The following is a 113,660-nucleotide window of genomic DNA, read 5'->3' on the forward strand; positions in this document are numbered from 1 at the left end:
TGCAGGGGGGACCCTGTGGGAGAGTAGGACGCCGCCGAACTTATTTTGGAGAAAACCCCTGTACCGGGAAACGGTACGGGGGTTTTCTGCGTTTAGGGTCCGCTTCGTTTTAGTGTTGCGGTATGCGCTACGAATTGATCATCTTCGACAACGACGGCGTTCTCGTGGACAGCGAGCCGATCTCCAACAACCTTCTGGCCGCTTATCTCACCGAGCTGGGGCATCCCACCTCGTACGAGGAGTCCCTTCGCGATTACATGGGCGCCGCCATGCACCGCGTGCACGACCTGGTCAGGGAGCGGAGCGGGCAGCTGCTGCCGGCGGACTTCGACGACGTTTTCCACTCTCGGGTGTTCGCCGCGTTCGAGCGGGAGTTGGAGCCGGTTCCCGGTGCCGTGCAGGTGCTGGAGAAGCTTGCCGCGGACAGGGTGCCGTACTGCGTGGCCTCTTCCGGGAGTCATGAGCGGATTCGGGTGGGGCACCGGAAGACCGGGCTCGACCGGTGGTTCGACGAGGGGCGGGTCTTCAGTTCGCAGGATGTGGGGCGGGGGAAGCCGGCGCCGGATCTGTTTCTGTACGCGGCCGAGCGGATGGGCGTGGCACCGGAGAAGTGTGTCGTGGTGGAGGACAGCCCGCTGGGAGTGCGGGCCGCCGTCGCGGCCGGGATGGATGTGTACGGGTTCACCGCCATGACGCCGGCCGACAGGCTCGTGGGGGCGACTCGGCTCTTCTCCGACCTGAATGAGCTGGCTGACCTGCTTGTTTGATGAGGTTCGGGTGCGAATCGGGCTGGAGTCGGCGGTCCTCCGTGAGGGTCGGCCGCGCCGGAACCGAGAGTTGAGCGAAATTCATCTTCGGTTGGATCTACCCACGGGTAGACCGGGGCCCTACGCTCGCCGCCATGACAGATGTGCTGCGGCGCGGTCGGGCCTCGCTGGCGTTCAGCTTCTTCGCCCAGGGCGTCGCCTTCGCGCTGCTCGTGACGCGCATCCCCGCGATCCAGGACCGCTACGGGATCTCCGACGCGCTGCTGCCCGCGTTCCTCGCCGCGGTGCCGGTCCTCGCCGGGGTCGGGAGCGTTGCCACCGAGCAGTTGGTCAAGCGAATACCGCCCAGCCGCGTGCTGAGGTGGTCGCAGCCCGTCGTGCTCCTTGCCCTGCTGGGGGTCGCGGCCGGTGACCATGTGGCCGAAGTGGCGGTCGCGCTCGGCGTGTTCGGGCTCGCGGTCGGTGCGCTCGACGCCTCGATGAACATGCTCGGGGTGAGCCTTCAGCGGACGTACGGGCGCAGCATCATGCTCGGGTTCCACGCGGTGTACAGCCTGGGCGGGATCGTGGGGGCCTCGCTCGCGTGGGCGGGGGCGCACTGGCATCTGTCGTTGTTCGTGTCGTATCTGCCGGTCGTGGTGGTGCTGTTGCCGGCGGTCCTGGTCGGGAGCCGGTGGTACGTCGACAACGGCGGCGGGGCCGTCGGCGCTGGTGCCTCCGGGGTGAAGGAGGCCGGTGATGCCGCCGGTGGGAAAGAGACGGGTGAGGCTGGGCCCGTCGTCTTCAAGTTGCTGCTGCCGCTGTGTCTGGTGATGACCTTCGCGTACATCGGGGACTCGACGGTCTCCAACTGGAGCGCGAAGTACCTCCAGGACGTCCTGGGCAGTTCGGAGCAGCTCGCGACCGTGCCGTACAACGTGTACATGGTCACGACGCTGGTGGGGCGGGCGATCGGCGACTTCGGGGTGCGGCGGTTCGGGGCCGTGGCGGTCGTGCGGGTGGGGGCGGTGGTCGCGGCGCTGGGGTTCGGGGCCGTGGCGGCGGCGCCCGGCGCGTGGGTGGGGATGCTCGGGTTCACCCTGCTGGGGCTGGGGCTGTGTGTGATCGTGCCGCAGACCTTCGCGGCTGCCGGGCGGCTCTTCCCCGGGGCTTCGGACACGGCCATCGCGCGGCTCAACATCTTCAACTACGTCGGTTTCCTGGTCGGTTCGCCCCTGGTCGGGGCGCTGGGGGACCTGTGGAACTACCGCGTGGCCATGCTCGTACCCATGGTGCTGGTCCTGCTGACCCTGAGGTACGCCCGGTCGTTCGATGTTGAACCGGACCGATACGGTGGCGGGCATGAGCGGCCGCGCACAGCTGATGTGGGACGAGGCAGTAACGGGCTATGACTTCGGTCCGGATCATCCGATGGATCCGGTCCGGCTGGTGTTGACGAGAAAGCTCGTCGACGCGTTCGGGCTGGATCGTGACGTCGAGGTGGTCGCGGCGAAGCCGGCCGGGGACTCGACGTTGCGGCTCGTGCATCGGGAGGACTACGTGGACGCGGTCAAGGCCGCTTCCGTGGATCCGGAGGCCGCCGACCCCTCGTACGGGCTCGGGACCGCCGACGATCCGGCCTTCGCGGGGATGCACGAGGTGTCCGCGATGATCGCCGGGCAGTCGGTGGGCGCGGCGGAGGCGGTGTGGCGCGGGGACGCGCTGCACGCGGTGAACTTCGCGGGCGGGCTGCACCACGCGATGCCGGGGAGCGCGTCGGGGTTCTGCATCTACAACGACGCGGCGCTGGCCATCGCGCGGCTGCTGGAGCTCGGGGCCGAGCGGGTCGCGTACGTCGACGTGGACGTGCATCACGGGGACGGGGTGCAGGCCGCGTTCTGGGACGACCCGAGGGTTCTGACCATCTCGCTGCACGAGCATCCGCGGACGTTGTTCCCGCAGACCGGGTGGCCGGAGGAGACGGGGGCCGACCGGGCGGAGGGCGGCGCCGTCAACGTCGCGCTGCCCGCCGGGACCGGGGACGCGGGATGGCTGCGGGCCTTTCACTCCGTGGTGCCCGAGCTGATCGCGGACTTCCGGCCGCAGGTCCTGGTCTCTCAGCACGGCGCCGACACCCATTTCGAGGATCCGCTCGCGCATCTCGCGGTGTCGCTGGACGCGCAGCGGGCTGTGCAGGTGGCCTGTCACGAGTTGGCGCACGAGCACGCCGAGGGGCGCTGGGTCGCGCTGGGCGGGGGCGGGTACGCGGTGGTCGACGTGGTGCCGCGGTCCTGGACGCATCTGGTCGGTATCGCGGCGGGGCGGGCTGTGGAGCCCGAGACGGTGATTCCTGAGGGGTGGCGGCAGGAGGTGTTCGCTCGGACGCGGCAGTTGGCGCCGGGGCGGATGACCGATGGGCGGTGGCCTGTGTCCTGGAAGGACTGGGAGGCTGGGTACGACCCTGCGGATCGGCTTGATCAGGCGGTGCTGGCTACTCGGCGGGCGGTGTTTCCGTTGCGGGGGTTGTTGCCGTAGGGGGTGGCCCCGGCAGAGGTGTCCCCGGCAAAGAGTGGCCCCCGGCCACGGCTGGCCTCCGCCAAGGGAGGCCCGCCCAGGGGGCCCGCTGAGATGGTCGGGTCAGCTCGGGGTCAGCTCGGGTCGGGCTTGGAGTTTTTCGCCCCCTCCGCCCCTTCCCGTCCCGTTTCTGGGGGCTGCGCCCCCAGGCCCCCGCTTTCGCGCTTCGCGCTTGTCCTCAAACGCCGGACGGGCTGTATGGAAGGTCCCCCCCGTTACGCCAACTGTGCGGGCTTTTCGGGATTTTCGGGGTGAAGCCGCGGCAAATGCGTCAGCATCGCTGGCGTGTTGAGCACCGGAGCTATGCGTGCACATCTGCTGGCCGCGCGGTTGGCCGGGGCGGTGGCCACCTCGCGGGAGGAGAGCCTGCGCAGTTATCGGCTGTTCGCCGCTCGTGATCCCCGTGTGCTGCTCGGCCTCGACCCCGAACGGACGTGGCGGCAGCGGGACTTGATCGAGCTGATGGCGGCCAAGTGTGGGGTTTCCGCCGACCCGTCGCACACTTCAGGGCATGATGTGATCGATCCTGAGCGAACCCTGGCGGCCCTCGATGCCTTCGCCGCCCGGCTCGGGAAGGCGGCCCGTGACCGCGAAACGGTGCTTCTGGGCACCGGTCACCCGCATCGGCTGATTGGCTTCTACGTCGCTCTCGCGGACGCTCTGTCGTCGGCGGGATGTGACGTTCTCACCTCCGCGCAGGGTCACTGTGTCGACATAACGACCCGGTTCGGTCTACGCACGTACAACCTTGACTACGTACAAGGTGTCGCGCTGGTGCGCGAACCCGGGGTGCGAGCCCCCGGTAGTGCGACCGGCGCGCACACCCACTCACCACTCCCGGTTCGTACCGTTCTGGCCGCCGCGGCGGAGGACGGGGGACCGCTTCCCGGGCTGGTGATCGGAGACCACGGATGGGTCTGCGGGGCAGGTCAGCTGGGGTTCGAGGCGATGGGGCTCGCGGATACGGACGATCCCGCGCTCTTCGTCGGGGAGGCAGAGGGGCGGGTGTCCGTCGTCGTTCCGCTTGATGACGCTGTGCGGTCTGATTACTACCGACCGCTTACTCGCTATGTACTCAATCGAGCGTGTCTGTCACAGTAGGCGGCCGATCGCAGCTCCTCTTCCCCACTCGCATCACCCGCCCCTAATCTGGGGAGTGAGCACGCAACGACGAAGTGTCACCGGAAGGGGAAGCCGGTGACCGTCGAGTGCGGAAGGTTCAGGTGTGTCATGGCTGCAGCTGGCGAGAGGCCTCTGAACGAGGTTCAGTTCCTTACCGTGGCGGAAGTCGCCTCGGTGATGCGAGTGTCGAAGATGACCGTGTACCGCTTGGTGCACAGCGGTCATCTGCCGGCGATCCGGGTGGGGAGGTCCTTCCGGGTGCCGGAGCAAGCTGTTCACGAGTACCTCCGCGAGAGCTATGTGGGGGTGGAAACGGCCTGACGGCGGTCCGGGAGCCCTCCGGCGCGGTCCCTGATGGTCCAGGAGGCCATCCAGGATCATCAGGGCTTCGCCCGGAGATCTCCCGGATCCCCTCGATTACGACCTCAGCGCTCGGACGGGTAGGCTGGCCCCTCATAGTCGTGTGGGCCCATGCAGCCCAGCAGCGAGTAAAGAGAAGTGAGCGAGGGTAGTCGTGGGCTCTGTTATCAAGAAGCGGCGCAAGCGGATGGCGAAGAAGAAGCACCGCAAGCTGCTCAAGCGCACTCGCGTTCAGCGTCGCAACAAGAAGTAAGCGACGCCGCCAGAAGCGCGCACTGTGGCCCCCCACCAGCCGGTGGGGGGCCACAGGCATATCCGGCCCCGTATCTCCGACGCGGATTCCTGTGCGCCGAATGGCCCGGTCCGATCGCACGTAGGTGGATGCCGGCCTCCCGTGCGTCGGGCAGTCGTCACGGGGCCACACCGACCCGCTAAGTTGGCGGCACATGGGGAACACGACAGGGTACGAGCAGAGCTACATCCGCATTCTGGAAGGAAGGCGCTGATCTTGGGGAAGGTCGTGCTCGTGACCGGAGTTGCCCGTCGGCTGGGCGGCCGGTTCGTGCGGCGGATCCAGCATGACCCGGAAGTGGACCGGGTGATCGCCGTGGACGCGGTCCCGCCCGAGCACCATCTGGGCGGCGCCGACTTCATCCAGGCCGACATCCGGCACCCGACCATCGCGCGCGTGCTCGCCGAGACGAACGCCGACACGGTCGTGCACATGGACGTGACGGGCACCGCGCTGGCCAGCGGCAGCCGGACTTCGGTCAAGGAGACCAACGTCATCGGCACCATGCAGCTCCTGGGCGCCTGCCAGAAGTCCCCCACCGTCAAGCGGCTCGTCGTGAAGTCCAGTACGAACGTGTACGGATCCGCGCCGCGCGATCCGGCCGTGTTCACCGAGACCACCCCGCCGAAGTCGCTGCCCAGCGGCGGCTTCGCGAAGGACACGGTGGAGGTCGAGGGGTACGTACGGGGATTCGCGCGCCGACGGCCCGACGTGGCCGTGTGCGTCCTGCGGTTCGCGAACATCCTGGGCCCGAGCGCCGATTCGCCGCTCGCCTCGTACTTCTCGCTGCCGGTGCTGCCGACCGTGTTCGGCTACGACCCGCGGCTCCAGTTCGTGCACGAGGACGACGTGATCGACGTACTGCGGATCGCCTCGCACGAGCCGGCCCGCGGGACGCTCAACAGCGGCACGTTCAACATCGCGGGCGACGGCGTCCTGTTGCTCTCCCAGTGCTCGCGGCGCCTCGGCCGTCCCACGCTGCCGCTGCTGCTGCCCGCGCTGTCCTGGGCGGGCACGGCGGTGCGTACGCTGGGCGTCACGGACTTCTCGCCGGAGCAGTTGCGGCTGCTCACCCACGGCAGGGTCGTGGCGACGAAGCAGATGCGCGAGACGCTCGGATTCCGGCCGAGATTCACGACGGCGGAGACCTTCGCGGACTTCGTCCGCGGCCGGGGGCCAGGACTGCTGCCCCCTGATGCCGTCGCGGGAGCCGTCGACCGGATCGCCTCGCTTTCCTTCCTGGGTGACGGCCGACCCCCCAAGCAGAGCGCCAACTGAGGAGCGCATCAACGATGGCGGATGCCAAGGTCATTCCGTTCGACGACGACCGGTCGCGCGGGGGTGCGGCGCAGCGCTCCGCGCGCCGCCGCACCGCGGGAAGCCGGCGTACGGGCGAGCCCGCGGTGGTACGAGAGGTCCAGCCCCTGCCGGGTCCGGCCCCGCGGCGGGATGATGTTCCCGTGACGCGTGAGGAACAACTGCCCCAGGAGCCGCGGGAGAGCGGCGGTCTGGAACGGCGTATCGCCGGGGGCCTGGCCTTCCTGCGCAGGCGGCTGACGGGGGACTACGAGGTCGACGACTTCGGTTACGACGCCGAACTCACCGACCAGGTACTGGTGTCGCTGGTCCGCCCGGTCTACGAGAAGTACTTCCGCGTAGAGGTCAAGGGCATCGAGAACATCCCGTCCGAGGGCGGGGCGCTGATCGTCGCCAACCACTCCGGGACGCTGCCGCTGGACGGCCTGATGATGCAGGTCGCCGTCCACGACAACCACCCGGAGAACCGCCACCTCCGCCTCCTGGCGGCCGACCTGGTGTTCATGCTGCCGGTGGTCAACGAGCTCGCCCGCAAGGCCGGGCACACGCTGGCATGTGCCGAGGACGCCGAACGGCTGCTGGAGCGCGGCGAACTGGTCGGTGTGATGCCCGAGGGTTTCAAGGGCATCGGCAAGCCCTTCGGTGAGCGCTACAAGCTCCAGCGCTTCGGCCGCGGCGGCTTCGTCTCCACGGCGCTGCGCCAGGGCACCCCGATCATTCCGTGCTCGATCGTCGGCGCGGAGGAGATCTATCCGATGATCGGCAACGCGAAGACCCTGGCGCGTGTCCTGGGCTTCCCGTACTTCCCGATCACTCCGACCTTCCCGTGGCTGGGCCCGCTCGGCATGGTGCCGCTTCCCACGAAGTGGACCATCCAGTTCGGCGAGCCGATCCGCACGGACGGCTATCCGCCGGAGGCGGCGGAGGACCCGATGCTGATGTTCAACCTGACGGACCAGGTCAGGGAGCAGATCCAGCACACCCTCTACAAGCTGCTGGTGCAGCGGCGGTCGGTGTTCTTCTGACGCCGGGCCCCTTCAAGGCTGGTCACTTGCCTGTACGTCGGTGGGGGCGCCCTTCCTGAGAAGGGCGCCCCCACCGACGTACTGCCGTACGGGTGCTAGCCGACGTCCTCGCTGTCGATGCCCAGTCCGGGGAGCAGGCCCGGGAGGAGCGGTGGCAGGGTGACGTCCGGTTCGCCGGTGGACGGGGTGCTCCTGCCGGTGGACGGGGAGGCGGAGCCCGTGTCGTCCTTGGGCGGGTCCAGCAGGCCTCCCGTGTTGCCGCCGAGGAGGCCCTCGTCCTGGGTGCCGGAGGTGGACGGCTTGGGTTTGCCGCTGCTCTGGCTGCTGCTGGAAGCGCTGCCGCCGCTGGTGGCGCTGGGCGCCGGGCGGTCGGTGTCGGGGGACGACTGGGATTCCTCGCTGGAGCCGCGGTGGCGGCCCGTGCCCTCCTGCGTGGGCGGCTGCGGCAGCAGCGAGCGCAGGGGGTCGACCTCCTGGTCTATGGCGTCGAAGACCGAGGAGACCTGGTCTCTGACGTCGCCCAGCTGCGCGGGCAGCCGGTCGCGCAGGGCGCCCCAGACCTCGCGGTGGGACTGCGAGAAGGCGGACAGGGCCTGGATGGGGCCCAGTGAGCCGTCCCGTTCGTACGCCTCGTGCAGCAGGCGGTGGCCTTCGGTCGCGTCGTGCCGCATGCCCGACAGGGCGCGACGGATCTCGCCGAGGGACTCGTGGTCGAGTACACCTGAGCGGTCGCGCTCCATCAGCCGGCGGGCCTCGCTGAGCCGGGTCGAGGCCTGGTCGAGGTAGAGCTCGCCCCGGTCGCTCTCTCCGTGGGCGAGGCCGAGCTTGATGTCCTCCATGCCGCGCTTCAGCCCGTAGAGCGAGTCACCGGGGAGGGCGTCGGAGCTGGCGGCGGCCACGCCGCCGAAGGCTCCTGCCGCCACACCGACGGTGAGGCCGCCGGCGGCGAGCCCCTTCGACAGCCGGGAACGTGGCCGCAGCTTGCCGAGACCGGTCGCCCGATGCGCGCCCCGGCCCCGGTGGGACCGCTGCTCGGGCACCGAGGTGCCCGGACCTCCGGCCGCGGTGCCTTCCAGCAGCATGGCCTCCATCGCGGCGACGAGCTGGGCTCGCTGCACGACTTTGACCTCGGGGTCCAGCTCCGGTTTGGGCAGCTCGCCGAGACCGGTGACCAGGGCCAGCAGGCCCTGATCGGTCTGTTCCGCAGCGGCGTGGGACGGTGCCGATCCATCGGGCTGATCGGCCGCCGTGCCCTGGTCGCAGGGCTCGTCCAGGGCCAGGGCGAAGGCGTTCGCCCGCCGGTGTGCCGATACGTTCGCGATCACTGGCGGCACCTCCTCTCATCATGACGGTCGACTCCCCAGGGGGTCCTGAGGGTTGCACCCCCTGACCACGTCCACACGATCGAGTGATCGATGGTGGCCGGGGAGTGACCACAGGGAGCCTGTATCCCGCACAACGAGCGTCGCGGCACTTGGGTTACGGACGACGGATGATCGGACCGCAAAGTCAACAGACTTTTACGGAAGGTGAGTTGAGCGTCGCTGAGCGTGTGGGATCACTATGGCGGTTGGCGGGGCGTACGGGGCTCAGCGGGCGTCTTCCGGGAGGAGCCGCGCCAGGGTGCGGACCGCCCGGTACTGGAGGGTCTTGATCGCGCCCTCGTTCTTGCCCATCACGCGAGCGGTCTCGGCGACCGAGAGCCCCTGGAGGAAGCGCAGGGTCACGCATTCCTGTTGCTGGGGGTTGAGCCTCTTCACGGCGTCCAGCAGGGCCGCGTTCGACAGGGACTCCAGGACGGAGTCCTCGGGGCTCCGCTCGACCTCGTTGGCGTCGAGCATCTCGCCGGTGGTCACCTCCAGCCGGAAGCGGCTGGACTTGAAGTGGTCGGCGACCAGGTTGCGGGCGATGGTCACCAGCCAGGCGCCGAAGTCGCGGCCCTGCCAGGTGAAGGTTCCGATGCGGCGCAGGGCGCGCAGGAACGTCTCGCTGGTGAGGTCTTCCGCGGTCGCCTTTCCGCCGACGCGGTAATAGATGTAGCGGTACACGGTGTCGCTGTACTGGTCGTAGAGCCGGCCGAAGGCATCGGCCTCGCCCGCTTGGGCGCGCTCCACGAGTTCCATCATCCGGGCGCTGTCGCTGTCTGCGGCCGGGCGGCGTGCGGTGGTGGCCGAGCTCGAGCGGCCCCGTCTGCCGACCGCCGCGCTTCCGTCGGCCAGGGCGTAACAAGGGCCGACGGGCGCGGGGCCGGCGAAGGCGGGGACGGCGTACGCGGTGGGGACGAAGCCGCGCAAGCGGTCCAGAACCGTTGCGCGCAGCGTAGCCAGGCCCGAGGCGTCAACCCCGACGTGTGAGTACACGGGACTCCCAGAGGCAGAGCTTCCATCACGTTCAGTGCGGAACCGTTCACCCGTCGTAGCGAAAGAGGGGTGGCGGTTTGCGTCTGAGGAGAATAACGCTTCGTACAGGCAGCACTACACCGAGTTGCTCAAATCACCGATTGCGTCGCTTCTGTTACCTATTGGCGCCGGTTCAAGTGTCGGACAGTGACCGTTTGTTGATCGTTTCGGTCCGTGTTCCGTTTGAGTGCGGGGCGTGTTGTGGCCGTCCGCGGTTGACGGGACTGGCGAGGGCGTTGTGGGGGTAGAACGTGGGATTGCCCCGCGGCGCGTCATGGGGACCCCTGCGCACCCGTGTGCGCCCGGTTGTTCGGGCAACCGGGTCGGGCGGGGGTCGATGACGGGAAAGAGCCGGGGTCAGCGGCGGCGGCGGTGCAGGGCGATGGCGGCTACCGTGCCGCCCGCCACCGCGCCCACTCCTGCGGCGGCCGGGATGCCGACCTTGGCCGCCTTGCGGCCCGTCCGGTAGTCGCGCAGGCGCCATTCCAGGTCGCGGGCGTGCCTGCGGAGCTTGCTGTCCGGGTTGATCGCGTAGGGGTGGCCGACCAGGGAGAGCATGGGGATGTCGTTGTGCGAGTCGCTGTAGGCGGCGCAGCGGGAGAGGTCCAGGCCCTCCGCGGCGGCCAGTGCGCGCACCGCCTCCGCCTTGGCGGGGCCGTGCAGGGGTTCGCCGACCAGTTTGCCCGTGTAGACGCCGTTCACCGACTCGGCGACCGTGCCCAGCGCGCCGGTCAGGCCGAGGCGGCGGGCGATCACCGTGGCGATCTCGACCGGGGCGGCGGTGACCAGCCACACCTTCTGGCCGGCGTCGAGGTGGGCCTCGGCCAGTGCGCGGGTGCCCGGCCAGATCCGCTCGGCCATGTACTCGTCGTAGATCTCCTCGCCGATGGACATCAGCTCGGCGACGCGGTGGCCCTTGACGATCGACAGTGCCGAGTCGCGGGCCTCCTGCATGTGCTCCGGATCCTCGACGCCCGCGAGCCTGAACCACGCCTGCTGCCAGGCGAACCGGGCGAGGTCGCGCGTCTCGAAGAACTTCCGCTTGTGCAGTCCGCGGCCGAAGTGGAAGATCGCGGCGCCCTGCATCACGGTGTTGTCGAGGTCGAAGAACGCGGCGGCCTTGTCGTCGCCGAGCACCGGGAAGTCCGGCACCTCGACGGGGACGCCAGGCGCGGTCTGCGCGAATTCCTCCAGCTCCTGGGAGGTTTTGCGCGCTGCCTCCGCCGAGGCCTCGCCTGCCAACACGCTCCGCGCGGTGGCGGAGCGCCTACGGGGAGTGAGCCATCCGAGAGCGGCCATGTCGTGAGCATAGCCAGTTTGTTCGGTGGTTCCGGAGTCGCGAGGATTCGAGGCTGTGAACTCTCCGCGACCGAGCCGTTAAAGAAACGATCCGGGCGGTGTGTCGCGGCGGCCCGGCGGCGTGCCGGTGTCCTTGGCCGGGTGGGTCCCGCCGGGCGTGGGGCGCGTGAGAATGGCCGTATGAGTTCCATGTTCCGGCGCGACGGGCGCCGTACGGAGAAGGCGGCGGCCGCGGTGTCCGGCCGGCCGCGGCTGGTCACTCTCGTCAGGAAGCCGGGGTGTCATCTGTGTGATGACGCACAGGAAGTGGTCGAGCGGGTCTGCGGTGAGCTGGGGGTGGACTGGGAGCTGAAGGACATCAGCACGGACGAGGAACTGCACCGTGCCTACTGGGAACAGATCCCGGTCGTGCTGGTGGACGGGGCCCAGCACACGTTCTGGCGGGTGAACGAGGAGCGCCTGCGCAAGGCCCTCGGCTAGCCGGGATTGGCCGATCGTGGCTCGATCGTGGCCTGACTGAGTAGTCCGGCTGGTCCGGAAAGTCGCCTAGGATCGACGGCGACTGGTCTCGGGGGCGGGATGCGTTGAGGAGAGTGTGCGGTTTTGCCCCCTTCAGGCGAGGAACGAAACTGTCCGCGCGCCGGTTCCATACCTGTGCGCGGGGCGTGCGTGACCCCGGTCACGTTGGCCGGGCAAATCGGACACCATCTTTGTGCACGCGTTCACAAAGACATAGCCTGCATTCGACGGGGCGGTCTAGGTACGTGTGACCGCCTGAAGCCCCGCGCTACCCGCAGGAGCACCGTGGCAACTGGCCGAACTCACCGACCGGCGACCCGCAGCCGAGGGATTCCCGAGGCCACCGTCGCCCGTCTTCCGCTGTACCTCCGAGCCCTCACCGCACTGTCCGAGCGCTCGGTACCCACGGTCTCCTCCGAGGAGCTCGCGGCCGCCGCGGGAGTCAACTCCGCGAAGCTGCGCAAGGACTTCTCCTACCTCGGCTCCTACGGGACGCGTGGTGTGGGGTACGACGTCGAGTATCTCGTGTACCAGATCTCCCGCGAACTGGGCCTCACCCAGGACTGGCCGGTCGTGATCGTCGGTATCGGAAACCTCGGCGCGGCGCTGGCCAACTACGGCGGATTCGCCTCCCGCGGGTTCCGGGTCGCGGCGCTGATCGACGCCGATCCCGAGATGTCGGGCAAGCAGGTCGCCGGGATCGCCGTGCAGCACAGCGACGGCCTGGAGAAGATCATCGACGACAACGGCGTCTCCATCGGGGTCATCACCACCCCGCCGGGCGTCGCCCAGGCGGTCTGCGACCGGCTCGTGGCCGCCGGTGTCACCTCCATCCTGAACTTCGCGCCGACCGTCCTGACCGTTCCGGACGGTGTCGACGTGCGCAAGGTCGACCTCTCCATCGAGCTGCAGATCCTCGCCTTCCACGAGCAGCGCAAGGCGGGCGAGGAGGCCGAGGCGCAGGCCGCGGCCGCCGTGCTGCCGGCCGCGCAGGACAGCAGCGGCAAAGGGCCTGACGGGGATGTCCCCGCCGTGATGCCGGCATGAGTCTCCTGGTCGTCGGGCTGAGTCACCGCAGCGCTCCGGTCAGTGTCCTGGAGCGGGCCGCGCTGTCCGCGGACGCGCAGGTCAAGCTGTTGCAGGACACCCTCGCCGCCGAGCCGGCCAGCGAGGCCGCGGTGCTCGCCACCTGCAACCGGATCGAGCTGTACGCCGACGTGGACAAGTTCCACGCGGGCGTCGCCGAGCTCTCCACGCTGCTCGCCCAGCACAGCGGGGTCGGTCTGGAGGAGCTCACTCCTTACTTGTACGTGCACTACGAGGACCGTGCCGTCCACCATCTGTTCTCGGTGGCGTGCGGGCTCGACTCGATGGTCGTGGGCGAGGGCCAGATCCTCGGCCAGATCAAGGACGCGCTGGCCACCGGGCAGGAACTGCACACCGCGGGCCGCCTGCTGAACGACCTGTTCCAGCAGGCCCTGCGGGTCGGCAAGCGCGCCCACTCCGAGACCGGCATCGACCGCGCGGGCCAGTCCCTGGTCACCTTCGGCCTGGAGCAGCTCGCGTACGGCGCCCCGGCCGACGTCTGGCTGAAGGGCAAGCGGGCCCTGGTCCTCGGGGCCGGCTCGATGTCCTCGCTGGCCGCCGCGACGCTCGCGCGCGCCGGGGTCGCCGAGGTCGTCGTCGCCAACCGCACGCTGGACCGTGCCGAGCGTCTCGCCAGGATCCTCACCGACAGCGACGAAACGGACGTGGTGGCCCGCGCGGTACCGATCGATTCGGTGCCCTTCGAGCTGACACGTGCCGACATCGCCGTCTCCTGCACGGGCGCGACCGGGCTCGTGCTGTCCGCCGATTCCGTGGTCGCCGCGGTCGCCGGGCGCACCGCGGAGCCCGTGGCCCGCGGCGGGGAGGCCGGCCGCCGTTCCGTGCCGGGCGGATCCGGTCGTACGACCGCCTCGGCCGCCGTACGGGAGGACCTGCCGCCGACGAGCGTGGGGACCGACGACGGCTGCCCGCTCGACCTGTCCGCCGTGCAGACCACCGCCGGGTTCTCCGTGCTGGGCGAGGCCGCTGTGGCCGGTATGGGCGCGGCCGAGCTGGAACAGCACGCCGCCTGGGTGGACAAGGGCGACGAGGCCGGCCGGGCGGCTTCCGCGACCGGCCAGCGTACGGCGGGGGTCGCCGGCACCGGCGCCGCGCCGGACCTCGACGCGGGCTTCACCGCGCTGCTCGATCCGGAGGCCGACTCCGACGCCATCCTGGCGCTCGCCGCGTTGGCCGCCACCGTCGGCCGGGTGCCCGAGCGGCGCAGGCCCGAGCCCGTCGCCGAGGCACCCCGGCCCGCTCCCGTGCTCGCGCTCCTCGACCTGGCGATGCCGCGTGACATCGACGCGGCCGTGCACCGGCTGCTCGGGGTGCGGCTCGTCGACATCGAGTCGCTCGCCGACGCGTCCGCGGACGCGCCGATGGCCGCCGACGTCGACCAGGTGAAACGGATCGTCTCCGAAGAGGTGGCCGCCTTCGGCGCCGCCCTGCGGGCCGCGCACATCACCCCCACCGTCGTGGCGCTGCGGACCATGGCCGCCGAGGTCGTCGCGACCGAGATCGCGCGCCTGGACGGACGGCTGCCCGGCCTCGACGACCGGCAGCGCGGAGAGATCACCCAGACCGTGCGACGCGTGGTGGACAAGCTGCTGCACGCGCCGACCGTACGGGTCAAGCAACTGGCCGCCGAACCCGGCGGTGCCGGGTACGCGGACGCGTTGCGGACCCTGTTCGACCTGGACCCCGAGACGGTCGCCTCCGTCTCGCGGGCCGAGGAGAACGACAGCAGCACCGAAAACGCCCAGCACGTCGAGAACACAGAGAACGCCGAGAACCGAGGGCGAGCATGAGTGAGCAGGCATTGAGGCTGGGGACGAGGCGAAGCAAACTCGCCCTGGCCCAGTCCGGGCAGGTGGCGGACGCCGTGAGCCAGGTGACCGGACGGCCGGTCGAGCTGGTGGAGATCACGACGTACGGCGACACCTCCCGCGAGAACCTCGCGCAGATCGGCGGCACGGGGGTGTTCGTGACCGCGCTGCGCGACGCGCTCCTCGCCAAGGACGTCGACTTCGCCGTGCACTCCCTCAAGGATCTGCCGACCGGACAGCCCGACGAGCTGGCGCTGGCCGCCGTACCGCTGCGCGAGGACCCGCGTGACGTGCTGGTCGCCCGCGACGGGCGCACCTTCGCGGAGCTGCCCGACGGGGCGCGGATCGGCACCGGTTCGCCGCGCCGGATGGCCCAGTTGAACGCGTACGCGCGCAATCACGGGACGACGATCGAGACGGTCGCGATCCGCGGGAACGTCGACACGCGGATCGGGTACGTGCGCAAGGGCGAGCTCGACGCCGTCGTGCTCGCCGCCGCCGGCCTCAGCCGCCTCGGGCGGCTCGCAGACGTGACGGACTTCCTGTCCGTCGACACTGTTTTGCCCGCCCCCGGCCAGGGGGCACTGGCGATCGAGTGTGCCGCGGACAACGCGGACCTCGTCGCAGCGCTCGGTGAACTCGACGACCCGCTCAGCCGGGCCGCCGTGACCGCCGAACGGTCCCTGCTCGCCGCCCTGGAGGCCGGCTGCAGCGCACCTGTGGGTGCGTTCGCCGACCTGCTGGCCGACGGGCAGATTGTCAAGGAAATGCGCCTGCGCGGCGTCGTCGGCACGACCGACGGCTCGACGCTGGTGCAGTTGTCCACCACCGGTCCCGTGCCCGAGACGTACGACCAAGCAATGGCGCTCGGCCGTGAACTCGCTGCCGAGATGCTTGCCAAGGGCGCGGCCGGTCTGATGGGGGAGCGAGCACAGTGAGCCCCACCAACCTTCCCGCCGGTCCGGAACACGGGCACGTCACCTTCCTCGGTGCCGGACCCGGGGATCCGGGACTACTGACACTGCGCGCCGTAGAGGCGCTGGCGAACGCGGATGTCCTCGTCGCCGAGCACGAGGTGCTCGACGTCGTCCGCGCACACGCCAGACCAGGCGTCGCCGTACTGAACACGGATACCGACACCGGCCCGGCCGGTAACGCGTCGCCCATGGGCACGGCTTCGTCCGTGGGCGCGCGCTCGGGTACAGGCACGCCTCAGCTGACGGTTGTTGACGGTTCGTCAACAACCGTTGGTGACCCCCTGTTGAGGGACGCTGCCAATCTTGTCATGACGGCCGCACGGGGCGGCAAGCGGGTCGTGCGTGCGGTGTCCGGGGACCCCGGACTAGATACGTACGCCGCCGAGGAAATGCTCGCCTGCGCCGCCGCGGGTGTGCCGTTCGAGGTGGTTCCCGGTGTCGCCGCCGCCGTCGGGGTGCCCGCTTACGCGGGTGTGCCGCTGCGGGACGCGCAGGGCGCGGATGTGCGGTTCGTCGACGCGCGGACCGCCTCGGACCGGTGCTGGACCGAGGTCGGCGCGTCCGACGGGACGGTCGTCGTCTCCTCGACGCTCGACTCCGTGGGCGCCGCGGCCGGTGAGCTGGTGGCCGCGGGCCGCAAGCCGGACACGCCGATGACCGTCACCGTCGCGGGCACGACGACCCGGCAGCGGACCTGGGGCGCCACGCTCGGCACGATCGCGCAGACGCTGAAGCAGGCGAAGGTTCTCCCCTCCCCGGAGGGGCACCGTCCGGTGATAGCCGTGGTCGGTGAGCGTTCCGCCGCCGCCCAGCGCGACCAGTTGTCGTGGTTCGAGTCCAAGCCGCTGTTCGGCTGGAAGGTTCTCGTGCCGCGTACGAAGGAGCAGGCGGTGTCGCTCTCCGACCAGTTGCGGTCGTACGGGGCCGTGCCGCACGAGGTGCCGACGATCGCCGTCGAGCCGCCGCGGACGCCTCAGCAGATGGAGCGGGCGGTCAAGGGTCTGGTCACCGGCCGCTACGAGTGGATCGCCTTCACCTCGGTCAACGCGGTGAAGGCGGTGCGGGAGAAGTTCGAGGAGTACGGGCTCGACGCGCGCGCGTTCGCCGGGATCAAGGTGGCGGCGGTGGGTGAGCAGACGGCCAAGGCGCTGGTCGCCTTCGGCGTGAAGCCGGATCTGGTGCCGAGCGGTGAGCAGTCCGCGGCCGGACTGCTGGAGGACTGGCCGCCGTACGACCCGGTGTTCGACCCGATCGACCGGGTGTTCCTGCCGCGGGCGGACATCGCGACCGAGACGCTCGTCGCCGGGCTGATCGAGCTGGGCTGGGAGGTCGACGACGTCACGGCCTACCGGACTGTGCGGGCGTCGCCGCCTCCGGTGGAGACGCGGGAGGCGATCAAGGGGGGCGGGTTCGATGCCGTGCTCTTCACGTCGTCGTCCACGGTGCGGAACCTGGTGGGTATCGCGGGCAAGCCGCACAACGTGACGGTGATCGCCTGCATCGGGCCCGCTACGGCCAAGACGGCCGAGGAGCATGGGCTGCGGGTCGATGTGATGGCGCCGGAGCCGTCCGTGCACAAGCTGGCGGAGGCGTTGGCGGACTTCGGGCTGCGGAGGCGGGCTGCGGCGGCTGAGGCGGGGGATCCTGTTACTCGGCCCAGTGAGCGGCGGCCGGGGTCTCGGCGGCGGCGTACGACTACGTAGGTACGGGTTCTTGATTGGTGGGGGTGACTCCCGTGGCTTTGGGGCTGCGGGGGTCGCTTCTGTTTGGTGGGTGGCGCCGGGGTTGGTGGGTGGGTCGGGGCCGGGGGCCGGTACATCCGCCCGTCGCCGCCGGATCAGACGTCCGGTTCAGAGGGGCGGGTCCGGTGACGCGGGCGTACGCGACGGGCATGTGATGTACCGGCCCCCGGCCCCTCCCGTCGGTGGGCGGCTTTCCCTATCAGTTCCGGCCCGGGAATCTTCAGCCCGTCCGGCGTTTGAGGACGAGCGCGAAGCGCGAAAGGGGGGTCTGGGGGCGCAGCCCCCAGGTACGGGATGGGTAGGGGCGGAGGGGGCGAGGAAAGGGCTGGGGCCGGAAGGCCGCTTGCCGGGGTGGGGGCCGACGCGGCGTCGGTAAAGGGGGGGTGGGGGTGGGCGTAGCGTAGGTGTATGACGACGTATGGATCCTTTCCGGGTGCGCGGCCGCGGCGTCTGCGGACCACCCCCGTGATGCGGCGGATGGTCGCCGAGACCCGGCTGCACCCCGCTGACCTCATCCTCCCGGCCTTCGTGCGCGAGGGCATCCACGAGCCGGTGCCGATCGCGGCGATGCCGGGCGTCGTGCAGCACACCCGGGACAGCCTGAAGAAGGCGGCCGCGGACGCGGTGGCGGCCGGGATCTCCGGGATCATGCTCTACGGGGTGCCGGAGGAGTCGAAGAAGGACGCCGTCGGCACCGCGGGTACCGATCCGGACGGGATCCTCCAGGTCGCCCTGCGCGATGTGCGCGCCGAGGTCGGCGACGAGTTGCTGGTGATGTCCGACCTGTGTCTGGACGAGACCACCGACCACGGCCACTGCGGGGTGCTGGACGCCGAGGGGCGGGTGGACAACGACGCCACCCTTGAGCGGTACGCCGAGATGGCACAGGTGCAGGCCGACGCGGGCGCGCACGTGCTCGGGCCGAGCGGGATGATGGACGGCCAGATCGGCGTCGTCCGTGACGCGCTCGACCAGATCGGGCGGGAGGACGTCGCCCTCCTCGCCTACACCGCCAAGTACTCCTCCGCTTTCTACGGGCCCTTCCGGGAAGCCGTCGGCTCCTCGCTCAAGGGCGACCGCAAGACGTACCAGCAGGACCCGGCGAACTTCCGTGAGTCCATGCGGGAGCTGGCGCTCGACCTCGAAGAGGGCGCCGACATGGTGATGGTGAAGCCGGCGGGGCCCTATCTGGACATCCTCGCCAAGGTCGCGGACGCCGTGGACGTGCCGGTGGCCGCCTACCAGATCTCCGGCGAGTACTCGATGATCGAGGCCGCCGCCGAGAAGGGCTGGATCGACCGAGACAAGGCGATCCTGGAGACGCTGACCGGCATCAAGCGGGCCGGTGCGCGGAACATCCTCACCTACTGGGCGACCGAGGTCGCGCAGCTGCTTCGCTGAGTCGCGGCAGCAGCTGCGTTCCCGGGTCGCCCCTCGCCTTCGTCGCCTGCCTTGCGGTTCTCAGGAGCGGGGTGTCGGGGTGGACGTGAGCATGGGCAGGGAGTTCAGGTGCTGCTCCGGGACGTCGAAGGCCTCCGTCAGGTCCAGCAGGTGCGGGGCGAGCCGGGTGGTCAGCTCGTGGGCGGTTTCCGGGATCGAGCGGAGCTGGTCGGCGGTGAGTGCCCGCTCGATCAGGAGCGGGCCGCTGAGCCGCTTCACGTGTCCCAGCAGGAACAGCGCGCACAGGTCGTCCAGGACGGCGCGGGCGGACGGGTCGGGCACCGCGGCGCGGGCTGAGAGGAAGGCGTCGGCGGCCTGTCCGATCGCGTACGTCTCCACCAGTTCCAGGGCGGCGGCGGAGGCGTTGTTCCAGCGGCCGAGTGCGTCGCCGCCGTCTCCGCGCCGGAGGTCGCGGCGGGCGGCCCGGTGGGACTGCCGTTCGGCGGCGGTGACCGCGCGGCGGAGGAAGGCGGGGTCCGTCAGGCTCTCCTGGCCGGTGGCTTCGCCGGGGTCGGGAGCCAGGTCGTGGCCGAAGATCATCTCGGCGCCCGCCTTGCACCAGACGGCGAGGTTGTCGCCCTCGGCGGTGATCGCCCCCTCGACGTTCGCCGGGTACTCCGCCAGCCCGTTCACCGGGAACAGGCCCCGGGCGCCGCAGCGTTCGCGGCTCTCGACGGTGATGTCCCTTGCCCGCCAGGTGATCCAGCCCTTGGCCACCGCCACCAGCCGTTCCGTCGCCGCGCGTTCCTCGGGCGGGTGGGTGATCCAGCGGTCCGTGACCGTGCGGTGCAGGAAGGTCATGGCGTAGGCGGACGCCACCTGTTCGAGGAGGCGGGCGTGGTGGGTGCGGTGGGCGGCCAGCGGGACGCGCTGCCCGGCGACCGGGCCGGAAATCCGCCGCAGGTAGGCGTACCGGACAGCGGTCGTCAGCGCCGCCCGGCAGCCGCCGAGCGTGCTCGCGCTCATGCAGAGCTTGCCCGCCGTAACCCTGCTGATGGCGTGGAGGAATCGTTTGCGCGGGCTGCCGACGGAGCTCGCGAGGGTGCCGTCCGGCAGCAGCTTTCCGTGGCTGCCCTGAATGAGCGCGGTCCGGGGCAGCCGTACGTTGTCGAACGTGGTGACGCAGTGGTCCACCGGGCTGCCGATTCGTTCCGGCAGCATGGTCACGGTCACTCCCGGCAGCGTGCCGCGGCGGTCGGTCAGCGGGGTGAGGAAGAGGAACACGCCCAGGTCCCGGACGTCCAGGTCGTGCGTCATGAGCAGGCGCGCTGCGACCACCGCGGTCTTCGGGCCGCCTGCGGGGCTGGTGTTGGGCATGTACTTCGCCGCGCCCTCGTGCGGGGTGTGGAGTACGAACTCGTCGCGCTCACGGTCGTAGCGGGCCACGGTCTCCACCGCGGGCGCGTCGTTGCCGTGATCCCGCTCCGTGCACAGGAAGGTGCCGGTGCGGGCCATGGACACGAACTCGGTCAGGTCGCGCGGGGCGGACACGTCGTCGTCGAGCAGGCTGCCGAGGAAGAGGTTGTAGTGGATGCCGGCCACCGTCGCGGTGGCACCGTCGACCACCGCGGCCCACTCGTGCAGGGCGGCCAGCCTGCGCGGGTCGTCCGCCAACTGCTCGGCGGGAAGGGGCAGTCCGTCGTCGAGCGCGCGCAGCCGGTCGTACGCGAGCTGCCACCGCTCCTCCACGTAGGCCTGCGGACGGTAGCGGAAAAGGTCGGCGGAGATGGCCTCACGCCAGTGTGCGTGGACTTTCGCGCCGTCGGGGCCGTCCTCGAAGAGGGCCGCGGTGAGCATGCCGGCGAGTGATGCGGTGCCGGTGCCGGTGCCGGTGGTGCCGGTGGTGGTGGTGGCGGCACGGGTGTCGCTGTTGATCGTCACACGCCGTTCAACGATCAAGGAATGGCGGTGGAAACGATCTTCTGGTTGCTGTTGCGTTAATCCGTCGTGACGAGTCGTGGTGCGCTTGGCCGTCCGGGTCCGGGTCCGGGTCCGGTTCCGGGGATGGGGGACGGTCGAGTCCGCTGGGAGTTACGTTGTTGTACGGCGAATTACGTGACTCTCCAGGGAGAGGCTCCATGTCCGGTGACGCGCTCGGCCAGGATCCCGACGAGCTGAGGAAGCGGATCGACAGCACCAGGGCGCACCCCGCGCGCGTCTACGACGTCTTCCTCGGGGGCAAGGACAACTACCCCGTCGACCGAGCCGCCGCCGCGGCGGCCCTCGCGGCCAATCCGCGCGGTTACCTCGACGTCCGGCACAACCGCGACTTCCTGCGGCGGGCCGTGAGCACGCTGGCCCAGGAGGAGGGCATCCGCCAGTTCCTGGACATCGGCACCGGGCTGCCGACGCAGGAGAACGTCCATCAGATCGCCCAGCGGATCATCCCGGACTCGCGGGTCGTGTACGTCGACAACGATCCCGTCGTCCTCGCCCACGCGCGTGCCCTGCTCACCAGCGGGCCCGAGGGGCTGACGGACTACATCGACGCGGATCTGAAGCAGCCCGCGCGGATCCTCGAAGTCGCTGCCAAAACGCTGGACTTCGAGCGGCCCGTCGCCCTCGAACTCGTGGCGATCCTGCACTTCGTCGAGGACGCGGAGGCCTACCCGATCGTGCGCGAACTCGTCGACGCGCTGCCCTCCGGGAGCCGGCTCGTCCTCAGTCACCTCACCGAGGACCTCAACCCGGAGAGCATCCGCGCGGTCCAACGGACGTACACCGAGCGCGGTTTCACCTTCGTGCTGCGGTCCAGGGCCGAGGTCGAGCGCTTCTTCACCGAGAGCGGCCTCGAACTGGACGAGCCTGGTGTCGTCCCCGCCCACCACTGGCGTCCCGACGGCGCGGCTCCGCCCCCGGAGTCGGCCGATCCCGGCTACCTCGACACCCTCGACGACATCGAGAAGGTCCGTTACCGCGACATCAACGATGTCACCGACGCGGACATCAACGTGTACGCGGCGACGGGTGTGAAGCGCTAGGCGGGGGCAACGGCCGTCCCGCCGTGGGCGTCAGTCCCACCAGAAGGACCACACCTTCTGGTCGAGGACCTCCTGCGCCGCGTACGCCCGCAGGGTTTCGTGGTTGCCCTGGGTGATGTTGTCCGGGCAGAAGGCGAAGTGTTCGGCGGCGACCGCCTCCGCCTCTGCCGTGGTGGTGGGCGGGGCGGCCACCGACAGGACGAGCTGGTCGAAGGTGAGGGCGACCACCCGTATGCCGAAGCGGTCCTCCCAGGAGCGGAGCACTGCGCACAGGCGGGCCACGTCACCCTCGTGGTTCAGGGGTCCCGCCCAGCCGATCGCCGCCGGGATGTCCGCGCTGCGGCGGGCCGGGACGAGGGCGATGCGCGGGTCCTTGAGCCAGGAGCCGCTGTCCGCGAAGGAGTCGGCGATCTCGGCGGCGCGGGCGTCCGGGTCGGTGTCCGCCGTGGTGGCGGGGGCGAGGCCCGGCCACTCGGGGCCGTAGGGCGCGACTGTCTCCTCGTAGGTGGCGGGCTCGCCGAAGAGTTCGACGACGGTCGCCATGGCCGGATGGTCCTCGGCGGGGCCGAGTTCCTCCGCCGCGTACTCCTCCCAGAACTCGGCCAGTACCTCCTCGGCGTCGTGATCGCCGGGATAGGACATCTCGTCGGGCATCAACTGCCAGTCGGCCGGGCCGCCTTGCTCGCCGCCGGCGTCCACGAGGAGGGGGAGCAGGCCGGAGGTCCGTCCGGTGGGCGCCAGGGCCGACCAGGCACCGGGAGCCGCCGGTCCCTCGGCGTGCCAGAGGAGTGGCTCGGGCCGGGTGCCGTCGTCGGCGGTGTCGGCCGGCTCGGCCGCGTCGACCAGTCTCCCTGGCGGGAGTTCGAGCCCGAGCTCGCGGCCGCCCGGGTCGGCCGCCAGCTTCGGCAGGGGGTTGGGGAGTGTCGCCATGGCAGTGACTCTAGAGCCGGCCACTGACAATGCCACCGGCAACCCTCGCGGCGCTAACTCCCGCTGGCCGAGGGCCCCTTCGTCTGCCCGTACGGCACGGGCCAGCCGGTGAAGGCGTCCAGCAGGATCCGGTCGCCGACGGGCCGGTCCAGCTTCACCGTCACCTGCTTGGCGCGCAGGTCGGAGGTGCAGATGCCGTCCCTCGTCCCGGCGACCGAGGCGGACAGCACCACACTGCCGTCCGTCTCCAGCGCGCCCACGACGGGACCGTCGTCGCAGGAGCCGTGGTGGGCGTGGACGGTGACCGACCGGCCGCCGTCGGCGACTTCGGCCAGTCGGTCGAGCGGCCTCAGCTCGGCGTCGGACCCGGCGGGGGACGGCTTGATCGGCGGCTGGGGGAGCTTGGAGGGGGTGACGGCGACCCGCCTGAGCGGGGTGTCGTAGCCGTCGATCGTGAACAGCCAGGCGGGGACCGTCGCCGTGCCGCGGCTGGTGGCCAGCTTCATCCGGCCGGGCTTGGCCCCGGTCACCGTCAGCCGCGGTCCGTCGTTGCCGCCGCCGGCCAGCGTGTCGTACGCCTCGCGTGCGTCCATCAGCGGCAGTTCGAGCGAGCCGCCGCTGTCCCAGGTCACCTGCCCGGCCTCGCTTCCGCCGCCGAGGGGGAGTTCGCCGCGCAGGACGAGGTTCTCGGTCAGGTACGCGCGTTTGTCGTCCCCGTCGCGGAACGCGCCCTCGGGGAGCTGGACCGACTCGCCGAGGGGGTGGTAGCCCCGGCGCCACACCTCCGCGGCCTTTGAGCCGTCCCAGGCGTCGGCGACCGCGCGGGCACGGGCGTTGTCCGGTCGTGTCGCCGAGCCGGCGCTTTCGTCGCCGCAGCCCGCGACGGCACCGGCCGTCGCGGTGAACAGGGCGAGCACGACGAGCAGTTGGGCGGTGCGCGGCGCTGTCCGCATGGGTCCCCCAGGGCATGACGGTGGCGGGTGGAATCCGTACCGCTCCTCTGACGCACCGGGGCCGGTGGACGTTCGGTCCCGGAGGGGGGTCTGTCAACCGGGGCTCCGGTGCCGGTCGTTGCGGATACGGTGATTGCCGAGGACCGGTGAGAGGCCGTATCGCATGGCCGGTCACACGGTCGATCACGGTCGTTGGGGCGACATCGGGGGGACGGGATGGCCGACGGGGGGATTGTCGACGGCGGGACGGTCGACGGGGCGGTGCTCGCGCAGCTGCACTTCGGGCGTGAGGACGCCGAGCGGGACGTGACGGAGGGGCTGCTGTTACGCGGCGGGTTCCTGCCCAACGCCGCCTATCGCGCGGCGGTGACCGGGCGGAAGATGCTCATCATCGGCCGCAAGGGCTCCGGGAAGAGCGCCATCTGCATGCAGTTGATGGCGGACGGCGTCCAGCACGCCGGTAAGGCGCTGGTCACTCCGGACGAGGCGGCGGGGGAGGAGATCCGCCGGTTCGAGTTGCAGGGGCTGCCCGGAGACTCCGCCAAGGCGCTGATCTGGCGGTACGTGTTCGCCGTACACGCGGCCCGCTGCCTGGTTGCGCACGTCAGGGACGCGCACGGCCGCAGGCCCGACTCGGTGAAGGCGCTGGCGCGGTTCCTGAAGCAGAACGGCGAACTGGCGGGCGACCGGCTGGGCGACCGCCTCGCGCACGGCGCGCGGGGCCTGCAGACCTCGCTGTCCCTGGAGGCGTTCGGCGTCAAGGCGAGCATGGACACGGCTCAGTTGCCGCCGTCGGAGGGCGCGCGTGCCTCCCGGCAACTGGAGGTCGTCGAACAGGGCGTGGCCCGCGCCCTCACCGACCTGCGCTGCGACGGCGGCCACGGGCCGCTGCTCCTCATGGTCGACCAGCTGGAGCTGGTGTGGTCGGCCGAGCCGGACAGCAACTCGATGGTGATCGGGCTGCTGCTGGCCGCCAAGCACGCCGCGGGACTCTACGGGCGGGCCGTCCGGTTCCTGCTGTTCCTGCGCGCGGACATCTACGACTCGCTGTCGTTCGGGGAGGGCGACAAGTTCCACGGCGACGAACTGCGGATCGTCTGGACGGAACAGGCGCTGCGTGACCTCGCCCTCGCCCGCGCGCGTGCCTCCGCGGGGGCGGAGCTGACCGCGGAGCGGCTGTGGCGGGAGATCTTCCCGCCCGCCGTCGGCGGCGAGGAGACCGCCACCTACCTCTTCAGCCGCTGTCTGCCCCGGCCCAGGGACGCCATCCAGTTCCTCAACCTCTGCCAGGAGACGGCCTCGCTCATCCACGGCCGTGACCGCATCACGGAGGCGGACGTCCTCCAGGCGGGCCGCCAGTTCTCCGCCTGGAAGCTCAAGGACCTGACCCTTGAGTACCTGGTCGCGCACCCCTTCCTGAAGCACCTCTTCCCGCTGTTCCAGAACACGGGGTACGTGGTGACGCGCGCCGCGCTCGGCAGCCGCTTCGAGGCCGCCGCCGAGTCACTGCACGGGCTGTTCCCTGCGTACGCCGACGCGCTGACGCTCTCCGGTGTCATCGACATCCTGTACGGGGTCGGCTTCCTCGGGGTGCGGCGCGGGAACGACGTGGTGTTCGCCGGCGAGGACGACCTGCCGGTGCAGCCGCACGAGACGGAGTTCCACGTCCACCGGTGCTTCCGCGCGGCGCTCGGCGCCACCAGTGCCATGGACCTCCGCCGCTACGAGCCGGTCCTCGCGGGCGACCGCATCGTCCAGGGCAACACCGGCAACGCGGTCGGAGTGATCACCAGCCTCAACCGCGACGACCGGCTCCTCCAGGCGCTCAGCGGCTCCTGCCACTCCATCCTCGCCCAGGTCGGCCGGGCGGTCGGGCTGACGCATGACGCCCGCGAGGAGATCACGCAGCAGATCAACCGCGTACTCGACGACGTCAACAGCCGCTCCCGGGGGCCCGGTTCCCCCGACGCCGACGACCATCTCCTCACCACCGCCCACTACTTCACCAGCCTCGCCGCCCAACTCCTGGCCAGCGGACTCGACGACACCACCGGCGCCGGAGGTGTCGCCCACCGCATCGAGAACGAGGCCCGGCGACTACGACTGCTGGCGGGCGGCTCGTACGGCAGCTCCGGCAGCTCGGGGGGCCACTGACCAGCGGCGGCGACCGGGAGGATCGGGGGGACACGTGACGGGGGCGACGGGGGAGGGAACCGGTGCAGGGCGTACTGCTCGCTGAGCGGTTCCGGATCAGGGACCGGCTGGGCGCCGGCGGCATGGGCCAGGTCTGGTCCGCGCAGGACGAGCGGATGCGGCGGGACGTGGCCGTCAAGATCGTCCATCCGCAGTTCGGCATGGACGAGGCGGAGACGCAGGCCCGGTTCCAGCGCGAGGTGCAGTTGGCGGGGCGGCTCTCCCACCAGAACATCGTGACCGTTCACGACTGGGGCGAGGTGCCGGTCGACGGGCGTCACACCCTCTACCTCGTGATGGAACTCGTCCCCGGCGTGCCCCTCCACAAGCGATTCAGGGAGTCCCTGGCCCCCTGGCCGCTCGCCGTGGGCTGGGCCGCGCAGATCAGCCGGGCGCTGGACGCAGCGCACGGCCGGGGTGTCGTCCACCGTGACATCAAGCCCGCCAACGTGCTGCTCACTCCCGAGGGGACGGTCAAGGTCCTCGACTTCGGGGTCGCGAAGTTCATGGGCGAGACCATCGGCGCGCGCGACCTCACGGTGACCGGCGCGCCGCTGGGCTCCCCGGCGTACATGTCCCCGGAACAGGCCGAGGGGCTCCGGGACCTCGACCACCGCAGTGACCTGTACTCCCTCGGCTGTCTCCTCTACCACGCGGTGACCGGCCGCCCGCCGTTCGCGAGCACCACCCAGTGGGCGGTGCTCCGGATGCAGATGGAGGACACCCCGCCGGCGCCGGACACCCTCGTCGACGGCCTCCCGGGCGGCCTGAACGACCTCATCCTGAGCCTGCTCGCCAAGCGCCCCGCCGACCGGCCGCCGGACGCCGCCGCCGTCTTCGACGCGCTGTGCACCGTACTGGTCGACCACGCGGTCACGCTGCCCGGCGGGGACATCCTGGACGCCGCCCGGCTGGGACAGGGCGAAGCGCTCTCGGGGCGGTTGCTGGACAAGGCGTGGGGGCTCTGGCGGTCGACGGAAAGGCAGAGCGCGGTGAGGTGGGCGGAGGCGCGGGACAGCGCGGACCGCGTACGGGCGGAGGCGCTGGCCGCGGCCGAGCGGCTGGCCACCGAGGGGGCCGAGACGCTCACCGCCGCTCAGGAGGAGGCCGCATGGCTCCGCCGGGAGGCAGAGGAACTCCTAGGCTCGGCGCGTCGGGAGATCAACCAGCAGCTTGAGCGGACCCGTGAAGAGAACATGGAGTTGCTCGCATCCACGAGCGCGCTTGTGGAGGATGCCAAGTTCGAGGCCGTGCGCATGGCCGAGGAGGCCGAGGCTGGGGCCGAGCGGATGCGCGACGCGGCGCGGCGCGAGGCCGTCCAGCAGATCGAGGAGGCGGCCGCGACCGCCGGGGAACTGCTCGCAAAGGCCGAGGCGGATGCGGACGAGCTGCGTACGACGGCCCAGACGGACGCTGACAAGGTGCGCGACGAGGCCATCGAGCGCGCCACGGCGCTGCGCCGCCATGCCGAGGACACTCTGGAGCACATCAGCGTGGGGGCCGACAAGATCCGGTCCGCGGCGGAGGCCGACGCGGGTCGGCTGCGGGCCGAGGCGCGCGACGCCGCCGAGCGGCTGATCGCCAACGCGGTCGCCGAGAGCGAGCGGATCCGTGGCGAGGACGGGCGGGCCGCCGACGGGCCGTTCGAGGCGGCGCCCAGGACCGCCGCCGAGCGACTGGCCGCCAGGGCGTTCGACGACGCCGAAAAGCATGCGGGCCCGGTCAGGCCCCAGGCCGGGAAGTCCCCGCCATTCGGTTTCCAGTTGGTACGGCGCGGCTACGTCCGCGACCAAGTGGACAAACGTATCCCCCAGCTCGTGGCCGACCGTGACAGCGCCCTGGCCCGGGTCGCCGTTCTGGAAGGCCGAGCCAAGGAGAAACTGGCGGCGCAGAGCACGGAACTTCCCATCCCAGTGGAGGCTGCGTGGCGTCAGGCCGCAGACATCATCGCCGCTGCCTACGCTCGAGCCGACCTCGCCCAGGCCCGATTGCCCAGGACGCCGCCGCAGGCCGACAGCTTCGAACTGGCGCGGCGTGGTTACGACCGCGAGCAGGTGGATGAACGTGTTGCCCTGCTCGTGGCCGACCGTGACAGCGCCCTGGCCCGGGCTGCCGTTCTGGAAGGGCTTATCGCGGGGCGGCCTTGGGATCCGCCACAGCCATGACCACAGGAAAGCGCCGGAAGAGCGACCGCGAGGTCGGTCTCCCGGCGCCGCCCCTCACCCCGTCAGAGCCGGTCCGGCGTCCGGATCCCCAGCAGGGCCATGCCGTTGTGCAGGGTGCGGGCCGTGAGGTCCACCAGGAACAGGCGGTTCTCGACGACCTCGGGGGCGTTGTCCGGGGAGAGCACCTGGCACTGGTCGTAGAACGTCGTGAGGTGCGAGGCGAGCTGGTAGAGGTAGGCCGCCAGCTTGTGCGGGGCGTACTCCTTCGCCGCCTCGGTGACCTCCTCGCCGAACCGGTCCAGGTGCAGGCCCAACGCCCGCTCCGCGGGGGCCAGTTCCAGCTCCGGGTGGGCGCCGGGCCGGGCGTCGCCCGCCTTGCGGAGGATCGACTGGATACGGGCGTACGCGTACTGGAGGTAGACGGACGTGTCGCCGTTCAGCGACACCATCTGGTCCAGGTCGAACTTGTAGTCGCGGACGGCGGACGTGGAAAGGTCCGCGTACTTCACGGCGCCGACCCCGACGTACCGGCCGTTCTCGACGATCTCCCGCTCGCTCAGGCCGACCTTCTCGGCCTTCTCGCGGACGACGGCGGTGGCCCGCTGGACGGCCTCGTCGAGGAGGTCCTCCAGCTTCACCGTCTCGCCCTCACGGGTCTTGAACGGCTTGCCGTCCTTGCCCAGCACCGTGCCGAAGGCGAGCTGGAACGCCGTCACGTCCTCGCCGAGCCAGCCGGCCCGCCGGGCGGTCTCGAAGACCATCCGGAAGTGCAGCGACTGCCGGGCGTCGACCACGTAGAGCAGCGTGCTCGCCTTGAGGTTGAAGACGCGGTCCCTGATCGCCGACAGGTCGGTGGCCGCGTAGCCGTAGCCGCCGTCGGACTTGCGGACGATCAGCGGGACGCGGTTGCCGTCGGGGCCCTTGATGTCGTCGAAGAACACGCACAGCGCGCCGTCCGAGATCTCCGCGACGCCGGACTCCTCCAGCAGGCGGCACGTCTCGTCCAGCATGTCGTTGTAGCCCGACTCGCCGACGATGTCCGCGTCCCGGATCTCCATGTCCAGCTTCTCGAAGACCGAGAAGAAGTAGATCTTCGACTCGTCCACGAACTTCTGCCACGCGGCCAGCGTCTTCGGCTCACCCGCCTGGAGGTCGACCACCCGGCGCCGGGCCCGCGTCTTGAACTCCTCGTCGGAGTCGAAGAGCCTGCGGGCGGTCTTGTAGAGGCGGTCGAGGTTCGACATGGCCTCCTCGCCGGTGACTTCGGCGTCCTTGTGGTCCAACTCGCCCGGGTGCTCGTCCAGATACTGGATGAGCATGCCGAACTGGGTTCCCCAGTCGCCGATGTGGTGCCGCCGCACGACCGTCTCGCCGGTGAACTCCAGGAGCTGGACCACCGCGTCGCCGATCACCGCCGACCGCAGGTGGCCGACGTGCATCTCCTTCGCCACGTTCGGCTGGGCGTAGTCGATGACCGTCGTGCCCGGGTGCTCGGCGAAGGGCACCCCGAGACGGGCCGCGTCCGCGTACCGCGCGGCCAGCGTCCGGGTGATCGCCCCGTCGCTGATCGTGATGTTCAGGAAGCCGGGCCCCGACACCTCGATGTCCTGGATCACGTCACCCGACTCGACCCGCGCCACGACCTGCGTCGCCAGCTCCCGCGGATTGGCCTTCGCCTTCTTGGCGAGCGCCAGGATGCCGTTGGCCTGGAAGTCGGCCCGGTCGCTTCGTCGCAGCAGCGGGTCCGCGGCACCGGCCTCCGGCAGTGCTGCCGTGAGGGCGTCCGCGAGGCGCTGGTGGACGGAAGCGGTGAGGGACGTGACCGAGGCCATGGAGTGGCTGCCGTTCTGCTCGGGTTCCGGTGGTGTGGCCTGCGTACAGATCGGTTCCGCGGGCAGATCCCGAAGAATCCGGTCCGCGGGGATCCGAGTACAGGAAACCCAGTATCCCACGTGGTGAAAAGCCGTTTTCGCGGTTCCGGTCCGAGCTGGGAGAATGGGCACCTCAGCCGTCCGATCACGACGGCTGCTCCCGAAGGAACTCCAGAAAAAGAGGACGTGCCGATCGTGGCTCAGAGCACCGAGACCACCGACTGGGTCTCCCGTTACGCGGATGAGGTCATCGAGGAGTCGGAGCGTCGGGCCCCGAGCAAATCGACCTCACCCGGGACCGCCCCGGTCGTGGTCGTCGCCTCCGGGCTCTCGCCCTCAGGACCGATCCACCTCGGGAACCTCCGGGAGGTCATGACACCGCACCTCGTCGCCGACGAGATCCGGCGCCGGGGCCACGTCGTACGCCACCTGATCTCCTGGGACGACTACGACCGCTACCGCAAGGTCCCGGCCGGCGTCCCCGGCGTCGACGAGTCCTGGGCCCAGCACATCGGCAAGCCGCTGACCTCCGTACCGGCCCCCAAGGGCTCCGAACACCCCAACTGGGCCGAGCACTTCAAGGCCGCGATGATCACGTCGCTCGCCGAACTCGGCGTGGAGTACGACGGGATCAGCCAGACCGAGCAGTACACCTCGGGCGTCTACCGCGACCAGGTGCTGTTCGCCATGAAGCACCGCGGCGACATCGACGCCATCCTGGAGCAGTACCGCACCAAGAAGGCCCCGGCCAAGCAGAAGCAGCAGAAGCCGCTCGACGAGGCCGAGATCGAGGCCGCCGAGGGCTCCGGCGCCGCCGCCGAGGACGACGGCAGCTCGGACGCCGGCTACTTCCCGTACAAGCCCTACTGCGGCCGGTGCGAGAAGGACCTGACGACCGTCACGGCCTACGACGACGACAGCACCGAGCTGACCTACACCTGCTCGGCGTGCGGATTCTCCGAGACCGTCCGGCTGAACGAATTCAACCGCGGCAAGCTGGTCTGGAAGGTCGACTGGCCCATGCGCTGGGCCTACGAGGGCGTCGTCTTCGAGCCGAGCGGCGTCGACCACTCCTCCCCCGGCTCCAGCTTCCAGGTCGGCGGCCAGATCGTGGGACTCTTCGGCGGCAAGCAGCCGATCGGCCCCATGTACGCCTTCGTCGGCATCAGCGGCATGGCCAAGATGTCCAGCAGCAAGGGCGGCGTGCCCACCCCGGCCGACGCACTCCAGATCATGGAGCCGCAACTGCTGCGCTGGCTCTACGCCCGCCGCCGCCCCAACCAGTCCTTCAAGATCGCCTTCGACCAGGAGATCCAGCGGCTCTACGACGAGTGGGACAAGCTCGAGGGCAAGGTCGCCGACGGTTCGGCGCTCCCGGCGGACGCCGCCGCCCACTCCCGGGCCGTCGGCACCGCCGCCGGTGAACTGCCCCGGACACCCCGCCCGATGCCGTACCGCACCCTCGCCTCCGTCGCCGACATCACCGCGGGCGCCGAGGACCAGACCCTGCGGATCCTGAGCGAACTCGACCCCGGCAACCCGCTCGGCTCCCTGGACGAGGTGCGGCCCCGGCTCGACCGGGCCGAGACCTGGACCAACACCCAGGTCCCCGCCGAGGAGCGCACCGTCGTCCGCGAGGAGCCCGACACCGAGCTCCTGAAGTCCCTCGACGACCAGGGCCGCGAGTCGCTGCGCCTGCTCCTCGACGGACTCGACGCCAACTGGTCCCTCGACGGCCTGACCAACCTCGTCTACGGCGTCCCCAAGGTCCAGGCCGGCTTCCCCGCCGACGCCACCGCCAAGGAACTGCCGCCCGAGATCAAGGTCGCCCAGCGCACCTTCTTCGCCCGCCTCTACCACCTGCTGGTGAGCCGTGACACCGGCCCGCGCCTGCCCACGCTGCTGCTGGCGGTGGGCCAGGACCGGGTGCGGAAGCTCCTCGGCGAGTAGACCCGGCGCGGTACGGCGGTACGACGACGACGGGGCGCCCGGTGCTCGATGGCACCGGGCGCCCCGTCGTCGTAGAAACAAGGCCCTCCGCGCGGAACCCAGGACGACCACGACCGCTTACGCGATGTGCTCTTCCTGGAGATCCGCCGTGTGGCGGTTGGTGAAGCGCTTGACCAGCCGGTCGGCCTCGCGCTGCGGGAGCGTGGTGCCGTACGTCGCCTCCACGTCACCCCTGAACTGGCCCGACGTCGGATAGCTGCCGTCTATCGACTTCTTGAAGACCAGGTAGTAGTCCTCCTCGGTCGGCTCCGTGCCGCCGCCCGCGCCCATCTCACGGGTACGGCCCGGACCGGACGGGATCGGGAAGGTACCGGTGTCCTCCGGAGAGGGCTCCGGGTCGGGGACCGGCTCCTCGTACTGCTGCTGCGGGAACGTCGGCTGTTCGAACCGCTGCAACTCCTCGAACTGCTGCCGCTCCTCGAACCGCTGACGGGCCTGGAACCGCTGCTGTTCCTCGAACTGCTCGGCCTGCTGCTGCTCCGCGTACCACTGGTTGTACGCGACCTCGGGGTCGTACGTCGGGTCGTAGCCGCCCTGGTACGCGACGGCCTGCGGGTCCCGCGCGTGCAGCCACTGACTCTGCGGCTCGGCGTGGTCCTCCGGCTGCTCGGGGGGTTCGAGGGACTCGGGTCCGTCGGGAACGGGAAGCTGTTCGCGGGCGGGTGCCGCGTCGTTCCGCAGGACCGGTGCCGCGGGTTCGGGCTCGCGGGCCACCTCCAGCTGCGGCGCCGGGGGCAGGAGCGCGGGCTCGATACCGGCCGCCGCCAGGCCCGCGGGGGCCGTCTGGGCGAGCGGGACGCCGTACTTCGCGAGCCGCAGCGGCATCAGGGACTCCACCGGGGCCTTGCGGCGCCAGGCGCGGCCGTAGCGGGAACGCATCCGGGCCTGGTAGACGAGCCGCTCCTGCTCCAGCTTGATGACCTGCTCGTAGGAGCGCAGCTCCCACAGCTTCATCCGGCGCCACAGCAGGAAGGTGGGGAGCGGGGACAGCATCCAGCGGGTGAGGCGGACGCCCTCCATGTGCTTGTCGGCCGTGATGTCGGCGATCCGGCCGATCGCGTGCCGGGCCGCCTCGACGGAGACCACGAACAGGATCGGGATCACGGCGTGCATGCCGACGCCCAGCGGGTCCGGCCAGGCCGCCGCGCCGTTGAACGCGATCGTCGCCATGGTCAGCAGCCACGCCGTCTGGCGCAGCAGCGGGAAGGGGATCCTGATCCAGGTCAGGAGGAGGTCGAGGGCGAGCAGGACGCAGATGCCCGCGTCGATGCCGATCGGGAACACATAGCTGAAGTTCCCGAAGCCCTTCTCGATCGCGAGCTCGCGGACAGCCGCGTACGAACCGGCGAAGCCGATGCCCGCGATGACAACCGCACCGGCGACGACCACGCCGATGAGAATGCGGTGCGTGCGTGTGAGCTGAATGGGCGCGGACACCCGTACTCCCCTCCCCTTACTTGTCGTTGCGCGCAACAGGGTGGCACATGTGTGCGGCGCACGGGCGCACGGTACGGCACGAGCCCGGTCCCCGTAGGGGCCGGGCTCCCGCAAACGGCCTGGTGGCACTACGAGTTACGCCACAGAGCCGGATCCGCGTACGTCCGGAACGGATCCGGCCGGATCGGGTCTCCGCCGGGGTTACCGCCGGTCCGGATCAGCTCTTGGTCGCCGACTCGGACGGGGACGCGGACGACGAGGCGCTCTTCGAGGCCGACTTCGACGCGGACTTCGAGGGGGACGCGCTCGATCCGGCGCCGCCGCTCTCGTTCGCCGCGGTCACCGAAGCCACCGCCTCCTTCGCCGCCTTCTGCGCCGACTTCAGCAGGGTCGCGGCGGACGGCGCCTTCTCGCCCGCCAGACCCGCGCCGTTGTAGTCGACCGTGACGACGACGTTCTCGACGCGGGCCACGACCGTCTGCTGCTTGAAGGCGCCTTCCTTCTTCTTCAGGTCGTAACTCACCGCCGTCGCCTCATCGCCCGTGCCGGACACCGGGGCCGACTTCGTGTTCTTCGCGCCCGAGACCGCCTTGGCGCCACCGACCTGCTTCTCGAAGTACGCGTGCGCCTGGTCCTCGCCGGCGCCGCGCCCGTCCGACTCGAAGCGCAGCAGGGCCACGTTCAGCCAGCGGTACTGCGAGCCCTTCACACCGTTGCTGTCGAGACTCGTCCAGTAGCAGTTGCCGCGCGAGGAGACCTCACCCGTCGTGCCCTTCTTGCCGGACTTGCCCGCCTCCGGGACGAGTTCGCCCAGCGTCTTCTTCGACAGCACCGAGCAGGACTCGGGCAACGTCTCGTACGCGGCCACCTGTACGGCGTTCGCGGAAGCACTCTCCGACGCCTGCGCGTCCGGGCTCGCACCGGAGCTGCTGTCCTTGTCGCCGGACGCGGCGCCGGAGCCGGATCCGGAGTCCGAGTCCGAGGAACAGCCTGCGGCGACAAGCATCACCGGGACGGCGGCTGCGCTGACAAGGATGCGGGTGAGTCGCGGTACTCGGCCTACTCGCTTTACTGGTCGGTGCATGGTTCCTTCACTCGTGGCGCTCGTGGTACGGCCGCACATGGAAGGTGCGGCCGGTCGGGTCCGAGGGGCCACGGTACGCGGTGAGACAGGGCAGTGGTCCCGCTTCGCGGGCTTTGCGCAACCGCCCGGAACCCCCCTCGGGACCCGCTAACCGTTGAGCGTGTCCGCCAGCTTCGCGGCCAGATTCCGCGCCCTGTCCTGCATTTCCTTGCTGTCCGGCACCTCGCCCGTGACCGTCGGCTGCTCGTCGTACTCGATCGTCACGATCACGTTGGACGTGCGGAACACCACAGTCACCGTGCGCTGCTGGGCCGTCGAGGTGGCCGGGCTGAGGGTGTCGTCCAGGTACGCCTGGTCGCCCAGACCGTCGAGGACGCGGGGTTGGAGAGAGGTCGGAGTCGCGTCCGCGGAGGGAGAGGAAGAGGAGGCGTCGGAGGAAGAGGAGGAGGCCGACGCCGAGCCGGACGGGGTCGAGGAGGGGGAGGAGCCGCCGTTGGCGGAGGAGGAGGCCGAGGGGGAGCCGGACGGGGACGCGGAATCGCCGGCGTCCGGGCTCTCCGAGTCCTCCGGGGTCGCGGAGGCGGACGGCTCGGGCAGATCCGCCGCGGTCTCCTTGATCGTGTAGAGGTCCGTGGCCCTGCTGTCGTCGCTCACCGCGTTGTCGTAACTGACCACGCGCTCGAAATCGACGAGGAGGTGGTCGGTGGCGCTGTCGGACTCCACCTTCCAGCGGCAGCCGACCCGGCGGTCGGTGTCGTACGTGAGCGTCGGCGTCCCCTCGTACGCCGTGCCGCGCCTCTCCTCGTCGGCGATCTGCCTGATGCCGGGCAGCAGGGAGTCGAGGGTGCCGTGGTCGATGGCGGCGCAGGCCTCGGGGAGCGTGCGGTACCTGCCGGGCTGGGCCACGGCGGCCTTCGTACCGGAGTCGCCCGGCTTCGAGTCGTCCGTGGCGCCGTCGCCGTCCGAACCGCCCGTGCAGCCGGCCAGCAGTGCCGCGAGGAGTGCGGTGACGCCGGTTACATACGCCTTCCGCTGCACGGTCAGGCTCCTCTCGACCCTTCCCGACGGCCTGGGGCCCGGGATGTCCTGTGGTTATTCGGTTGCCGCGTGGGGGCGGCCCCTGGAGACAATGTGTATCGCACGCACTGCCGTGAACGCCGGTCCGTTGTCCGTTACGTAGACCTTGGCGACGGTTTTTGCGTTCTGATACTTCTGTTTGTTTTCGGGGGAAAGAGAACGATATGTCGTACGTAGAGGTACCGGGCGCCAAGGTTCCCATCCGCATGTGGACCGACCCTGCGTCGGTCGAGGACGTGGCCCTGCGTCAGCTCCAGAACGTGGCGACCCTGCCGTGGATCAAGGGCCTCGCCGTCATGCCCGACGTCCACTACGGCAAGGGCGCGACCGTCGGCTCCGTCATCGCCATGCGCGACGCGGTGTGCCCGGCGGCGGTCGGGGTCGACATCGGCTGCGGGATGTCCGCCGTCAGGACGTCGCTCACCGCCAACGACCTGCCGGGGGACCTTTCCCGACTTCGCTCGAAGGTCGAGGAGGCCATTCCGGTGGGGCGGGGGATGCACGAGTCGGCCGTCCAGCCGGGACGGTTCCACGGGCTGGCCACCGCGGGGTGGGACGACTTCTGGGGGCGGTTCGACGGGGTCGCGGAGGCGGTTAAGTTCCGTCTGGAGCGTGCCACCAAGCAGATGGGGACCCTTGGTGGGGGCAATCACTTCGTTGAGGTGTGCGTTGACACATCCGATGCGGTGTGGCTCATGCTCCACTCCGGTTCCAGGAACATCGGTAAGGAACTCGCCGAGTTCCATATAGGTGTCGCCCAGAGCCTTCCGCACAATCAGGGACTGGTCGACCGCGACCTCGCGGTGTTCGTCTCGGACACCCCGCAGATGGCCGCGTACAGGAACGACCTCTTCTGGGCGCAGGAATACGCGAAGCACAACCGCACGCTGATGATGGCGCTCCTCAAGGACGTGGTCCGCAAGGAGTTCAAGAAGGCGAAGCCGACTTTCGAGCCGGAGATCAGTGCACATCACAACTATGTTTCCGAGGAGCGCTACGGCGGGATGGACCTGCTGGTGACCCGTAAGGGCGCCATTCGCGCGGGCGCCGGGGAGTACGGAATCATTCCGGGCTCGATGGGCACGGGTTCGTACATCGTGAAGGGTCTCGGTAACGAGAAGGCGTTCAACTCGGCGTCTCACGGGGCGGGTCGGCGTATGAGCCGTAACGCTGCGAAGCGCCGTTTCTCGACGAAGGACCTGGAGGAGCAGACACGGGGTGTCGAGTGCCGCAAGGACTCGGGCGTCGTGGACGAGATTCCGGGGGCCTACAAGCCGATCGAGCAGGTGATGGAGCAGCAGAGCGACCTGGTGGAGGTCGTCGCGAAGCTGAAGCAGGTTGTCTGCGTGAAGGGCTAGGCGTAAAGGCTTGGCGTGGAGCCCAGAGGTGAATCCATCGGCCGGGACGGCAGTTCCGGCCGAGGGATTTCTTGTGCCTCGGGGACTTCAGTGGAGTTGCTTTTCGAAGAGGGTGACTGTGTACGGGTCGCCGAGGCCTGTTGTGACGTGGTGTCGGCCTGTGGGGGTGTAGCCCGCGGACTCGTAGTACGTGTGCAGGCGGGTGTTGGTGGTGAGGCAGTCGAGGCGGGCCAGGGGGCGGCCGGTGGCGGTGATGCGGGCTTCCGCCGCGGCGAGGAGGTGGCGGCCGGTGCCGGGCGGGGCCGTGGCGCGGTCGGTCATCAGGCGGTGGATGTAGGCGGCGGTGGGGGGTTGGGGGCCCCAGGCCGCCGGGTCCTCCCACCAGAGTTCCCAGGCGCCGACCGGGTGGTCGCCCAGGTGGGCCAGCCAGATCTCGGCCTGTTCGAGAGCGGCGCGGAAGTGGGCCTCCGTCATCTCGCCCGGTGTCCACTGGTCGATTCCCCGGGACACCTGCCAGGTGGCCGCCGCGTCGCGCAGGCGGACCAGGGTGGGGAGGTCGGCCTCCGTCGCCCGACGGAAGGTCGGGGGCGGGGGGTTGGGCGGCGGGGCCTCGTTGCCTGCGGGCGCGGTCTCAGCATGGAGTGCGGAAGGTATGTCTCTGGTCACAACTCGCCAGCGTAGGGAGGGAGTTCGCTACTTCGCGTGCATGACCGCGTAGATCATGACGAACGCCACGATGTGGATGCCGAAGAGGAAGTACGCCAGGTACCACCAGACGTAGCGTTCGTCCTTCGTCTCCTGGGTCAGCCGGCGCTGCTCCCGGTCCCGTTCGTCCGCGGCGTCCTCCGGCATCCCGTCCGGCATCACAACTCCCGGTGGACCTTCGCGTTCGACGCCTGGGCGCGCGGGCGGACGACGAGGAGGTCGATGTTGACGTGGCTGGGGCGGGTGACCGCCCAGGTGATCGTGTCGGCGACGTCCTCCGCGGTGAGGGGCTGGGCCACGCCCGCGTAGACCTTGGCGGCCTTCTCCTCGTCGCCCCCGAAGCGGGTCAGCGCGAACTCGTCCGTCTTGACCATGCCGGGCGCGACCTCGATGACACGGACCGGGGTGCCGACGATCTCCAGCCGGAGGGTCTCGGCGAGGACGTGTTCGGCGTGCTTGGCCGCGACGTAGCCGCCGCCGCCCTCGTACGTGCTGAAGCCGGCCGTCGAGGAGAGGACGACCACCGTTCCGTCGCCGCTCGCCGTCAGGGCGGGCAGCAGGGCCTGGGTGACGTTCAGCGTGCCGATGACGTTCGTCTCGTACATCTGGCGCCAGTCGGCCGGGTCGCCCGTCGCGACGGGATCGGCGCCCAGCGCGCCGCCGGCGTTGTTCACCAGGACGCCGATCGTCTTGAAGGCGCCGGCGAACTCGTCCACCGCCGCGCGGTCGGTGACGTCGAGGGTGTACGCCGTCGCCTGGTGGCCCGTCGCCGTCAGCTCCTCCGCGAGGGCCTCGATACGGTCCTTGCGGCGGGCGGTCAGGACGACGCGGTAGCCCGCGGCCGCCAGTTGCCGGGCCGTCGCGGCGCCGATGCCGCTGCTGGCGCCGGTGACGACGGCGATACGGGACGCGGCGGCGGGGCTCATACGGGTGCTCCTCGGGGCGGTGGCGGTGGCGCTGGCGCCGGCTGTGGCGGTGCGATGTCGTGCGGGGCGGGCGGCCGGCGTGTCCGGGCTGCTCGTGCGCCCGTGCACCTCGCCAGGATAGGCGGGGTGGGTGCGGGGGCGGTCGCTGACCTGGTCCATGGCGGGGGCGCCGCTTTCGCTGCGCGGATCGCGGGCTGCCGGGTGGACAACCCTTCAGTTTCCCCGTGGCCCGTACATGATCAGCGCCATGCCCACGAGGCAGACCAACGCGCCCGTGACGTCCCAGCGGTCCGGTTTGTAGCCGTCCGCCACCATCCCCCAGGCGATGGACCCCGCTACGAAGACGCCGCCGTACGCCGCGAGTACGCGTCCGAACTCGGCGTCCGGCTGGAGCGTGGCCACGAAGCCGTACACGCCGAGTGCCATCACGCCCGCGCCGATCCACAGCCAGCCGCGGTGTTCGCGTACGCCCTGCCAGACCAGCCAGGCGCCGCCGATCTCGAAAAGGGCGGCCAGGGCGAAGAGGGCGGCGGAGCGGGCGACGAACATGCGGTCACTTTCGCATGGCGGGTCGTGGCGTCCGTTCCGGCGTCCGGCGTCCGGCGTGTGGCGTCTTGGTGCTCGCCGGGTTCGTCGCCCGCGGGGGCGTGGGGGTCACCCTTGGACGCCTACCGGTGGTGGGGGGTCGGGGCCGTGCCGGTACATCCGCCCGTCGCCGGACGGGCACTTGGGTCGGTGGGATGGCCGGGCCTCGTGGTGACCACGTACGCGACGGGCATGTGATGTACCGGCACGGCCCCTTCCGTGGTCTCGCGGGTGCGGGCGGTCCGTACGCCGCTTACCGCAGACCCCGGGCGTAACCCGTGGGTGACACCCCCACCGTCGCGGTGAAGTCGCGGACGAGGTGGGCCTGGTCGGCGTAGCCGAGTTCGGCCGCCAGGGTCGCCCAGTCCGGTGGGCCGGAGGCTTCCGCGTGCTCCAGGGCTTCGTGGATGCGGTAGCGCAGGATGATCCACTTCGGGCCGACCCCGACGTACGCGGCGAAGAGGCGTTGCAGGGCCCGTACGGTCATGCCCTGGGCCTGGGCGAAGTCGCCGACGTGGCGGATGGTGCGGTCGGTGCGGATGCGGTCGACGAGGGTCATCGCGAGGTCGGACCGGGGGTCGGGACGGGGGTCGAGGGTCAGGAGGAAGGCGTCGAGGGCGGTCACTCGGGCGTCCTCGTCGTCGGGGGCGAGGATCGAGGTGACGATCGGGGTGAGGATCGTCGCCGAAATGCTCTCCGGGGATGCCGGATGCCGCACACCCGTCCCCTTCCCTCCAGTTTCTGGGTGAAGAGGCCGAGTCCGACGCCGGCGACCTCGCCGAAGGGTTCCCGTCCCTCGAACCGCTGGAAGACGACGTTCACGGACGGGTGCGGGACCACGTGGGAGGCGTATGGCTGGGGCAGGTCCCAGTCGATCAGCCAGTAGTGCTCCAGGTAGGGGCGCAGGGGCGGTGCGGGCTCGCGGCGGCGGAAGTGGACCCGGGAGAGGAGCTCGGCGGGGTCGACGATGCCTCGGGTGTCACGGCGTGGGGCGGCCATGCCCGGATGGTAGGGCGGGGCACCGACAGCCGTGGGGGCGAGGAAACCGGGGGGTGGGAATAGTGCGGTGGCCGGTCTCGTTTGCGGGTATAGTTGAATCGTAAACAACCTGCGGAGGGTGAGCGACCATGCAGTTCGGGATCTTCAGCGTCGGCGATGTGACACCGGACCCGACGATGGGACGGACGCCGACCGAGCACGAGCGCATCAAGGCCATGGTCGCCATCGCGCGCAAGGCCGAGGAGGTCGGCCTGGACGTCTTCGCGACCGGTGAGCACCACAACCCGCCGTTCGTGCCGTCGTCCCCCACCACGATGCTCGGCTATGTCGCGGCGAAGACCGAGAAGCTGATCCTCTCCACCTCGACCACGCTGATCACCACCAACGACCCGGTGAAGATCGCCGAGGACTTCGCGATGCTCCAGCACCTCGCGGACGGCCGGGTCGACCTGATGATGGGCCGCGGCAACACCGGCCCGGTCTACCCGTGGTTCGGCAAGGACATCCGCGAGGGCATCAACCTCGCCATCGAGAACTACGCGCTGCTGCACCGGCTGTGGCGCGAGGACGTGGTGACCTGGGAGGGCAAGTTCCGTACGCCCCTCCAGTCCTTCACCGCCACCCCGCGCCCGCTGGACGGCGTGCCGCCGTTCGTCTGGCACGGCTCCATCCGTTCGCCGGAGATCGCCGAGCAGGCCGCGTACTACGGCGACGGCTTCTTCCACAACAACATCTTCTGGCCCGCCGACCACACGAAGAGGATGGTCGAGCTCTACCGCGAGCGGTACGCGCACTACGGGCACGGCACCGCCGAGCAGGCGATCGTCGGCCTCGGCGGCCAGGTGTTCATGCGGCACAACTCGCAGGAGGCGGTACGGGAGTTCAGGCCGTACTTCGACAACGCGCCGGTCTACGGGCACGGGCCGTCCCTGGAGGACTTCACCGACCAGACGCCGCTGACCGTCGGGTCGCCGCAGCAGGTGATCGAGAAGACGCTGGCCTTCCGGGAGTACGCCGGTGACTACCAGCGCCAGTTGTTCCTGGTGGACCACGCGGGGCTGCCGCTGAAAACCGTCCTGGAGCAGCTCGACATGCTGGGCGAGGAGGTCGTGCCGGTGCTGCGCGAGGAGTTCGCGAAGGGCCGTCCGGCCGGGGTGCCGGACGCGCCGACCCACCGGTCCCTGCTGGCCGCGCGGAAGGACTCACCGGAAGGGGTGACCGTCGCATGAAGCGCCGTACGAAGCTCGTCGTCGTCTCGGCGGGGCTGAGCGTCCCGTCCTCCACGCGGCTGCTGGCCGACCGGCTGGCCGTCGCCACCGCCCGGGGCGCCGACGCCGACGTCCAGGTCGTCGAACTGCGCGACCTGGCCGTCGAGATCGCCCACAACTTCACCAACGGTTTCCCCGGCCCGGCGCTTGCCTCCGCGATCGAGGCGGTGACCGCGGCGGACGGACTCGTCGTCGTCACACCGGTCTTCTCCGCCTCCTACAGCGGGCTCTTCAAGTCCTTCTTCGACGTGCTGAGCGTCAGTGACCAGGACGCGCTCGCCGGAAAGCCGGTCCTCATCGCGGCCACCGGCGGCTCCGCCCGGCACTCGCTCGTCCTGGAGCACGCGCTCCGCCCCCTCTTCTCCTACCTGCGGGCCGTGGTCGTACCCACCGCGGTCTACGCGGCCTCGGAGGACTGGGGAGCCGAAGGGCTGGCCGCGCGTGTCGAGCGGGCCGCGGGGGAGCTGGCGGGCCTGATGGCCGGGGCCGCGTTCGTACGCGGGGAGGCCGCGGGGCCGGCTGCGGCCTCCGCGGGGCCGTCCGCGGCACCCGCCGCCAGCGGCGGCTTCGAAGTGGTCCCGTTCGCGCAGCAGCTCGCCGCGCTGCGGCCGTAACCACGTGGCCTCAAGGCCGCTGACTCAGGCCGCCCCCGTAGCCCGTCCTCGCTTCGGCCGATTCGGTCATGAGCGGGGCGGCCTGCCGGTCTCGGGCGGCGTCCTGGGCAACTGGTCCGCGCGGGGTGCACTGGCGCGTGATCTCCCACACGTGGCTAGGCTCGCCCGTATGGCTGACTTCTTGCAGGTGTCCACCGCGACGGAGACTCGCGAGCAGGCGGTGGAGCTGGCTCGGTCCGTGGTTGTCGAGCGGCTTGCCGCTGGGGCTCAGATCGTGGGGCCGGTGGTCTCCGCGTTCTGGCATGAGGGGGAGTTCGGGACCGGAGAGGAATGGCAGCTTCTCCTGAAGACCCACGCCGACCGGTACGCGGAGCTGGAGGCTCATCTCTTGGCGCACCACCCGTGGAAGAACCCGGAGGTGTCCGCCGTGCGCATCGTCGCCGGGTCGGACGCGTATCTGCGATGGGTGGCAACGGCGGCTGCGCCGCTCCCCGCCGAGTAGGGCTTCAGATCCTGGCTTTCTCCAGTACTTCGGCAACCGCTGGAAAGGTGCTGTGATCGCCGAGTCGTCGGAGTACGGGAGACAGGCGCTCCCTGGGGCGAACGGATGCCACTCCGGCGGCCAGATCCACTGCCCGCCCGAGGGTGGCAGCGGCCTGTTCCGCTTCTCCGGCGCTCAGATATGAGTCAGCCAGCCACGACAGGTACAGGCTCTTGTCCCGCGCGTGGGTGTCGTCGTACCGGGCGAGCGCGTCTTCCAGGACGGGGACCGCGCGCAGTGGGCGCCGCAGCTCCGTCCAGCACCGGCCGCTCATGATCCGCAGTTCGTTCCGGTCGACCCATGCCGCCCAGTCGGGCTGTGGAGCCGCGTTGGTGTCGACGTCGTCGAGGGCGGATTCCGCGGCGCCGAGAGCGCGTTCGGTCTCCGGGGCGTTTCCGGCGACCGCATGAGCCCACGCCAGGCGCTCCTGGAGCAGCGCGCGCACTGCTGGAGCAGCGTCAGGGCCTGCGGTGGCGCAGGAGCGGGAGGCTGTCTCCAAGCCGGCCGTCCGGTTCCCGCTGACCGCCTGGTAGGCGAGGAACGCGAGTGCGTTACTGGCCAGGGCTGTGTCCCCGGCCTCTACTCCGGCTGTGCGGCTGTCCTTGTACAAACTGGTCGCGTCCGCGTGCCTGCCCCCGTCGAAGGCGGCCCATCCGGCTTGCTGCGCCTGCTCGGCGAGGACGGAGAGCAGTGCTTGCCGAGTGCGCTCGGTGTAGGTGCAGTCGCGTAGCAGAGCCTTCGTCGCCTGGTATTCGCCGAGGTAGACCCGGTAGGTGTCCCCGCCGCCGAGCACGTCGTCCAGGCGCCTCAGGCGTGCTGTGCGCTCGCGTAGCCGTTCGGGGAGGTCGCGACCCACTTGTCGGCCGGTCAAGGGGCGGGCAAGGTCGGGCAGGCTGACTGTCAGTCCGACTCCGGCTGATGCCTTGAGGAGCTCCCTGCGCCGCACTTCGTCTCCGTCTCCGTCGGCCGCGGTGGCATCGGCAGACGTGGTGGGTGTCCGACGCGGCGGGACCGATGTTTCCCACGCACGTGGAGCGAGACCTAGCGCGCTGCCGGAGATCCGCAGAGCGTCGGCGATCCGTGTGATCTTCTCGAAGGTGGTCACGCTGCCCTCACCGCGCGCCAAGGCTCCGACACGTTCCGGCTTTATGCCGCATTCAGTCGCGATCTTCGAGTAGCTGATCCCGACATCACGGCGTGCGAGCCGGAACACCGTGCCGAAGTCGTGGGCGGCGATCGCGGCCCTCATATCCGAGCGGTCCAGAAGATCGCGCGGCAGCGCGGCCAGCGGTTCGTAACCAGTCATGTAGAAGCCCCGTCGCGCCTGTGCTGGTGACAGTGTGTCGCGTGGCGTGACTCTCAGCCTACCCATGATGGGGATACCCGTGGGCGGGAAGCCAGGTGCCTTGCCAGGCCGGACAGTTGAGGCGTTCAGACCCCGCGACCGCGTGACCGCTCCGGGGGCGTGACCACCTGAAAGAGCAGGTCGACATGGACCACGCCATCGCCCATCGCTTCGCCCTCCTGTTGCGGCTTCGTTCGCCCGCATCCCGCTCACGCCGACATCGGTCACGGCGGGCTCTCCGCACGGCGGTGACGCCGTGACCGATGGCGTGACTCGACCGAAGGTGGGATCGCTGGCGGTGGACAAGCGGACGGGCGAGGTCGCCGAGGTCATGGGGTACGAGGGCCCGTACGTACAACTCCGGCCTCTTCGGGGAGGCAAGGAGTGGGACGTTCCCCCTGAGGAACTGCGGGACGCCGACCCGTCTGAGGCGCTGAGCGCCAAGGTGGCCGTAGCCAACGGAAGGTGGAGGAAGTGAGTGCGCGCGCGGTCGTGCGTCATGAGATCTGGACGCTGGAGCCGGACCGTGAGCCCGACGCGGAGCCGACGACGTACGCGATGCAGTGCGCGGTGTGCGAGGCCACCTCGGCAGCCGGCGTGGACTTCGGTGACCCACAGGACTGGGTGCTGGCCCACTGCGGTCGGAACCCGTCCCACCACTCGTACCGGGAGATCATCACTCGGCCATGGCGGACTTGGCGGCGGCCCTGACGCGGGACTCCCACCACGTCGGGCGGTTTCTGGCCTCCGACGCAGCGGGGCCGCATGGTTCCGTATCGCCCCGGCGGCGCTGCCGGTTCGGTACTGGCACTGATAGGGCGGTGAGAGCCGGGTAAGAAGCAGGCCCCGGTGGCTGTTCGGCAGGTGGTGCGGGGGGTGGGGGAGGCAGACTGAGGGGGTGCCCCAGAATGTGCTGCTTGCCGAGGACGACCGGGCCATTCGTCATGCGCTGGAGAGGGCGCTGACGCTGGAGGGGTACGAGGTGACGGCCGTCGCCGACGGGGTGGCGGCCCTGGCGCAGGCCCATCGGACGCCCCCCGACGTGCTGGTTCTCGATGTGATGATGCCCGGCATCGACGGGTTGCAGGTCTGCCGGGTGCTGCGTGCGGAGGGGAACCGGACGCCGATCCTGATGCTCACCGCGCTGGTGGAGACCGCCGACCGTATCGCGGGGCTGGACGCGGGGGCCGACGACTACGTGGTCAAGCCGTTCGACGTCGAGGAGGTCTTCGCGCGGCTGCGGGCGCTGCTGCGCCGTACGGGCGGCGGGGATCTCGCCGACGGCGGTGCGGAGGGGGCGGCGCGGGCCCTGCCCGGCCTGCCCGTTCCGCCGGGGCAGGTCGTCGTGGCCGGGCTGCGCATGGACACCCACGCCCGGCGGGTGTGGCGCGGGGAGCGCGAGGTGGAGCTCACGCGGACCGAGTTCGAGCTGCTCGAACTGCTCGCCCGCAACGCGGGCATCGTGCTCGACCACGCCACGATCTACGACCGGATCTGGGGCTACGACTTCGGCCCCGGGTCGAAGAACCTCGCCGTGTACGTGGGATATCTGCGGCGCAAGCTGGAGCAGCCGGGGGCGCCGGGGCTGATCCACACGGTGCGGGGTGTGGGGTACGTGCTGAGGGAGGACTGAGTGCCTCCGCGGCTCCCCGGACGGCTCTCTCGGGTCCGGTTCCGGCGGCTCTCCTCGCTGCGGGCCACCTTCACGCTGTCCTTCGCGGCGGTGGCCGCCGTCGTCACCGTCCTGGTCGGGTTCCTGAGCTACGACGCCGCCGCCCGGCTGGTACGCGTGGACCAGCAGACCGTCTTCGCCGGAGTGGTGCAGGACCTGCGGGACGAGGTGCGTCAGCGCGAGCTGGGCCCGGACGACTTCACGTCCACCGATCCCGGCCACCGGGGGGCGCTCGAAAGGATCGTGCGGCCCAGCCGTACGGACGTGCAGGTGCTCGGGCCGGGCGGCGCGGTGGCTGGTACCGGGCACCCCGCGCTGCCCGTCGTCGCCGCCGACCGGCAGGTCTCGGACGCCCCGGCCGCGGGCACCTTCGCCGAGCGCAAGGAGGTCGAGGTTGGCGACAGCCGCTTCCGGGTGGCGACCGTCGCGCTCGGCGGCGGGCGGGGGGCCGTCCAGGTCGCCCAGGAGTTCAGCGACACCGAGGACCTGCTGAACGAGCTCCAGCAGCGGACCGTCCTGCTCGTCGCGGCCGTCGTCGTCGCTTCGGGGCTGTTCGGGTGGTGGCTGGCCCGCCGGATCACCCGGCGGCTGGTGCGGCTCGCGGGCGCCGCCGAGGACGTGGCGCGCACCGGGCGGCTCGGGATCCAGGTGCCGGTCGCGGGGTACGACGAGGTGGCCAGGCTCGGGCGTTCCTTCGACCGGATGCTCGGCCGGCTCGCCCAGTCCGAGGAGGACCAGCGGCGGCTGGTCCAGGACGCGGGACACGAGCTCCGTACGCCGCTGACCTCGCTGCGTACGAACATCTCCATGCTCCGGCGCATCGACGAACTGCCGCCCGCCGCGCGCGAGGAACTCGTCGCCGACCTGGCTCTGGAGTCGCGTGAACTGACCGACCTCGTCAACGAGTTGGTGGCGCTGGCGGCGGGGCGGTCCGACACCGAGCCGGTGCGGCGGGTCGATCTGGGGGAGCTCGCCGAGGATGTCGCCGTCGTCGCCCGGCGGCGCAGCGGGCGTGACATCGTCGTCCGGCTGAGCGGGGACACCGACATCGACGGACGGCCCACCGCGTTGCAGCGGGCCGTGTCCAACCTGGTGGAGAACGCGGTCAAGTTCGACCGGGGCGGGTCCGCGGCGATCGAGGTCGCCGTGACCGGCGCCGCGCCGGACGGCCACCCCGGCGCTGTCCGCGTCGAGGTGCTCGACCGGGGCCCCGGGATCGACGCCGGCGACCTGGAGCGCGTCTTCGACCGCTTCTACCGGGCCCCGGACGCCCGCAGCCTGCCCGGCTCCGGGCTCGGCCTCTCCATCGTCCGCGAGGTCGCCGTGGGCCACGGCGGAGCCCCCTTCGCCCGGCTGCGGGCCGGGGGAGGCCTGGTCATCGGGTTCACGGTGGGGGACGCGGAGGATCCGGTGAGCGAGGGGGTCCGCTAGCGGGAGGGGGTCCGCCAGCGGGGACCGAGGGCGAGGGCGAAGGCGAGGGCGAGGGCGGTCGCTGGGCGTGCGCGCTGTGCGTCCCGCCGTGTGCTGCCCCGCGCTGTGCGTCCCGCCGTGTGCTGCAGCGTTGTGCATCCCGCCGTGTGCTGCACCGCGCTGTGCGGCCCCCGTGCGGCCTGGCTGTGCGTCCCCGGGTGGACGACGGCGCGACGCCGGAACCGACCGACCGACCGGCCGCCCGACGGAGACGGCGACCTTGTCGCCGTCGTGCGGCCTCGCTGTGCGCCCCCCCTGCGCGGATCCCCCCGTCCGTCGTCGGGTGTCGCCCGGCTGACCTGCTCCTTTGACAGGACCGCGATGGGCCTCCATCATCATTCCACTAATCAAGTAGTGAAAGGGTGGAGGAGGGAGTGGAGTTTCGCATCGACAGGCGGGGCGGCGTTCCCGCCTACCAGCAGATCGTGTTGCAGACGAAGCAGGCGCTGCGGCTGGGTGTGCTGGTGCCGGGGGACCGGCTGCCGACGGCCAAGGAGGTCGCGGCGAGCTGCGCGGTCAATCCGAACACGACGCTGAAGGCGTACCGCGAGCTGGAGCGCGAGGGGCTCGTCGAGCCGCGCCCCGGTCAGGGCACCTTCGTACGCCGGTCGCTGGCCAGCCCGCAGGCGGGCGCGGACTCGCCGCTGCGCGGGGCCCTGGAGGAGTGGATGGACCAGGCGCGCGAGGCGGGCCTGGAGCGGGAGGACGTGGCGGCACTCGTCGCCTCGGTGCTGGAGGACCGGTATCCGCCGAGCGCGGTGACCGGGGGGAACCCAGAAGTCTCAAGGAGCGGGGAACACAGGTGAGCGACGCGATGACACACGCGGTGAGCGCGATAGAGGCGTACGGCGTGGGCAAGAAGTACCGGCGGGGCTGGGCCCTGCGGGACTGTTCGTTCCGGCTGCCGGCCGGCCGGATCTGCGGCCTGGTCGGCCCCAACGGAGCGGGCAAGACCACGTTCCTCGGCATCGCCGCGAACCTGCTCGACCCGACCTCGGGCTCGCTACGGGTGTTCGGGGAGGCCCCGGAGTCGGCGGAGGCCGGCCGGCGCACCGCGTTCCTGGCGCAGGAGAAGCCGCTCTTCCGGCGGTTCACCGTCGCCGACACCCTGCGTCTGGGCCGTGAGCTCAACCCCGGCTGGGACCAGAAGGCCGCCGAGGGGATCGTCCGCGCGGGCAACGTCCCCCTGGAGGCGAAGATCGGCACCCTGTCCGGCGGGCAGCGCACCCGGGTGGCCTTCGCCCTCGCCTTCGGCAAGCGGCCCGACCTGCTGCTCCTGGACGAGCCGATGTCCGACCTGGACCCGCTGGTGCGCCACGAGATGATGGGCACCCTGCTGGCCGAGGCAGCCGAGCACGGGACGACGGTGCTGATGTCCACGCACATGATCACCGAGCTGGAGAACGTCTGCGACTTCCTGGTGGTCATAGCCGAGGGCGGTCTGCGGCTCGCCGGTGACGTGGACGAACTCCTCGCCGCGCACACCCTGCTCACCGGGGTCCACGACGGTCCCGGCGTCCCCGAGTCGCTGGCCCGCCACACCGTCGTCGAGTCACGCACCAGCGGACGGCAGGTCAGGGCGCTGGTGCGCCCCGACGGGCCCCTCGGCGGCTCCTGGGAGGCCGACGCCCCGACCCTGGAGGAGCTGCTCCTCGGCTACCTGCGCTCCCCGCAGGCCCCGCCCCTGATCACCGCGACCGCCCAGGCCGGCGACCGTGCCGCCGCGAAGGCGGTGGCGGCATGAGTACGTTGACCAGTACCAGGATCCCGGCCGGTACCGAGCCGGTACGCCGCGGCCCTCGTCTCAGCGGGCTGAACTGGCTGGTCTGGCACCAGCACCGCGCCGCCTTCTGGACCCTCATCGCCCTCACCGTCCTCGCCGTCGGCTGGATGACGTACCAGCGCGGGCAGTTGACGGACCAGCTCGACTCCATCGCCGGGTGGCCCCACCCGAAGGCGGACGACTGGGACATGAAGGTCGACAGCGGTTGGCTGACCTGGACCGGAGCCGCCCTCGGCTTCGTCCCCGTCGTGGTCGGCGTCTTCCTCGGCGCGCCGCTGGTCGCCGGAGACCTGGAGAACGGCACCGCGAAACTCGTCGCCTCCCAGTCGGTGAGCCGGGTCCGCTGGCTCGCCACCAAGCTGGGGATCACCGCTCTCGTGGTCGTCCCGCTCACCGTCGTGCTGTCCCTGGTGTTCAACTGGTGGTGGCAGCCGGTCAAGGGCAGGACGACCATCCTCGACTGGACCTCCGGCACCGGATTCGACACCACCGGGCCCGTGCCGGTGGCGCTCACCCTGTTCACCCTGGTCGGCGGGGTCGCGATCGGCATGCTGCTGCGCCGGACCCTGCTGTCCATGGTCGTCACCCTCGGTTTCGCCGTTGCCGTGCAGCTGGTCTGGTCGTACATCCGGCTGGACCTCGCCGACATCGTCACGGTGACCACCAGGAACGGGGTCGGCGAGAACGACTTCCCCCGCCTGCCCGGCAGCGCCTACGCGGTAGATCAGTCCTATCTCACCGCGAACGGCGACCTCATCGGCTGGGGGAGCTGCGCCGAGGCGACGCAGAAGGCGACCGACGCCTGTCTGAAGGACAAGCAGGTCATCGGCTGGTCGGTCGACTACATCCCCTTCTCGGAGATGTCGTCCATGCAGTGGTTCGGCGCCTCCGTCCTGTTCGCCCTGACCGCCGCCACCATGGTGTTCATCCTCTTCTGGGGCCGCAGGCGTCTCCTCTGACCCCGGTGCCGCGCACGCCGTAGCCACACCACCGCCCCCGGGCGCACGTCTAGCCGACGTGCACCCGGGGGCGGCGCGCGCGGTCGGGCTCCGCCTCGCGCAGCACCTCGCGGGTCACCGGGGCCACCTCGCCCTGGCCGAAGAGGAAGAAGCGCAGGAAGTTGGTGAAGGGGCTGCCCTCGGTCCACTCGAAGTAGATGTCGGGGGTCCGGCCCGTGGTGTCGCGGACGTGCAGGAGGAGGGCCGCGAGGGCGTTGGGGATCGAGGAGGACTCCAGGGTCAGGACGCGGTAGCGGCCGTGCATGACCTCGCCGCGTACGTTCAGACCCGCCTCGAACTCGGAGGCGTCCAGGACGGTGACCTCGACGAAGACGAAGTCCTCCTGGACCGGCACGTCGTTGTCGGCGCGGATCTGCTCGATCTTCTCGCGGTACTCGGTGCGGTCGCGGTTGTCGGGCTCGTTGGCGATGAAGCGGGCCCGGCGGCTCGCGATGTCCCGGACGAACCGTTCCGCCATCGGGTCCATGGTCACGCTGGTCACGCGCAGTTCGAAGGAGCGCGCGAGGCGGGACAGCAGCGAGACGAGGATGATCCCCGCGATGAAACAGGCGCCGATCTTGACGCCGTCGGGGCGCTCGATGACGTTCACGACGGTCGTGTAGAGGAACACCGCCGAGATGACGGCGAAGCCGGCCGTCCAGTTGCGCTGGCGGGCCTTGCGCGCGGCGATGGTGACGGCGACGGCGGCGGAGCTGATGAGGACGAGGACACCGGTGGCGTACGCGCCGCCCTGGGCGTCCACGTCCGCGTCGAAGATCCAGGTGACCAGGAATGCGATCAGGATGAAGACGATCACCATGGGGCGGACGGCGCGTGCCCAGTGCGGGGCCATGCCGTAGCGGGGGAGGTAGCGGGGCATCAGGTTGAGCAGCCCCGCCATCGCGGAGGCGCCGGCGAACCAGAGGATCGCGATGGTCGAGACGTCGTAGACCGTGCCGAAGGCGTTGCCGAGGTACTCGTGCGCCAGGTAGGCGAGCGCGCGGCCGTTGGCGTCGCCGCCCGACTCGAACTCCCGCTCCGGGATCAGCAGTGTGGTGATGAAGCTGGTCGCGATCAGGAACACGCTCATGATCACGGCGGCGACGGTGAGCAGCTTCTTCGTGCCGCGGATCCGGCCGGCCGGCTTCTCCTCGGTGTCGTCGGTTCCGCCCTCCACGTGCGGCATCACGGCCACGCCGGTCTCGAAGCCGGACAGGCCGAGGGCCAGTTTCGGGAAGACCAGCAGGGCCACGCCGATCATCGCGAAGACGTTGCCGTGCTCGGCGGTCAGGGCGGTGGACCAGTCGGTGATCACATGGCCTTCCGTGATCACGTGCCAGAGTCCCGCGACGGTGACCACCACGTTGAGCGCCAGGTAGATCCCCACCAGGACGACCGCGACGCCGATCGCCTCCAGGAAGCCCTTGAGGAACACCGCGCCGAGCAGCGCGACGAGGACGAGGGTGATCAGCATCTGCTTGTCGTGCAGGGTCCCGGTCAGGTGCGGGTTCTCCACCAGGTGGGTGGCGGCGTCGGCGGCCGACAGGGTGATGGTGATCAGGAAGTCGGTGGCGGCGAAGCCGAGCAGGGTGAGGACGAACAGCTTGCCCTTCCAGAACGTCAGCAGCCGCTCCAGCATCGCGATCGACCCCTGGCCGTGCGGGCTCTCCTCGGCCACCCGACGGTAGACGGGCAGTGCGCCCGCAAGAGTGACGACGACGAGCACGACGGTGGCCACCGGGGACAGCAGTCCCGCGGCCAGCGCCGCGATGCCCGGCTGGTAGCCCAGCGTGGAGAAGTAGTCGACGCCGGTCAGGCACATCACCCGCCACCAGGGCCTGCCCTCCTGCGCGGGGACGGCCTGGGCGTGCGGTCCCTGCGGGGTCCTGGCCATGTCGGAGAGGCCCTGGAGCATCCACGTGCGCAGGCGGCCGGTGCGCGGGCGGCTCGTGGCCATCGGCGTGCTCCTGACGTGCTGCCGGGCGAGGGGCTGCGGACGTACGCCGACCACTGGGCCCGGCGTACGCAACCAGTGATCCACAGGCCGGGGGGCTCGCGCATGTCGAGCGGAACGCCGGCGCACCGCTCGTGGGGCGGGTCCGGCATCCCCGCGGGCGGCGCCGGGGGGTCTTCGGGACACCGACGTGGGCACCCTGACCGTCGCCGTCGCCGTCGCCGTCGCCGTCGCCGTCCGGTGGCCGCCGTCCGCCGTCCGGTGGCCGGGCCCGGTGGTCCGGTGGCCGCCTCTCCGCCTCTCCGCCTCTCCGCTCCCCGCCTCCCCGCCTCTCCGGCGGTCCGGCGGTCCGGCGGCCGGGCCGGCCACCGGAGGTCAGGCGTCCGCCTCTCCGACGCTCAGGGGCCGGACCGGCAGTACCCACGCTGCGTGGGCGCCGGGGCGGGACAATGGGGGTCATGGCCGCACCCCGTTCCGAGTTCGCCACTCTTCTGCACGCCTGGCGCGACCGGCTCTCCCCGGCCGACGCCGGTTTCCCCGCGACGACAGGCCGCCGCGCGCCGGGACTGCGCCGTGAGGAGCTCGCCCGGCTGGCCGGACTCTCGGTGGACTACGTGCTGCGGCTGGAGCAGGGGCGCGCCAGGAACCCGTCCGCGCAGGTGGTCGGCGCCCTCGCGCGGGCCCTCCAGCTCTCCCGCGCCGAGCGCGACCGGCTGTACCGCGGTGCCGGGCTGCTGCCGCCGCGGGACGGCAGGGTCAGCGGCCATGTGCCCGCGGGGATCCAGCGGCTCGCCGCGCGGCTGGGCGATGTTCCGGTCGGGGTGTTCAGCGCCGACTGGGCCCTGGTGTGGTGGAACGGCACGTGGAGCGCCCTGCACGGCGACCCGGCCCGGCTCCCGGCGGACGAGCGGAACCTCGCCCGCGCGCTCTTCGGCCGCGGCGCCGCCCACGCGGCGCTGCTTCCGCACCGGTCGGAGGGCGGGCAGGACGCCTTCGAGGCGTCGATCGTCGCCGATCTCAGGGACGCCGTCTCGCGCTGTCCCGGGGACGACCGGCTCGACCGTCTGGTGCGGGAGCTGCGGGCCGGATCGGAGGACTTCGCCCGGCACTGGGCCAGGCCGACCGAGGCCGGCCGGCACACCAGCGAGCTCAAGACGTTCCAGCATCCGGAGGCAGGCGAGATCACGCTCGACTGCGACGTCCTGATCGTGCCGGGCGCCGACCTGCGCATGGTCACCTACACGGCGGCGGCCGGCAGCAGCGACGCGGGAAAGCTGGACCTCCTGCGTGTCACAGGTGGCCGCACCGCCTCCGCGCGTCCCTGACGCCGGCCCCGGATTCCCGCACGGGAGAAGCCGGACGACCTCTACGGGAGAGACCGCACGACCTCTACGGGAGGGAACGTCCGACTTCTACGAGAGAGGTCAGAGGACCCCGCTGCTCGTGATCTCCACGGTGGTGCTCGGCGTGCCGCTGCGGCTGCCGTAGCCCTCGATCTTCTTGACGAGGTCGAGGCCCTCGGTGACCTCGCCGAAGACGACGTGCTTGCCGTCCAGCCAGTCCGTCACGATCGTCGTGATGAAGAACTGCGAGCCGTTGGTGTTGGGCCCCGCGTTGGCCATCGACAGCAGGCCGGGCTTGGTGTGCTTGAGCTTGAAGTTCTCGTCGGCGAACTTCTCGCCGTAGATGCTCTTGCCGCCGGTGCCGTCGCCCCGGGTGAAGTCACCGCCCTGGAGCATGAACTGGGGGATGATCCGGTGGAACTTGGAACCCGCGTAGCCGTAGCCGTTCTCGCCGGTCGCCAGCGCGCGGAAGTTCTCCACGGTCTTGGGGACCACGTCGTCGTACAGATCGAAGACGATCCGTCCGGCGGCCTCGCCGCCGATGCTGATGTCGAAGTAAACCTTTGTCGTCATACGGCCAGTCTGGCATCCCCGCCCGCGGCGGACGCGCATGGCCCTGTTCCAGCCCCGACATCCTGAACACGGCCGGTGCCGTCTCCCGGCCGATCTCCCCGTAAGGGACGCGTCAAGGCCGTGCCCCGGCCCGTATGGGACCCGTCAACGGAGGACGAAACCGGCCCAGGAGGAGCTTTTCTCTACTGGTCCGCTCAATCACGAACCTCATCTCTAGGAGCTCACGATGGCCGACGTGGCCTTCGTCGTCACCACGATCGCGGTGTTCGCGCTGGTGGCCCTCGTCGCCAAGGGGGTGACGAAGCTGTGACCGCCGAGAACATCGTCGGCCTGGTCGTGGCCGTCGCCCTGCTGGGCTATCTCGTTCTTGCCCTCGTCTTCCCCGAGAGGTTCTGAGCACTGACATGGGACCCGTCCTCGCCGGCGTGCTCCAGCTCGTCGCTCTCATAGCGGCGCTGGCACTCGCCTACCGTCCCCTCGGCGACCACATGGCCCGGGTCTACTCCTCCGACAGGCACCTGCGCGTCGAGAAGTGGATCTACAAGGGCATCGGTGCCGACCCGAACACCGAGATGCGCTGGCCCGCGTACCTGCGCGGCGTCCTCGCCTTCTCGGCCGCCGGTGTCCTCTTCCTCTACCTCCTCCAGCGCGTCCAGGGCGTCCTGCCCGGCTCGCTCGGCTTCTCCTCCATCGACCCGGACCAGGCGTTCAACACCGCCGCGTCCTTCGTGTCGAACACCAACTGGCAGTCGTACTACGGCGAGCAGGCCATGGGCCACGTCGTGCAGACCGGCGGCCTCGCGGTGCAGAACTTCGTCTCGGCCGCCGTCGGCATCGCCGTCGCGGTGGCGCTCGTACGGGGCTTCGCGCGCTCCCGTACCGGTGAACTCGGCAATTTCTGGGCCGACCTGGTGCGCGGTGTCGTACGCATCCTGGTGCCCATCGCGGTGATCTCCGCGGTCGTCCTGGTGGCGTGCGGCGCGATCCAGAACTTCGCCGGCATCCACGCGGTCGGCCAGTTCACCGGCGGCTCGCAGGAGTGGAACGGCGGCGCGGTCGCCTCCCAGGAGGCCATCAAGGAGCTGGGCACCAACGGCGGCGGCTACTTCAACGCCAACTCGGCCCACCCCTTCGAGAACCCCACCCCGTTCTCCAACCTGTTCGAGATCTTCCTCATCCTGCTGATCCCGTTCGCGCTCACCCGGACCTTCGGCAGGATGGTCGGCTCTCTCCGGCAGGGCTACGCGATCCTCGCCACGATGGTCACCATCTGGATCGGCTTCACGGCCCTCATGATGTGGACCGAGTTCGCCCACCACGGCCCGGCGTTCGACATCGCGGGCGGTGCGATGGAGGGCAAGGAGACCCGGTTCGGCGTCGGCGGCTCGTCGATCTTCGCGGTGGCGACCACGCTCACCTCGACCGGCGCGGTGAACTCCTTCCACTCCTCGTTCACCGGCCTCGGCGGCGGCATCACCATGCTGGGCATGCAGCTCGGCGAGATCGCGCCCGGTGGTACCGGATCCGGGCTCTACGGCATGCTGATCATGGCGATCATCGCGGTGTTCCTCGCCGGTCTGATGGTCGGCCGCACCCCCGAGTACCTGGGCAAGAAGATCGGCACCCGGCAGATCAAGTTCGCCGCCTGCTACATCCTCGTCACCCCGGCGCTGGTGCTCGTGTTCACCGCCGCCGCGATGGCGCTGCCCACGCCCGGCAACTCGATGACCAACAGCGGGGCGCACGGCTTCTCCGAGATCCTGTACGCCTACACCTCGGCCGCCAACAACAACGGCTCGGCCTTCGCCGGTCTGAACGCCGACACGCAGTGGTTCAACAGCACCCTGGGTCTGTGCATGCTCCTGGGCCGCTTCCTGCCGATGGTGTTCGTGCTGGCACTGGCCGGCTCGCTCGCCGAGCAGAAGCCCGTCCCAGCCACCGCGGGCACCCTGCGCACCGAGAAGCCGCTGTTCACGGGCCTCCTGGTCGGCGCGATCCTGATCATCACCGGTCTGACCTACTTCCCGGCGCTCGCGCTGGGTCCGCTCGCCGAGGGGCTGGCGTCATGAGCACCCGGACCGGGAAAACGCACATAGAGCAAATAGAAGAGGGCTCGATGTCCACAGCCACTCCGACCCGGGCGCCGCACAGCGATGTGCCGACCGGCCACAAGGACGACAGCAAGGTCGGCGCGGGTCTCTTCGACCCGAGGCAACTGCTCAGGTCGCTGCCGGACGCCTTCCGCAAGCTCGACCCGCGCGTCATGGTCAAGTCGCCCGTGATGTTCGTGGTCCTCGTCGGCTCGGTGCTGACGACGGTCTTCTCGTTCAAGGACCCCGGCGACTGGTTCGGCTGGGCGATCAGCGCCTGGCTGTGGCTGACCGTCGTCTTCGCCAACCTGGCGGAGGCGGTGGCCGAGGGCCGCGGCAAGGCGCAGGCGGACACCCTGCGCAGGGCCAGGACCGACACCGTCGCCCGGCGTCTGAACGGCTCCGTGGAGGAGCCGGTGCCCGGCACCGAGCTGCGCGTGGGCGACCTGGTCGTCTGCGAGGCGGGCGACATCATCCCCGGCGACGGTGACGTCGTCGAGGGGGTCGCGAGCGTCGACGAGTCGGCCATCACCGGTGAGTCGGCCCCCGTCATCCGCGAGTCCGGCGGCGACCGCTCGGCCGTCACCGGCGGTACGAAGGTCCTCTCCGACCGGATCGTCGTCAAGATCACGACGAAGCCCGGCGAGACCTTCATCGACCGCATGATCGCCCTGGTCGAGGGCGCCGCCCGGCAGAAGACGCCCAACGAGATCGCGCTGAACATCCTGCTCGCGTCCCTCACCATCGTCTTCCTGCTGGCGGTGGCCACCCTGCCGCCGTTCGCGGACTACGCGGGCACGCACCTCACCATGGTCGTCCTGGTCGCCCTCCTGGTCTGTCTGATCCCGACCACGATCGGCGCCCTGCTCTCCGCGATCGGCATCGCGGGCATGGACCGGCTGGTGCAGAGGAACGTACTGGCCATGTCCGGCAGGGCGGTCGAGGCCGCCGGTGACGTCTCCACCCTTCTCCTCGACAAGACCGGCACCATCACCCTCGGCAACCGCCAGGCCGCGGAGTTCGTGCCGGTGACCGGCACCGCCGACGCCGAGCTGGCCGACGCCGCCCAGCTCTCCTCGCTGGCCGACGAGACGCCCGAGGGCCGCTCCGTCGTCGTACTGGCGAAGGAGAGGTACGGGCTGCGCGAGCGGCACCAGGGCGAGCTGGCCGGCGCCGAGTGGATCGCCTTCACCGCACAGACCCGGATGTCGGGTGTGGACGTGGACGGGCGCAGGATCCGCAAGGGCGCGGCCGGTTCGGTCGTCGCCTGGGTGCGGGAGCGGGGCGGCGTGATCTCCGCCGACGCCGGCGCCCTCGCCGACCGGATCTCCGAGGCGGGCGGCACACCGCTGCTGGTGGCCGTCGAGGACACCGGGGGCGCCCGGGTGCTGGGCGTCATCCACCTCAAGGACGTCGTCAAGGAAGGCATGCGCGAGCGGTTCGAGGAACTGCGCCGCATGGGCATCAAGACCGTCATGATCACGGGCGACAACCCGCTGACGGCCAAGGCGATCGCGGACGAGGCGGGTGTCGACGACTTCCTCGCGGAGGCGACCCCCGAGGACAAGATGGCGCTCATCAAGCGCGAGCAGGCGGGCGGCAAGCTCGTCGCGATGACCGGTGACGGTACGAACGACGCCCCGGCGCTGGCGCAGGCCGACGTGGGCGTGGCCATGAACACCGGTACATCGGCCGCCAAGGAGGCCGGGAACATGGTGGACCTGGACTCCAACCCCACCAAGCTCATCGAGATCGTCGAGATCGGCAAGCAACTGCTGATCACCCGGGGCGCGTTGACGACGTTCTCCATCGCCAACGACGTGGCGAAGTACTTCGCGATCATCCCGGCGCTGTTCGCGGCGGTCTACCCGGGCCTGGACAAGCTCAACATCATGCACCTGTCCTCGCCCGACTCCGCGATCCTCTCCGCGGTCATTTTCAACGCGCTGATCATCATCGCGCTGGTCCCGCTCGCCCTGCGGGGTGTGCGGTACCGGCCGCTGAGCGCCGACAGGCTGCTGCGGCGGAACCTGGGCATCTACGGCCTCGGCGGTCTGATCGCCCCGTTCATCGGCATCAAGGTCATCGACCTGCTCATCTCCCTGATCCCCGGGCTGTAAATCCCTGAAAGCGTGCTGATCACAATGAACAACTCGGTCACCAACACAGCCCGGTTGCTCTGGGCCGGCCTGCGGGCGCTGCTGGTGCTCACCCTGGTGACGGGTGTCGTCTACCCGCTCGCCGTCACGGGGGTCGCCCAGGGCCTGTTCAACGACAGGGCCAACGGCTCGGAGGTCGAGGCGGACGGCAGGGTGGTCGGCTCCTCGCTCATCGGCCAGGCCTACAACCTGCCGCTGAAGAAGGGCCAGGAGACCCCGGAGCCCGACCTCAAGTGGTTCCAGGGCCGCCCGCAGAACGGCCTCGGCACCAACAGCGTCAACACCCGGTACAGCCTGATCCTGTCCGGCGCCACCAACCGCTCCGGCGACAACCAGGACCTCATCGACTGGGTGACCGCCGCCAAGAAGGCCGTCGTCAAGGACAACTCGGTGCCGGGCTACCCGGTCAGGGCCGCGGACGTGCCCGCCGACGCGGTGACGTCCTCCGGCTCGGGCCTGGACCCGGCGATCTCCCCGGAGTACGCCGACATCCAGGTGCACCGCGTCGCGGAGAGGAACGGTCTCCCCGTCGCCGAGGTGCGAAAGCTCGTCGAGCAGAACACCGACGGCCGCACCCTCGGCTTCATCGGCGACCCCACCGTCAACGTCCTCGAACTCAACATCGCCCTCAAGGGACTTGTGGCGGACAACTGACGGACCCGGCGCCGCTCCCCGAAAACCGGTGGAGCGGCGCCGCCGTGCGCCACTACCGTGCTGCCGGACCGAGTGAGTCGTCGCCCAGTCAAGGACGCCCGTTGTACACCCTTTGAGACCTCCCGAGCGCTGAATCGTCGCGCGGCGCACCTGTGCGCCGCGCTTCTTCCTGCTGCGGATTTCTCACTGGAACCGGTGTATTTCTGTGCTCAGAACCTGGCTGGTCGTGCCCACCTGCCTGCCGCTCGTCCGCCGCCGTTGTCACACCTGCGCGTCCGGGCGCTTCCGGGCGAACGGCAAGTTCCGTGTCAACGCCCACCACAAACTCATCGACGTCTGGCTCCTCGTCCTGTGCACCGGCTGCGGGGACACGGCGAAGCTCACGGTGCTGGAACGGATGAACGTCCGCTCCGTACGGCCCGCTCTGCTGGACCGGCTGCACGGCAACGACCGCGTCCTGGCAGCGGAGTTGCTCCAGGACCCGGTCGTGCGGCGGCGTAACCGCGTCGCCCTCGACTGGGAGGGCGCCTGGCGTCTCGACACCGGCGGACCCGATCACCAGGACAGCGAGGTGATCGACATACGGGTCCGCTTCGCGGCGCCGATACCCGTCCGGCCGGTGCGTCTGATCGCCGAGGGCTGCGGGCTCACCCGGGCCGAGGCCGAGCGGCTGGCCGCGCTGGGGAGACTCGTCTCCTCGGTCCGGCTGAACGGCAGGCTCTCCGGCGACTTCACCTTCACGCTCAAGCCCTGAACCCTTTCCGGGGCCAGGGGCCAGGGGCCTGTCAGGCGGGATCCGGTCCCGCCGGACAGGCCCTGTCAGGTCGCGGCGGCGGGGGCGGGGACCGCGGCGGGGGCGGGGACCTTCTTCCGGCCGCGGCGGAGGAAGGGGCGCTCGATGGCGTAGTAGGAGATCATGGCGGCCACGACGGTGAGGGCTGCGGTGGCCGGGAGTTGCCAGGTGTCGACGCCCAGCAGGCCCAGCAGGCGGGCTATGGGGTAGTGCCAGAGATACATGCCGTAGCTGAGGTTGCGGCCCGTCCAGGACAGGGGGGCCAGCGAGAGGACCCGGGACAGGGTTCCGCGCGGGCGTAGTTCCAGGCCCGCGACCAGGGTGGCGGAGACGACCGCGACGGCCAGGAAACCGACGGTGTACCAGACCGGCGTCCACCAGCCCGAGGTGCCGGTGATCGGCACCTGCCAGGCGACCAGGGCCAGCGCGCCCAGCGCGGGCCAGGCCAGCCGGCCCGCCCAGAGCCTGAACCGCTCAAGGCGCGGGTCACCGGCGGGCAGCCGGGCCAGCACCACGGCCACCAGGGCGCCAGCGAGCAGCTGGTCGGCGCGGGTGTCGGTGCCGTTGTAGACGCGGTGCGCCGCGTCCGGGGCCCACAGGCTGAAGCGCCACAGCACCGGCAGCACGCAGAGCACCGCCGTGGCGATCAATACCGTACGGGCGCGCAGCCGGCGCAGCAGCAGGATCATTACGGGCGGCCAGATCAGGTAGAACTGCTCCTCCACCCCCAGCGACCAGGTGTGCGCGAGCGGCCCCGTCACGTCCGAGTACACGCCGGGCTGTACGGCCCGCACGATGTTCACCACGAACGTCGCCGCGAGCCCGACCGCCAGCAGCGAGCCGTCGAAGCCCCGCAACGACGTGGTGAGCGCCAGCACCGCGACCACCGCGCACAGGGCGAACAGCGCCGGTACCAGTCGCCGCCAGCGCCGCCGGTAGAACGCGGAGAGACCGACGGTTCCGGTACGGGCGTACTCGGCGAGCAGCAGCCGGGTGATCACGAAGCCGCTGATGGTGAAGAAGACGTCGACGCCCACCGAGCCGCCCGGCAGCAGGCCGGGTCTCACGTGGTAGACGAGCACCATGGCCACGGCCAGGGTGCGCAGCCCGTCGAGGCCGTTCACCCGCCCGGCACGCTGCACCGCGGACGGGAAGCCCCGGCCCGCGGTGGGTCCGTCGCCCGCCGCGGGCTCCGTACTCGCCGGACTCGCGGTGTTCGCTGCCGCACTCGTCGTACTCGTCGTACTCGTCATGAAAAGGATCGCTCTTCACCTGCCGCCCGTCTCGGAACAACTGCGTGTGCCCTGCATTGACGTCGGGAAACCCTCAGGGAGGCCCTGGCTCCGGCAGCACCAGCCGGAACGTGCATCCCGCACCGGGCGCGGTGTCCAGCTCCAGCCGGCCCCCGTGCCCTTGGGCGATGGCCGCGGCGATGGACAGCCCGAGGCCGCTTCCTCCCTGGTTGCGGGCATGGTCGTGGGCATGGTCATGGGCGCGGGAGCGGGAGCGGTCCACGCGGTAGAAGCGCTCGAAGACGCGCTGGGCCTCTTCGGGGGTCAGGCCAGGACCGGCGTCGGTGATCTCCAGGATTCCCACGGCGGTGCCCGGGGCCAGCGGCGGGGAGGCCCCGACGCGTCCCGGCCGGTCGGCGCCGCCGGTGTCCGGGGCGACCAGGGCGGTGCCGACGCGGACGTGGACGGGGGTGCCCGGGAGAGTGTGGGTGCGGGCGTTGGACAGCAGGTTCTCGACGACCTGCCGCAACCGGTGCGGGTCACCGAGGGCCTCCACCAGCTCCAGTTCCCCTTCCTCCGCTTCCCCCGCTTCCTCCGCCGCCTCGCCCCGCTTCGGCGTCCGCAGCGGGCCCAGGTCGATCCGGCGCCCGGCGTCCCCGAGCGCGGCGGCGCTCACCGCGTCGGCGGCCAGGGACAGCAGGTCGACGGGTTCACAGCCGTACGACGGCTCCTGGTCGAGTTTGGCGAGGAGTTGCAGGTCGTCGACGAGGAGGCCCATGCGTTCGGCGTTCTGGGCGATGAGCCGGTTCGCCTCGCGGCGGCCGGCGGCGGACCGCTGTTCGTGGCGGAGCGCCAGTTCGGCGAAGCCCTGGATCGCGGTGAGCGGTGTCCGCAGCTCGTGTCCGGCGTCGGCGACGAAGCGGCGCAGCCGGGCCTCGGAGGTCTCGCGCTCACGCAGGGCGCCCTGGAGCCGTTCGAGCATGGTGTTGAGGACGCGGCCAAGACGCCCGGTCTCGGTGCCCGCGCCGGTATCGGGCAGCCGCAGGTCGAGGTCGCCGTCGGAGATGTCCTGGGCCGTGCGCTCCATGCGAGTGAGGGGGAGCAGCCCGAGGCGGACGACCCAGCGGCCCAGGAGTACGACGCCGGTGGCGGTGAGGGCGAGCAGGGCGCCGTCCACGTAGAGGATCTTGGAGGTGGCTCCGTCGATGGTCGCGAGGGGCAGCGCGACGACCGCCCTCATGTCGTTCGGGCCGTCGCGCAGCACGATCCGCCAGCGCCCGCCGCCCGAGGCGGCCGGCACCGTGGCGGGTACGCCCGTGGTCAGTCCGAGGCCGTCGAGGGTGGACGCCGGCTCGGGCCCGGTCGCCTGCTGCTGGTCGCCGAGCGAGGCGCTCAGGAGGCGGCCGTCGGCGTCGTAGAAGTAGACGCGGAAGTCGGAGGGCAGCGCACCGGGAGTGGTGAACCTGCTCGGGAACCCGTCGTCGCTCGCCGCGTCCTGGAACGCCTTCCTGGGCGTGTTGAAGTGCGCGAGCTGTTCGTCGAGGCCGTCCATCAGCCAGGACCGCAGCACGACGAAGCCGACGGCCTCGGCGGCCAGTACCGCGGTGGTGGCGACGACGGCGAGACCGAGGACGAGCCGGCCGCGCAGGGAGACGGGACGTTTCACCGCTCGGCGGCCTCGGTGGCGTCGGCGGTCTCGGTGGTCCCCGGAGCCCGGTCGCGGGGCAGCCGCAGTGAGTACCCGACGCCGCGCACGGTGTGGATCAGCGGCGGCTCGACGCAGTCGATCTTCTTGCGCAGGTACTTCACGTACGTCTCGACGATCCGCACGTCACCGGCGAAGTCGTAGCCCCACACGTGCTGCACGATCTGCGCCCTGGTCAGCACCCGGTTGGCGTTCGCCATCAGGTAGGCGAGCAGCTGGAACTCGGTGGGCGACAGCGGTACGTAACGCTCCGCGCGGTGCACCTCGTACGCCCGCTCGTCGAGCCGCAGGTCGGCGAAGAGCAGGATGCTCCCGTCGTCCCCGTCCGGCTCGCCCGGGGGCGGCTCCCCGGCGTCGGTGCGGCGCAGGATCGCCTGGATCCGCAGCAGCACCTCGTCGAGGCTGAAGGGCTTGGTGACGTAGTCGTCGCCGCCCGCGCGCAGTCCGTCGATACGGTCGGACAGGTCGGTGCGCGCGGTCAGGAACAGCACGGGCGTCTTCTTGCCGCCCGCCCGCATCGCCCGGGTCACCTCGAAGCCGTCCAGGTCCGGCAGCATCACGTCCAGCAGCACCAGGTCGGGGCCGAACCGCTCGGTCTCCAGCAGCGCGGCGCCGCCCGACTCCACGCTGCTCACCGCGTAGCCGCTGAGCCGCAGCGTGGACTCCAGCAGGGCGCGGATGCTCGGCTCGTCCTCGACGACGAGGAGCCTGTGGGGCGCAGGGGGCTCGCGATGCTCGGCCATGACGCCGACTCTGCCCCCGCTTCATGAGCGTCGGCTGGGGGAAAGCTGGGGGTCGGCTGAGAGCCGACCGTGCCTCGTGCCTCGTGCCTCGTGCCTCGTACGTCGAGCCGGGCGTGAGGGGAGGCATTCGCCGGGGAGCTTCGGGATCCCGGTGGACGGGGGCTTCGGTCAGCGGGGTCCGGGGTCCGGTTCGCCGGTGATGCCGTCCGCCCCGTCGGACCGGATGTCCGTGTCCGGCGCCGACGGCACCAGGTTCTCCACCGACCACAGGTCGTCGAGGTCGTCGAGGCTCAGCTCCGCCCGCGACTCCGGGGTCGCGTCGAGTCCGGCCAGGAACTCCAGAGGGGTCTGCGGACGGTCGTCGGGTGAGCGGGCGAGGGTGCGGCGGAGCAGGTGGCGGAGTTCCTCGGAGGCGGGCAGGGCGTCCACGGAGACGTCCCTGTTCACGATCTCGAAGAGCATGTGATAGTCCGACGACTCGTTCCACGGCAGTGCTCCGGCCAGGCACTGGTACATGAGGATCCCCAGCGTGTAGAGATCCGTCCGGATGTCCGTGTGAGTGCCCCGTGCCTGCTCGGGAGCCATGTAGCCCGGTGTGCCGACCACCATTCCCGCGACGGTCACCGACGTGACGTCCTCCAGCGGCCTGGCGATGCCCAGGTCGATGATCACGGCGCCGCGCGCGGGATGCAGCAGCACGTTGCTCGGTTTGAGGTCGATGCGCGAGATGCCCATGTCGTCGATGAAGGCGAGGGCCTCGCCCAGTTGCCTGCCGATCCGCGCGACCAGTCCCACGGGCAGCGCGCCCCGCTGACTCAGCACGTCGCCCAGGGAGGGCCCCTCCACCAGCTCCATGATCAGTGCCGGCTCGGTGTCCGCGCTGCCCAGCGCGTCGAGGGTGCGGACGATCTGCGGATGGTTCAGCTGCCGGCTCACCTGCGCCTCGCGCTGGAACCGCGCCAGCATCTGCTCGTCGTGGCGCGCCGCGTGGTGCAGCACCTTGATGGCCACGGCCTGCCCGGTCAGCAGGTCCCGCCCCCGGTAGACCGCGCCCATGCCGCCCTGGCCGAGGAGGCTGCTCATCTCGTACCGCTCGGCCAGTACGGCGACCGCGGGCGTCCCGGACTCGACGGACGGCGGGGCCGCGCGCGCCGCGGGCTCCGGCTGTCCGTACTGCGGTGACTGCCACTGCGGTGTCCCACCGGGCTGGGGGAAGCCGTAGCCGGTCGACGGAGGGGGCGCCTGGTCGCCCGGGACGCCCACGGTCGAGCCGTACGGGCCCGGCCCCGGCAGCGGGGAGACGATCCCGAGGTCGGCCCGTTCGCTCTCGCTGCTGTGCACGAACCCGGCGAGCTGGCGTTTGTAGGCGTCCGACAGCTTGTAGTAGGCGAGCGCCGACTCCGCGCCGCCGTACCGGGTGGCGTCCGGCCGGCCAGGCTCGCTCACCACGTCCAGCATTCCGGCCCGCACCAGATGTCGTACGAGCCGTTCGACCGCGGGCGGTGCCATGCGCAGCAGCGGATCGATCCCCTGGGGGCCGGTGACATCGGTGGAGGTGAAGGGTCTGCCCTCGCTGCGCAGCGCCCAGTCGACCACGTGGTAGCCGCCGAGCCGCCGCCGGTCGTCGTCGATCACCACCCGCGCGGGGCCGTCGGGATCGCCCGAGGCGACCGCCTCGGACACGACCGCTTCGAGCCGTGCGTAGAAGTCGATCCGTGCCCAGTCGGCCTCGCCCACGCTCAGCGAGGGGCGGCCGTCCTCCCACACCACCAGCGAGTTGAACTCCTGGAGCAGCCGCCGCGGCACGCCGCGCGCCTTGAAGCTGAGATATCCGATGAACCGGACCAGCCGCGCCTCGTCCAGGGACGCCGGCGGGATGCGGTACGAGGTCTCGGGCGGGTATCCGGCGTACGTGCCCGGAGCACCGTTCGGTGTGATGGTGGCCGGCGCGGGAGGACCCCAGTCGGGCTGGGACACCGGCTCCCGGCCCGCCTCCACCAGGCCCCTCACCAGCCGCTCGGGCGCGTCCCACAGACAGGGCACGTACATCCGCCAGCCGAAGACGCTCTCGTACACGCCGTTGCCGCGGTCGGCGTCCTGGATGGCGCGGTCGTGCAGATCGGGACCGGCGACGACGATGAAGTGTGCGCCGCGCGCGGTGAGTACGTTCTTGATCCGGCCCAACAGCCCCTCGAATAGGGCGATCGCGTCGTCCTTGTTGTCGGTCAGCTTGTCGACCTCGTCCAGGACGACGACCGGATGCACCCGCAGCCGCGCGGCCTCCTGCCGCCGCCAGCGACGTAACAGCCGCCGCGAGACCGGCTGTTGACGGGTCCGGCCCTCACTGCCGTTGAGCAGGTGGACGATCCGGACGAGGTCGTGCTCGACGTCGGTCTCGGAGTACGCGAGGAACGCGGCCTCGGTGGCCTGCGAACGGGTCCGGCGGCTGCTGAAGTTCATGGTGGGCACCAGCCGGTGCTGCGGTGCGAGCCCCAGGCTGGTGCCGCGCTCCGTGCTGTCCGACTGGGTCTGGGTGAACGACAGCGACGTACGTGAGTAGGCCAGCAGCAACGACCGCTGCACCTCGCGCGGCAGCCGCGCCAGCAGGTCGCGGTCGTCCAGGGACTCGAAGATGCGCCGCACGACGGCGAACAGCAGCTGATCGGTCGTCATGGAGCGTGCCACGTTGAGGTGGACGACCAGCATGACGTCCCGGGTGCCCTGGGCGGCCGTGGCCTCGGCCAGCGCCCGCAGCACCAGGGTGGACTTGCCGACCCCGCGGAAGCCGCTCACCAGGAAGGCGCCGCCGTGCGAGTAGGTCAGCCGCTCCTTCAGCGCCTCGACCAGCGTCTCGTGCCCCAGCGCGGGGATGGCCCTGTCACCGGCGGGCAACGGCTCATGGATGTACCGGAACTGCCGGTGCAGCGGCATGTGCAGCACAACATCGTCCCCCTGAACGTGCTTTGCCCAGGGATAAAGAGTAGGGCGCCGCGCCCGCCTGGAGAGGTCAGGCGAGCAGAAAGCCCCCGTCGACCGGCAGGGTGACGCCGTACGCCGCTCCTCCCGAGGCCGCTCTACAGCCCGACGTCCCTGCGGCTCATGTCGTCCAGGGACTCGCGGCGTACCAGGACGCGTGCGATGCCCTCGGAGACCGCGACGACCGGGGGCCGTCCGACGAGGTTGTAACCGGAGGCCATGGACAGGTGGTAGGCCCCGGCGGCCGGGACCGCGAGCAGGTCGCCGGGGTGTACGTCGCCCGGGAGGGCCACCTCGTCCGCGAGGATGTCGCCCGCCTCGCAGTGCCGGCCCACGACGGTGACCAGGCGTGGCGCGGCGGCGGGCCGGCGGCCGATGAGCCGGGGCGCGTACCGGACGCCGTACAGCGCGGGCCGCGGGTTGTCGCTCATCCCGCCGTCGACGGCGACGAAGACGTGGTTCCCGGTGCGCTTGACCGAGAGCACCCGGTAGACGGCGACCCCGGCGGGACCGGCGATGGCCCGGCCGGGCTCCAAGGTCAGTCGGGGGACGGGCAGTTGGGCGCGGGCGCAGCCGTCCACCAGCTCGGCGCGGACCCGCCCGGCCAGGACACCGACGTCGAGGCTGTCCTCGCCGGGCCGGTAGGCGATGGCGTGCCCGCCCCCGATGTCGAGCTGCGGCAGGGTGACGCCGTGCTGGTCCCGGACCCGGGCCAGCAGCCCGGTCATGCGGCGCACGGCCGCGACGTACGGCTCGAAGGAGGCGACCTGCGAGCCGATGTGGCAGTGCAGGCCGACCAGTTCGAGGTGCGGCTGCCCGAGTATCCGGGCCACCGCGTGCTGCGCCGAGCCGTCCGTGATCGACAGGCCGAACTTCTGGTCCTCGGTGCCGGTACGGATCTTGGCGTGGCCGCCGGCCGCGATGCCGGGCACCACCCGCACCATGACCTTCTGCCGGGTGCCCTCGGGCGTGATCGCGGCCAGCCGTGCGATCTCCGAGGTGCTGTCGACGACGATGCGCCCGACTCCCAGGCGCAGCGCGGTGCGCAGGTCCTCGGGGCTCTTGGCGTTGCCGTGCAGCACGATCCGCTCGGGCGGGAATCCGGTGGTGACGGCGAGTGCCAGCTCCCCGGCCGAGCACACGTCCAGGCCGAGGCCCTCCTCGCGGACCCACCGCGCCATCGCCCGGCACAGGAACGCCTTCGCCGCGTACACGATGTCGGCCTCGGGGAACGCCGTGCGGTACGTACGGCAGCGGTCCCTGACCTCTCGCTCGTCCAGCACGTACACAGGGGTGCCGAAGCGGTCGGCCGCCTCGGTGAGGGAGACACCGCCGACGGAGACGTCCCCGTCGGGTCCGGGGCGGGCGGAGCGGGGCCAGACGGACAGACCGTCGTGGGTGTCGGGGGCGGCGGCGCCCGCCTCGCGGCCGGGACCTCCCCGGAGAACGGTTATGGACATGACGTCTCCTCAGCCGATCAGCAGGTTCAGATACGGAACGGCGACGGTGTCCATGTCCGTCGTCCCGGACGGTGTGGAGGCGGATGGCGCCGGGGCCGAGAACTGCGGGTCGACGGTGACGACGGTGACGCCCAGGGGCGCGGCGAGCGACCGCAGCGCGCGTTCGGAGAGCCTGACGCAGGCCTGTTCCGTGCCGAGGGTGGCGGCGAGCCTCGCCGCCGAGGTGAATCCGACGGCCGTACGGCCGCCGGGGGGAGTGCGGAAGAACCGGGCCGTACAGCCCGCGGGCCCCGACCGGACAGGTACGAAGAGGAGTCCGGCCGGGGTGCGTTCGGAAGGCTCGGGGTCCTCGGAACGGTCCACTGGAGACATCGTGCAGCTCCTTGACGAAGACGACGCGCGCCGCGCGGCCGACGCGGATGTTCCGCCTCGTCGGCCCGGCGCTTCGCTGAAAGCTATGCCCGGGTGAGGGGGTACGGCCGGTCCCGCTGACGCAGGCTTGACGGCCGGGGCGGCTGCCGTAACGCGATGCTTACGGGGATGCCGCCGAGCCGGGTTCGACCGGGCGTACGCCTGGCGCCACCGCCCCGGAGGCCGGACACTGGTGCCGCCAAGTGCGACATGCCACACGCCACGGGGGAGGCGGCATGACGGAGCCGGGTGGAACGCCGGAGGCGTCTTCGGTGCCGGGGGAGCGTGTGGAACCCCAGGTGACGGCTCCCGGGCAGGGCGTCGAACCCGTGGGCGCCGCGTCCGGCCGCCGCACCGAGCTGGACGCGATCCGCATCCTCGTCGTCGTCGGGCTCGTCTTCTTCCACTCGGCGCTGGTGTTCGCGACGGACAGCGACTTCTACGTCAGGAACCGCGACACCACCGAGGTGATCCTGGTCATCGCCGGGTTCGGTGTGGTGTGGGCGATGCCGATGCTGTTCTTCGTCGCGGGTCTCGGCTCCTGGCACTCGCTGCGCCGCCGCGGCCCCGGCGGCTTCGCCAGGGAACGCCTGCTGCGGCTGGGCGTCCCGCTGCTGTTCGCGACGGCGGCCCTGCTGCCGCTCCCGCAGTGGCTGCGGGAGCGCGCCGCGGACCCCGGTTACCACGAGTCCTACGTCCGCTTCCTGCCCCGCTTCTTCGACGTCCACCTCGACCTGGCGTCCTTCCCCTTCGTCGTACAGGGCGAGTACTTCGAGACGGGCCACCTGTGGTTCGTGGTGCTGCTGATCACGTTCTCGCTGCTGCTCGCGCCGCTGGCCCGCTGGATCCCGGCGGCACCCGCGCACCGGCTCGGCGACGCGTTCGCGCGGGCCTGCGAGCGGCGCGGGGTGGTGCTGCTGCTCCCGGCGCTGCCGCTCGTGACGCTGAGCGCGCTGGTCGGACTGGAGGAGGACTACGGGGGCTGGGGCCGGTGGGCGTACCTGCTGTTCTTCCTCTACGGCTACGCGGTGGCCGGCGACGACCGGCTGCGCGCGGCGATGCGCCGGGACGCGATGCCGGGAGCGGTGCTGGGTCCGCTGCTCTTCGCCGCCTGCGCGCCCGGTTTCATGACGGCGGACGACGCCTTCACCGACCCGACGGCCCTCGCGACCGTCACGCGCGCGCTGTTCGGCGCGGCGGGCTGGTGCTGGATCGTGGGCATCGTCGGGCTGCTGGACCGGCGCGCGAGGCCCGCGACCCGGCCGGCCGGGGACAGCGGACGAAGCCGGCTGTTCCTCTACCTGGGCGTCGGCGCACTGCCGCTGTACGTCCTCCACCAGCCGGTCGTCGTGGCCGTCGCGTACGGCGTGGTCGGCATGGACGCCTCGATCCCGGTCAAGTACGCCCTGACCGTGGCGGCTTCACTGCTGCTGACGCTGACCGCGTACGAACTGCTGGTACGGCGAACCGGGTTGACCCGCTTCCTGTTCGGGATGCGCGGCTCCTGACGCCCGTGGTCACTCGACAGGCTGAAGCCTCCCGGTTTCCCCGCGAAGCGGCCACCCGGGTGCCAGGCTGGCTCTCCATTCCAGGGGGAGAACGCATGCATCAGCAGCCACACCGCTACGTCGAGAAGCGCGGCGCCAACCACGGCCTGCACGTGTTCCTGACGATCATCAGTTGCGGCCTGTGGGCGATCACGGGATGGCCGATCGCCGCAGCCATGGGCCGCAAGACGGTCACGACGGGCTACGCGCCACCACAACAGCCGTTCCCCCCGCAACAACCGTTCCCACCGCAGCAGTCGTACGGCTATCCGCCCCAACAGGGCTACCCGCCCCCGCAGTACGGCCCCCCGCCGGGGGAGACACCTCCCTACGGCCGACAGCCGGGCCAGTAACCGCCCATGGGCCTTCCGCGTCCGGCAAGCTCCCGTAGCCTGCCCACCACTCGCTGACGAACCCCACCGCCAGCGGCCCGCACAGCGTGGCTACGGCCAGCCGTGCAGGGAGACTTCGGGTGTGGCCGAGGCCAGATACCGGCGGAGGGCGCCCGCGCTGGACTTCACGAAGGGGGCCGGGACGGCGCCGAGGTCGGTCCAGCGGACCTGGGCGTGCTTGAGGGGTTCGCGGTTCTCGGGTTCGCCGTCCCACTCGTGCGCGGCGAAGACGACGGTGAGATAGCCGTTGGGCGCCTCGACACCCCACGCCCCGTGGACGACGTGCACGACCCGCAACGCGTCCGCCTTCACCGTCATCCCCGTCTCCTCGTACAACTCCCGCACCGCGGTCCCGGTGATCGACTCCCCGGGCTCACTCTTGCCGACCGGCAGATCCCACATCCCCCGCCCGAACTTGGCGTTCTCCCCACGCTGGAGAAGGACGACACGGTTGCCGACCCGGTCATGGACGATGACGGCGGCGACCAGCACGGTCATGGAGGCGACGGCGGGCGCGAGGGCCTTCGGCCGATCAGCGGGAACTGGCTGAGCCACTCTGGTCCTTTCGTCGGCCGGGCCGGGCGGCACGCACCCAGTGAAGCATCAGGCGGCTTCCTGGTGGTGGTGGGTGGTGGCCTCGGTGGTGGTGTGTGGCGTGGAGGTGCGGCGGCAGTCGCGGCAGGACGTGGGGTCCGGTGCGCGGAAGGCGCGTTCGCAGCCGTCGCAGGTCTGCCAGGGGTGCGGGGTGGGGGCGGGCGGTGTGGTGGGCGGCGGGGGTGGTGTCGGGAGGGGGACTTCGGCCAGGCGGTACGCGAGGACGCGTGCCGGGCGGGAGCGGAAGGTCTCGGGAAGACCGGCGGTGAGCAGGCCGGTGATCTCCTCGGGGCCGAGCCCCCGGGCGAGCCACGCGGTGACGGCCGGGGCCAGTTCGGCGACCTCGCGGCGGGAGAGGACCAGTCTGCGGTCGAGGATCCGGAGGGAGGCGAGGACGACGACGGCCTGGGGGTCGGCGTCGTCGAGTCCCAGCGGGGGAGGGGGCGACGGGTGTGCGGGGGCCGGTGCGGGGGTCGCCGGTGCCGGGGCCGCCGTGAGGGGCGCGCTGGGGCCGGGGGTGTTCCTGGCCGCGAAGTTCCGCGTCCGCAGCGGTCGTTCGGGTGGCGGAGTGGGCTCGCTCCGGCCGCGCGGTACGTCGTGGAAGTACGTCCGGGTACGGACCCGGCCGTCAGAGCCGCGTTCTCGCCGCCGCTCCAGGTATCCGGCCGCCTCCAACTCCCGTAGCGCACGCGAGATCAGGATCTCGCCCTCGTCGAAGTGGGCGCAGAGCGCGGCGATGCTGATGATCGAGCCGTCGGGCAGCGAGAGGATGTACGCCGCGACCCCGACGGTGACCGCGCTGCCGCGCCGCTGCGCGAGGGCGTTGGCGATCACGGTGAAGTTGGCCGTGAGACGGGTGCGGACGTGGATCACACCGGAGGTCGGAGCTCCGGTGTCGGCGCGTGAGGGCGCGTTAGACTGCGGATCAGCCATCGGGAAGCGTCTTCTTCCTGAGCGGTCAGGCCCTCGTTCAGGATTGCCGTCCTGGCGGGGGCCGTCGTTTGTGTGGAGTTGTCGTCGGGAACGTAACCTCCCCCGACCACTCTCCGCAACCGGGTCACCCCTGAGGGTGAACGGGTGGGTGGGGGAGGGTAGTTGGTTCTTTCCCCATACGGTCCTTGGGGGAGAGTCGTGGCCCGCCGTCCCCCCGCGTACGAGGGTTCGGCGGGACGGAAGCGCAGTCCAGGACCGAACCCCGGCGGACTCAGCCCCGGTGGCGGCCGTTCTTCAACTCGCCTATGAACGCCGCCCAGGGGCCCGCCGCGAAGGCGATCGCCGGACCGTCGGGGGCTTTGCTGTCACGGACGGGGACGGTGCCGGGGGCTCCGGTTGCCACCTCGACGCAGTTGCCGCCCTCCTGATTGCTGTGACTGCTCCTGCGCCAGGCGGCGCCGTTCAGTTCGGGACGGGATGTTCGCGCCACGGTCGTTGCCCTCCATCACTGATCGGATCATGTCGAGCGACATGAGCGGGGGCAGGGCTGCCGCCCGGAGCCGATCGTAAAACAGCCGGAAGCGCTCGACCTCGGCCGGTTCCTCCACGAGTTGGCCGTAGTGGGCGCCCTCTGTGTAGGCGACCTCGCTGCCGTCCGCCAGCTCCAGGATGGTCAGCGAGCCGCCCATCACGTCGTGCTCACCCTGCTCGAACGGCAACACCTGCACTGTGATGTGACGGTCGGAGGCGGTAGCCAGCACATGCGCCAACTGGCCTCGCATGACGGCCCATCCGCCGACCGGCCGCCGTAGCACGGCCTCATCCAGTACGACCCACAGCGCAGGCCGGTCGGCTGCGGTCAGCCGATCCTGCCGACCGAGCCGCGCCGACACCCGCTCCTCCAGGTGTTCCTCGCCCTGGAGGGAAAGTCCGACGCTGAGTACGGCCCGCGCGTACTCCTCCGTCTGTAGGAGGCCGGGCACGAGGTGAGCCCCGTACTCGCGAATGGAGACGGCCCTCTCCGAGTGGGCCATGAACGCGCGCGACCAGTCGGGGAACGCCTCCCGGTAGACGTACGGCCACAGGTCCACCAACAGCCCGTCCGCGCGCAGGACTTCGTCGAGGACGCGGGCCAGTTCAAGGGTCGGCTTCGCCCCCGAGCACCGCTCGATCTGGGTGATCCGGGAGGCGACCACGTGGGTCTTGGCGCCGAGCTCCGCCTGGGTCAGCCCGGCCGCCGTACGGAGTCTCCGAACCCGCGAGCCGAAGAGGGCCGCCATGGACGACTCCGGGTCGATTTCCTTGGCCAAGGCGCCACTTCCCTTCCTTACGGTCCGCGCCGTAAGGCTCGATCCCCTGTTGAGCGTAGGCCCGTTTGACGACCCTTGTGTACGGAACGTCACGACTCGCGCACGCTGCGGCTCGTGCTCGCGGCTACGAAAGGGATGCGATGGACGGCACTGCGTCGAAGGAACCCGCGGCGACCGAGAGCCCCGTGTTCGCCATGCGGTTCACGTCGTCACCGCGGGGCGCCCGGCTCGCCCGGCATCTGACGGAGTGCCGCATGGCGGAGTGGGGCTACCCGCGGGCGTCGGACACGTCCGCCACGGTCTCGCTCCTGGTCGCCGAACTGGCCGCGAACGCGGTACAGCACGGCCGCGTACCCGGCCGGGACTTCCACCTACGGCTCACCCTGGACGTACGAACCCGGCTGATCCGTATCGAGGTCGACGACGCGTCCACCCGACGGCCCCGCTTCGGCTCGGAGACCGTCGCCGGCCCGGAGGACGAGTCCGGGCGGGGCCTGCTCCTGGTAGCGGTGCTCGCCACGCGCTGGGGAACCCTGCCGCGTACGCCCGTCGGGAAGACGGTGTGGGCGGAGGTGGCGGGGGACCCGCCGCAGGCCCCGTGAAATCCGGCCCGCTGCGGCTACGACCAGTCGTGCAGCGAGGTCCGGGTGATGGCCTCTAGCCGCGGACCGCCGCCAGGCACTGGTCGTACAGGTCCAGGATGTCGCCCTGGCCGTCGGTCTCGACCCATGTCGTGGTGGCGGCGTCGAAGCAGGCGAACGCGGTCGCGGCGATGGCGCGGGCCCGCACGTGGGCCGTCTCCGAGGTTTTCAGCCTGGCTTCGAGCAGGGGGAGAAGTTCCTCCTGGCAGCGCACGCGCTTGCCCAGGTAGGCCGCGCGCAGCGAATCGGTTCGGTGTACCAGGCGGAAGCGCTCCAGCGCGTCCTCGGGGCTCGTGTGAAGGGAGAGCGCGGCCTTGAGGGCGGCGCGCAACGCCTCCCAGACGTCCGCGTCGGCTGGCTGCTCGCGGATGGTTTCCGCCATGAGGGCCACGAACTCGTCCTGGCTGCCGCCGACGAGGTCTTCCTTGGTGCCGAAGTACCGGAAGAGGGTGCGCTGGGAGACGCCGGCCTCGCGGGCGATCTGCGCGATGGTCGTGGCCTCGTACCCCTGCTCGCTGAACAGGCGCAACGCCGTTCGCAGGATCTCCTGGGCGGCCAGCTGCCGCGTCCGGTCCCACAGCGTGGGTGCGGACGCCCCCTCGCCCTGCGTTCCCCGCGTGCCCTGCCTGCCCTGTGTTCCCGGCGTCATGCCACCACCTTAACCCGGTCTGCCAGGCTGGCGTTCGGCAGACACTTGGCAGTCGCTGCCAAGTAGACGTACGCTGCCAAGGGACGGATCATCAGCGAGGAGAACAGCCATGACAGCGAAAACAGCACTCATCACCGGCGGAACCAGCGGAATCGGCAAGGCCACCGCGGAACTGCTCCACTCGCGGGGCTACCGCGTCATGGTCACCGGGCTCGAAAGCCTTGAGAATCCCGAAAATCCCGAGAGCCTCGATGGCATCGGGCTTCCTCCGGGCGTCATCGCCATCCGGGCCGACGCCGCGTCACTCACCGACATCGACCGGGCCGTCGAGCAGGCCCGCAAGCACCTGGGCTCGCTCGACCTGCTCCACCTCAACGCGGGCATCTCCCGTCCCGGCCCGATCGAGTCCACCGACGAGACCGCCTTCGACTCCCTGTTCGACGTCAACGTCAAGGGCAGCTTCTTCACCCTGCAAAAGGCGCTCCCCCTGCTGAACGAGGGCGCGTCCGTGGTGTTCACGGTCGGGGCGGGCGAGGGGTTGGGAGCCGCCATGACCGCCGCCAAGGGCGCTCTCCTGCCCCTCGTGCGCGCGCTGGCGATCGAACTCGCTCCCCGCCGTATCCGAGTCAACGCGGTGAGCCCCGGTCTGATCGACACCCCCGCCTACGCCAAGCTGGGCATCTCCCCGGACACGATCGCCGCCTGGGGCGCGGACGTGCCGCTGGGCCGAGTCGGCACCGCGGACGACGTCGCCGAGGCGGTCGCCTTCCTCGCCTCCGACAGCGCCCGCTACATCACGGGCGACAACCTGCTCGTCTCCGGCGGCCTCGGCGTACACGCGTAACGGGCTCCAAGTCAGGTTCGACGAGTTCCGAGCCCAGGTCAGCCGGTGCCGTTGCTCCGCGTCCACCAAGCGAGTACTCCGCCCAGGACGAGCAGCGAGCACATCGCCGCGTTGGTCCACCGGTAGGAGACGAGGATCGCCGCGAACTCGCGGATCGTCGCGTTGGGCCAGAAATAGGCGGCGGTGGGCGACCCCACCACCTGGCCCCTGATCCGCATCTGCCGTGCGGTGAGGGCGGCGCGGAAGGCGTGGTAGTTGTTCGTGACGATCACGCAGCGGTAGTCCGGCTTCGCCTTCTCCATGATCGCCTTGCTGTACCGGAGGTTCTCCTCCGTGGTCGTCGAGCGGTCCTCGCGCTCGATCAGGTCGGCGGGAAACCCCTGGGCCGTCAGATAGTCGGCCATCGCATGGGATTCCGGCAGGTCCTCGTCCGGTCCCTGGCCCCCGGAGGTGATGAGCACCGGGGCGCTGCCACGTCGGGCGAGCCGCGCGTGGACCGCCTGCGCCCGCTTGAGGCGGCTGGCCAGCAGGGGCGGCACGGTGGAGCCGCCGACCAGGCCCGAGCCGAGCACGACCACGTAGTCCGCTCCGCGGCGCACCCGCAACCGCCCGTAGAGGAACGCGTAGCAGACGAAGCAGAGGAAGAGGAAGGAGACGTAGAGGGCGATGCCTCCGACGGTCGCCGCCACGCCGGTCAGTACGGGGGTCCTCACGACAAAGGCCGTGATCAGCAGTGCGATCACGGCGAGGATGGCCAACGCGGCCAGCAGCGAAAGGAGGTTGGAAGGGCTCCTGCCCTCCTTGCGCACCATCTGGAGGCCGTTGAGGAACAGGAAACACGTCAGTACGAGGACGGCCAGTGATCCCAGGCCCACGAGCGACCAGGCGACGACAAGGCCCGAAGTCGAGTCCGACCGGGCCAGTTGGAGCGTCCAGGCCGCCAGCGCGCAGAGTACGGCGAGCCCGAGGAGCACGGCGTTGCCGAATCTGCGGCGCTCCCGCAGCACGCGTACACAGAAGACGCCGAAGAGGAGTGCGGCGGGGGCGTAGGCCAGCATCCGCACAGGGTAGACGTCCCGAACCACGGTCCCGGAGCGAGCCCGGGCCGCCCGACTGGGGTATCGGGGGCCAGGCCGTGCTCAGGCTGCCTAGGTCGGCAGGGCAGGCAACGGACTCCGCCTTCGAGTCCTCGCCCGGACTCCTGCTCCGCCGTGTGTTCGCGTCGCCGGGTGACCGCGTGAGGGGCGGCTCCTAGAAATAGTGCTTTCGGCCGCCGACCGCGCGCCCGCTCGCGCCGAGGATCCACAGGACCGCGCCGACGACGACGAGTACTCCGCCGACGGTTGTCAGGATGCCGACACCGAGCAGCAGGCCGAGTATGAGGAGAATGACGCCCAGGGCAATCATGTCGGTTCCAATCTTTACGTCAGCTGGATTCTTGCTTGTGCTGCCTCCGGGTGCCCCGCTCTCAGTCGTCCATGCGTGCCGCTCCCGACCTGGGCGTCGAGTGATGGTCGAGTGACGGTCGAGTGACGTAGGACGGCGGGTGTCAGCGCAGCCACTGCTCCTGGTCGGCGGGGCGGTACAGGGTGATCGCCTTGGGGATCTTGTCGAGGACCAGGCGCCGGTAGGTGGCGTCCGTGACCTCTCCGTCGTACGCGAAGTGCGGTTCGCCCCGCAGGACCTCCAGGTCGAGCCGGCGTACCTGGGCGGTCGTCAGCACCCGGGAGTTGTGCAGGGTGCCGGTCAGGACGGCGAGGAGCAGCCGGGTGCGGGCCAGCGGGGTGCCGGCCTCCACGGCGCGGACGTCGAGCAGGCCGTCGTCGAGCTGGGTGCGGTAGGTCGGGGCGAAACCGGCCGGGTGATATATCCCGTTGCCCGCGAAGAGCAGCCAGATCCTGCGGGGGCGGCCGTTGATGACGACCGAGAGCGGGCTGCCGGTGGCCAGGACCTTGGCGAGGCCCACGGCCAGCGCCGGCCACTTCCCGATGCGCTTCTCCAGCCGCTCCCTGGCGTGCACCAGCTCGGAGTACACCCCGATGCTGAAGGTGTTGAGGAAGAACTGCTGGCCGGGCCCCTCCTCGGGGTCAGCGGAACCGGCGGGGGAGGCGTTCGGCGCGCCCTCCTCGGGGCGGGTCCCCGGGCCCTCGGGGGACGAGGCCCGGCCAACGTCGGCGGTGACCGCGTCGCCCGCCTGTATCGCGCGGACCACGTCCTCCATGGTCTGGTTGCCGAGGTCAACGGCGAAGTGGTTGAACGTGCCGCCGGGGAAGACGGCCAGCGGCACCCGGTGGCGGGCGGCGGTCGTACTGCCCGCGTTGACGGTCCCGTCGCCGCCGCACACCCCCAGCGCCCCGCCTTCCGCGACCGCGCGCTGAGCCGCCTCGTCGAGGAGGCTCAGCAGGTCGTCGCCGGGCTCCAGGACGGTTATCGAGGCGCGGGGCAGCATGGTGCCCAGGGTCTCGGCGGTGTCCTTGCTCCAGGAGATCCCGGAGGCCGGGTTGACCAGCAGATGCAGGCCCTTGCCGTCGGCCAGCGCGGGGGCCGGTCTGCGCGGGGGCGCGGCGGCCGCCGCGGCCTCCGGTTTCACCGGCCACCAACGGCAGGTGAGCAGTGCCGCGCCCACTCCGACGACCATCCCCGCCGCGGCCCGGCCCCGGTGGGTGACGCCTCCGCTGCCGCGGACGTAGGCCAGCCCCGCGGCGAAGGGCAGGACGGCGAGGCCGTGCCGGGGCGACTCCAGGGCGACCCCCGAGGCGAAGGCGGCGGCCGCCGCCATCGGGCTCGACGGGAGGGACGCGGTGTCCGGCCGGGGGAAGAGCCCGGGGAACGCGTCGAGGACCGGGCGGGCGCTGCGGGCGGCCGGTTTGCCCAGCGTGTGATTGATCACCGCGACGATCGCCACCGCGCCGACGCCCCGCAGCGCGGCCCGGCGGGCGGTCCTGCCGTCCGACACCCCGAGCACGGCCGCGGCAGCCAGCCATATCGCGTCGTGCGAGGCCGCCCTGCGCAGCAGCTGCGTCGGGGAGTTCCCCTGCGCGGGGCGCGCCAGGGCGAGGGACGCGGCCAGCCGGCTTCCCACTTCCGATGTCTTCCACAGCCGCCCAGGTCGCTTCATACGCTCGCTACACCTCTGCACCTAGAAAAATCCGCCGCGCGCGACCGGACCGGAGCGCCGACTCACCCTAACGGCGCCCACCCCACCCGTCGACGAACCCGTTCGGCCCCGGCGACCCGGCCTCGCCGTCCCCCCTGGCCCCGGCCGCCTCCCACCGCTCCCGCCCCATGAAAAAGGCGAGGCCCGAAGACCCCGCCCACCACGGAAAGTGATACCTCAGCTCACGGCCACACCAGGCAGTACGGCTGATGCCCCGCCTCATGCAACCGATGGCTGAAGTCCTGCCACTCGTGCAGCAGTTGGTACACGTTGAACGCGTCCCGCGGGCCCCCGCGGTCCGGGACCGTCGACCAGATGAACGCGGCCGCGCCGACGGCTTCCTCGCCTATGCCCCGGAGGGGGTCGACGACGGTCATGGGGAGTTTGACGACGGCGTAGTCGGGGTGGAGGACGACGAGTTCGAGCGGGGGCACCTTGTTGAGGGGGACGCCCTCTATGCCGGTGAGGACCATGGCTGCCATGGTCTCCGGCTTGATCTTGGTGAACATGCCGTTCATCCCGAGCTCGTCGCCGCCGAGTTCCTCGGGGCGCATCGAGATCGGGACGCGGGCCGCCGTCGCACCGTCGGGCGCGCCGAAGTATTTGTACGTCACCCCCACCCGGCCACCATTCCCGCTCCCTGCGCCCAGTCGTTCGATCCTGCGGGCGGCACGCTCGGGTTCCTGGCCGGCTCTGGCCCCGGCCGCCTCCTCCGCCTCGCGTCGGTGCTTTCCCCCGCGGGCACGCCGAGGACCGAGGTCGTCGGTCCCCTCGCCCAGTCCGCCACCGCGATGCATATCTCCACCCGACTGCTTTTCTAAGGCGCGCGACCCCCGTCACGCAACCCGATCATCGTGACAGTGACCTCCCCCACGGCCGCACGCCGAAACGTGCGCTGAAACACCTGTCCGCAGGATCTTCGCCCGCTGAACACCATCGTTCATTGGAGCTGTCCGTACCAGGCCCCAGTTTCGCAGATGCCCGAAGGCCGCCGCCCGTTTGTCGTACCGAGCGTCGGCCCGCCGTCCGTGCGATGGCTGGGATCTTCCGTACGTGAATCGGGGCTCCCGCGTTCACGCCGTCGCGTCCCGTGTGCCTGTGGCGTGCCCGTGGCGCCCGTCCCGCGTGCCCGCGGCGGCCGGAAGCCGCTGGCCTACCCTGAGTAGGTCACTAGCCCCCCGGAGTCGGAGACGTCGCAGGTCATGACCGAACTGCCTTATCCCTATGAAGCCCCAGCATCGCAGTCTCTATTCGACCGTGCGGCCGTCGTCACGCCAGGTGGCGTGAATTCTCCTGTACGCGCGTTCCGAGCCGTGGGCGGTACGCCCCGGTTCATGGTGTCCGGTAACGGTCCCTACCTGACGGACGCCGACGGGAGGGAGTACGTCGATCTCGTCTGCTCCTGGGGGCCGATGATTCTCGGGCATTCTCAGCCCGACGTCATCGCCGCCATCCAGGACGCGGTCTCGCGGGGCACGTCCTTCGGCACGCCCGGTGAGGGCGAGGTCACGCTGGCCGAGGAGATCGTCGCCCGCGTCGAGCCCGTCGAGCAGGTCCGGCTGGTCTCCAGCGGCACCGAGGCGACCATGTCCGCCATCCGGCTCGCGCGCGGGTTCACCCGGCGGGCCAAGGTCATCAAGTTCGCCGGGTGTTACCACGGTCACGTCGACTCGCTGCTCGCCGCGGCCGGGAGCGGGGTGGCCACCTTCGCGCTGCCCGACACCCCCGGCGTCACCGGTGCCCAGGCCGGCGACACCATCGTCCTGCCCTACAACGACCTCGAGGCCGTGCAGGCCGCCTTCCACGCGCACCCTGGCGAGATCGCCTGCGTGATCACCGAGGCCTCGCCCGGGAACATGGGCGTCGTGCCGCCGAGGCCCGGCTTCAACCAGGGCCTCAAGGACGCCTGCGCCAAGAACGGCGCCCTGTTCATCTCCGACGAGGTGATGACGGGGTTCCGTACCAGCAGGGCCGGCTGGTACGGCATCGACGGGGTCAGGCCCGACCTGATGACCTTCGGCAAGGTCATGGGCGGCGGCTTCCCGGCCGCGGCCTTCGGCGGTCGCGCCGACGTCATGGGCCACCTGGCGCCCGCGGGGCCGGTGTACCAGGCGGGCACCCTTTCGGGGAACCCGGTCGCCACCGCCGCCGGGCTCGCGCAGCTGCGGCTGCTCGACGACGCCGCGTACGAGAAGGTCGACGCGGTCAGCGCGCAGATCCGCGGTCTCGTCACGGAGGCGCTCAGTAAAGAAGGTGTGACCCACCGGCTGCAGAACGCCTCCAACATGTTCTCCGTCTTCTTCACGGGACGTGAGGTGCGCGACTACGAGGACGCGAAGGCGCAGGAGTCCTTCCGGTTCACCGCCTTCTTCCAGTCGATGCTGGCGCAGGGCGTGTACCTGCCGCCCTCGTCGTTCGAGTCCTGGTTCGTCTCCACCGCCCACGACGACCGGGCGATTCAGCGGATCGCCGACGCCCTTCCGGCGGCGGCACGGGCAGCAGCGGAGGCCACGGCATGAGCGAGCGCAACGAGGACATCACCGTCGTACACGTGATGCGGCACGGGGAGGTCGCCAACCCGGACGGCGTCCTCTACGGGCGGCTGGCCGGGTACCACCTCTCCGACCTCGGGCGGCAGATGGCCGACCGGGTCGCCGAGCACCTCGCGTCGCGGGACGTCACCCATGTCGTCTCCTCGCCGCTGGAGCGGGCGCAGGAGACCGCGACGCCCATCGCCAAGTCGCACGGACTCGACCTGGCGACCGACGGCCGGCTTCTGGAGGCGGAGAACGTCTTCCAGGGCAAGACCTTCGGCGTGGGCGACGGCGCGCTGCGGCGCCCCGAGAACTGGAAGCACCTCGTCAATCCCTTCCGGCCGTCCTGGGGCGAGCCGTACGTGGACCAGGTCGTCCGCATGATGGGGGCGCTGGACGCCGCGAAGGACGCGGCCCGTGGGCACGAGGCGGTCTGTGTCTCGCACCAGCTGCCGATCTGGATCGTGCGCTCGTACGTGGAGCGCCGCCGGCTGTGGCACGACCCGCGCAAGCGGCAGTGCACGCTGGCCTCCCTGACGACCTTCACCTACCGCGGTGACAAGATCGTCTCCGTCGGCTACACCGAGCCCGCCCGCGATCTCGTACCCGCCCATCTCCTCGCGGGTGCCAAGCCGGTGAAGGGCAAGGACAAGGCGTTCGGCGCATAGCCGGGCAAGGTGTACGCGTCGTCACTTAGCGTGTGGATTACCGTCATCTGAGCGTATCTTCGTAAAAACAGCTGAATATGCGCGAGTTTGTCGGAACCCCCGTCTTCCTCGCGCCCTCTCATGAGATGTCGGCCCGAGCCGACCGAGAAGGCGCGAGGGAGCGGAGACGCGATGCGGGACATCAGTCGCAGGGGAATGATCGGTTTCGGAGCGGGCGCCGCGGCCGGGCTGGGACTCGCGGCCTGTGGTTCCGCGGGACAGCAGAGCGCGGGGCACGGGGACGGCCCCCAGGGCGGGGGACGGCCGGGCGCTCCCGAGCATCCCGGCGCTCCCGAACACCCCCTCGGTGACGGCTCCACCGCGTTCACCGGAAGGCAGCCCGGCCGGATCGCGGAACCGGTGCCGCTCGAACCCGGCGAGACCCCGCCGCAGTTCGTGGTCTTCTCCTGGGACGGCGCCGGAGAGGTCGGGACCGGTCTCTTCTCCCGCTTCCTCGAACTCGCCAGGGACCACGACGCCCACATGACGTTCTTCCTCTCCGGGCTGTACCTGCTGCCGGAGTCGAAGAAGCGCCTGTACTCGCCGCCCAACAACCCCCGGGGCGCCTCGGACATCGGTTATCTCACCGACGACCACATCAGGACCACGCTGAAACTCCTGAGGCAGGCCTGGCTGGAGGGCCACGAGATCGGCACGCACTTCAACGGCCACTTCTGCTCCGGCCGCGGCACCGTCGCCAACTGGACGCCCGCGCAGTGGCGCAGCGAGATCGACCAGGCGAAGGCCTTCGTCAAGGAGTGGCGGACCAACAGCGGCTGGACCGACCTGCCCGCGCTGCCCTTCGACTACGACAAGGAACTCATCGGCGGCCGCACCCCCTGTCTGCTGGGCCAGGGGAACCTGCTGCCCACCGTCAGGGAGCTCGGCTGGCGCTACGACGCCTCCTCGTCCGGCGGCCTCCAGGTCTGGCCGCGCAAGCGCCAGGGGCTGTGGGACCTGCCGCTCCAGGCGATGCCCTTCCCGGGACGCGGCTTCGAGGTGCTGTCGATGGACTACAACATCCTCGCCAACCAGTCGGTCAACTCGACCAACGCCCCCGCCTACCGCCACCCGGCCTGGCGCACCCAGGCGACCGAGTCCTACATCGCCGGATTCAAGCGGGCGTACGAGACGAACCGGGCACCCTTCTTCGTCGGCAACCACTTCGAGGAGTGGAACGGCGGCATCTACATGGACGCCGTCGAGAACGCCTTCAAGCACATCGCGCGCGAGAAGGAGAAGGGCGCGGACGTACGGCTCGTCTCCTTCCGCGAGTTCGTGGACTGGGTGGACGTGCAGAAGCCCGAGGTGGTGGCGGGGCTCCAGTCGCTGGACGTGGGGCAGGAGCCGGCCGGCGGCTGGAAGGCATTCCTCGGCGGCGCGGGCGCGGGCACCCGCACGGGCACGGGGACCGGTGCGGGCACGGGGACGGAACGGGGGCCGGGGGAGGCCGCCTGATATGCGGGTTTCCGCCCGCAAGGGGGGTGCGCAAGATCCCCGGAACGGACATGCGAAACTTTTCACATGAGTGCTGCCTGCCGCGCCGACCAGCGTTCGAACCGCACCCGTAGTCGCACCGCACTGCTGACCGCCGGAGCCGCCGTCGCGGCCCTCGCCCTGTCCGCGTGCGGTTCCGGGGGGACGTCCGGCGGCTCGGGCAACACCAACTTCGTCGCGGGCAAGAACGGCATCGCCACCGTCGCCAAGGGCGAACGGACCGACGCGCCCGACCTCTCCGGCAAGACCGTCGACGGCGAGCAGCTCGACGTCGCCGACTACAAGGGCAAGGTCGTCGTCCTCAACGTGTGGGGATCCTGGTGCCCGCCGTGCCGCGCCGAGGCACCCAACTTCGTCAAGGTCGCCAAGGACACCGCGGACCAGGGCGTGCAGTTCGTCGGCATCAACACCCGCGACCCCAGCACCGCCCCGGCCAAGGCGTTCGAGGAGGAGCAGGGGGTCACGTACCCGAGCCTGTACGACCCCACGGGCAAGCTGATGCTCCGCTTCAAGAAGGGCACGCTGAACCCGCAGGCGATCCCGTCGACGCTCATCATCGACCGGGACGGCAAGATCGCGGCCCGCACCCTTCAGGCCCTCAGTGAAGACAAGCTGCGCGAGATGCTCGCTCCCGTCCTCGCGGAGAAGTGACCTGCCGTGTCCCTCCTCGCCGCGTCCACCGACCTCGCGTCCTCCGCGCACCTCGCCACCACCCTCGCCGCGCCGACCGGCACGAACCAGACCGTCTACGACGGCGCGCTGCTGCTCGCCCTGCCGATCGCCGTACTCGGCGGGCTCATCTCCTTCTTCTCGCCCTGCGTGCTGCCGCTCGTGCCCGGCTACCTCTCCTACGTCACGGGGGTCAGCGGCACCGATCTGGCAGAGGCCAGACGGGGGCGGATGGTGGTCGGGGCGAGCCTGTTCGTGCTCGGCTTCACCGTCGTGTTCGTGTCCGGCGGGGCGCTGTTCGGCTACTTCGGCTCGACGCTGTACGAGCACCAGGGCACGCTGTCCAAGGTGCTCGGCGTCCTCATGGTCCTCATGGGCGTCTTCTTCATGGGGATGATGCCCTGGCTCACCCAGCGCGAGTTCCGTTTCCACAGGCGGCCGGTGACCGGACTGCTCGGCGCGCCGCTCCTCGGTGCCCTCTTCGGGATCGGCTGGACCCCGTGCATCGGGCCCACGCTCTCCTCCGTACAGGCCCTGTCGATGGAGCAGGCGAGCGCGGGCCGAGGCGCCATACTGACCGTCGCGTACTGCGCCGGTCTCGGAGTGCCCTTCGTCCTCGCCGCGGTCGCCTTCCGCAAGGCGCTCGGCGCCTTCGGCTGGGTCAAGGCCCACTACGCGTGGGTGATGCGCATCGGCGGCGGCATGATGATCGTGACCGGCCTCCTGCTGCTGACCGGCGCGTGGGACAGCCTCGTTCAGCAGATGCAGGTCTGGTCCGAAGGCTTCACGGTAGGGATCTGATCGATGAGCACGACTGACACCGGCAAGACGGCGGACACCGGCAGGACGGCGACCGACAGCGGCGAAGAGACGGCGGACCCCGCGCCCGTGCCCGCCAGCCGGCACGTCGGGGTGAGCGCCGACGGTGAACTCGGCGCGGCCGGATCCCAGCTCTCCACCGCCCCCGTCGACACCGTCGTACCCGGCTCCTTCGGCGGCGTGCGCAAGCCCGGCGTGGCGGGCCGGCTGGCCTGGACCGGGCGCGAGGTCTTCGGCTGGACCCGCTGGTTCTGGCGGCAGCTGACCTCCATGCGGGTCGCGCTGCTCCTGCTCTTCCTGCTGTCGCTGGGGGCGATCCCCGGCTCGCTGATCCCGCAGTCCGGGACCGACGCGGCGAAGGTGCAGGACTTCAAGGACGCGCACAGCGTGCTGGGGCCCGTCTACGACCGGCTCGGCCTGTTCCACGTCTACAGCTCGGTGTGGTTCTCGGCGATCTACATCCTGCTCTTCGTCTCCCTCATCGGCTGCATCGTGCCGCGCACCTGGCAGTTCGTCGGGCAGCTCCGCGGCCGTCCGCCGGGCGCGCCCAGGCGGCTCGACCGGCTGCCGGCGTACGCGACCTGGCGCACCGAGGCGGAGCCGGAGCAGGTCCGCGAGGCAGCCCTCACGGTGCTGCGCAAGCGGCGGTTCCGGGCGCACGTCGCCGGGGACGCCGTCGCCGCCGAGAAGGGCTATCTGCGCGAGACCGGCAACCTGCTCTTCCACATCGCGCTGGTCGTGATGCTGGTCGCCTTCGCCTGGGGCCAGCTCTTCAAGTCCGAGGGCAACAAACTGGTCGTCGAGGGCGACGGCTTCTCCAACACGCTGCTGTCCTACGACGACTTCAAGTCCGGCAACCTCTTCTCCACCGACAACCTCACGCCGTTCAGCTTCGACCTGAAGAGCTTCACCGGCACCTACGAGGAGTCGGGCCCCAACAAGGGCACCCCGCGTACCTACCAGGCCGACATCACCTACAGCGTGGGCGCCGACGGCAAGGAGAAGCGGACCACGGTCAAGGTCAACGAGCCGCTGGAGATCGGCGACTCGAAGGTCTACCTGGTCAGCCACGGCTACGCGCCCGTCGTCACCGTCCGGGACGGCAGGGGCAAGGTCGTCTACTCCGAGCCCGTGCCGATGCTGCCGCTCGACTCGAACGTCACCTCGCAGGGCGCGATCAAGGTGATGGACGGCTACCGGAACGCGAAGGGCGGCAAGGAGCAGCTCGGCTTCGCCGCCTTCTTCGTGCCGACCTTCGCGGGCGCCGGCGCGGGCGACATGTTCTCCCAGTTCCCCGCGCTGAAGGACCCGGTGCTCGCGCTGTCCGGGTACCACGGCAGCCTGGGGGTCGACTCGGGGCTTCCGCAGAACGTGTACCAGCTGGACACCTCCGAGATGAAGCAGTTCAAGGACGCGAAGGGCGAGATCCTCAAGTCGAGGCTGGCGCCCGGCGAGACCATGACGCTGCCGAACGGCGCCGGCTCGATCACCTTCGAGAAGGACATCAAGGAGTGGGCCGGCTTCCAGGTCACCCAGCAGCCCGGCAGCGACTGGGCGCTGGTCGGGGCCTTCACCGCGATCTTCGGGCTCGCCGGGTCGCTCTTCATCCAGCGCCGCCGGGTCTGGGTGCGGGCCGTCAGGGGCGCCGACGGCGTCACCGTCGTCGAGATGGCGGGCCTGGGCCGCAGCGAGTCCACGAAACTTCCCGAGGAACTCGGCGACCTGGCCGCGCTCGTGCACGAACGGGCGCCCACGGCGCCCGGCAAGCCCGACGAAGTCGAGAAGCCCGACGACGCCGAACCCGACGCCGAGGCACACCCCGACGCCGAACCCTCCGTATCTGCCGCATCTGCCGCCGAAGGGGCTGAGAAGCAGTGAATCCCGCTGCCGCAACCGATCTCGCCGCCACCGCCACCAACCTGGCCGCGACCACCAACGAACACCTCGCCAACGTCAGCAACACGCTGATCTACTCGTCGATGGCCGTCTACACCCTGGCCTTCTTCACGTACATCGCCGAGTGGATCTTCGGCAGCCGCAGCAAGGTGGCCCGTACGGCCGCCGCGCTGACCTCGCCGCAGAAGGCGGCGGCTCCCGCGGTCACGGTCAAGAAGGCGGGCGGTACCGCGGTCCTGGAGCGGCCGCAGGTCGTCACCCGGTCCGCCTCCGGCACGCGTGACGTGCCCGACGGGCCCGGGGCGCACGGCGGGGACGTGCAGGGCGACCTCTACGGCCGTATCGCCGTCTCCCTCACCGTCGTCGCCTGGGCCGTCGAGGCGGCCGGTGTCGTCTCGCGCGCGCTGTCGGTGCAGCGGGCGCCGTGGGGCAACATGTACGAGTTCAACATCACCTTCTCCACCGTCGCCGTGACGGTGTACCTGGTGATGCTGGCGCTGAAGAAGAACATCCGCTGGCTCGGACTTCCGCTGGTCACCTCGGTCCTGCTCGACCTCGGCCTGGCCGTCACCGTCCTCTACACCGCGAGTGACCAGCTGGTTCCCGCGCTCCACTCGTACTGGCTCTACATCCACGTCTCGACCGCGATCCTGTGCGGCGCCGTCTTCTACGTGGCCGCGGTCGGCACCCTGATGTACCTCTTCAAGGACAGCTACGAGAACAAGCTGGCGAGCGGAGGCAAGCCGGGTCGGTTCGCGACCTCCGTCATGGAGCGGCTGCCCGCCTCGGCCTCCCTCGACAAGTTCTCCTACCGGGTGAACGCCGCCGTCTTCCCGCTGTGGACCTTCACGATCATCGCGGGCGCGATCTGGGCCGGCGACGCGTGGGGCCGCTACTGGGGCTGGGACCCCAAGGAGACCTGGGCGTTCATCACCTGGGTCGCCTACGCCTGCTATCTGCACGCGCGTGCCACGGCCGGCTGGAAGGGCCGCAAGGCCGCGTACATCGCGCTGATCGCCTTCGCCTGCTTCCTCTTCAACTACTACGGGGTCAACATCTTCGTCACCGGCAAGCACTCCTACGCCGGGGTCTGAACCCGGCGCAGACCGGCGAAGGCCGGTTCCCGCGACGCGAGTCGGGGGAACCGGCCTTCGGCGTTCCGGGCGGGCGGCGGTGCGGACGCCGCCCGCGGGTCAGAACTGGTTCTCGCCGCCGTCGACGTACAGGTTGGCTCCGAGGATGAAACTGCTCTGCCCGGAGGCGAGGAAGACCACCGCGTCGGCGACCTCGCTCGCGCGGCCCGCCCGGCCCAGCGGGACGCCCGCGGTGAACTGCGACTTGGTGACGGGTGTCTCCTGCGCCGCGACCGCGCCGTCGAGTCCCGGGGTGTCGATGGTGCCCGGGGAGATCGCGTTGACCCGGACGCCCCGGTCCTTGAGCTCGTTGGCCCAGGTCCGGGCGAAGGAGCGGATCGCCGCCTTGGAGGCCGCGTACGTGCCGAACGCCGTGACCCCGTCGTCGGCGCGCACCGAGGAGTTGAGGATCACCGACGCGCCCTCGTTGAGCAGCGGGAGCGCCTTCTGCACCGTGAACAGCGTGCCGCGGACGTTGACGTCGAAGGTCTGGTCGAAGTGCTCCTCGGTGACCTGCTCCAGCGTCGCGAACGACCCGGCGCCGGCGTTGGCGAACAGCACGTCCAGGCCCCGGCCGCGGGCGCGGACCGCGTCGTAGAGCCGGTCGAGGTCGGCCAGGTTCGCGATGTCGCCGGCCACAGCGGTCGCCGACGCCTGCCCGATGGTCTCGACGGCCGCGTCCAGCTCGGTCTTGCGCCGGCCGGTGATGAACACGTGCGCGCCCTCGGCCGCCAGCCGCACCGCGGTGGCCAGACCGATCCCGCTGCTGCCGCCGGTGACGACGGCGGTCCTGCCTTCGAACTGTCCCATGCGAACTACCTCCACAAAGTTCCGTACCGATCGGTACTGAAAGGGAACGTAGCACATCTGTATCGACCGGTACGGAAGGAGTAGGATCGCTCGCATGGAGACGAGTCGACGGGCGCCGATCGGCCGGCCGAGAGGGTTCGACGCCGAGGAAGCCCTCGAACAGGCGATGCGGGTCTTCTGGGAACAGGGCTACGAGGGCGCGAGCCTCGCCGACCTGACCAGCGCCATGGGCATCACCCGCACGAGCATGTACGCGGCCTTCGGCAACAAGGAGGAGCTGTTCCGCAAGGCCCTGGAGCGCTACACGCGGGTCCCCGCCTCGTACGGTGCCCGTGCCCTGCGGGAACCGACCGCCCGGGAGGTGGCCACCGCGTTCCTCGACGGCTCGGTCCGGGCCACCACCCGCCCCGGCTGCCCCAGCGGATGCCTCGGCGTCCAGGGCGCCCTCGCCGCCGGTGAGCCGGGACGCAACGCCCGCGAGACCCTCGTCGCCTGGCGCGAGGACGCCGTCATCGACCTCAGAGACCGGTTCCGGCGAGCCGTCGACGAAGGCGACCTGCCCCCCGGCACCGACGCCGCACTGCTCGCCCGCTACCTCATGACCGTGGCGAACGGCATCGCCGTCCAGGCCGCGGGCGGCGCCGGCCGCGACGACCTCCAGCTCGTCGCCGACATGGCGCTGCGGAGCTGGCCGTCAGCGTGACGGACCCGGCGGACTACTGGGCCGGAGGCAGGCACTCCTTCGGCGGCGGGGTCCTCTCCGGCCAGGCGATCTCCACGAAGCGGGCCTTGCCCTCCGGGGTCAGTTCCACGATCGGTACGGCCTTGTCGTAGGGGTTGCCGTGCACGTCCAGGCAGATCCAGCCGCTCGCGCCGTTCACCTTCTGCGAACCCTTCGTCAGGGTCCACTGGTTGGCGACGTCCGCGATGGGCGGCACCGTGGCGCCGTCGGCGGTGGCCTCGCGGATGCCCTGGACGGCGAGCGTCATGGCGTCGTACGCGATGATCGTCTGGCCGTCCTCAAGGGAGACCTCGCCGATGGGGCCGACGGGCTTGCGCTCACTGTCGGCGAGCAGTGCGTCGAGCACCTTCGCGTCGGCGGCGCTGCCGCCGCTCTTCGGCGCGTCCTTCGCGAGCCAGGCGTCCGGGTGGGCGAGCGCGGTGTACCGCACGGAGACGCGGTGGGTGAGGGCGGTGCGGTCCAGGGCCTTGTCGCCGGTGAGGTACGAACCCTCGTCGCCGGTGAGCAGGGTGAAGGCGCGGTCCTGGCAGCCGCGGTCGCCCAACGCGTTGATGAACTGCCGCAGTTGGGTGTGCCGGCCGGCGAACAGGATGGTGTCGGTGGCGGGCGCGGTGTCGCAGACGAGATGGGTGATCTGCCGGAAGGTGTTGGCGGTCGTGCCCTCCTCGCTGCGGTCGTCGGGCGGCGTGAACGGCTGCGGCTGGTACGGCGAGCCCTTGAGCAGCTTCGCGAACGACTCCTGGAGCGTGCGCGAGTAGGGGTCGCCCGGCTTGTCGTACACCAGGAGCGCCTTGCCGGGAGAGACGTCGGCGAAGGAGGCGAGGGCACGGGCCTCGTCGGTGTTGGTGGGCGAGACCCGGGCGAGCCCGGGGTAAGGGTCCTTGCCGTCCTGCCCGTTGGCGAGGTCGTCGGCCGTGATGGAGGAGCCGATCACCGGGATGCCGAGGCGGGTGAGCTCCCTGACGGCCTTCTTGTTGTTCTCGGTGCTCAGTCCGACGCCGGTCACCGCGCGCAGCCGGTCGGGTCCGTTCACCATCGACGCCAGCCGGCCGACCGTGTGCCGCCACTGTTCGCCGGTGGCACCGGGGTTGGCCAGTACGAGCCGGATCTTGGGGGTCTGGTCGTTGGAGTGGTGGTTGGCCCGGTACTGGGCGAGGTAGGCGCCCTGGAGCTCGTGCAGCGCGTCCCCGAGGTTGTCCTCGTCGGTCGCCGTGAAGGGTTCGAGCAGGGCGACGGTGACGTAAGCGCCCTTCTTCAGGCTCCTGTTCTCCGTGTCGATCGCCTTCACGGCCTCGGTGAACTGGGAGCGGTCCCAGTCGTAGGAGGTCGCGGAGACGCCCACGCACTCGTCGCTGCCCTCGGGGCGCTCGACCCCGGGCGCGCACGAACGGTCCTCCTTCGCGAGCGTCGTACCGGCCCAGACGCCGAGGGCGACGAGCGCCGCCGCCAGCGCCAGGGCGATGATCCGCCGGAACTTGATCTCCCAGACGTCCTCGCGCAGCCACACCCACAAGCGCGCCATCACCGGCCCCCGTCCTGTCTCATGAGCGGGTCTCGTCCTCGTCGCCCGGGATGCGGAAGGGCCGGCCGGCGAGAGCGTCCGCCGGCCAGTCCCTGGAGGCCCGCCACAGCAGGGCGTTGCCCGCGGGCCGCAGATTGGACAGCTGCTCCAGCTCGAACCGCAGCCGGTCGGTCACCTGTGTGTCCGGCAGCACCAGCGGGTCGGTCGACTGCCAGACGGAGTGCAGGAGCCGTCGTACCCGCAGGTGCAGTACGGGGTCCACACCGGTCGGCGGGGTCTGCGCGGCGTCCGTGCGGCCGAGCGCGACGGACGTGCGGTGGTCGTGGCCGTCGAAGTCGCGGCCGTCCGGATCATGGGCGTGGTAGTAGGGCGCGGAGGCGATGAAGACCAGCGCCGACAGCCAGGTGCGGGTGTCCGCCCGGTGGAAGGTGTCGCGGAGGTAGGCGACCGCCGGATCCGCGTTCCCCAGGGCGAGTTCGTGGTGCAGCCGGTACTGGGCCCGGCCGGGGTCGTCGCCGCCGGGCGGGTCGGTGTAGTGGTCGATGAGGGTGCGGTGCGTGGCCCGCCACTCCTCGTGGCCGGGGTCGCGGTGGTGCAGTCGCAGCAGCAGGAGCGCCCGCAGGAACGAGTCGCCGACGAACTGGTCCGCGGCGCCGGGCCAGCCCTCCTCGGCGAGCCGCGCCTCCAGCTCCAGTACGCCCGACGCGCCGAAGTCGTCCGGCAGCCGGGCCTGCGCCAGTGCGCGCGCCGAGTCGGGGTCGTGCGCGGCGGCGAGCACGGTCAGTTCGTCCAGCCGGCCGCCTGGCACCAGCCGGTCCAGGAGCTCCTGGTAGGCGACCCGCCCGTCGCGGTCCTCCAGCAGTGCCACGTCGGCGGTGAGCAGCGCGCCGAGGGTGGCGGCCCCGGGCAGGTTCTGCCGGGCCGAGGCGGCGAGCACGGCGATACCGAGCGGGCTGCCGCCGGTCAACCGGTGCGTGGCGTGCGGGAGTTGCGGGGGCACCGGCAGGTCGAGGCAGCTGGCGCCCACGATGTGCAGGGTGTCGTCCGGGGACAGCGGCGGCAGCGACACGAGGAGCGCGCGCGAGGACGGCGAGGTGTCCGGCGTCCAGTCGCAGCGCCTGGCCACGTCGGGCAGGGTGCGGCGGACGGCGTTGCGGAGCGCCGGATGGCCGTACCCGCGCAGGGAGGCGAAGAAGACGACCTGGTCGGCGATGCCCTCGGCGCGGTCCCGCAGCACCGACTCCATGAGCCCCAGCCCCGCGGGCTCCTGCACGTTGTCGACGAGGACGACCGGACGCCCGAGCCGGTGCGAGCGCTGAAGGGCCCCTGTGTACGCGTCGTCGAGGTCCGCCAGCAGCGCTCGTACGAGATAACGCTCGGCGTGCGTACGGGAGTTGCCGCCCGCCCTGAAGTGCCGGGAGAGCAGGATGAGCCCCAGCTTCGGGTTGCCGCCCGCGTTCGGGTAGTCGCGGTACCAGGTGGCCGCCCGGCGCAGCCGGTTGTGGGTGGGGGAGACGCCCTCCGAGAACGCCTCAAGGGTGGCCTCGATGATCGGCTCAAGCACCGGACCCGTACCGGACATGGAGGCGACCAGCTTGGCGACGACCTTGTTCACCCAGCGGTTCGCGAAGCCGGAGAGCCAGGAGCCGGACTCGTTCAGCAGCAGGATCCGCTCGGCCTCCTGCCGGATGCGCGGCAGGTCGCGGTCGCTCCAGCCGCTCGCCGCGACGGCCAGCAGCCCGGCGGCGAGCCGCGGGAAGCTGATCCGCTTGGCGCCCGTCACCGGCTCCGCGAGCTGCTCGGCGACGGTGGTGAGCGCCTGCGCGACCGGTGACCAGGACTCCGCGGGCCGCTCGGGCGGCGGCGCCGCGAACTGCCCGTCCTCGCCGTCGACCAGCGCGACCGGGGTGTGCCCCTTGCACGCCTCGCGCAGCTCGGTCAGCAGCGTGCTCTTGCCCAGCCCACGGCCGCCCGCGAACACCACGAAGGGCAGATCCCTCGGATGCTCGTACGGCGTCGAGCGGTGCTGGTAAGGACGCAGGCCGACGAGCCGTGGAGCGAGACCGGGCGGATCCGTGTCGAACAGCGCCCCCCGGCCGTGCAGCCCTGTGTGCACCGCATCTCCCCCCGGCGCGGTCCGATCCGATGTGCTGCTGTGAGGTGTATCAACACCAGTGTAAGAAGGGGGACTTGATTCGAGATAGGGCGCCTGGCGACCGTTGGGTTACGAAAGTTGGCCTTCTGTCAGTTGACTGTGATCGAGTCGAGCTTCTCTCGCAGGTAGACATGAGAGTCCACCGGCGGGTACGCGACCCGGCCCACCGGCGTCGGTACGGACTCGACGAGGGTGCCCGGGGTGCACTCGCCGAAGTAGACCAGCGACATCAGCTCCTCGGCGGGTGCGTCGGCGGACGGTGGCAGCACCCGGTGCCGGCCCGAGCGCCACCGGTCACCCGTCCAACGGGCCATCAGATCGCCGATGTTGACGGTGAACGCGGCCGGGTCGAAGGGCGCGTCCTCCCAGCCGCCCTCGTCCGTGAAGACCTGGAGGCCGCCCCTGCCCGCCTGCCGGTCGAGGATCGTGACGGTCCCGAAGTCGGTGTGCGGTCCGATACGGAACTGGCCCGGCTCGGGCTCGCCCAACACGTCCGTACCCGGATACCAGTTGATGTTGAAGCCGTACGTCGGGTGGTCCATGTGCCGGGTGAAGAAGTCCGGTCGCAGGCCGAGAGCCTCGCCCAGCAGGGCCAGCAGGTGGTTCTCCAGCTCGGCCATCCGCGCCAGGTACTCCTCGCAGAGCGCACGCAGTTCCGGCACCTCGGCGGGCCAGACGTTGGGCGCGTACCACTCCGCGTTGGTCTCCGGGTCCTCGAACTCCTCGTGCGTCGCGAAGGTCAGCGACTCCTTGAGGTCCGGCGGGGTCTCCGTACCCTCCGAGTAGCCGTTCGCCTCGGCGCCGGGACCGAGCCAGCCGCGACCGCCGACCCTGGCGGCGTACGGCTCCTTCGACGCCGCGGGGAGGGTGAAGAAGGCGCGGGCGGCCACGCGGATGGCGTCGCGCAGCGCGGGGTCCACGCCGTGCCCGGTGACGAGCAGGAACCCGGCCGTACGGAGGGCGCTGTCGACGGTCCTGGCGATCCCGGCGCGCGTGTCCGGGTCGCCGGAGAGCCAGGGGCGCAGGTCGATGGTGGGGACGCGGGGAGCCGCGGAGGCGGGCTCGGACTTGGGGTCAGACACCGATGTCCTCGTTCCACAGGTCGGGATGGTCCTTGATGAAGCCGCGCATCAGGGCGGTGCACCCGGGGTCGTCCAGTTCCACGATCTCCACGCCGTGCTCCGCGAGCCAGTCCTGCCCGCCCCGGAAGGTGGCCGACTCGCCGACGACGACCCGGGAGATGCCGAACTGCCTCACCAGACCGCTGCAGTACCAGCAGGGGGAGAGGGTGGTCACCATCGTCGTACCGCGGTACGAGCGCTGCCGTCCGGCGGCGCGGAAGGCCGCCGTCTCCGCGTGCATGGACGGGTCGCCGTCCTGCACGCGGAGGTTGTGGCCGCGGCCGAGGAGCGTGCCGTCCGCGCCGTACAGCGCGGCTCCGATGGGGATGCCGCCCTGGGCCAGCCCGGCGCGGGCCTCGGCGAGGGCGGTGGTGAGCCAGGCACGGGCCCGCGCCCGGTCCAGAGGGCTGTTCGTGTCCATGGGGGATTCCTACCCGTGTGGCGGCTGCTATCCGTACCCCCACCCGGACGGCTGTCCGTACCCCGCACGGGCCGCCTCGTGGGCGCCGCACGGGCGCCGCGTGGGTCAGCGTGCCCGGGGTGACCGGCCGCCCGCTCGCGCGTACTGCCGGGCCAGGGCGCGGAAGGACTCCTTCGGCTCCCAGTGCCAGTCGGACGCCGGGTCGGCGGGCCGGTCCCTGACCGGCTTCACGATGCCGTAGCTCGCCATGTCCAGGTCGTGGAGCGGGTCGTGGGCGAGGTGCGGGGCGTCCGGGGTGACGAAGGTGAACGCCATCGCGGAGTACAGGCCCATCGACTCGAACACCGACAGCACGCCCGTCAGATACGCGGCCTGGGCGCGCTCGCTGCGCACAAGCCCGCCCTTGATCTCGGGCGGGTCCTTCGCGTAGTCGACGACGTCCCACCCCATGCCGCCCGCCTGCGGTGCCCCCTCGAAGGTGCAGCAGCCGAACTCCATGACGGCCACCGGCTTTCCGAAGCGTTGGAAGCGGGCGAGGTCGCGGACGTACTCCGCGCGGCTGCCGAAGTACGAGTAGTAGTCGATGCCGACGAGGTCGAAGAGGTCCCAGTCGACCTCGTCGTCCTGGGCGGCGGCGTAGGTCAGCCGCCCGCGGAAGACGGACCTGCCGACGGCCGCCGCCTTCGCGGTGAAGCGGTTCAGGCGGCGGGCCATCAGCACCGGGTCGAAGTCGCCGTTCACCAGGTTCTCGATCCGCTCCACCGCGTTGTCGCCGGGCACGATGCCGGGGACGAAGAGCCAGAACTCGCAGCCGACGCTGAGGTGCACCCCGGCCCCCTGCCGCCGCAGCCGCTCGGCGAACCGGCCCGTCTCCGCGGGGTGTTCGAGGATCTCCCTCTCCGGCACGTCACCGAGGGTGGGTTCGAGCCAGACGTTCAGTCCCCGCTCCGCCGCCTCGGCCGCCGTCGCGGTGAGCCGTTCCACGCCGGCGCCGGTGACCTTCACGGAGTCGGCGTGCAGCCGGCGGCTGATCGCCCGCATGTCACCGCGCATACGTTCCGTGCTCCACGCCGTCCCCGGTGTCTCGCCCTCGGCGACCTCGTACACGACACCGCGGTGACGCAGGCCGTCCCGGGGCCTGTCACCGCCACCGCCACCGCCCCCCGCCGATGCCGATGCCGATGCCGATGACGGGGCCGGGGCCGGGGCGGTGGTTGAAGCCGAGGCCCGCCCCGCCGTCGCCGGCAGCGCCGCCGCACCTCCGACTCCCGCCGCCAGCCCCAGAAACCGTGCCCGGCTGATCCCCTGCATCGTGCCTCCCGTGTCGTCGTCCCGGCCCAGTCTGGGAAACGGCCACGGGGCCTGGCGTCCGCCGATGGTCTACGGATGGCCGCCGGTGGTCTACACGACGGAGCCGAAGGTGTGACCCCGGCCGGAAAGGGACCCGGGGTTCCTTCACGGGCCATCGCCATACTGGATTCTGTATGCCATCCTGAGGCGATGACTGCGATGACTGCGATGACCTATGGCGACGACGAGACGATCAGGGACATCCTCACCAGCGCCGGCGATGTCTGGGCTGTGGTCGGGCTGTCCGGCAACCCCGAACGGGCCGCCCACCGCGTGGCCGAGAAGCTGCGGCGCATCGGCAAGAAGGTCGTGCCCGTGCACCCCAAGGCCGAGACGGTGCACGGCGAACAGGGCTACGCCTCCCTCGCGGAGATCCCCTTCGCCGTGGACGTGGTGAACGTCTTCGTCAACTCAGCCCTGGCCGGCGGCATCGCCGACCAGGCCGTGACGCTCGGCGCCAAGGCGGTCTGGTTCCAGCTCGGCGTCATCGACGTGGCCGCCTACGACCGGACCCGTGGGGCGGGGCTGCGGATGGTGATGGACCGCTCCGCGGGACGGGAGATCACCCGGCTGGGGCTGATCTGATCGACGGCACCGACGACCGCCGCCCGCGCGCCGTCAGGCGTCGGCTCGGACGTCGGCTCGGACGTCGGCCCAGACCTCGGCTCAGACCTCGTCGTCGCGCTCGCGCCGCTTCAGTTCCTCCTCGCGGCGCTGGAGGTCGGCCTCCCACTTCCGCATGAGCGCGTCGTCGTCCTCGCCGGCCCCGGCCTTCTTGCCGTCCTGGCCGTCCTGGCCGTTCCCGCTGTCCTTGAGGGACTTGAGGAACTCGGGGTTGTCGTCGGGCGCGACGAACGCCGTGCGCTGGTCGCGGCGCCACCCGGCGGACGCCGTGCCGTCGGCGGCGGTCCTGCGCGGCCTGCCCGCCACCAGCCAGGCGACGGGGCCGACCAGTACCTCGCCGAAGAGCAGGATGATGATCACCCACACCACCTTCGGCAGGCCCCGCACCTCTTTCTCCGGCGTGTTCAGGCAGTCGATGAAGGCGTAGATCCACAGAGCCAGGACCAGCAGGAAGGGCAGATACCTGAGCATGGGCGGACGATCCCCCAGAGAGCGGCGGTGGGGCGGCTGAGGGCCCCGGTGACGGGCACAGGTTAGCGGGTGGCCGATACTGGGACACATGGCTTACGACGATCTTCGCTCCCTGTTGCGGGCCCTGGAGCGCGAGGGCGACCTCAAGCGCATCAAGGCCGAGGTGGACCCGTACCTGGAAGTCGGGGAGATCGTCGACCGGGTGCAGAAGGCCCAGGGTCCGGCGCTCCTCTTCGAGAACGTGCGCGGATCGGCGATGCCGCTCGCGATGAACGTCTTCGGGACCGACCGGCGACTGCTGAAGGCCCTCGGCCTCAAGTCGTACGGCGAGATCTCCGAGAAGATCGGCGGGCTGCTGAAGCCCGAACTGCCGCAGGGGTTCATCGGAGTGCGCGAGGCCTTCGGGAAGCTCGGCGCCATGACCCACGTACCGCCGCGCAAGGTCAAGGACGCGCCGGTGCAGGAGGTCGTGCTCCGGGGCGAGGACGTGGACCTCGACCAGCTCCCGGCGCTGTTCACCTGGCCGCAGGACGGCGGGTCCTTCTTCAACCTCGGCCTCACCCACACCAAGGACCCCGAGTCCGGCATCCGCAACCTCGGTCTGTACCGCCTCCAGCGCCACGACAAGCGCACCATCGGCATGCACTGGCAGATCCACAAGGACAGCCGCAACCACTACCAGGTGGCCGCCCGCAAGGGCGAGCGGCTGCCGGTCGCCATCGCCTTCGGCTGCCCGCCCGCGGTGACGTACGCCTCGACCGCGCCGCTGCCCGGTGACATCGACGAGTACCTCTTCGCCGGGTTCATCCAGGGCAAGCGGATCGAGATGGTGGACTGCAAGACGGTGCCGTTGCAGGTGCCGGCGAACGCCGAGGTCGTCCTCGAAGGGTGGCTGGAGCCGGGCGAGATGCTCCCGGAGGGGCCGTTCGGCGACCACACCGGGTTCTACACGCCGCAGGAGCCGTTCCCGGCGCTGACCATCGACTGCGTGACGATGCGCGAGCGGCCGCTGATCCAGTCGATCGTCGTGGGCCGCCCGCCGACCGAGGACGGGCCGCTGGGCCGGGCGACGGAGCGGTTCTTCCTCCCGCTCCTGAAGATCATCATTCCGGACATCGTGGACTACCACCTGCCCGAGGCGGGGGGCTTCCACAACTGCGCGATCGTCGCGATCGACAAGAAGTACCCCAAGCACGCCCAGAAGGTGATGCACGCGGTGTGGGGGGCGCACATGATGTCCCTCACCAAGCTGATCGTCGTCGTCGACTCCGACTGCGACGTCCACGACCTGCACGAGGTCGCCTGGCGGGCCCTCGGCAACACCGACTACTCCCGTGACCTCACCGTCGTGGAAGGCCCGGTCGACCACCTCGACCACGCCTCCTACCAGCAGTTCTGGGGCGGCAAGGCGGGCATCGACGCGACGCGCAAGTGGCCCGAGGAGGGCTACACCCGGGACGGGGGCTGGCCTGAGATGGTTCTCTCCGACCCGGAGACGGCGGCGACCGTCGACCGCCGCTGGAAGGAGTACGGGCTGTGAGGTCCGACAACAGTGTGAGGGAGTACCGCCGGTGAGTTCCGCCTCCGCCGCCCTGCCGCAGCCGGGCCGCACCAAGGCGTTCCTGCGCCTCGTCATGATCGAGCACTCGGTCTTCGCGCTGCCCTTCGCCTACATCGCCGCGCTGACCGCGATGTTCCAGTGGGACGGCAACATCCACTGGGGCCGGCTGCTGCTCGTCACCGTCGCGATGGTCGGCCTGCGCACGTTCGCCATGGCCGCGAACCGGATCATCGACCGCGAGATCGACGCCCGCAATCCGCGCACCGCCCACCGCGAGCTGGTCACCGGCGCGATGAGCGTGAAGCACGCCTGGACCGGCGCGCTGGTCGCCCTCGTCTTCTTCCTCGGCGCCGCCGCCCTGCTCAACCCGCTGTGCCTGGCCCTCGCGCCCATCGCGGTCATCCCGATGGTCGTGTATCCGTACGGCAAGCGGTTCACGAACTTCCCGCAGGCCATCCTGGGTCTCGCCCAGGCGATGGGCCCGATCGGCGGCTGGCTGGCGATCACCGGCGAGTGGTCGTGGGACGCGGTGATCCTGGGGCTCGCCGTCGGCATCTGGATCGGCGGCTTCGACCTGATCTACGCCTGCCAGGACGTCGAGACGGACCGCGAGGTCGGCGTGATGTCGGTGCCGGCGCGCTTCGGCATCCCCGCCGCGATCCAGGGCGCGCGCGTCTGCCACGCCGTCACCACGGGCCTGCTTGTCTGGTACGCCCTCGCCACCGACGCCGGCACGTTCTTCTGGGCCGGCCTGGTGATCGTCGCGGGCGCGTTCCTCTACGAGCACTCCATCGTCAAGCCGCACGACCTGTCCCGCCTGAACCGCGCCTTCTTCAGCGTCAACGGCTTCATCGGCATCGCGCTCTTCGCGTGCGCCCTGCTCGATCTCCTCGTCCGCGGCCTCACGGTCTGAAACCGCGCGGTCGCCGGATAGGCTCGACACCATGAACCCAGGACAGACGCAGCGACGGCCTTGGATCGTGGGGGTGTCGGGCGCGTCCGGTACCCCGTACGCCGCCGCCGTGCTGCGTGCGCTTCTGGAGGCCGGGGAGAGCGTGGACCTGGTGGTCTCCCGGGCCTCCCGGCTCACCCTGCTCGACGAGACGGGGCTCTCCTTCCGGGACGCCCACTGGCGGCAGGACCTGAGCGACTGGCTGGCCAGGGGCGCGGACGGCAAGCCGGTCGCCTTCGACGTGGGCATCGACGACGTACGGCACTGGAGCGCGGGCGACCTGGCGGCGGGGCCGTCGTCGGGCTCGTACCCCACCAAGGGCATGCTCATCGTGCCCGCCTCCACCGCCTGTGTGGCCGGAGTCGCCCTCGGGCTCTCCAAGGACCTGTTGCAGCGGGCCGCGAGCGTCACGCTCAAGGAGCGCCGCAGGCTGGTCGTCGCCGTGCGTGAGACGCCGCTCAGCGGGCAGACCCTGCGGCAGCTCGTCGCGCTGGACGACGCGGGCGCGACGGTGCTGCCGGCCTCGCCGGGGTTCTACGCCGGGGGCACGCACATCCAGGACCTGGTGGACTTCGTCGCCGGTCGGGTGCTCGACGCGGCGGGCGTCCGGCACCGGCTGTACCGGCGGTGGGAGGGCGAACTCGGCGGGGGTTCGCGCACCGACTGAGCACCGAGCAGGACGCATTTCATCACTTTCGGGAACATTTCAGCGGAAGGCTATCGATCGCATGGACGCGGTGGACAGGCAGCTCATCCAGGCCCTGAGAGAGAACGGCCGGGCTTCCTACGCGGAACTGGGGCGCCTCGTCGGTCTGTCGGGACCCAGCGTCACCGACCGCATCAACCGGCTGGAAACGGCCGGTGTCATCACCGGCTACCGCGCCACCGTCGACTCGGCCTCGCTCGGGCTCGGCGTGATCGCGCTGATCGGCATCTCGCTCTCCGACGCGGCCGACCACGAGGACGTGGCACGCCGGATGCGGGACCTCGGCGAGATCGAGGACTGCTGGTTCATCGCGGGCGACGACTCCTACATGCTGAAGGTGCGCGCCAGCGACGTGGACGGCCTGGAGAAGACCATCCGGCGGCTGTCGGGAACGAAGGGCGTCTCCAGGACCCGTACGACCATCGTGCTCTCCACGAAGTGGGAGAACCGGGTGGGTGAGCTGCCCGAAGAGGAGTAGGGCGCGGGGCGTACGGTTGACAGGGTTCGTCAAAAGGGAGAGGTGCACACGCATGGATGTCGGGCTCAAGCGCGAGCTGGAGGACAAGGTCCGGGCCGGTGAGCGGCTGACCCGCGAGGACGGCATCGCGCTGTACGAGTCGGACGACCTCGCCTGGCTCGGCGGTCTCGCCCACGAGGTGCGGACGAGGAAGAACGGCGACGTCGTCCACTTCAACGTCAACCGCCACCTCAACATGACCAACGTGTGCACCGCGTCCTGCGCGTACTGCTCCTTCCAGCGCAAGCCGGGCGAGAAGGACGCGTACACGATGCGCATCGAGGAGGCCGTCCGCCTCGCCAAGGCGATGGAGGGCGAGAACCTCACCGAGCTGCACATCGTCAACGGCCTGCACCCGAACCTGCCGTGGCGCTACTACCCGCGCTCCCTCAGCGAACTGAAGAAGGCCCTCCCGGAGGTCTCCTTGAAGGCCTTCACGGCCACGGAGATCCACCACTTCGAGACGATCTCCGGGCTCAGCGCGAGCGAGATCCTCGACGAGCTCATCGACGCCGGTCTCGAGTCCCTCACCGGCGGCGGCGCGGAGATCTTCGACTGGGAGGTCCGCCAGCACATCGTGGACCACCGCACCCACTGGGAGGACTGGTCGCGCATCCACCGCCTCGCGCACGCGAAGGGCCTCAAGACCCCCTCCACGATGCTGTACGGCCACATCGAGGAGCCCCGCCACCGGGTGGACCACGTGCTGCGACTGCGCGAACTCCAGGACGAGACCGGCGGTTTCCAGGTCTTCATCCCGCTGCGCTACCAGCACGACTTCGTGGACGTGAAGGACGGCAAGGTTCGCAACCGCCTCCAGGCGCGTACGCAGATGGCGACCGGCGCCGAGGCCCTGAAGACCTTCGCCGTCTCCCGGCTGCTCTTCGACAACGTCCCGCACGTCAAGGTCTTCTGGGTGATGCACGGCGTCCAGACCGCGCAGCTCGCCCTCCAGCACGGCGCCGACGACATGGACGGCTCGGTCGTCGAGTACAAGATCACGCACGACGCCGACAACTACGGCACCCCGAACAAGCTGACCCGCGAGGACCTTCTCGACCTGATCCGGGACGCCGGCTTCCGCCCGGTCGAGCGGAACACGCGGTACGAGATCATCCGCGAGTACGACGGTCCGGACCCGGCGCGCCGTGAGTCCCCCCAGCCGATGCGGGTCTGAGCGAGAGCGCACGATGGCACTGACTTTTGAACTGGACCCGCCCCTGGGTCCGGAGCTCCGTGACGGCGTGCTCGGCCTGTGGGCGGACGTGTCCAACGCGGGCGGCTCCGTCGGGTTCGTGCCGCCGGTCGGGGTCGAGGACGTGCGGCCCGAGTGGCTCAAGCACCTCACGGCGATCGCCGAGGGCCGCACCCGGCTGCTGGTGGGGTACGACGAGGACGGCGCCGTGGCCGCGACCGCGTTCTTCAGCTTCAACACGCACCGGCTGATGCCGCACTGGGTGTGGCTCTACACGGTGATGGTCCATCCCCGGCACCAGGGCAAGGGGTACGGGCGCGAGCTGCTGGCCGCCGCCGAGAAGACCGCCGCCGGCTTCGAGGGGATCGAGGCCATACGCCTCACCTGCCGGGGTGGCGAGGGCCTCGAACGGTTCTACGGCTCGTGCGGCTACCGGGAGGTCGGCCGGGTGCCGGGCGCGATCCGGGTCGCGCCGGGCGACGACCGGGACGACATCACGATGCTGCTGACTCTGGGGGCCGCCGCTTCCGGCCCCGCTCCCGCTTCCGGCCCCGCCTCCGTCGCTTGAGGGGCGCCTGCAAGATCCCTGTCCGGCCGTGCTTCACTGGACGGTGCCCTTTGGGATGTTCCAAACGGATTCGGATCGGAAGAGTGGATTGACATGGGCCGCTACACGCTGATGCGTCTTGGAGTCTTCGCGGGCTGCCTCCTGGTCGTCTGGGGCCTCGTCTCCCTCGGTTTCGCCCCGCGCGGCTTCGGTGACTCCAACTACATGTGGATCGTGCTGCTCGCCCTGCTGATCTCCGGCCCGATCAGCTTCGTCGTCCTGCGCAAGGAGCGCGACCGTGCCTCGGCGCAGGTCGTCGCGCGGGTCGACCGTGTCAAGGCCAACCTGGAGCAGAACCGCAGCCAGGAGGACACCGTGGACGACGCGGCCCGCGGCGGCGCGCAGGGCCAGACCTCCTAGAGCCCGTACGACGGGCACGGCGTCCCGTCACCGCGCGTCCCCGCCGGTCCTCGTGCGTCCTCGCCGGTCCCCGCCGGGTCGCGGACCGGCAAACCGTACGCTTGCCCGTATGGGTGCTGCGAAGAACAGACGGATGCCTCGCGCGGTACGTGAACAGCAGATGCTGGACGCGGCCGTTCGGACCTTCGGGCAGTTGGGCTACCGGGCCGCCTCGATGGACGAGATCGCCGAACTGGCGGGCGTGTCCAAGCCGTTGGTCTATCTGTACCTGAACTCGAAGGAAGAGCTCTTCACCGCCTGCATCCGACGCGAGGCCGAGGCGCTCAGTGGCGCCGTCATGGCGGGGGTGCGGCCGGAGCTGCCCGCCGACCGCCAACTCTGGGACGGACTACGGGCGTTCTTCACGCACACCGGACAACACCCCGACGGCTGGTCCGTGCTGCACCTCCAGGCGCGTACGCACGGCGAGCCGTTCGCCGCCGAGGCCGACGCGATGCGCAGGGAACTCGTCGCGTTCGTCACGCGGTTGATCCTCGTCGCCGCCCGCGAGGCGCACAGCGACCCGTCCCTGCCCGAGGGCGAGGTCGCCGGGCTCGCCGAGGCCCTGGTCGGCGCCGCCGAGTCGCTCGCGGCCTGGGCCAACGCCACACCGGGTGTCTCGGCGAAGCAGGCCGCGACGACGATGATGAACTTCGCCTGGGCGGGCCTCGGCGGCCTGATGGAGGGCCGGCCCTGGTCACCACCCGGCCAGGAACTCCACGAGTCGCAGGAGCTTCAGGAGTCCAGGTAGCCCCACGCCCGCGCCATCGGCCGCAGGCCCTCCGGGATCTCCCCGGGCTCCGGCAGCGGCCGCCCCGGCTGGACGCTGCCGCTCCTGATCTTGTCCGTCCAGTCGCCGATGCCCTTGGTGAAGGCGCCGTGGTCGTGCCGCCCGTACTGCGTCATCGCCGGCTCCCAGGGCAGGCCCAGACGTTCGCAGAGGGCGCGGGTGGACGCCTCGGGATCGGCGGTCAGGTCCTCGTAGCGCAGGGTGTGGCCGGGCAGGTGCGCCCTCGCCTGTTCCAGGGTCCGCATGTACTCGCGGGTGTGCCGTACCGCCTCCGCCATCGGCCGCTCCGCGGGGTCGCCCTCGTGCCAGGAACGGGCGATGGAGTACGGGTGCCGGAGCAGGAACACGAACCGCGCGTCCGGCCAGCAGGTGGAGAGCCGGTTCCAGACGAACACGTTGCTCGGGGTCTTCTCGACGAGGAACTCCTTCCCGCTGAGGGCGAGTTCGCGGTGCAGCAGCCGGTCCCACTGGAGGTGCTCGACATCGGCGAGGTTGTGGCCCGCCGCCTCCATCGCCTGGTGGGCGGGCTCGGTGGTGAAGCGGACCGTGATGCGGCGGAAGTGGGTCTCGTGCGGGGAGTGCAGCTGCGAGTGGCTGTTGAGCAGCACGCGCAGGAGTGTCGAGCCCGAGCGCGGCGCGGAGAGCACGAACACCGGGGCACGCAGCAGCCGGTCGGTCTCGGGGCGGGCGGGGGGCCGGGCACTGGCGGCGACCGGTCCGGTCGGCGGCCGGTCGGCCGCGGTCCTGGGCACGGCCTTCGGTTCGGTTCGGGGGAGGGGCCCGCGCGCACGGGTGACGCGCAGGCCGGTACAGCTCTCGAACGCGGACTTCGCCGTCCGCCTGAGGGAGTTGTTCCAGGTCATATGTGGATTACCTCTTCCGGGAGGGCGGTTGTCGGCGGGGAGACGTCCGCCCCGGCCGGTCCACGGCATCCGTGTGGACGGTGATCTCCACGCCCGTACCGGCGAGGGCGTGGGGCAGGGTGTGCAGAACCGTGGCGGACAGACCGATCAGGGTTTCGGCCACCGGACCCCTCAACAGCTCGATCTCCAGCGGGAGTTCGGGGCGTACGACGTCCAGCTCGGCGTACTCGGCGATGAGCCGCAGCATGTCCGGGTCCTCGCGGCGGTGCGCGAAGTAGCGCTCGGCGTTCAGCTCGTCGGCGAGGCGGACGATCTCCCGGAGGTACCGCTCGGGGTCGGTCGGACCGCTCTCGGCGAGCGAGGTGCCGATCAGGTCGACACCGGGACGGACCTGCGGCGGCCCGTAGCGCTGCCGTGCCCAGCCGTAGGTGTTGCGCGAGGTGACGGCGCCGGGCGGCAGCCGGAGGGACTCCGGCCGGCAGGAGAAGACCTCGACCCGCCGCCCGTGTCCGGGGGCCGGCGGGCGGGCGACACGGGCCGCCGCCGGGTTCGCCGTGCCGTCGTCCAGCAACACCAGGTCCCGCGCCCTGGACAGGGACAGCAGCCGCCTGACGATCCCCGAGGGCGGGCCGCCGGTCACCAGCCGCCCCGCCCCGGTCAGCCGGGGCCCGAGCGCGGCAACGGCCCGCGGCAGGCCCGCCGGCACCCCGCGGAGGTCGTACAACCCGGCCCCGATGCCCTCCCCGCGCGCCAACTCCGCCATCGCCCCGAGTTGTCGTCGCGTGACGGGGTCGCGGGGCAGCAGGACCCCCACCTCGCACCGCCCCGGATCCGGCGCACCGCCACGCTCACCCAGCGCCCACTCAAGGAGGCCGAGAAACTGGGCGGGACTCTCGACGAGCGCGAGGGTACGCGTCATGGTCTTCCCTCGGGGTTGGGGATCACGGGCTGGGGGGCGGGGGGCGGGCGCCGGGGTGCCGGGTGGCGAACCGCGGGGTCCGGGGTGCCGGGGCTGCGGATTGCGATCTCCGGGTCCGGGGCGGCGGGGCTGCTGGGGTGGGGAGCGCCGGGTCCGGGGCGACGGGGCTGCCGGATGGCGAGCCACGGGGTCCGGGGTGCCGGGGCTGCGGGTTGCGAACCACGGGGTCCGGGGTGACGGGGCTGCCGGGTCGCGAACTCCGGGTCCGGTGCGACAGGACCGCCGGGTGGCGAGCCACGGGGTCCGGGGTCCGGGGTGCCGGGGCTGCCGGGTCGCGAAGTCCGGGTCCGGCGCGACAGCGCTGCCGCGGCGGGGAGCGGAAGGTGCTCACGGGGTGCCGCCGGGGGTGCGGGTCAGGTCTGGCCCCAGCGGCGCAGCGCCGGGGCGACCCGCTGGTAGCCCATGCGGTAGAGCCGCTTGGCGCCGCGCCGGGTGACACCGCGGACGGCCGCCTTGAGCGCGCCGTCACCGGCTCCGGGCCCGCCGAGCAGCGGCCTGCCCTTCTCGTCGAAGCCGTTGCGCTCCAGCAGGCCGCTCAGGTAGATCCCGGCCCGCTGGGGCGAGTAGTAGGGCCGCAGCGGCGGCAGCGGACCCGCGGCGCGCAGCGCGGCGATCCGGGCGCGCGTGGCGGCGTACGGATCGCTCTTGCCGATGCCCTGCGCCGCCGCCCACGCCGGGTCCACCCGCGGCAGCGCGCCCGAGTCGAGCTCGTCCCAGGAGGCGAGGCAGCCCGACTCCACGAAGTAGTGGTTGCCGTGCGCCTCGCGGACCCCGAAGTCGGTGAGGATCGCGGTGGGGATGTTCCGGTGCATCGACTCCAGCGCGGCCGTGGAGCTGACCGTCACCAACAGGTCCGTACGGTCGAGGACTTCGCCCATGTTCCCGTAGACGAGCTGGAGGTTGTGCGGGGCCGGCCGGGCCAGGTCCCCGACGAGTTCCTGGTACGGGTTGGCCTCGACGTGGGTCGTGCGCTCGCCCGGCAGGCTGCGCAGCTTCATCAGCACGAGGCGTTCGGGGTGCCGTCGGGCATGCGCGGCGGCGCGTTCGAGGAGCGTGAGCCGCTCCTCCCGGCTCCTGGGCACCGAGGGCTGCACGGCGAAGGTGAGCGTGAAGGGGCGGTCGGGGGAGGGCACGTACGGGTCGCCGCCGAGGAAGGGCAGCGCGGACTCGACGACCGACTCCGGGTCGACGCCCACGTTGGCGAACACGTCGCGGAACCGCTGCCTGTCGTAGGCGCTGTTGGCGAGGACGACATCGGCGCCGGCGCGGGTGAGCAGGCCGTCGACCATCTTCTCGTAGACGACTCCGACATAGCCGGTGACGGTGACGGGCCGGGTGGCGCGCGCCTGCCAGGCGAGGCCCAGGCTGTGGACGAGGGCGAGCGCCGTGCCGCCGACGATCGCCAGGACCACGATGTCGGCGCTCGCGAACTCCTCGTCGTCGACCAGCTCGGCCGGGGTGACGTCACGCCGGCTGTCCGGCCGGATGCCGATCTCGGCGAGCTGCCGCTCGGTCGGGGTGGCCCGGGTGCGCAGGAAGTACGCGTCGAGGGCGTGCTCGGGAGCGATCTGTCGTGCGACGGAGGCGCCCCACTTCCAGCGGGTGTCCGAATCGGCGAGGACGACGATACGTCTGGGGGTGGGGGGCATGGCTCGGGAGCCTTCCTGGCGTGGTTCCAGCTGGTGAACCGAGGCTAGGAAGGGCGTCTGAGCGTGGAATGAGCGAGGGCTTGAAAAGACCTTGGGGTTGCTGGGGGTTTACTGTGAATGTCCCCCAGAGGTCAGGCGAGGGCCGGCCGTACCTCGCCGGTGAGATGCGGCGTGGGTTTCCCCTCCGCCTGCGCGCCACGGAGTTCGAAACGGCCGTCCCCGGCCGCGTAGGTCACCGTCGCCGGGAGGAGCACGGGCGCCTTGAACTCCGCCCGGACGGTGAGGGGTTCACTGTCGGCGGGGCGTTCAGCGAGGCAGCGGGCGACGGTCCACATGCCGTGGGCGATGGGCCGCGCGTAGCCGAACAGGCGGGCCGTGAGCGGATACAGGTGGATGGGGTTGCGGTCCCCGGACACGGCCCCGTACCGCCGCCCGACGTCCTTGGCGAGCCGCCACTCGGCGAGCGCGGGGAGGGGCGCCGCGGAGTACGCGGACGGCGTGGAGTGTGAGTCCGGCGTGGGCGGCGTGGGCGGTGCGGGCGGTGCGGCCCCGCCGGTCTTCCGGTGGTTCAGGGCCGTGTCCCGGGAGTTCAGGGCCGTCTCCTGAAAGTCCGGGACCATCTCCCGGGAGTCCGGGACCGTATTCCGGGAGTCCGACGCAGCCTTCCGGGAGTCCGAGGCCGTCTCCCGGGAGTCCGAGGCAGCCTTCCCGGCGTCCAGGGCAGCCTTCCCGGAGTCCGGGGCAGCCTTCCCGGCGTCCAGGGCGGTCCTCGCGGCGTCCAGGGCAGCCTTCCCGGACTCCGGGGCAGCCTTCCCGGACTCCGGGGCAGCCTCCCCGGAGTCCAGGGCGGTCCCCCCGGAGTCCGGGGCAGCGGCCGCGCCCGTCGTGGTGTGCCGCGCGAGATACGTACTCCGTGACTCCCAGACGAGCCCGCCCCCGAGCCGTGCCTCGGTCACCACGGTCGCCTCCGTACCGCGCCGGTGCGGCGCCAACCCCTCGACGTACACGCTGAGTTCGTACTCCCCGGTGGCCGGCAGCGCGCACCGCCGGGTGATCTCCACCGACGTGTGCACCAGCCCGAGCACCGGCAGTGGGAAGGCCCGCCCCGCCATGAGCCGCATCGTCAGCGGGAAGGCCAGCACCTGCGGATACGTGACCGGCATCGCCTCCGCCCCGGTCGCGAACCCGCACACCCGCTCGTACGCGGCCAGCCGCGCCAGATCCACCCGGACCCCCGGCACGGTGAGCCGGACATCGGGCACGACGGCGTCCGGCCGGGGCCGCTTGAACGGCGAGAGGAGAGCGGCGCGGGCGAGGAGAAGATGCACGGGAGCTCCTTTTCAGCCCGTCCGGGACTCTTCACCCCGTCCGGGACCCTTCAGCCCGTCCGGCGTCTGAGGACGAGGCCGTTCAGGCCAAAGCGGGGGCCTGGGGGCGGCAGCCCCCGGATACGGGACGGGCAGGGGCGGAGGGGGCGAGAAAACCGGGACAGAACCAGGTCCCGCCACCGACGGACGATCACTTGCGGCGAAGTAAGGTTACCCCGGGTAAGCCCATGTCGGGGCTCGGACCGGCAAAACCGCGCCCGGCAGGGCGCCGCTCACCTCACCCGCCCCCGAAGTACCCGCGGTAACTCGCACGCCGCCCTCCCTCCAGCCCCACAAACCCCACACGCGGGCCCCGTACGATCCCCACCTCGACCGGTTTCAAACGTCCCCGCACCATCCTTTGAACCCCGAACTCCCCAGCCACGTATGAGGATTCGAGCCCCGCAACACGTCCCGGCCCCCGGCCGACAAGGAGCCACCCCGTGTCCAGCCAGTACTCCTCCGAACCACCGCAGCTGGAGCCCGAGATCAAGCGGCTGGACGGGGTCGTGCGCGAGGTGGCCACCCCGCCGCTGGTCGCCCCGGTGACCCACGGCTCCCTCGCGGACATACCGTTCGACAACGGGACCGCCGCCCCGCAGGAGGTGGTCCTCAGCCGCAAGGGCCCGGACGGGGAGTGGACGGACGTGACCGCGGCCGAGTTCGCGGCGCAGGTGCTGGCGGTGGCCAAAGGGCTGATCGCGGAGGGACTCCTCCCCGGCGACCGCCTCGCCATCATGGCGCGCACGACCTACGAGTGGACGCTGCTGGACTTCGCCGCCTGGGCCGCCGGCCTGGTCACCGTCCCCGTCTACCCCACCTCCTCGGTCTTCCAGGTCCGCTGGATCCTCCAGGACTCCGGGGCCGTCGCGCTCGCCACCGAGTCCGTGGCGCAGGCCGCCGCCCTCGGCCCGGAACGCGACCGCATCCCCGACCTGCGGCACATGTGGGTCTTCGAGAAGGGGCACGTGGAGCGGCTGGCCGAGCTCGGCCGGGACGTGCCGGACTCGGAAGTGGCCGTACGGCGCGGAGTGCTGGGCCCCGACACGCTCGCCACCCTCATCTACACCTCGGGCACCACCGGCCGCCCCAAGGGCTGCGCGATCACCCACGGGAACTTCTTCGCCGAGGTCGACAACGCGGTCGAACTGCTCTACCCGATCTTCCGGGCCCGCACCCAGGACGCGGCCTCCATGCTCCTCTTCCTCCCCCTCTCCCACGTCTTCGGCCGGATGGTCGCGGTCGCCTGCCTGCGCGCCCGCGTGAAGCTGGGCCACTCGCCGAGCCTCCAGACCCAGGACCTGCTCGCCGACCTGGCCTCCTTCAGACCGACGGTCCTGCTGGCCATCCCGTACGTCCTGGAGAAGGTCTTCAACACGGGCCGCGCCACGGCCGAGAAGCTGGGCCGCGGCTCCTCCTTCGACCGGGCGGCGCGCATCGCGCAGCGCTACGGCGAAGCGCTGGAGGCCCGCCAGCACGGCACCGGCTCGGGACCGGGCCGCGGCCTGCGCACCGCCCGCGCGCTCTACGACCCGCTGGTCTACCGCCGTATCCGCAACGCCCTCGGCGGCCGGGTCCGCTACGCGATCTGCGGCGGCTCCCCGCTCGGCCGCCGCCTCGCCGCCTTCTACGCCGGCGCGGGCATCGAGATCTACGAGGGGTACGGCCTGACGGAGTCCACCGCGGCCGCCACGGTCACGCCCCCGGACAAGCCCCGGCTGGGCACGGTGGGCCGGCCCCTGCCGGGCACCCGGGTACGGATAGCCGCCGACGGGGAGATCCTGCTCAGCGGCGGGCAGATCTTCCGCGGCTACTGGGATCCGCACGCGGGCGGTGTGGTCGACGCGGCCCCGGACGGCTGGTTCGCCACCGGCGACATCGGTGAACTGGACGACGGCGGCTATCTGTCCATCACCGGCCGCAAGAAGGAGATCCTGATCACCGCGGGCGGCAAGAACGTCGCCCCGGCGCCCATGGAGGACTGGCTCCGCGCCCACCCGCTCATCGCCCAGTGCATGGTCCTGGGCGACCACCGCCCCTTCGTCACCGCGCTCGTCACGCTCGACCCCGACGGCATCAACCACTGGCGTCAGATGAACGGCAAGCACGCGGTCCCCGCCGAGCTGCTCGTCGACGACGGGGAACTGCTCAGCGTCCTCCAGCGCGCGGTCGACGAGGCCAACAAGCTCGTCTCGCGCCCCGAGTCCATCCGCCGCTTCGCCGTCCTCCCGGGCGCCCTCACGGAGCAGGCGGGCCACCTGACGCCCACCATGAAGCTGAAGCGCGAGGACATCGCCCGCGACTTCGCCAAGGAGATCGAGGGCCTGTACGCGGAGTACGAGAAGTAGGCGGGGCGGCCCCGTTCGACAGGGCGGAGGCCGGCGGAGCAAAGGCAGGAGCCCCGCGGCAGGCTGGCGCGGGGCTCCTTGGGTGGTGCTAATCGATCCTGTTCAAAGCACTGGGCTCATGGAGCCGCAGGCTTAGAGCGGGGTTACGTTCTCCGCCTGCGGGCCCTTCGGACCCTGCGTCACGTCGAAGGAGACCGACTGGTTCTCCTCGAGTGAACGGAAACCGTTGGCGTTGATCGCGGAGTAGTGGACGAAGACGTCCGGTCCTCCGCCTTCCTGGGCGATGAAACCAAAGCCCTTTTCGGCGTTGAACCACTTCACGGTTCCGGTAGCCATAAGCCCTCCTTGGGCCCAAAGGGTTGCCCTGCTCCAGAACCTGCAAGGTGTAAACATCTGCGTGTAAACAACTGCATTCATCTGAAAACGACGAGAGCCCGCGGTCACATGCTCCGCAGGCTCTGTACTGCAAGGGAAACCAAACTGCAACTTGCGGCGAGCTTAGCCACCAGGACAGCCGAAAGCAATAGAGGGCAAGATCACGTCACCCGGAGGTTTGACCAGCCTGTCGCCTGGGTTGACGTCGCGGTGGACCAGTACCTGTCACAGGGGTTGACACAAGGGGTCCGGGCAGTTTCCGGAACCACTCGGGGACCCGAAGCCTGCACCGTACCCCACTGGGGCTAGCCTCGCGATGTGGACAATTCTCGCAACCGGCCGCGCGTCGGCCACATCCAGTTCCTGAACTGCCTGCCCCTGTACTGGGGGCTCGCGAGAACAGGCACGCTCCTCGACTTCGAGCTCACCAAGGACACCCCCGAGAAGCTCAGCGAGAAGCTCGTGCAGGGCGACCTCGACATCGGGCCCATCACGCTCGTCGAGTTCCTCAAGCACGCCGACGACCTCGTCGCCTTCCCGGACATCGCCGTCGGCTGCGACGGCCCGGTGATGTCCTGCGTGATCGTCTCCCAGGTCCCCCTCGACCAGCTCGACGGCGCCCGCGTCGCCCTCGGCTCGACCTCCCGTACGTCCGTGCGCCTGGCGCAACTGCTCCTCGCCGAGCAGGTCGGCGTCCAGCCGTCGTACTACAGCTGCCCGCCCGACCTCCCGCTGATGATGCAGGAGGCCGACGCCGCCGTACTCATCGGTGACGCGGCCCTGCGCGCCAACCTCAGCGAGGGCCCGAAACTCGGCCTTGAGGTGCACGACCTCGGCGCCATGTGGAAGGAGTGGACGGGCCTGCCGTTCGTCTTCGCCGTCTGGGCCGCCCGCCGCGACTACCTGGAGCGCGAGCCCGTCGTCACCCGCAAGGTCCACGAGGCGTTCCTCGCCTCCCGGGACCTCTCGCTGGACGAGGTCGGCAAGGTCGCCGAGCAGGCGGCGCGCTGGGAGGCCTTCGACGAGAAGGTCCTGGAGCGGTACTTCACGACCCTCGACTTCCGCTTCGGCGACCCGCAGCTCGCGGCCGTACGGGAGTTCGCCCGCCGGGTCGGCGACACCACCGGGTTCCCGTCCGACGTGAACGTACGGCTGCTGGAGCCCTGAGGCCCCCGGGGCTCGCGGCACTACTCTGCTGGCAGCAGTGAGTACGGGGGAGGGATGGGTGCCATGCAGCCGCTCGGAGTCGACGAACCCACCGTCGTCGGGCCCTACCGGCTGCTCGGCCGGCTGGGGTCCGGCGGCATGGGCCGGGTGTATCTGGGCCGCAGCGCGGGCGGGCGGACGGTCGCGGTCAAGATCGTGCACCCGCACTTCGCGCTCGACGAGGAGTTCCGCGCCCGCTTCCGCCGCGAGGTGGAGTCCGCCCGGCGGGTCGGCGGCGCGTGGACGGCCCCGGTCCTGGACGCGGACCCGGAGGCCCCGGTGCCGTGGGTCGCGACGGGCTACGCGGCGGGCCCGTCACTCGCCGCCGCCATCGCCGACAGCGGCGCGCTTCCGCTCCATTCCGTACGAGTCCTGGGCGCGGGCCTCGGCGAGGCGCTCTCGGCGGTGCACGCGCTTGGCCTCGTCCACCGCGACGTCAAGCCGTCCAACGTCCTGCTGACCCTCGACGGCCCCCTCCTCATCGACTTCGGCATCGCCCGCGCCACGGACGGCACGGCCTCCCTCACCTCCACGGGCGTCTCGGTCGGTTCGCCCGGCTACATGTCGCCCGAGCAGATCCTCGGCAGGCCGGTGGCGGGCCCCGCGGACGTCTTCTCGCTGGGCGCGGTGCTGGCCCACGCGGCGACCGGCGAGCCGCCGTTCCCCGGCGACTCCTCCGCGTCGCTCCTCTACAAGGTGGTGCACGAGGAACCCCGGCTCGGCTCCCTGGACGGCGACCTGCGCGAACTCGTCGCCCAGTGCCTGGCGAAGGACCCGGCCGCCCGTCCGACGCCGGACGCCGTGGCCCGACGGCTCGCCCCGGAGGGAGCGGCCCGGCTGGTCGCGGGAGGCTGGCTGCCGGGGCCGATGGTGGAACAGGTCAGCCGCGGCGCGGTACGGCTGCTGAACCTGGACACGGCGGAGACGGGAAGCCCACCGCCCTCCGGCCCGGTGGACTTCAGCAACCCCTCGGTGACCGCCCCCGACGCCCGCTCCTCCCCGGGGTTCGCCCCCGAGGCGCCGCCGGTGCCGGGGGTGTTCGGACCACCACCGGTGATGACGCCGAGCGGAGAGGGCTCCGCGCAGGAGGGACGTGCGGACTACGGCTCGGGCTACGGCTCGGGGCGGTACGGGGATCACGCGCCGGACGGTGGGCACGGGGGTTACCCGCCGGACGGGCGTGGGGTTCGGTTGCCGGATCAGTGGGGGAGTCAGGCGCCGGAGTCGCCGCGTGATGCGACGCCGTCGGGCTCCGACCGGCCCGGCAGGGTCTCGGTCAGCGTGGCCGCCACCTCCGCGACCGGGGTGAACGGCCGTGGCCGCAGGATGAGTTGCACGGTCGCCCTGGCGGTCGCGGGTGCGCTGGCGGCGGTGACGGTGGGCTCGGCGTTCCTGTTCGACCTGATGCCGGGCGGCGGCTCGTCGACCGAGTCGGGCGACTCCGCGGCGAGTCCGGGCCCCACCGAGTCGATCGACGCCCCCGGCGCCGGAGCGCGGTCGGTCCCCGCCGCCTACCTGGGCACCTGGGAGGGCGACGGCCTCGCCCTCGACGGCACCCTCCCCATGGGCGTCATCCGCGTCACCGTCCACCAGGCCGCCGTGGGCGAGGAGTTGGGCACCTTCCGCCAGACCGACCAGATCGGCGGCATCTGCGACGACGTACTCGTCCTGAAACGGATCACGTCCAAGCAGCTCATCGCCACCAGCGTCGCCGACGAGTCCAACCGCGACGTCTGCACCACCGGCGAACACGAGGTACGGCTGACTCCCGTCGGGGACGACCTCAAGTACGAGACGGACAACGCGGAGGCGGGGGATCCGGT

The 113,660-nt window shown here is 70.9% G+C and carries 103 protein-coding genes and 1 pseudogene (1 of these 104 running past the window's edge); 59 read left to right on the forward strand and 45 right to left on the reverse strand.

All coding sequences use genetic code 11. The features are described from left to right. The first annotated feature begins 122 nt into the window (after positions 1 to 122). From ACIP79_RS23135 to ACIP79_RS23170, 8 genes are all read left to right on the forward strand, one after another. On the forward strand, positions 123 to 767 hold the full coding sequence (locus ACIP79_RS23135) for an HAD family hydrolase (RefSeq protein ID WP_401226292.1): 645 nt from the start codon (positions 123 to 125) through the stop codon (positions 765 to 767). 134 nt (positions 768 to 901) lie between these two features. Beyond that, complete coding sequence (locus tag ACIP79_RS23140) at positions 902 to 2,158, forward strand: MFS transporter (protein WP_401226295.1); 1,257 nt, start codon at positions 902 to 904, stop codon at positions 2,156 to 2,158. Beyond that, on the forward strand, positions 2,109 to 3,281 hold the full coding sequence (locus ACIP79_RS23145) for an acetoin utilization protein AcuC (RefSeq protein ID WP_401226298.1): 1,173 nt from the start codon (positions 2,109 to 2,111) through the stop codon (positions 3,279 to 3,281). Before ACIP79_RS23140 ends, ACIP79_RS23145 begins: the two co-directional genes overlap by 50 nt. Positions 3,282 to 3,605: 324 nt before the next feature. Next, positions 3,606 to 4,421 (forward strand): phosphatase, encoded by an 816-nt coding sequence (locus ACIP79_RS23150; RefSeq protein ID WP_401226300.1) that lies wholly within the window; start codon positions 3,606 to 3,608, stop codon positions 4,419 to 4,421. Positions 4,422 to 4,550: 129 nt separating this feature from the next. Further along, entirely contained in the window at positions 4,551 to 4,763 is a 213-nt protein-coding gene (locus ACIP79_RS23155; RefSeq protein WP_004984898.1) for a helix-turn-helix domain-containing protein, read from the forward strand. A gap of 193 nt (positions 4,764 to 4,956) precedes the next feature. Beyond that, positions 4,957 to 5,055 carry a 30S ribosomal protein bS22 gene (locus tag ACIP79_RS23160; RefSeq protein WP_003948845.1) on the forward strand — a complete coding sequence of 33 codons (99 nt, stop codon included), beginning with the start codon at positions 4,957 to 4,959 and terminating at the stop codon, positions 5,053 to 5,055. Between the two features lie 255 nt (positions 5,056 to 5,310). Continuing rightward, a complete protein-coding gene (locus ACIP79_RS23165) occupies positions 5,311 to 6,372 on the forward strand; it encodes an NAD-dependent epimerase/dehydratase family protein (RefSeq protein ID WP_401226303.1) in 1,062 nt (353 codons plus the stop codon). Positions 6,373 to 6,386: 14 nt separating this feature from the next. Further along, entirely contained in the window at positions 6,387 to 7,436 is a 1,050-nt protein-coding gene (locus ACIP79_RS23170) for a lysophospholipid acyltransferase family protein (protein WP_401226305.1), read from the forward strand. A 95-nt stretch (positions 7,437 to 7,531) separates the two neighbouring features. On the opposite strand, the gene ACIP79_RS23175 is transcribed toward ACIP79_RS23170, so the two are convergent. From ACIP79_RS23175 to ACIP79_RS23185, 3 genes are all read right to left on the reverse strand, one after another. Continuing rightward, positions 7,532 to 8,761, reverse strand: coding sequence for a DUF5667 domain-containing protein (locus ACIP79_RS23175; RefSeq protein WP_401226307.1), 1,230 nt, complete (start codon positions 8,759 to 8,761; stop codon positions 7,532 to 7,534). A gap of 264 nt (positions 8,762 to 9,025) precedes the next feature. After that, positions 9,026 to 9,796, reverse strand: coding sequence for an ECF subfamily RNA polymerase sigma factor, BldN family (locus tag ACIP79_RS23180; protein WP_383685381.1), 771 nt, complete (start codon positions 9,794 to 9,796; stop codon positions 9,026 to 9,028). Between the two features lie 396 nt (positions 9,797 to 10,192). Beyond that, on the reverse strand, positions 10,193 to 11,134 hold the full coding sequence (locus ACIP79_RS23185; protein ID WP_401226310.1) for an HAD family hydrolase: 942 nt from the start codon (positions 11,132 to 11,134) through the stop codon (positions 10,193 to 10,195). Between the two features lie 180 nt (positions 11,135 to 11,314). Here ACIP79_RS23185 and ACIP79_RS23190 point away from each other — a divergent pair, with 180 nt between their 5' ends. The 6 genes from ACIP79_RS23190 (at position 11,315) to hemB (ending at position 18,688) form a co-directional block, all read left to right on the forward strand. After that, entirely contained in the window at positions 11,315 to 11,614 is a 300-nt protein-coding gene (locus tag ACIP79_RS23190; protein ID WP_401226312.1) for a glutaredoxin family protein, read from the forward strand. 324 nt (positions 11,615 to 11,938) lie between these two features. After that, positions 11,939 to 12,700, forward strand: a complete 762-nt coding sequence (locus tag ACIP79_RS23195; RefSeq protein ID WP_383685387.1) for a redox-sensing transcriptional repressor Rex — start codon at positions 11,939 to 11,941, stop codon at positions 12,698 to 12,700. Beyond that, on the forward strand, positions 12,697 to 14,550 hold the full coding sequence (locus ACIP79_RS23200) for a glutamyl-tRNA reductase (RefSeq protein WP_401226316.1): 1,854 nt from the start codon (positions 12,697 to 12,699) through the stop codon (positions 14,548 to 14,550). Before ACIP79_RS23195 ends, ACIP79_RS23200 begins: the two co-directional genes overlap by 4 nt. Beyond that, positions 14,547 to 15,506, forward strand: coding sequence for a hydroxymethylbilane synthase (gene hemC, locus ACIP79_RS23205; RefSeq protein WP_401226319.1), 960 nt, complete (start codon positions 14,547 to 14,549; stop codon positions 15,504 to 15,506). The genes ACIP79_RS23200 and hemC overlap by 4 nt, the downstream gene beginning before the upstream one ends. Continuing rightward, positions 15,503 to 17,248: a uroporphyrinogen-III synthase gene (locus ACIP79_RS23210; RefSeq protein ID WP_401226321.1), complete on the forward strand. Its 1,746-nt coding sequence runs from the start codon at positions 15,503 to 15,505 to the stop codon at positions 17,246 to 17,248. The genes hemC and ACIP79_RS23210 overlap by 4 nt, the downstream gene beginning before the upstream one ends. 447 nt (positions 17,249 to 17,695) lie before the next feature. Further along, complete coding sequence (gene hemB / locus ACIP79_RS23215; protein WP_401226323.1) at positions 17,696 to 18,688, forward strand: porphobilinogen synthase; 993 nt, start codon at positions 17,696 to 17,698, stop codon at positions 18,686 to 18,688. Positions 18,689 to 18,748: 60 nt separating this feature from the next. On the opposite strand, the gene ACIP79_RS23220 is transcribed toward hemB, so the two are convergent. After that, positions 18,749 to 20,608 carry an acyl-CoA dehydrogenase gene (locus tag ACIP79_RS23220; protein WP_401226325.1) on the reverse strand — a complete coding sequence of 620 codons (1,860 nt, stop codon included), beginning with the start codon at positions 20,606 to 20,608 and terminating at the stop codon, positions 18,749 to 18,751. A 197-nt stretch (positions 20,609 to 20,805) separates the two neighbouring features. On the opposite strand from ACIP79_RS23220, the gene ACIP79_RS23225 reads away from it, so the two are divergent. After that, positions 20,806 to 21,708 (forward strand): SAM-dependent methyltransferase, encoded by a 903-nt coding sequence (locus ACIP79_RS23225; RefSeq protein ID WP_401226327.1) that lies wholly within the window; start codon positions 20,806 to 20,808, stop codon positions 21,706 to 21,708. A 30-nt stretch (positions 21,709 to 21,738) separates the two neighbouring features. Here ACIP79_RS23225 and ACIP79_RS23230 read toward each other — a convergent pair whose 3' ends face one another. Both ACIP79_RS23230 and ACIP79_RS23235 read right to left on the reverse strand, forming a co-directional pair. Beyond that, positions 21,739 to 22,638, reverse strand: coding sequence for a DUF4253 domain-containing protein (locus ACIP79_RS23230; protein ID WP_401226329.1), 900 nt, complete (start codon positions 22,636 to 22,638; stop codon positions 21,739 to 21,741). A 53-nt stretch (positions 22,639 to 22,691) separates the two neighbouring features. Beyond that, entirely contained in the window at positions 22,692 to 23,591 is a 900-nt protein-coding gene (locus ACIP79_RS23235; RefSeq protein ID WP_401226332.1) for a hypothetical protein, read from the reverse strand. A gap of 216 nt (positions 23,592 to 23,807) precedes the next feature. Between ACIP79_RS23235 and ACIP79_RS23240 the strand changes: the two genes are divergently transcribed. Continuing rightward, entirely contained in the window at positions 23,808 to 25,745 is a 1,938-nt protein-coding gene (locus tag ACIP79_RS23240) for a P-loop ATPase, Sll1717 family (RefSeq protein WP_401226335.1), read from the forward strand. A 62-nt stretch (positions 25,746 to 25,807) separates the two neighbouring features. Continuing rightward, positions 25,808 to 27,949, forward strand: coding sequence for a protein kinase (locus tag ACIP79_RS23245; RefSeq protein WP_401226338.1), 2,142 nt, complete (start codon positions 25,808 to 25,810; stop codon positions 27,947 to 27,949). Between the two features lie 62 nt (positions 27,950 to 28,011). Here ACIP79_RS23245 and argS read toward each other — a convergent pair whose 3' ends face one another. Beyond that, entirely contained in the window at positions 28,012 to 29,781 is a 1,770-nt protein-coding gene (gene argS, locus ACIP79_RS23250; protein ID WP_401226340.1) for an arginine--tRNA ligase, read from the reverse strand. A 225-nt stretch (positions 29,782 to 30,006) separates the two neighbouring features. On the opposite strand from argS, the gene lysS reads away from it, so the two are divergent. Next, positions 30,007 to 31,770: a lysine--tRNA ligase gene (gene lysS / locus ACIP79_RS23255; protein WP_401226343.1), complete on the forward strand. Its 1,764-nt coding sequence runs from the start codon at positions 30,007 to 30,009 to the stop codon at positions 31,768 to 31,770. 117 nt (positions 31,771 to 31,887) lie between these two features. On the opposite strand, the gene ACIP79_RS23260 is transcribed toward lysS, so the two are convergent. The 3 genes from ACIP79_RS23260 to ACIP79_RS23270 form a co-directional block, all read right to left on the reverse strand. Then, positions 31,888 to 33,267: a DUF2637 domain-containing protein gene (locus ACIP79_RS23260; RefSeq protein WP_401226345.1), complete on the reverse strand. Its 1,380-nt coding sequence runs from the start codon at positions 33,265 to 33,267 to the stop codon at positions 31,888 to 31,890. 217 nt (positions 33,268 to 33,484) lie between these two features. Further along, positions 33,485 to 34,351 carry a DUF3558 domain-containing protein gene (locus ACIP79_RS23265; RefSeq protein WP_401226348.1) on the reverse strand — a complete coding sequence of 289 codons (867 nt, stop codon included), beginning with the start codon at positions 34,349 to 34,351 and terminating at the stop codon, positions 33,485 to 33,487. 147 nt (positions 34,352 to 34,498) lie between these two features. Continuing rightward, entirely contained in the window at positions 34,499 to 35,389 is an 891-nt protein-coding gene (locus tag ACIP79_RS23270; protein ID WP_401226351.1) for a DUF3558 domain-containing protein, read from the reverse strand. 203 nt (positions 35,390 to 35,592) lie between these two features. On the opposite strand from ACIP79_RS23270, the gene ACIP79_RS23275 reads away from it, so the two are divergent. Continuing rightward, positions 35,593 to 36,786 (forward strand): RtcB family protein, encoded by a 1,194-nt coding sequence (locus tag ACIP79_RS23275; protein WP_401226353.1) that lies wholly within the window; start codon positions 35,593 to 35,595, stop codon positions 36,784 to 36,786. Between the two features lie 87 nt (positions 36,787 to 36,873). Here the strand turns inward: ACIP79_RS23275 and ACIP79_RS23280 are convergent, their stop codons facing one another. The 5 genes and pseudogenes from ACIP79_RS23280 to ACIP79_RS23300 form a co-directional block, all read right to left on the reverse strand. Then, positions 36,874 to 37,452: a GNAT family N-acetyltransferase gene (locus ACIP79_RS23280; RefSeq protein WP_401226355.1), complete on the reverse strand. Its 579-nt coding sequence runs from the start codon at positions 37,450 to 37,452 to the stop codon at positions 36,874 to 36,876. A gap of 27 nt (positions 37,453 to 37,479) precedes the next feature. After that, positions 37,480 to 37,650 carry a hypothetical protein gene (locus ACIP79_RS23285; RefSeq protein WP_401226358.1) on the reverse strand — a complete coding sequence of 57 codons (171 nt, stop codon included), beginning with the start codon at positions 37,648 to 37,650 and terminating at the stop codon, positions 37,480 to 37,482. Then, on the reverse strand, positions 37,650 to 38,417 hold the full coding sequence (locus ACIP79_RS23290) for an SDR family NAD(P)-dependent oxidoreductase (RefSeq protein ID WP_383684727.1): 768 nt from the start codon (positions 38,415 to 38,417) through the stop codon (positions 37,650 to 37,652). The genes ACIP79_RS23285 and ACIP79_RS23290 overlap by 1 nt, the downstream gene beginning before the upstream one ends. Before the next feature lie 213 nt (positions 38,418 to 38,630). Next, a complete protein-coding gene (locus ACIP79_RS23295; protein WP_401226360.1) occupies positions 38,631 to 38,966 on the reverse strand; it encodes a YnfA family protein in 336 nt (111 codons plus the stop codon). Between the two features lie 289 nt (positions 38,967 to 39,255). Beyond that, positions 39,256 to 40,001: pseudogene (locus tag ACIP79_RS23300) on the reverse strand (helix-turn-helix domain-containing protein). A gap of 128 nt (positions 40,002 to 40,129) precedes the next feature. Here ACIP79_RS23300 and ACIP79_RS23305 point away from each other — a divergent pair. From ACIP79_RS23305 to cutA, 3 genes are all read left to right on the forward strand, one after another. Then, positions 40,130 to 41,230: an LLM class flavin-dependent oxidoreductase gene (locus tag ACIP79_RS23305; RefSeq protein WP_401226363.1), complete on the forward strand. Its 1,101-nt coding sequence runs from the start codon at positions 40,130 to 40,132 to the stop codon at positions 41,228 to 41,230. Further along, positions 41,227 to 41,883, forward strand: coding sequence for an FMN reductase (locus ACIP79_RS23310; RefSeq protein ID WP_401226365.1), 657 nt, complete (start codon positions 41,227 to 41,229; stop codon positions 41,881 to 41,883). Before ACIP79_RS23305 ends, ACIP79_RS23310 begins: the two co-directional genes overlap by 4 nt. A gap of 169 nt (positions 41,884 to 42,052) precedes the next feature. Beyond that, on the forward strand, positions 42,053 to 42,385 hold the full coding sequence (gene cutA / locus ACIP79_RS23315; protein ID WP_401226368.1) for a divalent-cation tolerance protein CutA: 333 nt from the start codon (positions 42,053 to 42,055) through the stop codon (positions 42,383 to 42,385). Positions 42,386 to 42,389: 4 nt separating this feature from the next. Here cutA and ACIP79_RS23320 read toward each other — a convergent pair whose 3' ends face one another. Then, positions 42,390 to 43,730, reverse strand: coding sequence for an XRE family transcriptional regulator (locus ACIP79_RS23320; protein WP_401226370.1), 1,341 nt, complete (start codon positions 43,728 to 43,730; stop codon positions 42,390 to 42,392). Between the two features lie 307 nt (positions 43,731 to 44,037). Here ACIP79_RS23320 and ACIP79_RS23325 point away from each other — a divergent pair, with 307 nt between their 5' ends. From ACIP79_RS23325 to ACIP79_RS23355, 7 genes are all read left to right on the forward strand, one after another. Next, positions 44,038 to 44,247, forward strand: coding sequence for a hypothetical protein (locus ACIP79_RS23325; protein WP_401226736.1), 210 nt, complete (start codon positions 44,038 to 44,040; stop codon positions 44,245 to 44,247). Beyond that, on the forward strand, positions 44,244 to 44,480 hold the full coding sequence (locus ACIP79_RS23330; protein WP_401226372.1) for a hypothetical protein: 237 nt from the start codon (positions 44,244 to 44,246) through the stop codon (positions 44,478 to 44,480). The genes ACIP79_RS23325 and ACIP79_RS23330 overlap by 4 nt, the downstream gene beginning before the upstream one ends. Before the next feature lie 187 nt (positions 44,481 to 44,667). Beyond that, positions 44,668 to 45,402: a response regulator transcription factor gene (locus tag ACIP79_RS23335; protein WP_401226373.1), complete on the forward strand. Its 735-nt coding sequence runs from the start codon at positions 44,668 to 44,670 to the stop codon at positions 45,400 to 45,402. Then, positions 45,403 to 46,872, forward strand: a complete 1,470-nt coding sequence (locus ACIP79_RS23340) for a sensor histidine kinase (protein ID WP_401226375.1) — start codon at positions 45,403 to 45,405, stop codon at positions 46,870 to 46,872. Between the two features lie 413 nt (positions 46,873 to 47,285). Continuing rightward, the gene (locus ACIP79_RS23345; RefSeq protein ID WP_401226376.1) at positions 47,286 to 47,717 is read left to right on the forward strand and encodes a GntR family transcriptional regulator; all 432 of its coding nucleotides are present in this window, start codon (positions 47,286 to 47,288) and stop codon (positions 47,715 to 47,717) included. An 8-nt stretch (positions 47,718 to 47,725) separates the two neighbouring features. Continuing rightward, entirely contained in the window at positions 47,726 to 48,655 is a 930-nt protein-coding gene (locus ACIP79_RS23350) for an ABC transporter ATP-binding protein (protein ID WP_401226717.1), read from the forward strand. Beyond that, entirely contained in the window at positions 48,652 to 49,653 is a 1,002-nt protein-coding gene (locus ACIP79_RS23355; RefSeq protein WP_401226378.1) for an ABC transporter, read from the forward strand. Before ACIP79_RS23350 ends, ACIP79_RS23355 begins: the two co-directional genes overlap by 4 nt. Positions 49,654 to 49,702: 49 nt before the next feature. Here the strand turns inward: ACIP79_RS23355 and ACIP79_RS23360 are convergent, their stop codons facing one another. Further along, on the reverse strand, positions 49,703 to 51,649 hold the full coding sequence (locus ACIP79_RS23360) for an amino acid transporter (protein WP_383684711.1): 1,947 nt from the start codon (positions 51,647 to 51,649) through the stop codon (positions 49,703 to 49,705). A 455-nt stretch (positions 51,650 to 52,104) separates the two neighbouring features. On the opposite strand from ACIP79_RS23360, the gene ACIP79_RS23365 reads away from it, so the two are divergent. After that, the gene (locus tag ACIP79_RS23365; RefSeq protein WP_401226381.1) at positions 52,105 to 52,971 is read left to right on the forward strand and encodes a helix-turn-helix transcriptional regulator; all 867 of its coding nucleotides are present in this window, start codon (positions 52,105 to 52,107) and stop codon (positions 52,969 to 52,971) included. Positions 52,972 to 53,070: 99 nt separating this feature from the next. Here the strand turns inward: ACIP79_RS23365 and ACIP79_RS23370 are convergent, their stop codons facing one another. Beyond that, positions 53,071 to 53,562 carry a peptidylprolyl isomerase gene (locus tag ACIP79_RS23370; RefSeq protein ID WP_401226384.1) on the reverse strand — a complete coding sequence of 164 codons (492 nt, stop codon included), beginning with the start codon at positions 53,560 to 53,562 and terminating at the stop codon, positions 53,071 to 53,073. 306 nt (positions 53,563 to 53,868) lie between these two features. On the opposite strand from ACIP79_RS23370, the gene kdpF reads away from it, so the two are divergent. The 5 genes from kdpF (at position 53,869) to ACIP79_RS23395 (ending at position 59,219) form a co-directional block, all read left to right on the forward strand. Then, on the forward strand, positions 53,869 to 53,958 hold the full coding sequence (kdpF, locus tag ACIP79_RS23375) for a K(+)-transporting ATPase subunit F (RefSeq protein ID WP_033264828.1): 90 nt from the start codon (positions 53,869 to 53,871) through the stop codon (positions 53,956 to 53,958). Between the two features lie 8 nt (positions 53,959 to 53,966). Beyond that, positions 53,967 to 55,631 (forward strand): potassium-transporting ATPase subunit KdpA, encoded by a 1,665-nt coding sequence (kdpA, locus tag ACIP79_RS23380; RefSeq protein WP_383678430.1) that lies wholly within the window; start codon positions 53,967 to 53,969, stop codon positions 55,629 to 55,631. A gap of 47 nt (positions 55,632 to 55,678) precedes the next feature. Beyond that, entirely contained in the window at positions 55,679 to 57,772 is a 2,094-nt protein-coding gene (gene kdpB / locus ACIP79_RS23385; protein WP_401226387.1) for a potassium-transporting ATPase subunit KdpB, read from the forward strand. Between the two features lie 24 nt (positions 57,773 to 57,796). Next, complete coding sequence (locus ACIP79_RS23390; protein ID WP_401226718.1) at positions 57,797 to 58,465, forward strand: potassium-transporting ATPase subunit C; 669 nt, start codon at positions 57,797 to 57,799, stop codon at positions 58,463 to 58,465. Positions 58,466 to 58,670: 205 nt separating this feature from the next. Beyond that, complete coding sequence (locus tag ACIP79_RS23395) at positions 58,671 to 59,219, forward strand: DUF1062 domain-containing protein (RefSeq protein WP_401226389.1); 549 nt, start codon at positions 58,671 to 58,673, stop codon at positions 59,217 to 59,219. Between the two features lie 65 nt (positions 59,220 to 59,284). On the opposite strand, the gene ACIP79_RS23400 is transcribed toward ACIP79_RS23395, so the two are convergent. The 6 genes from ACIP79_RS23400 to ACIP79_RS23425 all read right to left on the reverse strand — a co-directional run bounded on the left by ACIP79_RS23400 (position 59,285) and on the right by ACIP79_RS23425 (position 67,746). Next, entirely contained in the window at positions 59,285 to 60,511 is a 1,227-nt protein-coding gene (locus ACIP79_RS23400) for an acyltransferase family protein (RefSeq protein ID WP_401226391.1), read from the reverse strand. Between the two features lie 73 nt (positions 60,512 to 60,584). Continuing rightward, the gene (locus ACIP79_RS23405) at positions 60,585 to 62,156 is read right to left on the reverse strand and encodes a sensor histidine kinase (protein WP_401226394.1); all 1,572 of its coding nucleotides are present in this window, start codon (positions 62,154 to 62,156) and stop codon (positions 60,585 to 60,587) included. Continuing rightward, on the reverse strand, positions 62,153 to 62,938 hold the full coding sequence (locus tag ACIP79_RS23410; protein WP_401226397.1) for a response regulator transcription factor: 786 nt from the start codon (positions 62,936 to 62,938) through the stop codon (positions 62,153 to 62,155). The genes ACIP79_RS23405 and ACIP79_RS23410 overlap by 4 nt, the downstream gene beginning before the upstream one ends. Before the next feature lie 168 nt (positions 62,939 to 63,106). After that, a complete protein-coding gene (locus ACIP79_RS23415; protein ID WP_401226719.1) occupies positions 63,107 to 65,869 on the reverse strand; it encodes a protein kinase in 2,763 nt (920 codons plus the stop codon). A gap of 143 nt (positions 65,870 to 66,012) precedes the next feature. Next, complete coding sequence (gene lysA, locus ACIP79_RS23420) at positions 66,013 to 67,374, reverse strand: diaminopimelate decarboxylase (RefSeq protein WP_401226399.1); 1,362 nt, start codon at positions 67,372 to 67,374, stop codon at positions 66,013 to 66,015. Positions 67,375 to 67,383: 9 nt separating this feature from the next. Beyond that, entirely contained in the window at positions 67,384 to 67,746 is a 363-nt protein-coding gene (locus ACIP79_RS23425) for an SAV_915 family protein (protein WP_401226402.1), read from the reverse strand. Positions 67,747 to 68,021: 275 nt separating this feature from the next. Between ACIP79_RS23425 and ACIP79_RS23430 the strand changes: the two genes are divergently transcribed. Further along, complete coding sequence (locus ACIP79_RS23430) at positions 68,022 to 69,293, forward strand: acyltransferase (protein WP_401226404.1); 1,272 nt, start codon at positions 68,022 to 68,024, stop codon at positions 69,291 to 69,293. Positions 69,294 to 69,388: 95 nt separating this feature from the next. Beyond that, positions 69,389 to 69,685, forward strand: coding sequence for a hypothetical protein (locus tag ACIP79_RS23435; RefSeq protein WP_401226406.1), 297 nt, complete (start codon positions 69,389 to 69,391; stop codon positions 69,683 to 69,685). A gap of 90 nt (positions 69,686 to 69,775) precedes the next feature. Here the strand turns inward: ACIP79_RS23435 and ACIP79_RS23440 are convergent, their stop codons facing one another. From ACIP79_RS23440 to ACIP79_RS23455, 4 genes are all read right to left on the reverse strand, one after another. Further along, positions 69,776 to 70,312 carry an NUDIX domain-containing protein gene (locus ACIP79_RS23440; RefSeq protein ID WP_401226408.1) on the reverse strand — a complete coding sequence of 179 codons (537 nt, stop codon included), beginning with the start codon at positions 70,310 to 70,312 and terminating at the stop codon, positions 69,776 to 69,778. 15 nt (positions 70,313 to 70,327) lie between these two features. Next, positions 70,328 to 71,251 carry a hypothetical protein gene (locus tag ACIP79_RS23445; RefSeq protein ID WP_401226410.1) on the reverse strand — a complete coding sequence of 308 codons (924 nt, stop codon included), beginning with the start codon at positions 71,249 to 71,251 and terminating at the stop codon, positions 70,328 to 70,330. A 271-nt stretch (positions 71,252 to 71,522) separates the two neighbouring features. Next, a complete protein-coding gene (locus tag ACIP79_RS23450; RefSeq protein ID WP_383678627.1) occupies positions 71,523 to 71,654 on the reverse strand; it encodes a DUF397 domain-containing protein in 132 nt (43 codons plus the stop codon). Continuing rightward, positions 71,617 to 72,531 (reverse strand): Scr1 family TA system antitoxin-like transcriptional regulator, encoded by a 915-nt coding sequence (locus ACIP79_RS23455; protein WP_401226721.1) that lies wholly within the window; start codon positions 72,529 to 72,531, stop codon positions 71,617 to 71,619. Before ACIP79_RS23455 ends, ACIP79_RS23450 begins: the two co-directional genes overlap by 38 nt. A gap of 170 nt (positions 72,532 to 72,701) precedes the next feature. Here ACIP79_RS23455 and ACIP79_RS23460 point away from each other — a divergent pair, with 170 nt between their 5' ends. Further along, entirely contained in the window at positions 72,702 to 73,163 is a 462-nt protein-coding gene (locus tag ACIP79_RS23460) for an ATP-binding protein (protein WP_401226413.1), read from the forward strand. A gap of 55 nt (positions 73,164 to 73,218) precedes the next feature. Here ACIP79_RS23460 and ACIP79_RS23465 read toward each other — a convergent pair whose 3' ends face one another. Next, on the reverse strand, positions 73,219 to 73,851 hold the full coding sequence (locus ACIP79_RS23465; RefSeq protein ID WP_401226415.1) for a TetR/AcrR family transcriptional regulator: 633 nt from the start codon (positions 73,849 to 73,851) through the stop codon (positions 73,219 to 73,221). A gap of 109 nt (positions 73,852 to 73,960) precedes the next feature. Here ACIP79_RS23465 and ACIP79_RS23470 point away from each other — a divergent pair, with 109 nt between their 5' ends. Further along, positions 73,961 to 74,695 (forward strand): SDR family NAD(P)-dependent oxidoreductase, encoded by a 735-nt coding sequence (locus tag ACIP79_RS23470; RefSeq protein ID WP_401226417.1) that lies wholly within the window; start codon positions 73,961 to 73,963, stop codon positions 74,693 to 74,695. 38 nt (positions 74,696 to 74,733) lie between these two features. Here ACIP79_RS23470 and ACIP79_RS23475 read toward each other — a convergent pair whose 3' ends face one another. The 4 genes from ACIP79_RS23475 to ACIP79_RS23490 all read right to left on the reverse strand — a co-directional run bounded on the left by ACIP79_RS23475 (position 74,734) and on the right by ACIP79_RS23490 (position 78,472). Beyond that, positions 74,734 to 75,753, reverse strand: a complete 1,020-nt coding sequence (locus ACIP79_RS23475; RefSeq protein ID WP_401226420.1) for a YdcF family protein — start codon at positions 75,751 to 75,753, stop codon at positions 74,734 to 74,736. Between the two features lie 193 nt (positions 75,754 to 75,946). Then, entirely contained in the window at positions 75,947 to 76,102 is a 156-nt protein-coding gene (locus ACIP79_RS23480) for a DUF6131 family protein (protein ID WP_383678460.1), read from the reverse strand. Between the two features lie 142 nt (positions 76,103 to 76,244). Further along, positions 76,245 to 77,813, reverse strand: a complete 1,569-nt coding sequence (locus tag ACIP79_RS23485; protein WP_401226422.1) for a diacylglycerol/lipid kinase family protein — start codon at positions 77,811 to 77,813, stop codon at positions 76,245 to 76,247. A gap of 221 nt (positions 77,814 to 78,034) precedes the next feature. Further along, positions 78,035 to 78,472, reverse strand: a complete 438-nt coding sequence (locus ACIP79_RS23490) for a hypothetical protein (protein ID WP_019061278.1) — start codon at positions 78,470 to 78,472, stop codon at positions 78,035 to 78,037. A 582-nt stretch (positions 78,473 to 79,054) separates the two neighbouring features. Between ACIP79_RS23490 and hemL the strand changes: the two genes are divergently transcribed. From hemL to ccsB, 7 genes are all read left to right on the forward strand, one after another. Further along, positions 79,055 to 80,371: a glutamate-1-semialdehyde 2,1-aminomutase gene (gene hemL, locus ACIP79_RS23495; RefSeq protein WP_383678464.1), complete on the forward strand. Its 1,317-nt coding sequence runs from the start codon at positions 79,055 to 79,057 to the stop codon at positions 80,369 to 80,371. Next, positions 80,368 to 81,054: a histidine phosphatase family protein gene (locus tag ACIP79_RS23500; RefSeq protein WP_401226426.1), complete on the forward strand. Its 687-nt coding sequence runs from the start codon at positions 80,368 to 80,370 to the stop codon at positions 81,052 to 81,054. Before hemL ends, ACIP79_RS23500 begins: the two co-directional genes overlap by 4 nt. 171 nt (positions 81,055 to 81,225) lie before the next feature. Further along, positions 81,226 to 82,551 carry a hypothetical protein gene (locus ACIP79_RS23505; RefSeq protein ID WP_401226428.1) on the forward strand — a complete coding sequence of 442 codons (1,326 nt, stop codon included), beginning with the start codon at positions 81,226 to 81,228 and terminating at the stop codon, positions 82,549 to 82,551. A gap of 66 nt (positions 82,552 to 82,617) precedes the next feature. Further along, positions 82,618 to 83,241 carry a TlpA family protein disulfide reductase gene (locus ACIP79_RS23510; protein ID WP_401226429.1) on the forward strand — a complete coding sequence of 208 codons (624 nt, stop codon included), beginning with the start codon at positions 82,618 to 82,620 and terminating at the stop codon, positions 83,239 to 83,241. A 6-nt stretch (positions 83,242 to 83,247) separates the two neighbouring features. Beyond that, positions 83,248 to 84,060: a cytochrome c biogenesis CcdA family protein gene (locus ACIP79_RS23515; protein WP_401226431.1), complete on the forward strand. Its 813-nt coding sequence runs from the start codon at positions 83,248 to 83,250 to the stop codon at positions 84,058 to 84,060. 3 nt (positions 84,061 to 84,063) lie between these two features. Further along, positions 84,064 to 85,956 (forward strand): cytochrome c biogenesis protein ResB, encoded by a 1,893-nt coding sequence (locus ACIP79_RS23520; protein WP_401226433.1) that lies wholly within the window; start codon positions 84,064 to 84,066, stop codon positions 85,954 to 85,956. Beyond that, positions 85,953 to 87,068: a c-type cytochrome biogenesis protein CcsB gene (ccsB, locus tag ACIP79_RS23525; protein WP_383678474.1), complete on the forward strand. Its 1,116-nt coding sequence runs from the start codon at positions 85,953 to 85,955 to the stop codon at positions 87,066 to 87,068. The genes ACIP79_RS23520 and ccsB overlap by 4 nt, the downstream gene beginning before the upstream one ends. 99 nt (positions 87,069 to 87,167) lie before the next feature. Here ccsB and ACIP79_RS23530 read toward each other — a convergent pair whose 3' ends face one another. Further along, positions 87,168 to 87,917, reverse strand: a complete 750-nt coding sequence (locus ACIP79_RS23530) for an SDR family NAD(P)-dependent oxidoreductase (RefSeq protein ID WP_401226434.1) — start codon at positions 87,915 to 87,917, stop codon at positions 87,168 to 87,170. A gap of 94 nt (positions 87,918 to 88,011) precedes the next feature. On the opposite strand from ACIP79_RS23530, the gene ACIP79_RS23535 reads away from it, so the two are divergent. Further along, positions 88,012 to 88,620, forward strand: coding sequence for a TetR/AcrR family transcriptional regulator (locus tag ACIP79_RS23535; protein ID WP_401226436.1), 609 nt, complete (start codon positions 88,012 to 88,014; stop codon positions 88,618 to 88,620). A gap of 13 nt (positions 88,621 to 88,633) precedes the next feature. Here ACIP79_RS23535 and ACIP79_RS23540 read toward each other — a convergent pair whose 3' ends face one another. The 5 genes from ACIP79_RS23540 to ACIP79_RS23560 all read right to left on the reverse strand — a co-directional run bounded on the left by ACIP79_RS23540 (position 88,634) and on the right by ACIP79_RS23560 (position 95,189). Further along, positions 88,634 to 90,181, reverse strand: a complete 1,548-nt coding sequence (locus ACIP79_RS23540; RefSeq protein WP_401226437.1) for a hypothetical protein — start codon at positions 90,179 to 90,181, stop codon at positions 88,634 to 88,636. Between the two features lie 19 nt (positions 90,182 to 90,200). Then, complete coding sequence (locus ACIP79_RS23545) at positions 90,201 to 92,297, reverse strand: hypothetical protein (RefSeq protein ID WP_401226439.1); 2,097 nt, start codon at positions 92,295 to 92,297, stop codon at positions 90,201 to 90,203. Positions 92,298 to 92,425: 128 nt separating this feature from the next. Continuing rightward, the gene (locus tag ACIP79_RS23550; RefSeq protein ID WP_401226441.1) at positions 92,426 to 93,418 is read right to left on the reverse strand and encodes an isopenicillin N synthase family dioxygenase; all 993 of its coding nucleotides are present in this window, start codon (positions 93,416 to 93,418) and stop codon (positions 92,426 to 92,428) included. Next, a complete protein-coding gene (locus tag ACIP79_RS23555; RefSeq protein WP_401226442.1) occupies positions 93,411 to 93,878 on the reverse strand; it encodes a nucleoside deaminase in 468 nt (155 codons plus the stop codon). The genes ACIP79_RS23550 and ACIP79_RS23555 overlap by 8 nt, the downstream gene beginning before the upstream one ends. Positions 93,879 to 93,983: 105 nt before the next feature. Continuing rightward, positions 93,984 to 95,189, reverse strand: a complete 1,206-nt coding sequence (locus ACIP79_RS23560; RefSeq protein ID WP_401226443.1) for an abortive phage infection protein — start codon at positions 95,187 to 95,189, stop codon at positions 93,984 to 93,986. A 198-nt stretch (positions 95,190 to 95,387) separates the two neighbouring features. Here ACIP79_RS23560 and ACIP79_RS23565 point away from each other — a divergent pair, with 198 nt between their 5' ends. Continuing rightward, positions 95,388 to 95,813 (forward strand): CoA-binding protein, encoded by a 426-nt coding sequence (locus ACIP79_RS23565; RefSeq protein ID WP_401226723.1) that lies wholly within the window; start codon positions 95,388 to 95,390, stop codon positions 95,811 to 95,813. Positions 95,814 to 95,894: 81 nt separating this feature from the next. On the opposite strand, the gene ACIP79_RS23570 is transcribed toward ACIP79_RS23565, so the two are convergent. Further along, positions 95,895 to 96,323, reverse strand: a complete 429-nt coding sequence (locus tag ACIP79_RS23570) for a PLD nuclease N-terminal domain-containing protein (RefSeq protein WP_401226445.1) — start codon at positions 96,321 to 96,323, stop codon at positions 95,895 to 95,897. Between the two features lie 88 nt (positions 96,324 to 96,411). Between ACIP79_RS23570 and ACIP79_RS23575 the strand changes: the two genes are divergently transcribed. From ACIP79_RS23575 to ACIP79_RS23610, 8 genes are all read left to right on the forward strand, one after another. Beyond that, positions 96,412 to 97,863, forward strand: coding sequence for a menaquinone biosynthesis decarboxylase (locus ACIP79_RS23575; protein ID WP_401226446.1), 1,452 nt, complete (start codon positions 96,412 to 96,414; stop codon positions 97,861 to 97,863). Between the two features lie 31 nt (positions 97,864 to 97,894). After that, positions 97,895 to 98,797 (forward strand): menaquinone biosynthesis prenyltransferase MqnP, encoded by a 903-nt coding sequence (gene mqnP, locus ACIP79_RS23580; RefSeq protein WP_401226448.1) that lies wholly within the window; start codon positions 97,895 to 97,897, stop codon positions 98,795 to 98,797. 31 nt (positions 98,798 to 98,828) lie between these two features. Next, complete coding sequence (locus tag ACIP79_RS23585; protein ID WP_383678497.1) at positions 98,829 to 99,503, forward strand: UbiX family flavin prenyltransferase; 675 nt, start codon at positions 98,829 to 98,831, stop codon at positions 99,501 to 99,503. Positions 99,504 to 99,564: 61 nt separating this feature from the next. After that, the gene (locus ACIP79_RS23590; protein ID WP_383678498.1) at positions 99,565 to 100,020 is read left to right on the forward strand and encodes an Lrp/AsnC family transcriptional regulator; all 456 of its coding nucleotides are present in this window, start codon (positions 99,565 to 99,567) and stop codon (positions 100,018 to 100,020) included. A 52-nt stretch (positions 100,021 to 100,072) separates the two neighbouring features. Beyond that, a complete protein-coding gene (gene mqnE / locus ACIP79_RS23595; protein ID WP_401226450.1) occupies positions 100,073 to 101,236 on the forward strand; it encodes an aminofutalosine synthase MqnE in 1,164 nt (387 codons plus the stop codon). 13 nt (positions 101,237 to 101,249) lie between these two features. Continuing rightward, complete coding sequence (locus ACIP79_RS23600) at positions 101,250 to 101,822, forward strand: GNAT family N-acetyltransferase (RefSeq protein ID WP_401226452.1); 573 nt, start codon at positions 101,250 to 101,252, stop codon at positions 101,820 to 101,822. Between the two features lie 93 nt (positions 101,823 to 101,915). Then, entirely contained in the window at positions 101,916 to 102,221 is a 306-nt protein-coding gene (locus ACIP79_RS23605; protein WP_401226454.1) for a DUF4229 domain-containing protein, read from the forward strand. Positions 102,222 to 102,330: 109 nt separating this feature from the next. Continuing rightward, positions 102,331 to 103,011 (forward strand): TetR/AcrR family transcriptional regulator, encoded by a 681-nt coding sequence (locus tag ACIP79_RS23610; RefSeq protein ID WP_383678506.1) that lies wholly within the window; start codon positions 102,331 to 102,333, stop codon positions 103,009 to 103,011. Here the strand turns inward: ACIP79_RS23610 and ACIP79_RS23615 are convergent. The 4 genes from ACIP79_RS23615 to ACIP79_RS23630 all read right to left on the reverse strand — a co-directional run bounded on the left by ACIP79_RS23615 (position 102,996) and on the right by ACIP79_RS23630 (position 107,869). Then, positions 102,996 to 103,913 carry a sulfotransferase family protein gene (locus ACIP79_RS23615; protein WP_401226456.1) on the reverse strand — a complete coding sequence of 306 codons (918 nt, stop codon included), beginning with the start codon at positions 103,911 to 103,913 and terminating at the stop codon, positions 102,996 to 102,998. The two genes, ACIP79_RS23610 and ACIP79_RS23615, sit on opposite strands and share 16 nt — an antisense overlap. Positions 103,914 to 103,920: 7 nt before the next feature. After that, positions 103,921 to 104,832 (reverse strand): hypothetical protein, encoded by a 912-nt coding sequence (locus ACIP79_RS23620; protein WP_401226457.1) that lies wholly within the window; start codon positions 104,830 to 104,832, stop codon positions 103,921 to 103,923. Positions 104,833 to 105,245: 413 nt separating this feature from the next. Continuing rightward, positions 105,246 to 106,541 (reverse strand): DUF6716 putative glycosyltransferase, encoded by a 1,296-nt coding sequence (locus ACIP79_RS23625; protein WP_401226458.1) that lies wholly within the window; start codon positions 106,539 to 106,541, stop codon positions 105,246 to 105,248. A 131-nt stretch (positions 106,542 to 106,672) separates the two neighbouring features. Beyond that, positions 106,673 to 107,869, reverse strand: coding sequence for a MaoC family dehydratase (locus ACIP79_RS23630; protein WP_401226459.1), 1,197 nt, complete (start codon positions 107,867 to 107,869; stop codon positions 106,673 to 106,675). Positions 107,870 to 108,351: 482 nt separating this feature from the next. Between ACIP79_RS23630 and ACIP79_RS23635 the strand changes: the two genes are divergently transcribed. Next, positions 108,352 to 110,256 carry an AMP-dependent synthetase/ligase gene (locus ACIP79_RS23635; protein ID WP_401226460.1) on the forward strand — a complete coding sequence of 635 codons (1,905 nt, stop codon included), beginning with the start codon at positions 108,352 to 108,354 and terminating at the stop codon, positions 110,254 to 110,256. 132 nt (positions 110,257 to 110,388) lie between these two features. Here the strand turns inward: ACIP79_RS23635 and ACIP79_RS23640 are convergent, their stop codons facing one another. Continuing rightward, the gene (locus tag ACIP79_RS23640) at positions 110,389 to 110,592 is read right to left on the reverse strand and encodes a cold-shock protein (RefSeq protein ID WP_037627265.1); all 204 of its coding nucleotides are present in this window, start codon (positions 110,590 to 110,592) and stop codon (positions 110,389 to 110,391) included. A gap of 357 nt (positions 110,593 to 110,949) precedes the next feature. Here ACIP79_RS23640 and ACIP79_RS23645 point away from each other — a divergent pair, with 357 nt between their 5' ends. Further along, positions 110,950 to 111,798 carry a menaquinone biosynthetic enzyme MqnA/MqnD family protein gene (locus ACIP79_RS23645; protein ID WP_401226461.1) on the forward strand — a complete coding sequence of 283 codons (849 nt, stop codon included), beginning with the start codon at positions 110,950 to 110,952 and terminating at the stop codon, positions 111,796 to 111,798. Between the two features lie 63 nt (positions 111,799 to 111,861). Then, positions 111,862 to 113,660, forward strand: the 5' portion of a protein-coding gene (locus ACIP79_RS23650; RefSeq protein WP_401226463.1) for a protein kinase. Its footprint extends 25 nt past the window's final position; 1,799 of the gene's 1,824 nt are visible here — the first part of the coding sequence; its start codon is at positions 111,862 to 111,864; its stop codon lies beyond the right edge, outside the window.

Origin of the sequence: Streptomyces sp. NPDC088747 (genome assembly GCF_044751025.1) — a bacterium.
Classification (GTDB): domain Bacteria; phylum Actinomycetota; class Actinomycetes; order Streptomycetales; family Streptomycetaceae; genus Streptomyces.

Coding starts and splice junctions, on each gene's coding strand:
- ACIP79_RS23140 (WP_401226295.1), top strand. CDS start 902: ATGACAGATGTGCTGCGGCGCGGTCGGGCCTCGCTGGCGTTCAGCTTC.
- cutA (WP_401226368.1), top strand. CDS start 42,053: ATGGCTGACTTCTTGCAGGTGTCCACCGCGACGGAGACTCGCGAGCAG.
- ACIP79_RS23170 (WP_401226305.1), top strand. CDS start 6,387: ATGGCGGATGCCAAGGTCATTCCGTTCGACGACGACCGGTCGCGCGGG.
- ACIP79_RS23310 (WP_401226365.1), top strand. CDS start 41,227: ATGAAGCGCCGTACGAAGCTCGTCGTCGTCTCGGCGGGGCTGAGCGTC.
- ACIP79_RS23305 (WP_401226363.1), top strand. CDS start 40,130: ATGCAGTTCGGGATCTTCAGCGTCGGCGATGTGACACCGGACCCGACG.
- ACIP79_RS23350 (WP_401226717.1), top strand. CDS start 47,726: ATGACACACGCGGTGAGCGCGATAGAGGCGTACGGCGTGGGCAAGAAG.
- ACIP79_RS23190 (WP_401226312.1), top strand. CDS start 11,315: ATGAGTTCCATGTTCCGGCGCGACGGGCGCCGTACGGAGAAGGCGGCG.
- lysA (WP_401226399.1), bottom strand. CDS start 67,374: ATGTCCATAACCGTTCTCCGGGGAGGTCCCGGCCGCGAGGCGGGCGCC.
- ACIP79_RS23540 (WP_401226437.1), bottom strand. CDS start 90,181: ATGGCGCGCTTGTGGGTGTGGCTGCGCGAGGACGTCTGGGAGATCAAG.
- kdpA (WP_383678430.1), top strand. CDS start 53,967: ATGGGACCCGTCCTCGCCGGCGTGCTCCAGCTCGTCGCTCTCATAGCG.
- ACIP79_RS23415 (WP_401226719.1), bottom strand. CDS start 65,869: ATGCCGCTGCACCGGCAGTTCCGGTACATCCATGAGCCGTTGCCCGCC.
- ACIP79_RS23560 (WP_401226443.1), bottom strand. CDS start 95,189: ATGCAGGGGATCAGCCGGGCACGGTTTCTGGGGCTGGCGGCGGGAGTC.
- ACIP79_RS23485 (WP_401226422.1), bottom strand. CDS start 77,813: ATGAAGCGACCTGGGCGGCTGTGGAAGACATCGGAAGTGGGAAGCCGG.
- ACIP79_RS23365 (WP_401226381.1), top strand. CDS start 52,105: ATGGCCGCACCCCGTTCCGAGTTCGCCACTCTTCTGCACGCCTGGCGC.
- ACIP79_RS23445 (WP_401226410.1), bottom strand. CDS start 71,251: ATGGCTGATCCGCAGTCTAACGCGCCCTCACGCGCCGACACCGGAGCT.
- ACIP79_RS23570 (WP_401226445.1), bottom strand. CDS start 96,323: ATGCTCAGGTATCTGCCCTTCCTGCTGGTCCTGGCTCTGTGGATCTAC.
- ACIP79_RS23135 (WP_401226292.1), top strand. CDS start 123: ATGCGCTACGAATTGATCATCTTCGACAACGACGGCGTTCTCGTGGAC.
- ACIP79_RS23425 (WP_401226402.1), bottom strand. CDS start 67,746: ATGTCTCCAGTGGACCGTTCCGAGGACCCCGAGCCTTCCGAACGCACC.
- ACIP79_RS23475 (WP_401226420.1), bottom strand. CDS start 75,753: ATGCTGGCCTACGCCCCCGCCGCACTCCTCTTCGGCGTCTTCTGTGTA.
- ACIP79_RS23400 (WP_401226391.1), bottom strand. CDS start 60,511: ATGACGAGTACGACGAGTACGACGAGTGCGGCAGCGAACACCGCGAGT.
- hemB (WP_401226323.1), top strand. CDS start 17,696: ATGACGACGTATGGATCCTTTCCGGGTGCGCGGCCGCGGCGTCTGCGG.
- mqnE (WP_401226450.1), top strand. CDS start 100,073: ATGGATGTCGGGCTCAAGCGCGAGCTGGAGGACAAGGTCCGGGCCGGT.
- ACIP79_RS23155 (WP_004984898.1), top strand. CDS start 4,551: ATGGCTGCAGCTGGCGAGAGGCCTCTGAACGAGGTTCAGTTCCTTACC.
- ACIP79_RS23230 (WP_401226329.1), bottom strand. CDS start 22,638: ATGGCGACACTCCCCAACCCCCTGCCGAAGCTGGCGGCCGACCCGGGC.
- ACIP79_RS23145 (WP_401226298.1), top strand. CDS start 2,109: ATGAGCGGCCGCGCACAGCTGATGTGGGACGAGGCAGTAACGGGCTAT.
- ACIP79_RS23185 (WP_401226310.1), bottom strand. CDS start 11,134: ATGGCCGCTCTCGGATGGCTCACTCCCCGTAGGCGCTCCGCCACCGCG.
- ACIP79_RS23235 (WP_401226332.1), bottom strand. CDS start 23,591: ATGCGGACAGCGCCGCGCACCGCCCAACTGCTCGTCGTGCTCGCCCTG.
- ACIP79_RS23640 (WP_037627265.1), bottom strand. CDS start 110,592: ATGGCTACCGGAACCGTGAAGTGGTTCAACGCCGAAAAGGGCTTTGGT.
- ACIP79_RS23465 (WP_401226415.1), bottom strand. CDS start 73,851: ATGACGCCGGGAACACAGGGCAGGCAGGGCACGCGGGGAACGCAGGGC.
- ACIP79_RS23535 (WP_401226436.1), top strand. CDS start 88,012: ATGGAGACGAGTCGACGGGCGCCGATCGGCCGGCCGAGAGGGTTCGAC.
- ACIP79_RS23585 (WP_383678497.1), top strand. CDS start 98,829: ATGAACCCAGGACAGACGCAGCGACGGCCTTGGATCGTGGGGGTGTCG.
- ACIP79_RS23320 (WP_401226370.1), bottom strand. CDS start 43,730: ATGACTGGTTACGAACCGCTGGCCGCGCTGCCGCGCGATCTTCTGGAC.
- ACIP79_RS23600 (WP_401226452.1), top strand. CDS start 101,250: ATGGCACTGACTTTTGAACTGGACCCGCCCCTGGGTCCGGAGCTCCGT.
- ACIP79_RS23470 (WP_401226417.1), top strand. CDS start 73,961: ATGACAGCGAAAACAGCACTCATCACCGGCGGAACCAGCGGAATCGGC.
- ACIP79_RS23435 (WP_401226406.1), top strand. CDS start 69,389: ATGCATCAGCAGCCACACCGCTACGTCGAGAAGCGCGGCGCCAACCAC.
- ACIP79_RS23265 (WP_401226348.1), bottom strand. CDS start 34,351: ATGCACCGACCAGTAAAGCGAGTAGGCCGAGTACCGCGACTCACCCGC.
- ACIP79_RS23275 (WP_401226353.1), top strand. CDS start 35,593: ATGTCGTACGTAGAGGTACCGGGCGCCAAGGTTCCCATCCGCATGTGG.
- ACIP79_RS23370 (WP_401226384.1), bottom strand. CDS start 53,562: ATGACGACAAAGGTTTACTTCGACATCAGCATCGGCGGCGAGGCCGCC.
- ACIP79_RS23590 (WP_383678498.1), top strand. CDS start 99,565: ATGGACGCGGTGGACAGGCAGCTCATCCAGGCCCTGAGAGAGAACGGC.
- ACIP79_RS23620 (WP_401226457.1), bottom strand. CDS start 104,832: ATGACGCGTACCCTCGCGCTCGTCGAGAGTCCCGCCCAGTTTCTCGGC.
- ACIP79_RS23530 (WP_401226434.1), bottom strand. CDS start 87,917: ATGGGACAGTTCGAAGGCAGGACCGCCGTCGTCACCGGCGGCAGCAGC.
- ACIP79_RS23240 (WP_401226335.1), top strand. CDS start 23,808: ATGGCCGACGGGGGGATTGTCGACGGCGGGACGGTCGACGGGGCGGTG.
- ACIP79_RS23225 (WP_401226327.1), top strand. CDS start 20,806: ATGTCCGGTGACGCGCTCGGCCAGGATCCCGACGAGCTGAGGAAGCGG.
- ACIP79_RS23520 (WP_401226433.1), top strand. CDS start 84,064: ATGAGCACGACTGACACCGGCAAGACGGCGGACACCGGCAGGACGGCG.
- ACIP79_RS23480 (WP_383678460.1), bottom strand. CDS start 76,102: ATGATTGCCCTGGGCGTCATTCTCCTCATACTCGGCCTGCTGCTCGGT.
- ACIP79_RS23460 (WP_401226413.1), top strand. CDS start 72,702: ATGGACGGCACTGCGTCGAAGGAACCCGCGGCGACCGAGAGCCCCGTG.
- ACIP79_RS23455 (WP_401226721.1), bottom strand. CDS start 72,531: ATGGCGGCCCTCTTCGGCTCGCGGGTTCGGAGACTCCGTACGGCGGCC.
- ACIP79_RS23200 (WP_401226316.1), top strand. CDS start 12,697: ATGAGTCTCCTGGTCGTCGGGCTGAGTCACCGCAGCGCTCCGGTCAGT.
- ACIP79_RS23410 (WP_401226397.1), bottom strand. CDS start 62,938: ATGGCCGAGCATCGCGAGCCCCCTGCGCCCCACAGGCTCCTCGTCGTC.
- ACIP79_RS23610 (WP_383678506.1), top strand. CDS start 102,331: ATGGGTGCTGCGAAGAACAGACGGATGCCTCGCGCGGTACGTGAACAG.
- ACIP79_RS23575 (WP_401226446.1), top strand. CDS start 96,412: ATGGCTTACGACGATCTTCGCTCCCTGTTGCGGGCCCTGGAGCGCGAG.
- ACIP79_RS23555 (WP_401226442.1), bottom strand. CDS start 93,878: ATGGACACGAACAGCCCTCTGGACCGGGCGCGGGCCCGTGCCTGGCTC.
- ACIP79_RS23295 (WP_401226360.1), bottom strand. CDS start 38,966: ATGTTCGTCGCCCGCTCCGCCGCCCTCTTCGCCCTGGCCGCCCTTTTC.
- kdpB (WP_401226387.1), top strand. CDS start 55,679: ATGTCCACAGCCACTCCGACCCGGGCGCCGCACAGCGATGTGCCGACC.
- ACIP79_RS23625 (WP_401226458.1), bottom strand. CDS start 106,541: ATGCCCCCCACCCCCAGACGTATCGTCGTCCTCGCCGATTCGGACACC.
- hemC (WP_401226319.1), top strand. CDS start 14,547: ATGAGTGAGCAGGCATTGAGGCTGGGGACGAGGCGAAGCAAACTCGCC.
- ACIP79_RS23510 (WP_401226429.1), top strand. CDS start 82,618: ATGAGTGCTGCCTGCCGCGCCGACCAGCGTTCGAACCGCACCCGTAGT.
- ACIP79_RS23360 (WP_383684711.1), bottom strand. CDS start 51,649: ATGGCCACGAGCCGCCCGCGCACCGGCCGCCTGCGCACGTGGATGCTC.
- hemL (WP_383678464.1), top strand. CDS start 79,055: ATGACCGAACTGCCTTATCCCTATGAAGCCCCAGCATCGCAGTCTCTA.
- ACIP79_RS23430 (WP_401226404.1), top strand. CDS start 68,022: ATGACGGAGCCGGGTGGAACGCCGGAGGCGTCTTCGGTGCCGGGGGAG.
- ACIP79_RS23615 (WP_401226456.1), bottom strand. CDS start 103,913: ATGACCTGGAACAACTCCCTCAGGCGGACGGCGAAGTCCGCGTTCGAG.
- argS (WP_401226340.1), bottom strand. CDS start 29,781: ATGGCCTCGGTCACGTCCCTCACCGCTTCCGTCCACCAGCGCCTCGCG.
- ACIP79_RS23290 (WP_383684727.1), bottom strand. CDS start 38,417: ATGAGCCCCGCCGCCGCGTCCCGTATCGCCGTCGTCACCGGCGCCAGC.
- ACIP79_RS23500 (WP_401226426.1), top strand. CDS start 80,368: ATGAGCGAGCGCAACGAGGACATCACCGTCGTACACGTGATGCGGCAC.
- ACIP79_RS23605 (WP_401226454.1), top strand. CDS start 101,916: ATGGGCCGCTACACGCTGATGCGTCTTGGAGTCTTCGCGGGCTGCCTC.
- ACIP79_RS23390 (WP_401226718.1), top strand. CDS start 57,797: ATGAACAACTCGGTCACCAACACAGCCCGGTTGCTCTGGGCCGGCCTG.
- ACIP79_RS23565 (WP_401226723.1), top strand. CDS start 95,388: ATGACTGCGATGACCTATGGCGACGACGAGACGATCAGGGACATCCTC.
- ACIP79_RS23505 (WP_401226428.1), top strand. CDS start 81,226: ATGCGGGACATCAGTCGCAGGGGAATGATCGGTTTCGGAGCGGGCGCC.
- ACIP79_RS23285 (WP_401226358.1), bottom strand. CDS start 37,650: ATGCCGGACGGGATGCCGGAGGACGCCGCGGACGAACGGGACCGGGAG.
- ACIP79_RS23355 (WP_401226378.1), top strand. CDS start 48,652: ATGAGTACGTTGACCAGTACCAGGATCCCGGCCGGTACCGAGCCGGTA.